The organism is Pseudomonas imrae, assembly GCF_046352735.2.
Classification (GTDB): Bacteria; Pseudomonadota; Gammaproteobacteria; order Pseudomonadales; family Pseudomonadaceae; genus Aquipseudomonas; species Aquipseudomonas imrae.
The window spans coordinates 4976636-5089490 of record NZ_CP110853.2 but is presented as its reverse complement, the minus strand read 5'-3'; the positions used below and the strand labels follow the sequence as shown (position 1 = coordinate 5089490).

Below are 112855 nucleotides of genomic sequence, written 5' to 3'. Positions count from 1 at the left end.
AACAGGCGCAACTGGATCTGGTCTGGGTCGAACGCCTGGCGGCGATCCTCAAGCTGGGTGACCGGTTTGTCTTCGGTCTGACGGTGTTGCTGGTTTCCGCATTACTTTTGGTGATAGGCAATACCATTCGTCTTCATATTGAAAACCGTCGCACCGAGATAGAAGTGATTAAACTGGTGGGCGGCACAGACAGCTATGTGCGTCGTCCTTTTCTGTATATGGGCGCGCTTTATGGCTTTGGTGCCGGGATTTTGTCCTGGGGCGTTCTGGCGTTCGGCCTGGATTGGCTGAACGACGCGGTGGTAGGGCTCGCCGGCTTGTACGGCAGTGATTTTGCCCTGGCCGGGGTGCCGGTTGCCGATGGCTTGTCGCTCTTGCTAGGGGCGGTATTGTTGGGGTATATCGGTGCGTGGATCGCGGTGGCACGGCATTTACGTGAGCTGGCACCGAAGTAGTTAATGCCAGATTAATGTGGTTTCGTTTGTATTGACCGTATCAGTGGTTTAGGGAACTTGTCCTACGGTTCCCGGTCAATTTTCGCAGTGCTGAACTGCACGAGTTATGTGAGTCGGAGGTTTATTCGTATGACCACTTCTTTGCAACCTGCTTATGCCCTGGTTCCGGGTGCAAACCTGGAAGCCTATGTGCATACGGTCAACAGCATTCCATTGCTGACACCCGAGCAGGAGCGTGAACTGGCCGAGAGTCTCTACTATGAGCAGGATTTGGGGGCGGCTCGGCAGATGGTGCTCGCCCACCTGCGGTTTGTCGTACATATCGCCCGTAGCTATTCCGGTTACGGTCTGGCTCAGGCTGACCTGATCCAGGAAGGCAATGTTGGCCTGATGAAGGCTGTAAAGCGCTTCAACCCGGAAATGGGCGTGCGCCTGGTGTCGTTCGCGGTGCATTGGATCAAGGCGGAAATCCACGAGTTCATCCTGCGCAACTGGCGCATTGTGAAAGTCGCGACCACCAAGGCCCAGCGCAAGCTGTTCTTCAATCTGCGCAGCCAGAAAAAACGCCTGGCGTGGCTGAACAACGAGGAAGTCCACCGCGTGGCAGAAAGCCTCGGGGTAGAGCCTCGAGAAGTTCGCGAGATGGAAAGCCGCCTGACCGGCCATGACATGGCCTTCGACCCGGCCGCAGAAGCGGACGACGACAGTGCCTTCCAATCGCCGGCCAATTATCTGGAAGATCACCGGTATGACCCGGCACGTCAGTTGGAAGACGCTGACTGGAGCGACAACTCCAACAACAACCTGCACGAAGCACTGGAAGTGCTGGATGATCGGAGTCGTGACATTCTCTACCAGCGTTGGCTGGCGGAAGAAAAAGCCACGCTGCACGACCTGGCACAGAAGTACAACGTGTCGGCCGAGCGGATTCGTCAGCTTGAAAAAAGCGCGATGAACAAGCTCAAACTGTCGATCGCCGCCTAACTAGCGACGCGATCAAACATGTGGGAGCCATGTGGGAGCGGGATTGCTAGCGAAATCGGAATTTCAGTCAATATCTTAGGTGACTGATCCACCGCTTTCGCGAGCAAGTCGAAACGTCGCACTGCAGCTCCCACAGTTGTTTTAGGGGGGAGGTCAGTGCGCCCAGGGGGCTTTTCGGGAGTTGTTCAACTCAACCAAATAACTTTCCCCACCCAACTGACTCATCTGCTGGCGAACCCACGCCGCGCGCCTTGCAACGTAAGAAGTCGGATGACTGGCACTCCACACTCGCGGATTAGGCAACACCGCCGCCAGGTAACTGGCCTGCTGGCGACTCAGTGCCTTGGCACTTGTGCCAAAGTGATGGCGCGCAGCCGCTTGCGCACCAAACACACCCTCATCCCATTCCACGCTGTTGAGGTACACCTCAAGAATTCGCTGCTTGGGCCACAGCACCTCGATCAGGCCGGTAAACCACGCCTCCAACCCTTTTCGCAGCCAACTGCGTCCTGACCACAGAAACAGATTCTTCGAGACTTGCTGGCTTAACGTGCTGGCGCCGCGAATCGTCCCTCCGCGCTCGTTATGCAGTAACGCAGCCTGGATCGCGCCGAAATCAAAGCCCCAATGTTGGGGGAAGCGTTGGTCCTCGCCAGCCATGACCGCCAGTTTCAGGTTGTTGGAGATCTCATCCCAAGGTACCCAGGTGCGCTGCAGGTTTATGGGCTCACCATCGGTCCAGGATTCAATCTTGCGCTCGACCATCAAGGCGGTAAACGGCGGCGGGACCACGCGAAACAGCAGCACCAGCAAAATACTGGCGATGACAAACCATTTCACGGCTTTGAGAAAACGACTGAAGAGAAAACGCAGCATAGAGATGGCTTGGCCGAACCCGTTGAGCGGGCCATTATACAGACCCTGCCCAATGCGTCTGACTGGAGTTCCTCATGCTGCGTGGCTTTCTGATGCTGGCTGCCTTTTTCGGTTTTACCGGTGTTGCCCTTGGCGCATTCGCTGCCCATGGCCTGAAAAACCGCCTGAGCGCCGATTACCTGGCGATTTTTCATACCGGCGTCACCTACCAACTGGTGCATGCGCTGGCGCTCTTTGGCGTGGCGTTGCTGGCCGCGCATATTCCCGGGCGCCTGGTGATGTGGGCCGGTGTTTCATTTGCCGTAGGCATTTTGTTGTTCTCCGGCAGCCTGTACCTGCTGACCACCATCGGTATCGGCAAGCTGGGGATCATTACGCCATTTGGTGGCCTGGCCTTCCTGATCGGTTGGCTCTGCCTTGGGCTGGCTGCGTGGCGCTTGCAGCTGGCCTGACCAAGGGGCTTGGGTCATCTGCGTCGATCAAGCTAGAATGCTGGCCCCTAAAAGCGATGGCGGCCCGTTGCATGCGCATTCAGTTGAACGGCGAATCCTTTGTACTGCCTGACGGTGAAACCGTTGCGGCCCTGCTGACCCGTCTGGACCTGACCGGGCGTCGCGTCGCAGTGGAACTCAACCAGGATATCGTCCCGCGTAGCCAGCATGCCGAGACCACGCTCAACGAAGGCGACCAGGTCGAAGTGGTCCACGCCATCGGCGGCGGCTGATCGACCGTCCGGCGCTTGTGTTTGGCCCTGAATACTGCAGAACCTCACTCCATTTCGAGGATTTCCCATGAGCATCGTTCGTAGCGACAAGCCCTTCGTCCTGGCCGGTCGTACCTACCAGTCGCGTTTGCTGGTAGGCACCGGCAAGTACCGTGACATGGAAGAAACCCGCCTGGCCATTGAAGCCTCGGGCGCCGAGATCGTGACCGTGGCCGTGCGCCGCACCAATCTGGGCCAGAACCCGGGCGAACCGAACCTGCTGGATATCCTGCCACCGGACCGCTACACCATCCTGCCGAACACGGCCGGTTGCTACGACGCCATCGAGGCCGTGCGCACCTGCCGCCTGGCCCGTGAACTGCTCGACGGTCACAACCTGGTGAAGCTGGAAGTCCTGGCCGACCAGAAAACCCTGTTCCCCAACGTGATCGAAACCCTCAAGGCCGCAGAGACACTGGTCAAGGAAGGTTTTGACGTGATGGTCTACACCAGCGATGACCCGATCATCGCCCGCCAACTGGCCGAAATCGGCTGTATCGCCGTGATGCCACTGGCTGGCTTGATCGGTACTGGCCTTGGGATCTGCAACCCGTACAACCTGCAGATCATTCTCGAAGAGGCCAAGATCCCCGTACTGGTGGACGCCGGTGTTGGCACCGCTTCCGATGCCACCATCGCCATGGAGTTGGGCTGCGAAGCAGTCCTGATGAACTCGGCTATCGCCAACGCGCAACAGCCGATCATGATGGCCGAAGCCATGAAACACGCGATCGTCGCAGGCCGCCTGGCTTACCTCGCCGGGCGCATGCCGAAGAAACTTTACGCCAGCGCCTCCTCGCCGCTGGATGGTCTGATCAAGTAAGAGCCATTGATGACTGAATCAAACGAAACGCCGAACACCCTGGAAGAAGGCGACGAGTCCAAGCACCGCCGCATCAAGAGCTTCGTGATGCGCGCCGGGCGTATGACCGAAGGCCAGCAAAAGGGTTTGGAGCAGGGTACGCCGCTGTTCGTCCTGCCGCTGGCCGATGCGCCGGTGGACTTCGATCAAGTGTTCGGCCGTTCGGCCCCGCGCTCCCTGGAAATCGGCTTCGGCATGGGCCATTCCCTACTGGAAATGGCGGCTGCCGCGCCGGAGCAGGACTTTATCGGTGTGGAAGTTCACCGTCCGGGCGTCGGCGCGCTGCTCAACGGTGTGTTGACCCAAGGCCTGAAAAACCTGAGGGTCTATGACTGCGATGCGATTGAAGTGCTTAACCGCTGCATCGCTGATAACAGCCTCGACCGCCTGATGCTGTTCTTCCCTGACCCCTGGCACAAGAGCCGTCACCACAAGCGCCGCATCGTCCAGGCGTCCTTCGCGCAGTTGGTGCGCAGCAAGCTCAAGGTCGGCGGCATCCTGCACATGGCCACCGATTGGGAGCCCTATGCCGAATACATGCTGGAAGTGATGAACGTCGCTCCTGGCTACCGCAACCTGGCAGACGACGGCAAATGCGTGCCGCGTCCGGCCGAGCGCCCGATCACCAAGTTCGAACGTCGCGGCGAGCGACTGGGGCATGGGGTCTGGGATTTGAAGTTCGAAAAAATCGACTGATAAGCTGCTGGCTTTAAATGCGATAAAAATGTGGGAGCGTGCTTGTGTGGGAGCGGGCCCGCTCCCACATTTGGTTTTGGGGTTAGCGGCGGTCGGCGACGACGCCGATCAACACCAGCACCACCAGCAATACCGGCGCCAGGCTGTAGTTATTGAACTGGCTCAAGCCGCGAACAATCCATGGCGTGGCGTAGATCAGCGCCGCACCGCTGCCTATCAGGCACAGCAAGGCCATCAGCGGCACGCGTAGGGCGCCGGCAATGTTGCCCAGGCGTGCGTCGACCCAGCCCTTGATGTCGGCGCCGAACAGCACCAGCATGCAGCCGACGAGGGCCAGGGAGATTTCCGACAGGTTACTGCGGCTCCAGCGGGATACGGTGGCGAGCAGGTCGAGTACCAGATCCATTCGATTTCCTTAGAGCGGTCAGCTCAAAAACTTCTGCAGCAGGTCATTGAGAAAGAGTTGCCCACGGTCGGTGGCCGCCAGGCGTGACGGTTCGACCTGCATTAAGCCACTTTGTTCTGCCTCACGGCGAGCATCATCCAGGCTGGCCAGCTCCAGGCCGGTACGCTCGGCATAGAGCCTGGCCTCGACGCCGTCGGTCAGGCGCAGGGCGTTCATCAGGAACTCGAAGGGCAACTCTTCGTTGCTCAGTTCTTTCGCCCCGGCCTGAAAGTCTTTCGCCGGGTTGAGGTAGTCCTTCGGTGCGCGGGTTTTCCAGGTGCGCACAATGCGCCCGTCCGGATGGCTGAGCTTGCCATGGGCGCCGGCGCCGATCCCGATAAAGTCACCAAAGCTCCAGTAATTGAGGTTGTGTCTTGCCGCTCGGCCCGGTTGGGCATACGCCGAGACCTCATACTGGGTGTAACCGTGTTCGGCGAGCAGGGTCTGCCCGGCTTCCTGGATATCCCACAGGGTGTCGTCTTCCGGAAGCTCAGGCGGCTGGTTCCAGAACACCGTGTTGGGTTCCAGGGTCAGTTGGTACCACGACAAATGAGTCGGCTTGAGGGCGATAGCCTGTCGCAGATCGTCGAGAGCATCATCCAGGGACTGATCGGGCAAACCGTGCATCAGGTCCAGGTTGAAGTTATCGAACCCGGCCTGGCGCGCCATGCCAGCGGCACGCACGGCTTCGTCGCCGCTGTGGATACGGCCCAGGGCCTTGAGCTTTTCTGGCTGGAAGCTCTGGATACCGATGGACAGGCGATTGATCCCCAGCTTGCGGTACGCCACGAACTTGTCCTGTTCGAAGGTGCCGGGGTTGGCTTCCAGGGTGATTTCGATGTCGCGGGCGAAGCGGATCCGCTGCTCGACACCTTCCAATAGCCGCCCCAAGGCTGCGGCACTGAACAGGCTCGGTGTGCCGCCGCCAAAGAAGATCGAACTCAACTCACGGCCATATACCGCGTACAGGTCCTGATCGAGATCGGCCAGCAATGCATCCACATACTCTTCTTCCGGCAGCACATTGCTGGCGGTATGGGAGTTGAAGTCGCAATAAGGGCATTTGCGCACACACCACGGGATGTGGATATACAGCGCCAGGGGCGGCAATTGAGGCAGGGCCGCCCGAGGTGTTTGCGCACCGCCGTGGATCAGCGGCAGTGCCGGGGTGTCGTGGGTCATTTCAGGCCCAGGCGCTGGCGCAGCAAAGCCATTGCGCGGGCGCGGTGGCTGATCTGGTTCTTGTCGGCAGGGCTCAGCTCGGCGCTGGAAACACTGCGCTCCGGTACCCAAAACAGCGGGTCGTAGCCAAAGCCCTGCTCGCCACTGGCCGCATGCAGGATGCGTCCGTGCCACAAGCCTTCGCACAGGATCGGCAGCGGATCGTCAGCGTGACGTACCAGGGCCAGAACGCAGACGAACTGCGCGCCGCGCTCGGCATCCGGCACATCCTTGAGGGCATCCAGCAGCTTGGCGTTGTTCGCCGCGTCACCCTTGCCATCGGCGTAACGTGCCGAGTAGATGCCAGGCGCACCGCCGAGGAAATCCACGGCCAGGCCTGAATCGTCGGCCAGCGCCGGCATGCCGCAAATGCGCGCGGCATTGCGTGCCTTGAGGATGGCGTTCTCGACGAAGGACAGACCGGTTTCTTGCGGCTCGACCTGGCTGAATTCGCCAACCGAGCGCAGTCGCACGGAATCGCCGAGCATAGCCTGGAGTTCTTTGAGTTTGCCGGCGTTATGGCTGGCCAGCACGAGTTGGGTAAGGTTCATTTTTCGGTCGGGAACAATTCTTGGCTGAAACTGAAACCATGGGCCTTGCCGCCGGTTTCAACATTGATGGTAAACACTCTGACTTCTTGCTGTGGCACGGAATAGGGTGCGATGTAATAGGTCGCGCCTTTTTCGCTGATCTGCTTGAACGTCAACATTTCACTCTTGCCGGTCAGGTCCTTGATGGACCCGGTCACTTGCGCCGCTACCGAGCCGACTCCCTTGATCACAGAGACGTTGATCAGTCCCTTGTTCTTGCTGCGCACCACGCCGATGGCCTGGGCGGTTTCAGGTTGCAGGTAGGTGGTGCTCAGCGTGCTGTAATGCACGGTGATGTCACCAAACGCCTTCTGGCGATTGCTGTCGATGACGTCAGCAGCCATGGCACTGGCGCCCAGGCACGAGGTAAGTAGAAAAACTGCCAAGCGACTCATGATCGTCCCTCTTGAAAATGGTTAGACGGCAATCTGATGGTCTGTCAGGCCAGGACTGCTGACCCGGTAAATACCGATTTCGCCCAACAGATTGGGCCATAGCTTACTCGCCCAACCGTGCCGGTGCTGTTGATCGACGGCAAGGCGGTTGATGACTTTGGCTTCACGTTCACCGCACAGTGCTTCGAAGTCTTCGAAAGTGCAGAAGTGGATGTTTGGCGTGTTGTACCAGGTGTACGGCAGGAAATCCGACACCGGCATGCGGCCCTTGGTCGCCAGGTACCAGCGGCAGCGCCAGTGGCCGAAGTTGGGGAAGGTGATAATGCATTGGCGGCCGACCCGCAACATTTCGTCGAGGATCCGGTCCGGATAGTGGACAGCCTGCAAAGCTTGGGTCATCACGACGATATCGAAGCTGTTGCTGGCAAAATTGCCCAGGCCCTTGTCCAGGTCCTGTTCGATCACGTTGATGCCTTTGGCCACGCATTGGGCAATGTTGTCCGGATCGTTTTCCAGGCCATAGCCGGTGACTTGCTTGTTGTCGCGCAGCCAGCTCAGTAGTTCGCCATCGCCGCAACCCAGGTCGAGCACGCGGCTGCCGGCGGGGATCCAGTCTTGGATGATTTCCAGGTCGGCTCTCATGGCGTTCTCACAAAGTTATGCGGTTCATGTAGTTGCTGAAGGCCTGCAAATAGCGCGGGATCGGGATCAGGAAGGCGTCATGGCCTTGCGGTGCATCGATCTCCAGGTAGCAGACGTCTTTCTTTGCCGCCATCAGTGCATCCACCAGTTCCCGGGAGCGGGCCGGAGAGAAACGCCAGTCAGTGGTGAACGACATCACACAGAACTTGGCGGTGGCGGCCGCGAAGGTTTTCGCCAGGTTATTGTCGCAACTCGCCGCCGGGTCGAAATAGTCCAGGGCCTTGGTCATCAGCAGGTAGGTATTGGCGTCGAAACGCCCGGAAAACTCTTCGCCCTGATAGCGCAGGTAACTTTCGACCTGGAACTCGACGCTATGGAAGTCGTAGTTGAGCTTCTCGCTCTTGAGCCCACGGCCGAATTTCTCGCCCATGGAGTCGTCCGACAGGTAAGTGATATGCCCGACCATCCGCGCCAGCATCAAGCCGCGCTTGGGGATCACGCCCTGTTCCTGGAACGAGCCGCCGTGGAACTCGGGATCGGTGAGGATCGCCTGGCGCGCCACTTCGTTGAACGCGATGTTCTGCGCCGACAACTTGGGGGCCGAGGCAATGGCCAGGCAATGGCGTACGCGGTCCGGGTAGGTGATGGTCCATTGCAGCGCCTGCATGCCGCCAAGGCTGCCACCGATCACCGCAGCCCACTGGGCAACACCCAACAGGTCGGCAAGGCGCGCCTGGCTGTGGACCCAGTCTTCCACGGTCAGCACCGGGAAATCGGCGCCAAATGGCCTGCCGGTTTCCGGGTTGATGCTGCTGGGGCCGGTGGAACCGTTGCAGCCGCCGAGGTTGTTCAGGCTGACCACAAAGAACTTGTCGGTGTCGATGGGCTTGCCGGGGCCGATGCAACTGTCCCACCAACCGGGCTTGCGCTCGTCGACAGCGTGATAGCCGGCGGCGTGGTGATGCCCCGACAGCGCGTGGCAAATCAGCACGGCGTTGCTGGCCGTGGCATTCAGCTCACCGTAGGTTTCATAGATCAGGTCGTAGGCTGGCAGCGAACGACCGCAGGCCAGGGCCAGCGGTTCGCTGAAATGCGCCATTTGGGGCACGACCAGTCCAACAGAATCGGGGGGGAAGGCAGCTGGCATCGACCCTGCTCTCGTTTAAATGAGGCGTAAGTCTAAAGAGCGGGGACCCCAGCGGCAAGCAAAGGCCTGCATGGATTCAATTCAATCCATAGTTACAAAATGTGGGAGCGGGTTTGCTCGCGATTGCGGTAGACCAGTCAATTGAGATGTCGACCGATCCACCGCTATCGCGAGCAAGCCTGCTCCCACATTGGGGCGGTGTTGGCTTTAGATCAGCAAGCGCAGGATGTCCGGCATCATGGTCATCGCCGCCAGGTTGTTGATCACCAGCATATCCAGCAGCTTGAGCACCATGAACGCGAGGATCGGCGAAATATCCAGCCCGCCCAGGTTCGGCAGGATCTTGCGGAACGGCGCCAGCACCGGCTCGCAGATCTGGTTGACCAGTTCGGCCCCAGGGTTATGGCTGCCCGGTGCTACCCACGACAAGATCACGCTGATGATCAGAGCGAAGAAGAAAATCTTCAGAAATAGCGCGGTCACGCCAATGACGGCCCAGACCAGCAGTTGCAGGAAGTTGCCCATAGTGCCGTAAGTCAGCAACAGAGTCAGGGCCATCAGCGCCAGTTGCACCAGGATCGCCAGCACCAGCGATGACATGTCCAGGCCGAACAGGCTCGGGATCACCCGGCGCAGTGGCTTGAGCAGCGGTTGGGTAGCCTTCACGGCGAATTGGCAGAGCGGGTTGTAAAAGTTGGCACGTACCAATTGCAGGACAAAGCGCAACAGCACGATCAGCAGGTACAGGCTGCCGAGGGTTTGCAGCACGTAGACGGCTGCGGTGTTCAAACCAATCATGTTGGCTCCTTATTGACCCAGTTGTTCGGCAAGTTCGGCCGAGCGGTGCGCGGCGGCGCCCAATGCTTTTTCTACCAGGGCTTCAAAACCCCCGGCCTGGAATGATTCGATGGCAGCTTGCGTGGTGCCGTTTGGCGAAGTGACGCGACGGCGCAGCTCGGCCGCATCGACATCACTGGACACGGCCATCTGCGCCGCGCCCAACGCCGTCTGCACGGTCAGTTGCGCGGCAGTTTCCCGTGACAGGCCCAGTTTTACCCCGGCAGCGGTCATGGCTTCGATCATCAGGAAAAAGTATGCCGGGCCGCTGCCCGATACGGCCGTGACGGCGTCCAGTTGCTGCTCTTGTTCCAGCCACAGGGCGATGCCTACGGCCGATAACAGTTCCTGGGCCTGGTTGCGTTGCGTCGGGCTGACTTCGCAGGTGGCGTACAAGCCGCTGACACCCTGGCGCAGCAGCGACGGCGTATTGGGCATGCAACGCACAATTGGCTGCTCGCCAAGCCAGGTTTTCATGCTTGCGCAATTGATGCCGGCGGCAATGGAGACCACCAGTTGATGGGGCTGCAGGCTCGGGCGCAGAGCTTGGCACACGGCTTTCATGGCCTGTGGCTTGACCGCCAGCACGATCACATCGGCATCCTGGATGGCCTCGGCGTTGTCGGCAAAGGTCTTGATACCGTGTTCGGCGCTCACCCGAGCGCGGCTTTCGGCACCCGGGTCGCTGGCGCAGATCTGCGCTGCTTGCAGACCTTTGGCCCGCAGGCCGCCGATCAGGCTGGCCGCCATGTTACCGGCGCCGATAAAGGCAATACGCGTGTTGCTCATGACAGGTCCTTACTCAGATGGAAGTCAGCCATTTCAAGGCTGGCCGTAGTCGCGGGCACCAAACAGCGCGGTACCGATCCGCACCCAGGTAGCGCCTTGGGCGATGGCCGACTCGAGGTCATGGCTCATGCCCATGGAAAGTGTGTCGAGCTCAAGGTTCAGGCTCGCCTGCAGGTCGCGAACCTTGGCGAACGCAGCATCTTGCTCGGCGCGCTCGTCGGTCGGCTCGGGAATAGCCATCAAGCCACGCAGTTTCAGGCGCGGCAGGCTGCTGATCGCTGCGGCCAATGCCGGCAGATCGGCGGGTGTACAGCCGGATTTGCTGGCTTCGCCACTGACGTTGACCTGAATGCAGATATTCAGCGGTGGCAGCTCAACTGGGCGTTGTTCGGACAGACGTTGTGCAATTTTCAAACGGTCCACGGAATGCACCCAGGCGAAGTTCTCGGCGATAGCGCGCGTCTTGTTCGATTGAATGGGGCCGATGAAGTGCCAACACAAGGGCAGGTCAGCTAATTCGACTTGTTTGCCGAGGGCCTCCTGCAGGTAGTTTTCGCCAAAGTCGCGCATCCCGGCGGCATAGGCTTCGCGCACGGCTTGCGCGGGTTTGGTCTTGCTCACGGCCAGCAACTGCACGCTGGTTTCATCCCGCTGCACGGCCAGGGCCGCCGCAAGGATCCGGTCACTAACCAGGCCAATATTGTCTGCTATGGTCGACATTCAAGTTGCGCCCGCGGATATGGAGTCCGCGGCATTCTACTGGAAATGGAAAGCCCTATGGATATCACTGAACTGCTGGCCGAAAGCGTCAGCCTCGGCGCTTCGGACCTGCATTTGTCGGCCGGTCTGGCGCCGAGGGTGCGGGTCGATGGCGACATTCACCCCCTCGACTGGCCCGTGCTGAGCGCTACGCAAGTGGCGGATATGCTCAGTCCCTTGCTCAATGCACACCAGCAAAAGGATTTCGAAACATCTCTTGAAACGGACTTTTCGTTCGAGTTGCCTGAGGTGGCGCGTTTTCGCGTGAATGTGTTCCGGCAGCACCGAGGAATGGGCGCGGTATTTCGCGCGATTCCGTCACGGGTACTCAGTCTCGAGGAACTGCAACTGGGAGATGTGTTCCGGCGTATTGCCGATTTGCCCCAGGGGCTGGTGCTGGTGACCGGGCCTACAGGCTCGGGAAAATCCACCACCCTGGCGGCAATGATCGATTACCTCAACAACCATCGCCCACGACATATCCTCACACTTGAAGATCCCATCGAGTTTGTTCATCCCTCACAAAAAGCGCTGGTCAGTCAGCGCCAGGTGTACCGCGACACCCACAGCTTCTGTGCAGCCCTGCGCTCTGCTCTGCGCGAGGACCCGGATGTGATTCTGGTGGGTGAAATGCGTGATCTGGAAACCATTCGCCTGGCCCTGACGGCGGCGGAAACCGGGCATCTGGTATTCGCGACCCTGCATACCCGATCGGCGGCAAAAACCGTGGATCGGGTGGTGGATGTGTTTCCCGCCAATGAAAAGGCCATCGTTCGCTCAATGCTTTCGGAGTCGTTGCAGGCGGTGGTGTCTCAAGCGCTGGTCAAGAAGGTCGGCGGCGGGCGGGTGGCGGCGCATGAAATCATGCTTGGTACACCGGCGATCCGTAACCTGATCCGCGAAGACAAGGTAGCGCAGATGTACTCGGTGATTCAGACCGGTGGGGCGTTCGGGATGAAGACGTTGGACATGAGCTTGAAGGCGTTGGTCAGCCAAGGGCTGATCAGCCGTGAGGAGGCCCGGCAGAGCGCGCGGGCGCCCGGGGAAATGTGAGGCGGGCTTCCCACATTTGAAGGCGTTTCAAAGGTGGGAAGCTGTTTGATATCAGCGCTGCACAATCCTCAGATTGTTCTGTTCTTTAGGCAAGACGCGTTTGGCGATCACGTAGTTCTTGCTCCAGAACGGTTTTTTCAGCGTATCGATGCTGACCGTTTTGCCACGGCGCGGTGCGTGGATGAAGCGGTCGTTGCCCAGATAGATGGCAACATGATTGACCCTGCGGCTCTTGAGCTTGAAGAACAGCAAGTCGCCGGGTTTCAGGTCCTTGCGATTGACTTTTTGCCCATGGCCACTGGCCATGGCGTTGGACGTGCGCGGCAAATCCACCGAGGCAACATCATTAAACGCGTATTTCACCAAGCCACTGCAGTCGAACCCTTTGCTTGGGCTGCTGCCGCCCCAGCGATAAGGAGTGCCGAGCACGTTGACTGCACGGCTCAAGACTTTGCTGCTCTGCTGGTTATTGCTCGCGAAAAGGCCAGGAACTGCTTTGCCGTTGGCCTTTTTCAGTTGAGTCGGGCGCTTGACGGTGAGCTTGACCGATTTGGCCGAGCCGGTTGTCGCGTGAACTTTAGGGGTAAAACCGTTAACGTTCGGAAGTCGTTGCTCACGATTGGTGGCGTGGGCGGCCAGTGGCACTAATAGGCAAATGGTTAGCCATGTCTTTAAAAATGGTCGCATCAGGCAGGCTCATATTGGTTTGCGCGCAACTTTATAACAGCTTTGTGTGTCTTTCTCAGGCCGTTTGTCGAATGAACCCTGGGGTCAAATTCAGGAAATTCGCGACGAACTGTCGCAATTGTCCTACACAACGCAGGTGGCATAAGGCTTTGAGGGGAGTGACGGTATCATTTACCGTACGTCGGGCGCCTGTAAAAAAGTCACAAAGAAACCAGAAATATTTATCTATCGAGGCAAAAGAGGTCATTCATGAACACCTATCGACAGGATGCTTCGCAGCAGGACACCCATAGCAAGGTGATTGGTTACCTGCTTTGGATTTTTGGATTCACGGGTGCGCACCGCTTTTATTACGGTAAGCCGGTGACTGGCACGATCTGGTTTTTCACCTTCGGCTTGTTGGGCATTGGTTGGCTGATCGACCTGTTTTTGATTCCGGCCATGGACCGGGAAGCAGATTTGCGTTTCACTGCGGGGCCCATCGAGTACAACGTGGCGTGGATTCTGCTGACGTTCCTGGGAGTGTTTGGCTTGCACCGCATGTATCAGGGCAAATGGCTTACCGGGCTCTTGTATCTAGTGACGGGTGGGTTGTTCCTGATTGGTGTGCTGTATGACTTCTGGACGTTGAACACGCAGGTTTCGATGCGCAATGCCGAGCGGGTGGGTGGTCGATAAGCCTAGCCAGCCTGGCGAAGATCCAAATGTGGGAGCGGGCTTGCTCCCACATTTTAATCGTGACCGCTTTAGTTCGGATCAAGCCTGATAGGTGAGCCGCCCATCAACCAGCGTATACCGCACGTTCGCCGGCAGGCTGTGGCCGATGAACGGGCAGTTTTCACCCTTGGACAGCCACTGCTCGCCAGCCACGGTGGAGCTGGCCAGATCAAACAGCACCAGATCTGCCGCAGAACCCACCGCCAATCTACCCGCCGGCAGGCGCAAGGCCTGCGCCGGGCCTGAACTCAGGCGTGCCAGCAGTGTTGGCAGGTCCAGCAACCCTTCCTCAACCAGGGTCATCGCCAATGGCAACAACAACTCGACGCTGCTGATGCCAGGTTCCGTGGCACCCAAAGGTGCCAGTTTGGCGTCACGTTCATGAGGCTGGTGATGGCTGGAAATGGCCGAAACCACGCCCGACTTCACGGCGGCCCGCAAACCGTCTCGGTCGGCGCGGGTGCGCAGGGGCGGTTGCACGTGGTACAGGCTGGAGAAATCAATCAGCGCCTCGTCCGTCAGGATCAACTGGTACAGCGCGACATCCGCCGTGACCGGCAGGCCACGCGCCTGGGCCTGTGCAATCAGGGCTACGCCGCGAGCGCTGGTCAACTGGCTGAAGTGCGCCCGCACGCCGCTTTGTTCCACCAGCAACAGATCGCGGGCCAATGCCACGGTTTCAGCAGTTTCCGGGATTCCCGGCAGACCCAGGAAGCTGGCGGTGGCGCCGTCGTGGGCCAGGCCACCTTCGGCCAGGTCGTGGTCCTGTGAGTGAAAAATCACCGTCAGGTCGAAAGTCGCAGCGTATTCCAGGGCACGGCACAAGGTACGAGTGTTGCGGAAGCTGTCCAGGCCGTTGCCGAAAGCCACACAGCCGGCGTCACGCAGGGCAATCAGCTCTGCCAGTTGCTCGCCGTCCAGGCCTTTGCTCAGGGCGCCGATCGGGAACACCTTGCAGTTGCCTGCTTCGCGGGCGCGGTCGAGGATCAGCTCGGTCACGGCCGAGGTGTCCAGCACCGGCTTGGTCTGTGGTGGGCAGCATAGGCTGGTGACACCACCGGCCGCGGCGGCGCGGGTTTCACTGGCGATGCTGCCTTTACGGCTATAACCCGGCTCGCGCAGGGCGACGTTCAAGTCCACCAGCCCTGGCGCTGCAACCAGGCCTTTAGCGTCGATGGTTTCGGTCGCGCTGAAGCCGCTGGGGGCGGCGCCGATGGCAATGATCTTGCCGGCTTCCAGATGCAGATCGGTGATTTGATCCAGGCCGCTGGCCGGATCGATGACTCGGGCGCCGAGAATGCTGAGCTTCACTGGGCGTTCTCCTGCTCGAATTGACGTTGGGCGGTTTGCCCGCTCATGGCCATGGACAGCACGGCCATGCGTACGGCGATGCCGTAGGTGACTTGATTGAGAATCACCGAATGCGGGCCATCGGCCACCGCCGACTCAATCTCTACCCCGCGATTGATCGGGCCGGGGTGCATCACAATGGCATCCGGTTTGGCGCCGGCCAGGCGCGCGGTGGTCAGGCCGAACAGGCGGTAGAACTCACCCTCGCTGGGCAGCAGGCCGCCAGCCATGCGCTCACGTTGCAGGCGCAGCATGATCACCACGTCGACGTCTTTCAGGCCTTCGGTCATGTCGGTGTAGACCTTTACGCCGTATTGCTCGATACCGATCGGCAGCAGTGTCTTGGGCGCAATCACCCGGATATCCAGGCAGCCGAGGGTCTTGAGGGCCAACATGTTCGAGCGCGCGACCCGCGAATGCAGGATGTCGCCGACGATGGCCACCGAAAGGTTTTCAAAACCGCCTTTGTGCCGCCGAATGGTCAGCATGTCGAGCATGCCTTGGGTCGGGTGAGCGTGACGACCGTCGCCGCCGTTGATGATGGCCACCTGCGGGCACACGTGCTCGGCGATGAAATGCGCAGCGCCGGAGTCACCGTGGCGGACCACGAACATATCGGCCGCCATGGCTTCCAGGTTGCGCAGGGTGTCGAGCAGGGTTTCGCCCTTGCTTGCCGACGAGGTGGAGACGTTCAGGGTGATCACGTCCGCCGATAGGCGTTGGGCCGCCAATTCAAACGTGGTGCGTGTGCGTGTGGAGTTCTCGAAGAACACGTTGCAGATGGTCTTGCCACGCAACAGCGGGACTTTTTTCACGGCACGGCCGCCGACCTCAAGGAACGAGTCAGCGGTGTCGAGGATTTCTGTGAGCAGTTCGCGGGGCAAACCGTCGAGGGACAAGAAGTGTTGCAACTGACCCTGAGCATTGAGCTGCAGCGGGCGCTTGGCATCTAGAGGCGTCATCGCGGGGACTCTTTACAAGGCGGTTTAAAGGACGAGGTCTTGCAGTTCGAGTTCGAGCGGCGTAGGACCGGACAATTTTACCCGCTGGTTGGCTGCCAGCGACAGTGTCGTGCCAACCACATCCGGACTGATCGGCAACTCGCCGGCGTCCAGGTCCAGCAGGCACACCAGGGTGATGCTGGCCGGGCGCCCATAATCGAATAACTCGTTCATCGCCGCGCGAATGGTACGACCGCTCATCAGCACGTCATCGATCAATACCAGATGCTGGCCTTCGATCTCGAAGGGCAGGGCCGAGGGTCGCACTTGTGGGTGCAGGCCGTTCTGGCTGAAATCGTCGCGATAGAAAGAAACGTCCAGAGTACCCAGGGGCGAATCGCTGCGCAGTTCTTCCAGTAACGCCTGTGCCACCCAGACGCCACCGGTGCGGATCCCGATAAAGCGCGGCTCGCTGATGGCGCGGTGGTGTAGATGGGCGCGAAGGCTCGTCGCCATCTGGCTGATCAGTTCGGCGGGATTGGGCAGGCTCATGGTGGCTCCTTCAAGGCCCTTGCCTGCGTGAGCTGGCAAAGTCCGGGCTTAAACGTAAGAAGACGCGGCAAGCCGCGTCAGTCAGGATTCAAATAAAGCGGTGTTTTCATCCAGCCAGCCTTGCAACAGTAAGGCGGCGGCAATCGCATCAACCGGGTTGTCGCGGTAGCTGCCTTTCTGCCCGCCACGGGCCAGGCGTTCGCCCTTGGCCTCGAAGGTGGTCAGGCGTTCATCGTGGGTATAGAAGGGCAGGTTGAAGCGACCGTTGAGGCGGCGGGCGAACTTTTCGGCGCGCAGGCACATCTCGCTGGGGCTGCCATCCATGTTCAACGGCAGGCCGACGACCACGGCGTCAGGCTTCCATTCCTTGATCAGGGCTTGGACCTGGTTCCAGTCCGGCACGCCGTTCTGGGCTTTCAAGGTACACAGCTCGCGGGCCTGGCCGGTAATCACTTGGCCCACGGCGACGCCGATCTGTTTGGTGCCGTAGTCAAAGCCGAGGATCAGACGCAAGGCCATCAGGCGTGCCCCGCCTGGCTGGTGAGCAGGTTGAGGTTGACATGCAGCTTGGCCGCCGCTGCTTCCAGGCGCAGTTCACTGGTGGTGTTGAACAGGATGTCGGCATCAAACGGGCAGGTCAGCCAGGCGTTGTCGGCCAGCTCTGCTTCCAGTTGACCCGCTTCCCAGCCGGCATAACCCAGGGTAATCAGGCTTTGTGCCGGGCCGACGCCGTCAGCGATGGCAAACAGAACGTCCTGGGAGGTCGACAGGGACAGCCCGTCCAGATCCACCGTCGCCTGGAAGGTAGGGCCGCTGGGGTGCAGCACAAAACCTCGGTCAGTCTGCACCGGGCCGCCGAAGTAGATCGGCACGGCCTGGCAATCGGCTGTCGGGTCAACGTCCGGGCGCAATTGCTCGAGGATATCGGCCAGGTTCAGGTCCTGCGGGCGGTTGACCACCAGTCCCATGGCACCCTTGGCCGTATGCTCGACAATATAGGTCAAGGTTTGTGCAAAGTTCGGGTCGGCCATATGAGGCATGGCGATCAGGAATTGATGCTTGAGGTAGGTCGGGCTGACATTTTTCATGTCCGCTAGTGTGGCGTTGGAGGGACGAACTGACAAGCCGGGGATGTGGTTGCAGGCACGATCAGTTGCTGGACAGCCGGTCGCCCTTGGCAAAGCGCCAGGTGCGGATGATTTCCAGGCGGTCGATGTCGGCCAGATCGCCAGTAAACGGGGCGAATGGTGCTGCCAGGCGAACAATTCGCTGCGCCGCCTGGTCCAGCAATGGCTGGCCGGAGGACTCCAGCACCAGTACCTCGTACAAACTGCCGTCGCGGTTGATCGAGACCAGCAGTCGCAGGTTGCCGTAAATCTGTTGGCGCCTGGCTTCGTCCGGGTAGTTCAGGTTACCGATGCGCTCGACTTTCTTGCGCCATGCATCCTTATACCAGGCGCCTTTGTCGCGCGTGGTCGAGGCGGCATTGAGCCGGTAGATGCGCGGACGCTTGGCGTACAACTGCTGCTCGTTGGCCAGCTCAGCCTCCAGGCTGGAGATTTCGCTGGAGAGTTGCGAGCTGTCAAATGTGGGAGCAGGCGTCTTGGGAGCCGGGTCAGTCTTGACCTTTTCCCGCTGAGTCACGGTTTTCTGCGGCTTTGGCGCGGTAGTCGCGACGGCGGCCTTGGGCGCAGCCTGCTTGACCTCGGGCCTGGGCACCGGAGGCGGCGTGACCTTATTTATCTTGTTGTCCTGGAACGGCGCCACTTCAGTGGTCTTGGGCACGGCTTTCTTGTCCAGGGTGCCGCTGCCTTGTTGATTGTCCTGGGCGAGAAAATCGGCTTTCTCGGGCGCCTTTTCACTCTTGAACGTGGCGAGGGTGATTTCCAGGGTTTTGCTGATTTGCTTGGGCTCCACAAACGTGAAGCCCAGACCGAGGATCAGCGCCAGATGGACCAGTGCCGCCAGGAACAAGGTAAATCCGAGCCGATCAGCCGGGCGCACGCCACTGTGGGTGAGTTCGGGAGGCGGATTGGACGGAAATGTCATAGCAGGAAAACCAACATCGTGCGTTTCACAGGTGGGGCATGATAGCGCAATGTCGGTTTACATCTGGCGGTTCTCTGTCACTTGGCTTGTAGCTTGGCGGCAATCGCCGCCATCAGCATTTCGCCGATATTCGTGCCGAACGCATTATCGATTTCACGAATGCAGGTCGGGCTGGTGACGTTGATTTCTGTCAGGTGCTCGCCAATGACGTCCAGGCCTACGAACAACAAGCCTTTTTCCCGCAGGGTCGGGCCTACTTGAGCTGCGATCCAGCGGTCCTTGTCGCTCAACGGACGGGCTTCGCCACGGCCACCGGCGGCCAGGTTGCCACGGGTTTCGCCAGCCGCCGGAATGCGCGCCAGGCAATAATCCACAGGTTCGCCGTCGATCATCAGGATGCGCTTGTCACCATCCTTGATCGCCGGCAGGTACGCCTGGCCCATGATCTGCTGGGTGCCCAGCGCGGTCAGGGTCTCGAGGATCACCGACAGGTTCGGGTCGCCGGCACGGTGGCGGAAGATCGAGGTACCGCCCATGCCGTCCAGTGGTTTGAGAATCACGTCGCCGTGTTTTGCGGCAAATTCACGCAGCACATCGGCGCGGCGGCTGACCACCGTGGGCGGCGTGCACTGCGGGAAAAGGGTGGCGAACAGCTTTTCATTGCAGTCGCGCAGGCTTTGCGGCTTGTTGACGATCAACACGCCAGCACGCTCGGCCTGTTCCAGCAGATAGGTGGAGTAGACGAACTCCATGTCGAACGGTGGATCCTTGCGCATCAGGATCACGTCCAGGTCGCTCAGGGGGCTGTCGACCTCGTCTTGCAGTTCGAACCATTTTTCCGGGTTGGCGAACACCTGCAAGGGACGCATCCGCGCCCGCGCTTGACCGTCACCCTGGTAAAGATCGCGCTGCTCCATATAGAACAGGGTCCAGCCGCGGGCCTGGGCGGCCAGCAACATGGCCAGCGAGCTATCCTTTTTATAGGAAATGCTGGCGATAGGGTCCATGACAATGCCGACGCGAACGCTCATGGGGGATTCCTCTAGCAAATAAGGGCGCATGAAAAGTGGCGTCAGAGTGGCGCGCAGGCTGTTGTGGGTCAAGGAAAAACCACCTTGCCGGTCGGCCGATAGATTGCCTCTCCAGTCTGTGCTAAAAAGGCTGGCAGGGCGTGGTGGCCCTTGCACTGCAAGGGTTTGGCGCTCCTCCCTGGCAGCATCAGGCAGTACACACCGAAAACCGATTCGCTGTGGCGATGGTAGAGCAGATATGGAACAGCATTCCAACGCCTTGAAAGTGATGGTGATCGACGATTCGAAAACGATTCGCCGCACCGCCGAGACACTGCTGAAGAACGTAGGGTGCGAAGTCATCACGGCCATCGACGGTTTCGATGCCCTGGCCAAGATCGTTGATCATCACCCGCACATTATCTTTATCGACATCATGATGCCGCGACTGGATGGCTATCAAACCTGCGCGCTGGTCAAGAACAACCCGGCGTTCAAGTCGATCCCGGTGATCATGCTGTCCTCCAGGGATGGCCTGTTCGACAAGGCCAAGGGGCGTATCGTCGGTTCTGATCAATTTTTGACCAAGCCTTTCAGCAAGGAAGAGCTGCTGAGTACGATCAAGGCCTATGTGCCGGGTTTCGCGGCAGTAGAACAAGCACATTGACCCAGCCCCAAAGGGCTTGGGTCTACCAATGTAGTGGGGAAAACCATGGCACGCGTTCTGATCGTCGACGACTCGCCGACTGAAATGTACAAACTCACCGAAATGCTTGAAAAACACGGGCATCAGGTGCTCAAGGCAGCAAATGGCGGCGATGGCGTAGCACTTGCCCGCCAGGAAAAACCCGATGCGGTGCTGATGGATATCGTCATGCCGGGCCTCAATGGCTTCCAGGCCACGCGCCAGTTGACCAAGGATCCTGATACCGGCCATATCCCGGTGATCATCATCACCACCAAGGATCAGGAGACCGACAAGGTCTGGGGCACGCGCCAGGGCGCCAGGGACTACCTGACCAAGCCGGTGGACGAAGAAACATTGATCAAGACCTTGAACGCGGTGCTGGCAGGCTGACGGCCCGCTGCCATGACCGAGTCGCAAACCGCCTTCGAGCTGCTGCTGGACATCGACCGCCGCTGTCGCGTGTTGGCTGCAGACCTGCCGTCCCAGGAAACCCGTTCGCATAGCTGGAGCGGGATAGGCTTCCGGCTGTCTGACCATTGGTATGTCGCGCCCATGGGCGAGGTCGCCGAAGTGTTGCACGAGCCGCGCTGCACCCTGATGCCCGGGGTCAAGCCGTGGGTCAAGGGCGTGGCCAATCTGCGCGGGCGACTATTGCCGGTGATCGACCTGTGTGGGTTTCTTGGCCACACACTCACGACCGTGCGCAAACAGCGACGGGTGCTGGTGATCGAGCACGAAGACATCTTTGTCGGCTTGCTGGTGGATGAAGTGGTCGGCCTGCAACATTTTGCCCAGGATCTGCTTGAGCGCGTCCCGTCACAAAGCCCGGCGGTAACCGGCGCGGCATTTATCCAAGGCCAGTTCAGCGGTGAGCCGCTGTGGCAGGTCTTCAGCCCCTTTGCCCTGGCCCAGGCCCGGGGCTTTCTGGATGTTGCAGCATGACCCGCGTCAGCCCCGTCAAACCGCAGGAAGCGTCACGTAGCCGTTCGCAGATCATCGTGCTGTTTATCGCACTGATCATCTTCATCATGCTGCTGTTCGCCAACTTCGCGTACCTCAACACCCAATCCAACTACGACAAACAGTACATCGGTCATGCGGGCGAGTTGCGGGTGCTGTCCCAGCGCATTGCCAAGAACGCCACGGAATCTGCAGCTGGCAAGGCTGCGGCTTTCAAGCTGCTGAACGAGGCTCGCAATGATTTTGCCCGGCGTTGGGGCCACCTGAAAAAGGGCGATCCGGCCACCGGCCTGCCCGCCGCGCCGAGCGCTGTGCGCAGCGAAATGCGCGCAGTGCAGCATGACTGGGAAGAGTTGCTGAAAAACACTGACGTGATCCTGGCCAGCGAGCAGACAGTGCTGTCCCTGCATCAAGTGGCCGCGACCCTGGCCGAAACCGTACCGCAATTGCAGCTGGAGTCGGAAAAGGTCGTGGAAATTCTCCTGCAGCGCGGTGCGCCAGCCAGCCAGGTGGCTGTGGCGCAGCGCCAATCGCTGCTGGCCGAACGCATCCTGGGGGCGGTCAACACGGTGTTGGCGGGCGACGATACGGCGGTCAAGGCGGCCGATGCCTTTGGGCGTGATGCCAATCGTTTTGGCCAGGTCCTCAGCAGTATGCTTCAGGGCAATGCCGCCTTGAAGATCAGCCAGGTACAAGACCCCGACGCCCGTGCGCGCCTGGCCGAAATTGCCGAACTGTTCGAGTTCGTCTCGGGCTCGGTGGACGAAATCCTCGAAACCTCGCCACAGCTGTTCCAGGTACGCGCTTCGGCGAGCAACATTTTCAGCTTGTCGCAAACCCTGCTGGATGAAGCTTCGCATTTGGCCACGGGGTTCGAAAACCTCGCGGACGGCCGTACCTTCGACACCATTGGCGGTTATGTCCTGGGTTTGCTGGCCCTGACCTCAATCATCCTTATCGGCTTGGTGATGGTGCGTGAGACCAATCGCCAGTTGCGCGAAACCGCCGAGAAAAACGAGCGCAACCAGAACGCGATCATGCGCCTGCTGGACGAAATCGAAGACTTGGCCGACGGCGACCTCACGGTGACCGCTTCGGTGACCGAGGATTTCACCGGCACCATTGCAGACTCCATCAACTATTCGGTGGACCAGTTGCGTGATCTGGTGGCTACGATCAACCTCACGGCCGGCCAGGTTGCCGGCGCCGTGCAGGACACCCAGGCCACCGCCATGCACCTGGCCCAGGCCTCCGAACATCAGGCCCAGCAGATAGCCGAAGCCTCCACGGCGATCAACCAGATGGCCCAATCCATCGATCAGGTCTCGGCCAATGCCGCCGAATCCTCGGCAGTGGCCGAACGTTCGGTAGAGATCGCCAACAAGGGCAATGAAGTGGTGCACAACACCATTCATGGCATGGACAACATTCGTGAACAGATTCAGGACACCGCCAAGCGCATCAAGCGCCTGGGCGAGTCTTCCCAGGAGATTGGCGACATCGTCAGCCTGATTGACGATATCGCCGAACAGACCAACATCCTTGCCCTCAACGCGGCCATCCAGGCGAGCATGGCCGGCGACGCGGGGCGTGGCTTTGCAGTGGTGGCCGATGAAGTGCAGCGGCTGGCCGAACGTTCGTCGGCGGCCACCCGGCAGATCGAGACCCTGGTGCGGGCGATTCAGACCGACACCAACGAAGCGGTGATCTCCATGGAGCAGACCACCACCGAAGTGGTGCGCGGCGCCCGACTGGCCCAGGATGCCGGAGTGGCGCTGGAAGAGATCGAGGGCGTGTCCAAGACACTGGCTGCATTGATCCAGAGCATCTCCAACGCGGCGCAGCAGCAAACGTCGTCGGCGGGGCAGATTTCCCTGACGATGAATGTGATCCAACAGATCACCAGCCAGACCTCCTCAGGCTCCACGGCCACCGCCGAAAGCATCGGCAACTTGACGAAAATGGCCAACCAGTTGCGGCGCTCGGTGTCCGGCTTTACCTTGCCGCCGGCGCGCAAGACCGATGAATAAAATACGCCCTCAAAATCACCGCGGACCCCATGTGGAAGCGGGTTTGTGTGGGAGCGGGAGCAGTTATGGTTGACCGGCACGACTACGTTGCCCTCGAATGGGTCAAGGGCGAAATCGCCGAAACCCTGAATCAGGCGCGCTCGGCGCTGGAGGCCTACGTCGACGATTCCAGCCGCGAGGCGATCGCCCAGTGCCTGGATGGCATCCACCAGGTCCATGGCGCCCTGCAACTTGTCGAGTTCTACGGCGCGGCGTTGCTTGCCGAAGAAATGGAACACCTGGCCCTGGCCTTGCAAGCCGAGCTTGTCAGCCAGCGAGATGAAGGTGTTCGCCTGCTGCAACAAGCCCTGGGGCAATTGCCGCTGTACCTGGATCGGGTCCACGGCGCCCGCCGTGACCTGCCGCTGGTGGTCTTGCCGTTGCTCAACGATCTGCGCAGCGTGCATGGTAAAAGCCTGCTGTCGGAAACCAGCCTGTTCAGTCCGCAACTGCTGGTCATCGCGCCGCTGCCCGATGACGCCCTGGCCCAGCGTGCGCCAGAAGGTTTTCCCGAACAATTGCGACAATGGCGACAAATGCTGCAACAGGGCCTGGCCGGTCTGTTGCGTGAAGACCATGGCCCCAGCAACCTGGAAGACATGGCGCGGGTGTTCGCCCAGCTCGAAGCCCTGTGCCACGGCGCGCCGCTGTTGCCCTTGTGGCAAGTTACTTCGGCACTGGCCGAAGGCATGCTCACCGGCGTCATCGCCAACAGCCCGGCGCTGCGCAGTCTACTCAAGGCGTGCGACAAGGAACTCAAGCGCCTGCAGGCCCAGGGCATCATGGGCATCAACACGCCGGCGCCCGATGAGTTGCTCAAGAGCCTGTTGTTCTATATCGCCAAAGTCACCCGGCCGACGCCGCGGATGCAAAGCCTCAAGGAGCGCTACGGCCTGGACGAAGCACTGCCCGACAGCGCGCTGGTGGACGCCGAACGTGCGCGTCTGGCGGGTCCGGATCGCAATGCCATGGGCTCGGTACTGGGGGCGCTGTGTGAAGAGTTGGTGCGAGTCAAGGAACGCCTGGATCTGTTCGTACGCAGCGACCGCCAGCATACGTCCGACCTCGACAGCCTGTTGGCGCCCTTGCGGCAGATCGCCGACACCCTGGCCGTGCTGGGGTTCGGCCAGCCGCGCAAAGTGATCATCGACCAATTGGCAGTCGTGCAGGGTCTGGCCCAGGGCCAGCGTGAACCGAACGATGCGGTGCTGATGGACGTCGCCGGCGCGTTGCTTTACGTGGAGGCGACCCTGGCCGGCATGATCGGTACCGTCGAACCGCAAAGCCATGAAGAAAACCGTCTGCCGACCACTGACCTGACCCGGATCCACCAAATGGTCATCAAGGAGTCGTGCCAGTGCCTCAAGCAGGCGCGGGAATTGGTCATCGACTGCATCGAGGCAGGTTGGGAAACACAGCACCTGGAATCCCTGCCGCAGTTGCTGACGCAGGTGCGCGGTGCGTTGGCGATGGTCCCGCTGCCTCGCGCCGCCCGCTTGATGCGCGCGTGCAATGAGTATGTGGGTGAACAACTGATGAATAGCCAGGCTACGCCCGGCGAAGGACAGCTTGAGCATTTTGCCGATGTGCTCACGAGCCTGGAATACTACCTGGAGCGCATGCTTCAGGACCCGGATGCACCTGGGGAGCGAGTGCTGGATGTGGCCTTTGAAGGGCTGACAGCGCTGGGTTATGCCCCCACCGAAAACCAGGCACCCTGGCGCCAGGTGCTGCCGGTAACGAACGAGGAGCCGCCGCAACCAACTCCTTTTCTGGCCGAAGTGCTCGCCCACCCGACCTCGCGTCTCAATCCGCCGGCCCTGCAACGCCCAGGCAGCCTGTTGCCACCGCCCGCCGATGAGCAGCCGGTAGACGACGAACTGCGAGAAGTCTTTCTTGAAGAGACCGAGGAGGTACTGGAAATCTTGCGCCGCCATGTGCCTGACGGCCTGGTGGGCCTGCAACAAAAAGCCACCTTGAGCGAAATGCGCCGGGCCTTCCACACCCTCAAGGGCAGCGGGCGAATGGTTCGCGCCCTGGTGCTGGCGGAACTGGCCTGGGCCGTCGAGAATCTGCTCAACCGAGTGCTGGAGCGCAGCGTGGCACCGGGTCCCGATGTGCAGGCGATTCTGCAGGATGCCGTGGCACTGCTGCCGCTACTGATCGCGGACTTCGCTTCGGATACTCAGCGCCAGCGGGATGCGGTTGATCACTTGGCGGCGCAGGCTCATGCCTTGGCCGTCGGTGGTCAGCTACCGCAGACTCAGGACGATGACTCGCCCGTCCTGGATCCCATGTTGCTGGAGATTTTCCGCAACGAGGTTCAAAGCCATCTCGACAGCATCAACCATTTTTTGCACCACGCCACCGAAGAGTTGCCGTTGCAGGTCAGCGACGAACTGCAACGCGCGCTGCATACCCTCAAGGGCAGCGCCTACATGGCAGGCGTGTTATCCATCGCCGAGCTGGCCCGGCCGCTGGACCACCTGACCCGTGAATATAAGGCCCACCGCCTGGCGCTGGACCTGGACGAAATCGACTTGCTGCTGGAAGGCGAAGCGCTGCTCCAACGCGGCTTGCGCCAGTTGGACAGCGATCCTCACGCACCGATACACGGTGCCGCCAGCTTGATCGAGCGTACCCAGAGCCGCCTCGACAGCCAGCTTGCAGCCTTCCTCGACGGCCCGAATGCAGGCATGCCGGCCAAACGTGACCCCCAATTGATCAGCAGCTTCCTGGCGCAGGGCATGGACATTCTGCTGGACGCAGAAAGTCTCCTGCGCGGCTGGCAGCAACACCCCGGCGAGCGCCAGGAACTCAGCGCATTGCTCGAAGAGCTGACCACCCTGGGCGAGGGCGCGCATCTGGCCGACCTGCATTCGATGGATGAGCTGTGCGAAGCCCTGCTCGACCTGTACGGTGCGGTGGAAGAAAGCAGCCTGGCGGTCAGCGAGCGGTTTTTCCACGAGGCTGAGCAGGCCCATGAATCGCTGATCAACATGCTTGATCAACTCGCCGCTGGCCAGGAAATCGCTCCCGCTTCGCTGCGTGTGCGAGCCTTGCGCGAGCTGCTGGAAGAGGGCCTGGATCCGGCCGCCACCGGCCTGATCAAAAGCGATGGCAGCCGCGGCCTGAGTATCAGCGAGTTGACCAGCGCCACTGCGCAGTTGGAGCAGGCTACGGTGGTGGGCGATGAAATCGTCGAGATATTCCTTGAAGAGGCCGTGGATATCCTCGACAGCGCCGGGCAGTCCCTCAAGCGTTGGTTGCTGGACCCAGAAAACGCGGCAACGCTGCCGTCGTTGCAGCGAGATTTACACACGCTCAAAGGTGGCGCACACATGGCCGAAATCGGCCCGGTGGCGGATCTGGCGCTGGAACTGGAAAGCCTTTACGAAGGGCTGGTTGACCGGCGCTACAGTTACTCCAGTGAGTTGGCGCAGTTGCTGATGGCCAGCCACGAGCACCTGGCGCTGCAGTTGGAGCAACTGCAACAGCAGCAAGCGCTGAGTGACTCAGGCACCTTGATCAACGGGTTGCGCGAATGGCGCCGAAGCGCCGGGCCGGTGGCAACGTCCCCCACACCTGAGGTCGAGACGTCCGGCAGTGACCCCGAGTTGCTGGACATCTTCCTGGAGGAGGCGGCCGATATCCTCGACAGTTCCGCCGCCGCGTTGCTGCGCTGGCAGGCCGAGCCCCAGGGCCGCCAGGAAGTGGAAACCCTGCTGCGTGATTTGCACACCCTCAAGGGTGGAGCGCGGATGGTCGAGATTGGGCCGATAGGCGACTTGGCTCATGAGCTGGAGTTTCTCTACGAAGGTGTGTCGGCAGGCTTGCTGGCACCCACGACGCAGCTGTTTGCCCTGCTGCAGGACTGCCATGATCGTTTGGCACAGATGGTCGAAGCCGTGGCTGCGGGCATGCCGGTGGGGTCGGTGGAGCGTTTGATCGAGCGGATCAAAAGCCTGGTACTGCCGGTTGATGAACAGGCGGCTCTGGTCGCACCGCCTTCCGTCAAACCCGAGGCGGCGCCAGCTAATGAACCGGCCGCCGACATGGTGAAGATTTCCGCCGAACTGTTGGACGACCTGGTCAACCTGGCCGGTGAAACCTCCATCTTTCGCGGACGTATCGAGCAGCAGGTCAACGATGCGCGCATTGCTCTGAATGAGGTGGAAACCACCATCGAGCGCATGCGCGACCAATTGCGTCGCCTCGATACCGAAACCCAGGGCCGTATCCTCAGTCGCCAGCAGGCCGAGGCTGAACGTTTGGGCTACGAAGAGTTCGACCCGCTGGAAATGGACCGCCATTCGCAACTGCAACAGCTGTCCCGCGCGCTGTTTGAATCGGCCTCCGACTTGCTGGACCTCAAGGAAACCCTCGACCAGCGCAATCAGGATGCGCAGAACCTGTTGCAGCAGCAAGCGCGGATCAACACCGAGCTGCAAGAAGGCCTGATGCGCACGCGCATGGTGCCGTTCGAGCGCATGCTGCCGCGTCTCAAGCGCATCGTGCGCCAAGTGGCCGGCGAATTGGGCAAGGATGTTGAATTCGTGGTCGGCAATGCCGAGGGCGAGATGGACCGCAATGTGCTGGAGCGCATGGTCGCTCCGCTGGAGCATATGCTGCGCAACGCTGTCGACCACGGCCTGGAGTCCCGTGATGCGCGTCTGTTGGCGGGCAAGCCGGAGAAAGGTCGCATCACCCTGGACCTGACCCACGAAGGCGGCGATATCATCTTCGACATGCGCGACGACGGCGCCGGGGTGCCTCTCGACGCCGTGCGGCGCAAGGCGATCAAGCGCGGCTTGCTCGACGCCAACGTCGAGATCAGCGACCGCGATGTGCTGCAATTCATCTTGCAGCCGGGGTTTTCCACCGCCGAAAAAATCACCCAGATCTCCGGGCGTGGCGTGGGCATGGACGTGGTCCATGAAGAGGTGCGCCAGCTGGGCGGCACGATGGTGATCGACTCTATTGCCGGGATGGGCGTGCATTTTCGCATTCGCCTGCCGTTTACCGTTTCGGTCAACCGGGCCTTGATGGTGCAGTGTGCGGACGACCAATATGCAATTCCGCTCAACACCATCCAAGGCTTGGTGCGGGTGTTGCCCAACGAGTTGCAAGGGCATTACCAACTTGATCCACCGATGTATGAATACGCCGGGCAGCGTCACGAGTTGTATTACCTGGGCGAGCTGTTGCACACCGTCGCCAGGCCGCAGCTGCTGGGGCAAAGCCAGCCGTTACCGGTGTTGTTGATGCAATGCAACGACCGGCACATTGCCGTGCAGGTCGACGCAATGGTTGGCACCCGCGAGATCGTGGTCAAGGGCTTGGGGCCGCAGTTCGCCGCTGTGCAAGGGGTATCCGGGGCGACGATTCTCGGAGACGGTCGAGTGGTGCTGATTATCGACCTGCTAGCGCATATTCGCGCGCGGGCTCCCGCCTTGCCGTCCCGGGAGTCGGACACGCTGCCGGCGCTCAGCGAGCCACAGCAGAAACGCCGCTTGCTGGTGTTGGTGGTGGATGATTCGGTGACGGTGCGCAAAGTCACCAGCCGCCTGCTGGAACGCAACGGCATGAGCGTACTGACGGCCAAAGACGGCATCGACGCCATCGCCGTGCTGGAAGAACACACGCCCGACCTGATGTTGCTGGACATTGAAATGCCGCGCATGGACGGCTTTGAAGTCGCCATCCAGGTGCGCAACGACCCGCGGCTCAAACAGTTGCCGATCATCATGATCACCTCCCGCACCGGCCAGAAGCACCGCGACCGGGCAATGGCCATTGGCGTCAACGACTACCTCGGCAAGCCCTACCAGGAATCGGTGTTGTTGGAGAGCATTGCCTACTGGAGCCCCAAACATGCTTGACCACCGAGCCAGCCAACTCACCGGGCTGCTGCTGCCGTTGGCCGACCGTCATTTGTTGTTGCCCAACGTGGCGGTCGCGGAGCTGATCGACTTCCAGCGCGGCGAACCCGCCAGCGATGCACCGCCATGGTACTTGCGCCAGATCACCTGGCGTGATCAGCAGGTGCCCCTGATCAGCTTCGAAGCCGCGTGTGGTGGCACCAGCGTAATGGGCGAGCACGCAAGGATCGTAGTCCTCAATGCTCTGGGCGGACGGGCGACGCTGAAGTTCATTGCGCTGGTGATTCAGGGCATTCCGCGCTCATACAAGGTCGACAGCCAGTTGAGTTATGTGGACGTGCCGCTCTGCCCGCTGGAACTGGCGGCGGTGCAAGTAGGCGAACAGGTGGCGAAGGTGCCCGACCTGATGGGGTTGGAGGCGCTGCTGGTGGAATCGGGGTTGGCCTGAACAAAACCGATGGAGATCAAAAGTGGGAGTTGTCGAGCCCCGGCGAGGCTGCGATGAGGGCGGGCCTGCCGACATTTATGTCGCCTGACAGACCGCTATCGCAGCCTCGCCGGGGCTCGACAGCTCCCACAAGGACCTTATTTATCGTGCTCTGCCGGCGAGATGATTCAAATCCAAAAGGCTAGAGGGACGACATCTGAGCAACAACCCCAAAAGCCTGTAGGAATAATCGCGCGGTTTGATGCCTTCAGATTTTTCCTGCAAGTTTTCGCGCCCCACATGAGCTTGTCGCTCACCATCTTCGAGCCTAGTCTTTGTCGGTCACCGCAAAAAACGGTGACACGGACGTGCAAGTCCGGTTACATGTCGGCGCACCAACGCCCTTAGCCATTCAACGGGCGTTTTTTATGCTCGCTGTGTTTGTTATGGCGGCTGTGCGCGGGAGACCTTCGAGTCTGCCGGGGTCCGATATGCCCGGTCTTGCACACCTGCGTACAGCTGCCACCCAATTCGCGTGCAAGCGAACAGGGTCAGCCTCCCTCACATATCGGAGCTGTCTTTCATGTTCAAACCCACACCCAATTCGCCTACCTCATTCAACCTCTTCACCGTAAACCCTCATCAAAACACCGAAACCCTGTTGATCAACGCCAGCGAAACCCTCGCCTCACTCAACGCCTTGACTGGCGGCCTGGCTTTTGAACTGGTGGGTTCCCAGCGCGGTGTGATGCTCGCGATCCAGCAAATGACCGAACTGGGCCAGATGTTGGTAGAGCGGGCTTTGGAACAGTTATCCCCTTCGCCAGCGTCCTAACGCTTGAACGGGTGTCGTGTGGTCACAACCATTACTCCACCCGTAACAGTTCGCCGCCGAGCTTGATTGATAGGCCATTGATTGACTCCTAAGGTGAGCCCCACGACAGCGAACCCGTGGAGCGACCATGACAACAACAATAAACCCCGACTCGCGCTGGACGCGGCGGCGCGATGAAAAGCGGCGGCGGCTCGAGTTGGTCAGATCCTTTGTCGACGGCGCAGTGATTCCCAGCGACAGGATTGTCGAGGCCCTCGAAGCCTTGATCCTGCCCGGCGACCGCGTGGTGCTGGAAGGCAATAACCAGAAGCAGGCGGATTTTCTCTCGCGTTCCCTGGCCAGGGCCGATCCGGCCAAGCTTCACGATTTGCACATGATCATGCCCAGCGTCGGACGTTCCGAGCACCTGGACCTGTTTGAAAAGGGCATCGCGCGCAAGCTCGACTTTTCCTTCGCCGGCACCCAATCGCTGCGCATCAGCCAATTGCTCGAAGACGGCTTGCTGGAAGTCGGCGCGATTCATACCTACATCGAACTCTACGCGCGGCTGGTGGTGGACCTGATTCCCAACGTGGTGCTGTCCGCCGGTTTCATGGCCGACCGCGCCGGTAATATCTACACCGGCCCCAGCACCGAAGACACCCCGGCGCTGATCGAGCCCGCGGCGTTCAGCGATGGCATTGTCATCGTCCAGGTCAACCAGTTGGTGGACGACGTCAGCGATTTGCCCCGCGTCGATATCCCGGCCAGTTGGGTCGATTTTGTGGTGGTGGCAGATAAACCGTTCTACATCGAACCGCTGTTCACCCGCGATCCACGGCACATCAAACCGGTGCATGTGTTGATGGCGATGATGGCGATTCGTGGCATCTACGAAAAACACAACGTTCAGTCGCTCAATCACGGCATCGGATTCAACACCGCAGCCATTGAACTGATTCTGCCGACCTACGGCGAATCACTCGGCCTCAAAGGCAAGATTTGCCGCAACTGGACGCTCAATCCGCACCCCACCCTGATCCCCGCCATTGAAAGCGGCTGGGTGCAAAGCGTGCATTGTTTTGGCACCGAACTGGGCATGGAGAACTACATCGCGGCGCGGCCGGATGTGTTCTTCACCGGCCGCGACGGCTCCATGCGTTCCAATCGGATGTTCTGCCAACTGGCCGGCCAGTACGCCGTGGACCTGTTTATCGGCGCCACATTGCAGGTGGACGGCGACGGTCATTCCTCAACCGTGACCCGTGGTCGGCTCGCCGGTTTCGGCGGGGCGCCGAACATGGGCCACGACCCACGCGGTCGCCGGCACGGTACGCCGGCCTGGCTCGATATGCGCCACGGCGATGGGCCCGAGGCCTTGCTCGAGCGCGGCAAGAAACTGGTGGTGCAAATGGTCGAGACCTTCCAGGAGGGCGGAAAACCGACCTTCGTCGAAACCCTCGACGCCGTGGAAGTGGCCCGCAAGAGCGGCATGCCATTGGCGCCGATCATGATCTACGGCGACGACGTCACCCATTTGCTCACCGAAGAAGGCATCGCCTACCTGTACAAGGCACGCTCCGTGGAGGAACGTCAGGCGATGATTGCTGCGGTGGCCGGTGTCACTGTCATCGGCTTGCGCCACAACCTCAAGGACACCGCGCGCATGCGCCGTGAAGGTTTGATCGCCTTGCCCGAAGACCTCGGCATCCGCCGTACCGACGCCACCCGCGAGCTGCTGGCCGCGAAAAGCGTGGCCGATCTGGTGGAGTGGTCCGGTGGCTTGTACAACCCGCCCGCCAAGTTCAGGAGCTGGTAAATGCACGCATTCAAACTGCACAGACTGCCCCTGGCCGACCAACTGGCTGACTGGGCGGTAGACGCTTTGATCGACGAGGCGGATTTATCGCCTAAACCCGCCCTGGTGGATCGCCGTGGCAACGGTGCCCACAGCGATCTGCACCTTGGCCTGATGCATGCCTCGGCGTTGTCCCTGTGGCCTGCATTCAAACAAATGGCCGAAGCTGCTATCGACTTGGGTGAGATCGCTTTGCCGCTGCGCGAAGCTCTCGGGCGCATCGGTCGTGAAGGCGAACACGCAATGCTCGCGACGACCCAAGGCGTGAATACCCACCGTGGAGCAATCTGGGCCCTTGGGCTGCTGGTCGCGGCGGCGGCACTGGATGCGCAATCGCGCAGCGCCAGTGCGCTGACCCTGCGCGCCGCGCGCCTGGCCTTGCTCAACGACCGGCATGCGCCACAACCGTTGAGCCATGGCGCGCAAGTCGCCCAACGCTATGGTGCTCGGGGTGCCCGCGAAGAAGCGCAACTGGGCTTTCCGGCAGTGCTGCAATACGGCCTGCCGCAACTGAAAAAAAGCCGCCGGCAACATCACGGCGAACAGAACGCCCGCCTCGATGCGCTGCTGGCGATCATGACTCAGTTGGCCGACACCTGCGTGCTCTATCGCGCGGGCCCCGAAGGCTTGCACGCCATGCACCAGGGCGCCCAAGCGGTGCTGGACGCAGGCGGCAGCGCGAGCCTGGCCGGGCGTCGGCGGCTCAATGAGCTGGATCAGCAGTTGCTCGCCCTGAATGCCTCCCCCGGTGGCGCCGCCGACCTGTTGGCCGCCTGCCTGTTTATCGACCGCATCGAGTCTTGCGACGGAGCGTTTTGATGGAAACCTTATCTTTTGAATTCCCCGCGGGGCAGCCGCCCAAGGGCCGCGCTCTGGTGGGTTGCGTCGGTTCCGGAGACTTGGAAGTGCTGTTGGAGCCGGGGACTGCGGGCACCCTGAGCATCCAGGTACAAACCTCGGTCAACGGCGCCGAGCAACGTTGGCGGCACCTGTTCGAACGAATCTTCCAGGAGCAGACACCGCCGGCATTGAACATTGATATCCACGATTTCGGCGCAACCCCTGGCGTGGTACGCCTGCGCCTGGAACAAGGTTTTGAGGAGCTGGGCCATGACTGACTTGCGTACCAAACACAGCTTCGTCGAACTTGGCGCACGGCAACGGGCCAAGGCCTTGCTGGATGCCGGCAGCTACCGAGAACTGATTGACCCGTTCCAGCGCGTGATGTCGCCGTGGCTGAGCCGCCAGGGCGTGGTGCCCCAGGCGGACGATGGGGTGGTTATCGCCAAAGGCGCGATTGACGGGTTGCCCGTGGTAATCGCCGCAATCGAAGGCAACTTCCAGGGCGGCAGCCTGGGTGAAGTGGGCGGCGCAAAAATCGCCGGTGCCCTGGAACTGGCCGCTGAAGACAACCGCAAGGGCATTCCTACCCGCGCAGTGCTGTTGCTGGAAACCGGCGGCGTGCGCCTGCAAGAGGCCAACCTCGGGCTGGCAGCGATTGCCGATATCCACGCAGCGATTGTCGACCTGCGTCAGTACCAGCCGGTGATTGGTGTAGTGGCGGGCAGCGTCGGTTGTTTTGGCGGCATGTCCATCGCTGCTGGTTTGTGCAGTTATGTGCTGGTGACCCGCGAAGCACGGCTGGGCCTGAACGGCCCGCAGGTGATCGAGCAGGAAGCGGGTATTGAAGAATACGATTCGCGCGACCGACCCTTCATCTGGAGCCTGACCGGCGGCGAGCAACGGTTCAACAGCGGCCTGGCCGACGGTTACGTGGCCGATGATGTGACGCAGATCCAGCAGCAGGTCACGCAACTGTTGCATCGGGGCTTGCCGGTAAAGCAACGCAGTCGCCAGGCCGATTATTACCTGGCGCGCCTGGCTGAGCTGGACGCCGAACCGCAAATCGATCCGGCGACGGTTCGTGATCTGTATCAGGGAGAGCGCGCATGAGGGGCTTGCAGTGGTTCAACGCATTGAGTTGCGGGGCGACACCCGTCAGCGGCTTGCCAGCTTCGCTGAAAGTGGCGGATGCCACCCTTGGTGGGCAAACAGTACGCGTTATCGCAGTGGTGCCCGATGCCCGCAATCGATTCCCCCGCGCGCGTAGCGGTGAGGTCGGTTTGCTGGAAGGCTGGGGCTTGGCCAAGGTGCTGGATGAAGTGATCGCCAGCGGCGACAAGCGCCCGGTGATTGCCATTGTCGACGTGCCAAGCCAGGCCTATGGGCGGCGCGAAGAAGCCCTGGGCATTCACCAGGCGCTGGCTGCGGCCGCCGACAGCTATGCGCGTGCACGTCTGGCCGGGCATCCGGTGATCGGGTTGCTGGTGGGCAAGGCCATGTCCGGTGCGTTTCTCGCCCACGGCTACCAGGCCAATCGCCTGATCGCTCTGCGTGATCCGGGCGTGATGGTCCATGCCATGGGCAAGGCCTCGGCGGCGCGGGTGACGTTGCGCAGTGTGCAAGAGCTTGAAGCACTGGCCGCCAACGTGCCGCCGATGGCCTATGACATCGACAGCTTCGCCAGCCTTGGCTTGCTGTGGGAAACCTTGACGGTGAGCAAAATCGAACAGCCCACGCCCGACGATCTGGCTCGCGTCAGCGATTGCCTGATGCAGGCGATCAAGGATGTGCAGCGCGGTGGCCATGATCTGAGCGGTCGCCTGGGGGCTGCCAATCGTGCCGCTTCCAGTCACGTTCGCCAATTGCTGCGGGAGCAATGGTGAACGCTCACGATCTGCTCTGGGGCATGCGCCCGGGCCACCTCCCGGCCGATGCCCCGGGCTGGGCGCTCGACGTGCTTGGCGCGGGGCATCCGGTGGTGGTGCGCAGGGCGGTGACCGACGCCGGCTGGCTGCCGGTCGGGGTGCGTGGCCCGTTACGCGAGCAACGCTACGCGACGCTGATGCCGGTGCAAGCGATTGAACGGCGTGTGCCGCCGCAAGCGCTGCGTACGGTGACGTCTTCAAGGGCAGTGCCCGCGTTGCGCGCACTGGATCAGCTACGGCCGTTGCTTGGGTGCTTGGACTGGGGCGTTGCAGGCAGTGCCGGTTTCGAACTGGCCACGGGGGTTGAGGCATTGCACGCCCGTAGCGACCTGGACCTGATCGTGTGCATGCCCGAGCCGTTGGATCGCTGCGCGGCCCGTGAACTGCTGGCGTTGTTGGACACGGCGGTTTGCGCGGTGGACCTGCAACTGCAAACCCCGTTCGGCGCGGTCGCCCTGCGTGAATGGGCGGGCACTGCCGCGCGGGTATTGCTCAAGACCAACTGCGGCGCACAACTGGTAGTCGACCCATGGCGGGCCGTGGCATGAGTAGCCTTCTGGTGTTTCCAGGCCAGGGCGCCCAGCGTTGCGGGATGCTGGCGCAATTACCTGCCAGCGTGTTGCAGGAAGCCAGCGAAGTACTGGGCGAAGATGTTCGTCAGCTTGATTCAACCCAGGCCCTGGCATCTACCCGCGCCGTGCAGTTGTGTTTGTTGATCGCGGGCGTCGCCAATGCACGTTTGCTGGAGCATCAGCCTGATTATGTCGCGGGCCTGTCTATCGGCGCTTATCCCGCCGCAGTCATCGCCGGCGCCCTGGATTTTTGCGATGCACTGAAACTGGTCAGTTTGCGCGGCGAATTGATGCAACAGGCTTATCCACAGGGCTATGGCATGACAGCCATCATCGGACTGGAATTATCCACCGTCGAAGCCTTGCTGGCCGATGTTCACAGCCAGCAGACCCCGGTATACCTGGCCAATATCAACGCCGAGAACCAATGCGTGATCGCCGGCAGCGATGAGGCAATGAAGCGTGTCGCGCAGCGGGTCAAGGGCAATGGCGTCGCCAGGCGCCTGGCTGTCAGCGTGCCGTCCCATTGCGCGTTGTTGAGGCAGCCGGCCGAAGCCTTGGCCGAGGCCTTTGCCCAGATCACGCTCAAGACGCCGGGCATCACTTATTTGAGCAGCAGCCGTGCGCGGCCGATCCGCGATCCCGCCATGTTGCGTGATGACCTGGCCTTCAACATGTGCCGCGTCGTGGATTGGCGTGGCACTGTGCAGGGCGCCTACGAGCGTGGCGTGCGCCTGCAAATCGAACTGCCCCCTGGCGCGGTGCTCAGCGGTTTGTCGCGACGGATCTTTGAGCAAGGCAGCGTAATCGCCTTCGAAGGCGCGCGACTGGACACCTTGCAGGCATTACTGCGAGAGGAGGGCGGCCACCACCGATAAAGCGCGACCTTGGCTTTCGAAGCACAAAAACAACAATTTCGATCAAGCATCAAGAGGACAACCAGCATGATTATTTACGGTGTGGCGTTTTTGGCCTTGTGTACCCTGGCGGGGCTGTTTATCGGCGAGCTATTGGGCAAGTTGCTGGGTATCCCGGCCAACGTCGGTGGGGTGGGCATTGCAATGTTGCTGCTGATTGGCCTGGGCAGTTATCTGAACAAGCGCGGCTTGTTTACCGGCAAGTCGGAACAAGGCGTGAGCTTCTGGGCGGCGGTGTATATCCCGATTGTGGTGGCCATGGCGGCCCAGCAAAACGTCTATGGCGCCATCAGTGGCGGCCCTATGGCAATCCTGGCCGGGACCTGTGCGGTGGTGGTGGCGTTTGCCCTGGTGCCCGTCCTGGTGCGTATCGGCAACCGTGAACCGGATGCTGCCTCCACTACCAAGTCGGTGGGGTGATCGCCATGTATGAATCCTTGATGAAAGTCATTACGGGCTACGGTTTGATCAGCGGCTTTGCGGTGATCGGCCTGACCATGTGGGTGTCCTACTGGATCTCTGACAACTTCACCAAAGGCCGCCTGCATGGTTCGGCCATCGCCATCCTGCTGGGCTTGGTGCTGTCCTATGTGGGCGGTGCGTTCACCGGTGGCTCGAAAGGCGTAGTGGATATCCCATTGTTGTCGGGTATTGGCCTGCTGGGCGGGGCGATGCTGCGTGATTTCGCGATTGTGGCCACGGCGTTCGGGGTGAGTGTCGATGAGCTTAAACGCGCCGGGTACGTTGGCGTGCTGGCGCTGTTTGTCGGGGTCGGTTCATCGTTTATCGCCGGTGTGGGCGTAGCGATGGCCTTTGGCTACAGCGATGCGGTGAGCCTCACCACGATTGGCGCGGGCGCGGTGACCTACATCGTCGGGCCGGTGACCGGTGCGGCGATTGGTGCCAGTTCCGAGGTCATGGCATTGTCCATCGCCGCCGGGTTGATCAAAGCCATTCTGGTGATGGTGATGACGCCCTTCGTAGCCCCGTTGATTGGCCTGAACAGTCCCCGCAGCGCGGTGATCTTTGGCGGGCTGATGGGCACCTCCAGCGGTGTCGCAGGAGGATTGGCGGCGACCGATCCGAAGCTGGTGCCTTACGGGTGCCTGACGGCGGCGTTTTATACGGCGCTGGGGTGTTTGTTGGGGCCGTCGTTGTTGTTTTTGGTGATGCGGGGGTTGGTGGGGTGATCCGGTAATCTGGGCTGTATTATCGGGCCTCATCGCGAGCAAGCCCGCCCCCACTTCCCATGTGCGGGCTTGCTCGCGATGGCGGTATTTCAGACCGCCAACTGTCGATTGGCATACATCCGACACTCCGCCAACAACGCCAGCAGGTTCGGATCGCGCTCCTTGGCCTTCAAGAACACCACGCCGATGTGCTGCTGCAACCGGTAACGCGCCTGTAAGGGAATCAGCTTGACCCGGTTCTCGTACACAGCCGCAATTCTTCCTGGCAGCAGGGCATACCCCACGCCCGAGCTGACCATGCTCAGCAGGGTGAAGATATCGTTGACCTGCATCGCTACCTTCGGTTCGAAGCCCGCCTGCTTGAATACCCGGTTGCCATCCTGATGGGTGGCGAAGCCTTGGGTCAGGGTGATGAAGGTAGCGTCGCGGACGTCGGCCAGGTCGATTTCCTGCTCGCGGTCGAAGGGTGAATCGGCTGGTGTGGCGAGGTAGATGTCGTCAGAGAACAGTGCGATCTGTGCGCAATCAGGATCGTTGGCGTGCTCGTCCAAGGAGATCAGGATGGCGTCAACCTCCATGTTCTTGAGCTTGTACAGCAGGTCGAAGTTGGAGCCCAGGATCAGGTCGATATTCAACTCGCTGCGGCGTATCTTCAGGCCCATGATCAATTGCGGCACAGTCTTCACGGTCAATGAATATAACGCGCCGAGCTTGAAGCGTTCGGCGGAAAAACCGGCGGCTTCGCGGGTCAGGCGTATGCTGTCGACCACCTCCTGCACCAGCTTCTGCGCACGTTCTTCCAGCACATAGGCGCTTTCCAGCGGTGTGAGGTTACGCCCCTCGTGCTTGAACAGCGGGCAGCGCAGGGCATTCTCCAGGGAGTGAATGGCGCGGTGTACGCTGACATTGCTGGTCTGCAGTTCGGCGGCGGCGCGGGCCAGGTTGCCGGTACGCATGAACGCCAGGAAGATTTCCAGCTTCTTGAGGGTGAACTCTTCGTCGATCAGCATGGCGGTGACTCTTGTTCGAATGCCATCGATTGTGCCCGCAAAACAGCCGGGCTCCCAGCGCCGTCCCCGGAACATCACACTGACCCTTGCACTCTTATGCGCAAGCCAGCCAACCGTTAACAGCCACAGGAGATTAGAAACAGATGTACCACGGGGAACGATTCAACGCCTGGAGCCATTTACTCGGTGCCATCGCGGCATTTGTCGGTGCGACATGGATGTTGGTGATGGCGAGCCTGGATGGCAGTCCGCGCAAGATCGTCAGCGTGGCGATCTACGGGTTTACGCTGTTGGTGCTGTACAGCGCCTCGACGGTTTATCACAGCGTGCGTGGGCGCAAAAAACAGATCATGCAGAAGGTCGACCACTTTTCCATCTATCTGTTGATTGCCGGCAGCTATACGCCGTTCTGCCTGGTGACCCTGCACGGGCCCTGGGGTTGGACGTTGTTCGGCATCGTCTGGGGGCTGGCGGTGATCGGAATTTTGCAGGAGATCAAGCCGCGCTCCGAGGCGCGGATCCTGTCGATTGTGATCTACGCGGTGATGGGCTGGATCGTGCTGGTGGCGGTCAAGCCGCTGATCGCTGCGTTGGGCACGGCGGGGTTTATCTGGCTGGCGTCTGGCGGTGTGCTGTACACCGTGGGCATCGTGTTTTTTGCCCTGGAGGACCGCCTGCGGCATTCCCACGGGATCTGGCATCTGTTTGTGATCGCCGGCAGCCTGCTGCACTTTGTGGCGATCATGGGGTATGTGCTCTAACAGGCACTGGGCTGAAAGTGGCGGGAGGTGGGCTTACAGTCGGTCCAATTGCTCCTGGGCACGGTTGCCGAAGATGTCCAGCAGGCTGGCGAGCATATGCGGCGACGGTTCATCGGCGCGGGTCAGGGCATACAGCGTGATGGGCAGCGGCGGTGCCAGCGGACGGATACAGGTGGTGTCGGCTGAGGCCCCCAATGCCGTGAACGGGTCGATCACGGCCAGCCCGGCGCCGGACTCCACCATGGCGCGCGCCAGAGAATAGGTCTGTACCGAAATACGCACCCGGGGCGGCGGCTCGACGGCTTCCAGGTAGCTGTCCAGCCTTGCCGACAGTGGGTCGGCGCTGGACAGGCCAATCAACGGCGCCCCGGCCAGCGCCATCAGTGGCAAGGGTTTTCCCAGCTCGGCCTGTGACCAATAACTCTTGGGCGCCAGCGCTACAAGTACACCGTGCGCCAACGCCTGGGCCTTGAGCCCTGGGTGATCGGGAGCCTTGAGTGTCAGCGCCACATCCATCTCGCGCATCAACAGGTTTTGCACCAGTTCGCGGCTGTGGGCGCTGGACAATTCACAGGCAATGTCCGGGTAACGCTGGGTCCACTCGCCGATGGCCGGTGGCAGCAGCGACAAGGCCAGGGCGGGTGTGGCGCCGATCCGCAGGCGCTGGCCGGGCTCGCGTCGCAGGTTCTGGGCCAGGCGCCGCACGCCTTGCAGGCTTTCGCTGACTTTGTCGACTTCGCGCTCCAGGGCCAGCGCTTCCGGGGTCGGCTGTAACTTGCCACGTATGCGCAGGAACAGCGGGAAGCCCAACTGCAATTCGGCGTGTTGCAGGACTTTGGTCACCGCCGGTTGCGAGACGTGCAGCAACTGCGCGGCGGCGCTGACAGAGCCGGTCTGGCGGATGGCCTGGAAGATTTCGATATGACGCAAGCGCATGACGAGTCCATAACCTTTGTTTATAGGTGGTCCATCTTTATTCATTGTCCGGGGCCTGTCACCTGTCTCTAACCTTGGGCCCTCAACACAACGATCGGGAACAGACATGGCGCAGCGGGTTTGCATCATTGGCGGTGGAGTCATCGGACTGGCAAGCGCCTATGCCCTGGTTCGCGCGGGCATGGACGTGAGCGTGATCGAAGCGCGCGAGAGCGTGGGCCGCGAGACGAGCTTTGCCAATGGTGGCCAGTTGTCCTATCGCTATGTTGCGCCGCTGGCAGATAAAGGTGTGCCGCTGCAAGCCATCGGCTGGATGCTGCGCGGTGATTCACCGCTGAAGCTGCGACCGCGCCTGGACCCGGCGCAATGGCGCTGGATGGCGGCTTTTCTGGGGGCCTGCCGGGCTTCGGTCAACCAGCGCAACGCCGGACACCTGCTGCGCCTGGCCGCGTTGAGCCAAGACACCTTGCGCCAATGGCGCGAGGAGGACGGACTGGACGGCTTCGACTGGAAGCGCAACGGCAAACTGGTGACGTTTCGCCGTCACGGCACCTTCGCGCGTGCTCGGGACAAAGTACTGGATCGCCTGCAACAGCAGGTGTTGTCGGCGGCTGATTGTTCGCGGCTGGAACCGACCCTGGGCGCGGTGGATTTTGTCGGCGGGATCTACACGCCCAATGAAGAAGTGGCTGACTGTCATGGTTTCTGCCAGCAACTGGCAGCGCGGCTTGAAGCATCCGGGCGCTGCACTTTTTTGCTGGGGCGCAAGGTCACTGGTATCCGCCACGCCAACGGTAGCGTGCAGGCGATCGAGATGGCCGGTGAAGTCATGCCGGTGGAGCACCTGGTGTTGGCCGCCGGTGTGCGTAGCCCTGAACTGGCATTGCCGGGGGTGACGCTGCCGCTGTATCCGCTCAAGGGTTATAGCTTGAGCGTGCCGATTGGCACCCGGCATCAAGCGCCAGCGGTGAGCATTACCGACTATGACCGCAAAGTGGTCTACGCCCGTATAGGTGAGCAACTGCGGGTAGCGGCGATGGTCGATATCGTGGGTTTCGACACCGGCCTTGAGCCCAAGCGCCTGGCCCTGATCAAGCGCCAGGCCTGCGAGACATTTCCCCTGGCCGGCGATTATGCGCAGGCCACCGAATGGGCCGGCATGCGCCCGGCCACGCCCAGCGGCGTGCCGCTGATTGGCGCCAGTGTGTATCGCAACCTGTGGCTCAATCTCGGCCATGGCGCGCTTGGTTTTACCCTGGCCTGCGGTAGCGGCCAGTTACTGGCCGAGCTGATTGGCCAGCACACGCCTTCCATTGATATGCAGGGCCTCGCGCCCCGCGCCGCCTAGGACACGTTAATGACTATCAGCCGAATCAACAGCAACAGCCGCCTGTCTGGCGCGGTAACCTTTCAGGACCTGGTGTTTCTTTCGGGCCAGGTCCCGGATGATGGCCAGGACGTCGCCACGCAGACCCGGGAAGTGTTGGCGAAGATTGACGCGCTGTTGGCCGAGGCCGACAGCGACAAGGATCATCTGCTTAACGCGACCATCTACCTGAGCAATATCCAGGACGGCTTCGCGCCGATGAACGAGGTCTGGTCCGCCTGGCTATCGCCGGGCAAGGCACCGACCCGCACCACCCTGCAAGCGCAACTGGCCCGGCCGAGCGTGCTGGTAGAAATCAGTGTCATCGCTGCCCGTCGTTCATAACAAGAAAACCAACGGAGAATAACAATGCATAAAATCACGTTGATCGGCACCGCCCTGGGGCTGTTGCTGGGCACCCAGGCCCAAGCCAACGAAGCACCGCTGGTGGGCACCCTGGCCAAGATCGAGAGCGCCAGGAGCATCACCCTCGGTTACCGCGATGCGTCGGTGCCGTTTTCGTATGTCGGTGACCATTCTGGCAAGCCCATGGGGTACTCGGTGGACCTGGCGAGCAAGATTGTCGAGCGCGTCCAGCAAAAGACCGGCTTGCCCAAGCTCGACGTGAAGTACAACCTGGTCACCTCCCAGACCCGCATTCCGCTGGTGCAGAACGGCACCGTCGATTTGGAGTGCGGCTCTACCGGAGTCACTGCCGAACGTCAGAAGCAGGTGGCGTTTTCCTATGGTTTTATTTACGTAAAGGGCCAATTGCTGACCGCCAACGACAGCGGCATCAAAAGCTTCGCCGACCTCAAGGGCAAGAACGTGGTGACCACCGCCGGCACCACCAATGAACGTTTTCTCAAGAGCTATAACGTCGAGCACAAGAGCAATATGTTTGTGATCAGCGCCAAGGACCATGGTGAAGCGTTCAAGATGCTGGAGACCGGTCGTGCTGCGGCGTTCTATATGGATGATGCACTGCTCTACGGCGAGCGCGCCAAAGCCCGGGACCCGCATAAGTGGGTGGTGGTGGGCGAGGAGCAGTCGCGGGAAATCTACAGTTGCATGGTGCGCAAGGACGATCCGCAGTTTCTCGCGGTGGTCAACGACACCTTGGCCGAGCTGTACCGTTCGGGGGAAATCAACGGGATCTACCAGCGCTGGTTTGAACAGCCGATTCCACCGAAGGGCTTGAACCTGGAGTTCCCGATGACCAGCGAGCTGAAGGCAATCATTGCCAAGCCGGTGAGTGATCCGGTGGAGTAAACACTCAAAACCCAAAGTGGGAGCGGGCTGCGCCATTGCGAGCAAGTCGCACCGCCGCTCTCACATATTTGATCGGCTTTGCAAGCAGGTTAGAAATCGCCCCACAATTGTTGAGCGACGGATAGCGCCACCACCGGCGCAGTCTCGGTACGCAACACCCGCGGGCCGAGGCGGGCGGCATGGAAGCCTGCGCCTTGGGCGGCTTCGACTTCATTGTCGGTCAAGCCGCCTTCAGGGCCGATCAAAAAGGCCAGGCTCGACGGCTTGGCATGGCTAACCAACGGTTCGGCTACCGGATGTAGCACCAACTTCAGCTGCGCCAAGGTGTGCTTCAACCAATCTGCCAGCAGCAGTGGTGGGTGAATCACCGGGACGGTTGAACGCCCGCACTGCTCACAGGCACTGATCGCCACCTGGCGCCAGTGCTGTAGGCGTTTGTCGGCGCGTTCGTCCTTCAGGCGTACTTCGCAACGGTCGCTGAAGATCGGGGTGATTTCGTTGACCCCAAGTTCCGTGGCTTTCTGGATCGCCCAGTCCATCCGTTCGCCGCGGGACAAACCCTGGCCCAGGTGGATGTGCAGCGGGGACTCGATCTGGCCGGCGAACGCTTCGGTCAGTTGCACCGTCACGCGCTTTTTGCCGACTTCCAGCAAACTTCCGCGAAACTCCTGGCCGGAGCCGTCGAACAATTGCACAGGGTCACCTTCGGCCATGCGCAATACGCGGCTTATGTAATGGGCCTGTGCTTCAGGCAATGGGTGCTCGCCAATGCCGAGCGGCGTGTCGACAAAAAAACGGGACAGTCTCATTTCGGTTCTCGAAAAAATGGTATTGGCGCGTCGGTCATCAGCCCGGATCGCGGAAGCCTGGGTGGAAATCCTTGGGCACCGCCACGCTGACTTTGCTGTTGGTGGCAATATCGATCCCTTCAGTAGCCACTTCGGCCAGAAAGTCGATCTGCTCGGGGGTGATCACATAGGGCGGCAGGAAATACACCACGCTGCCCAATGGCCGCAGCAGAGCGCCGCGCTCCAGGGCGTGTTCAAACACCTTCAGGCCGCGACGTTCCTGCCAGGGGTAAGCGGTCTTGCTGGCCTTGTCCTGGACCATCTCGATGGCCAGGACCATACCGGTCTGGCGCACCTCCGACACGTGCGGATGGTCCACCAGATGTTCGGTGGCCGTGGCCATGCGCGTGGCGAGGGCCTTGTTATTCTCGATGACGTTGTCTTCTTCGAAAATATCCAGGGTCGCCAGGGCCGCGGCACACGCCAGCGGATTACCGGTGTAGCTGTGGGAATGCAGGAAGGCGCGCAGGGTAGGGTAATCGTCGTAGAAGGCGCTGTAGACATCTTCGGTGGTGACCACGGCGGCCAACGGCAGGTAGCCGCCGGTCAGGGCCTTGGACAGGCAGAGGAAGTCTGGCCGAATGCCGGCCTGTTCACAGGCAAACATGCTGCCGGTGCGGCCGAAGCCGACGGCAATTTCGTCGTGGATCAGGTGAACGCCGTAGCGATCGCAGGCCTCGCGCAGCAGCTTGAGGTAGACCGGATGATACATGCGCATGCCGCCAGCGCCCTGGATCAGCGGCTCGACGATCACCGCTGCAACGCTCTGGTGATTGTCCGCCAGGGTCTGCTCCATGACCTGGAACATGTGGCGCGAATGTTCTTCCCAACTCATGCCTTCCGGGCGCAGGTAGCAATCCGGGCTGGGTACCTTGATAGTGTCCAGCAGCAAGGCCTTGTAGGTTTCGGTGAATAGCGGCACATCGCCAACCGACATCGCGGCAATGGTTTCGCCATGGTAGCTGTTGGTGAGGGTGACAAAACGCTTCTTGTTCGGCAGGCCGCGGTTGAGCCAGTAATGAAAGCTCATTTTCAACGCGACTTCGATGCATGACGAGCCATTGTCGGCATAGAAGCAGCGGGTCAGGCCTTCAGGCGTGATCTTGATCAGGCGCTCCGACAGTTCAATCACCGGCTGGTGGCTGAAACCTGCCAGGATCACGTGCTCCAGTTGATCCACCTGGTCCTTGATGCGCTGGTTGATGCGCGGGTTGGCATGGCCGAACACATTGACCCACCAGGAGCTGACGGCGTCCAGATAGCGCTTGCCTTCAAAGTCTTCCAGCCACACCCCTTCGCCGCGCTTGATCGGGACCAGCGGCAGTTGCTGGTGATCTTTCATCTGGGTGCAGGGATGCCACAGCACCGCAAGGTCGCGCTGCATCCACTGATTATTCAAACCCATGTTCATTCTCCTCGAAGCGGTTCGCGCCGCGTGCGGGCGAAACAATCGCGCAAGCCTATGCAATGCGCGGCGGTGTCACAACCATTGCGCGTGAATTGGATGCTGTAGCAGGACGGTCTGTCACGTTTGACCCGGATAGTCCTTAATCTCTGGTTAATTTATTGTTCATAGGCTCAGGATCGGATAAATCGATCTTTCAAAGAGAAAATTTCGACGTTACTTCGATAAATAAAACGCTAGTCTGGGCGCAGTTCTTACAGGATTTGGGTAATGCAACTACGAAACTCATCGACCCGCTACGGCTGGGTCAGCATTGTCATGCACTGGGGTGTAGCCTTGGTGGTGTTCGGCTTGTTTGCCCTGGGTCTGTGGATGGTCGGTCTCGATTACTACAGCCTCTGGCGCAAAGACGCCCCGGACTTGCATAAAAGCATCGGCATTACGTTGTTTGGTGTGATGTTGCTGCGCATCGTCTGGCGCCTGCTCAGCCCGCCGCCGGCTCCGCTGTCCAGTTACAGCCGCATGACACGTATCGGCGCGGCATTTGGCCACGGGTTCCTGTATCTCGGGCTGTTTGCCGTGATGATTGCCGGCTACCTGATTTCCACCGCAGACGGTGTCGGGATCCCGGTGTTTGGCCTGTTTGAAATTCCTGCCGTGGTTTCCGGTCTACCGGACCAGGCAGATGTCGCCGGTGTAGTGCATTTTTATCTCGCCTGGGTGCTGGTGGTATTCGCCGGCCTGCATGGCGTAGCAGCCTTGAAACACCACTTTATCGATCGTGATGCGACCCTGGCTCGTATGCTGGGGCGCAAAGCCTGATGTTCAACCTCGACTCACAAGGAATAGAAAGCATGTTGAAAAAGACTCTCGCCGCTCTGGCAATCGGTACCGCACTGCTGTCTGCCGGTCAGGCGATGGCGGCTGACTACAAGATCGACAAGGAAGGCCAGCACGCCTTCGTTGACTGGAAGATCAGCCACCTGGGCTACAGCTTCATCAACGGTACGTTCAAGGATTTCGACGGCACGTTCACTTGGGATTCTGCCAAGCCTGAAGCCAGCAAGATTGCAGTCGACCTGAAAACCGCCAGCCTGTGGTCCAACCACGCTGAGCGTGACAAGCATATTGCCAGCAAAGACTTCCTGGACGTGAGCAAGTATCCAGAAGCCAAGTTTGTCTCCACCAGCGTCAAACCCACTGGCGAGAAAACCGCTGACGTGACCGGTGACTTGACCCTGCATGGCGTGACCAAGCCTGTGACCTTCAAGGCTGTGTTCAACGGTGAAGGCAAGGACCCATGGGGCGGCGAACGTGCTGGCTTCAACGCCAAGACCACGCTCAACCTGAACGATTTCGGCATCAAAGGCCCAGGCCCAACGTCGCAGACGCTGGATCTGGACATCACGCTGGAAGGTGTCAAGACGAAGTAACTTTCGTTGCGTCAATGCAAAACGCCGGCCTCAGGGTCGGCGTTTTGCTGTCTGGTGTTTATAGGCTGTCCTGATACTTGGTGGCCTCGTCTTTGAGCCACGCCAGCAGTGATGACAATTGCGCCGAGCGTTTGCTGTCGGTGGGCCAGACCAGAAAGTAGCGTGATGAATGCACGGGTTCGACGTCCGTCAGTTTGACCAATTCACCGCGTTCAATCATCGCCTGGGCGATCGAGCGACGAGTCAGTGCAATACCGTAGCCCAGCTTGACGGCCTCGAGCAGCAGTGTGGAATCGGTGAACTCCAGGAAGGAGGGAGGACGTTGACCCTCGACCCCTGCCGCACTGAGCCACACCGGCCAGCTTTCACTGGCATGCAGCAGAGGTTGTTCCAGTACAGCCTGTACGGTGTGTGGCAGCACTGCGCCGTTGAAGCCGGGAGCGGCGACTACCAGCAGTGAGTCTGCCATCAGGGGTTCGCAATGCACGTCGGGCCACTGACCGTGACCAAAGCGAATTGCGCAATCCACCAACCCCTGCTCAAAGCCGGCGAACTCCATGCTGGAGGCCAGCTTGAGGTGCAGGTTGGGATTGGCGTTTATGAAGCTTTTGAGTCGAGGCATCAGCCAAAAAAGCCCATACGAGGGCAGGACGGACACGGTCAGTTGCGCATGTTTTGTCTTCGCCAGAAACTTTTCGGTGACCCCGGCGATTTCTCCCAGCGCTTGGCGGATTTGATAGGCATAAATACGGCCCTCATCGGTTAACACCAAGGAACGCCCGCTGCGCATCACCAATGCCACATCGAGGTATTCCTCCAGGGCGCGGATCTGATGACTGACAGCGCTGTGCGTGACGTGCAGTTCCAGCGCGGCCTGGTTCACCTTGCCCAGGCGGGCGAGTGCTTCAAAGGCGCGTAAAGCGGCGAGGGGAGGAAGTTTCAATAGGTGAATTCCATTCACATAAAAGGCCAATAATAGCCGCTATACCGGCGCCGGTGGCTTGCTGATAATTGCTGACAGGTTATTTATTGAAATAACACGCGGTTAAATTATCAGGGAGTTCAGTATGGCTATTCATGAAATTCAAAGCATGTTGAAAGATTACTTTGATGTGTTGCAAACCCAAGACCTTAATAAATTTGACCAAGTCTTTCATTCTGGCTCGGTGCTGTACTCTGCTCAGAACGCAGAATTGATCGTGCGTCCTTTCGCGGAGTATCGTGCGATGGTGCAGGGTCGAAAGTCGCCTCAGGAAGGTGGTTTTCCACGACTGGACGAAGTGTTGATGATTGATCTCATGTCCCCGGAAATGGCCATCGTCAAAGTTCGCCTGCGTCTGTTCGACAGCATCATGGTGGATTATCTGAACTTGATGAAAGTGAACGGCCGCTGGACTATTTTTGCCAAACTTTTTCATAAGGCTGGCGTGGCTGTCGATTAAAAAGACAAATGCCGGAAACAAAAACGCCCCAAACTGTTGGGGCGTTTTTTTGCGCTTGAAGAACTCAGCGGTTGCGGGTCAGCAGCGCTGGTTTTTCACCACGAGGGCGGCCTGGCAGTTGATCCAATTGCTCAGGTGTCGGAAAGCGGTCAGCTTTCGACTCCTTGTGGATGATCTTTGGCGCTGGGCCACCGCGCGGGTTCTGCACGGCAGGCTCGGACGAACGAGGTTGATCGTCACGCGCCGGGCGGCGGTTGCGCGATTCTTCACGACGCGCCTGGCCATCACGCGGGGCGCCGTTACGCGGACCGTTACGCTTGGCAGGCGGCGTACCGGTGGTGCCGCCGTTGCTGCTGCGCGGACCGTTCTGGCGACCCTGTGGCTGACCGCCAGTGCGCGGCGCACCGGAACCTGCGCCTTGTGCCGGAGCACCTGGGCGACGGCCGCGGCCTTGGGCCGGCTTGGCCTGGGGCACGTAGTCAACGCGGTTACCGAAGTTATCCACGTCGTCGTCGAGGAACTCGTCCGGGGCACGGTCAGCCGCTGCGCGTGGCGGTTGGCTTGGCTGGCGCTGTTCGCGGGCCGGGGTGCCTTCGCGGGGCTTTTGCTCGCGGGCCGGGCGTTCGCCACGGCTGCTGGTCGAAGCTTTGTCTTTGCCGCCTTTGTCCTTGCCTTTGTCGCGACGGCCACCGCCACCCCCGCCACCGTTCGGGCCATCGCCCTTCGGACCGCGTGGGTTGCGCGGGTTGCGCACGTCCGGACGCTCGCGCACTTCCGGTTTCTCGGCTTCTACGGCGCTGGCATCGAAGCCCATCAGGTCGCCGTCGGCGATTTTCTGCTTGGTCATGCGCTCGATGCTTTTGAGCAGTTTTTCTTCGTCCGGAGCAACCAGGGAAATGGCCTCACCCGAACGACCGGCACGGCCGGTACGGCCGATACGGTGTACGTAATCTTCGTCGACGTTCGGCAACTCAAAGTTGACCACGTGCGGAAGTTGGTCGATATCCAGGCCACGTGCGGCGATATCGGTGGCTACCAGGATGCGCACGCTGCCGGCCTTGAAGTCGGCCAGGGCTTTGGTCCGTGCGTTCTGGCTCTTGTTGCCGTGGATGGCGACGGCGGTGAGGCCGTGCTTGTCCAGGTACTCGGCCAGGCGGTTGGCGCCGTGCTTGGTGCGGGTGAAGACCAGCACCTGTTCCCAGGCGCCAGCGGTGATCAGGTGCGCCAGCAATGCACGCTTGTGGCTAGCAGCCAGACGGAATACCCGCTGCTCGATACGTTCGACCGTGGTGTTGGGCGGAGTGACTTCGATGCGCTCGGGGTTGTGCAACAACTTGCCCGCCAAAGCGGTGATGTCGTTGGAGAACGTTGCCGAGAACAGCAGGTTCTGACGTTTGGCCGGCAGGCGCGCAAGGACTTTCTTCACGTCATGGACAAAGCCCATGTCGAGCATGCGGTCGGCTTCGTCCAGCACGAGGATTTCCACGTGGGACAAATCGACGCTGCCTTGGCCGCACAGGTCGAGCAAGCGGCCAGGGCAGGCCACCAGCACGTCGACACCACGGGACATGGCCTGAACCTGTGGGTTCATACCGACGCCGCCGAAGATGCAAGCGCTGACGAACTTCAAGTCGCGGGCATACAGCTTGAAGCTGTCATGCACTTGGGCGGCGAGTTCGCGGGTTGGCGTCAGGACCAGCACGCGGGGTTGGCGTGGGCCGTGGCGTTGGGATTTGTCCGGGTGGCCACCAGGGAACAACCGCTCCAGGATAGGGAGGGCGAAACCACCGGTTTTACCAGTACCTGTCTGCGCAGCAACCATCAGGTCGCGACCTTGCAACACGGCGGGGATGGCCCGCTGTTGCACCGGAGTAGGCTCGGTATAGCCCGCCGCCTCGATGGCGCGGACTAAAGCCTCGGAGAGACCGAGGGAAGCAAAGGACATGAGTAATCCTGTTTAAGTTAGGGCTTGGCCCAAAGGGATAATCTTGCCGGGAGTGAATGGCGTTTAGAGGAACGCAATCCCGTCCGGTCCTGCTGAGGCTGACGGCACTTTGATGGCTCGCGCGGGCTGTGAAAGCTGCGCAGTAGCGGCATCGGGGTGCTTTTTATAGACCCAGCGTCCGGGCGTAAGCCTGGCGCAAAGGCAGGAGTATAACAGAGCAATCACCGCGCGCTGCTTTCCTGCTGCTCAACGGTTTTGTCCTGAGGGTGTTTTTGCGTGGTCGCCGGCATATTTTTCGCTCAAGGCGGTATAGGCAGGAGTTTGCTTGAAGCGTTTGAGTTCGGCGCCGAAGCGCTGGATCAGCAGGTCCATGCCCGCTCCACGGCGTACGGCAAGGAACTGTTGTTGGCTGCTGATCACCTTTGGTGCCTGGCTGATCTGGTCCTCCAACCCCAGCCGCTTGATCGCAAGCTGGCCGACCCGGCGGTCAGTGATCAACAGGTCGATCCGCCCTCGGGCCAGCTTGCCGAAGTTGGCCTCATGGCTGGGGGCAGGCTCGCGGGTGAATAGCGCGGAATCGCTGAACTCAGTGCTGTAGAGGTAGCCGGGCGAGGTGCCGATGGTCAGCCCTCGCAGATCCTCAAGGGTCTGGAACGGATGAGGACGTGCGTTGGCATAGAACATCACGAACTCTACTTCGGACAGCGGTTCGGCGGGGTAAAACAGTAGGTTGTCTCGCGCGTGGCTGTGGAAAATATCCAGCGCGCCGTCGGCGTGGCCTTGTTCAAGCATTGCCAGGCAACGTTTCCAGGGCAGGAACTGCCATTGCACCTCGATCCCCAGGCGCTGGAAAACGATTACGGTGGTCTCGTAGTCGAGCCCGCGCATGCTGCCGTTTTCTTCGTAGATGTAGGGTGCCCAGGGTTCGGTGACAATGCGCAATTGCTCGCCTCGGGCGGCCAGGCTCAGGCAAGCGAAGAGAATAGCGGTCAACAATCGGAGAATGACGGGCATGCCCCGAGGTTACGACTGTCTCCAGGTAAAGAGAAGCTCTGGGACGGGTATCTTCAGCGAGTAAAACTGAACTTTTATTGTGGTGATGATTTCATCAAATGCTCGTAAATGGCGGTGCGCCGCTCTCCCAGGATCAGGCGCACGATGGGGTTGGCAAACCAGTGCTCCAGCAGATGTGCATCAACCGGGCGGCCCTGGCGTTCCTCCTGGTTCTGGCGCGCCTTGTCCCACCAGACCGGGCCGCAGGCCTGATCGAATTCGTTCTTGTGCTCATAGCAGCCGTAGAGGATTTCGCGGATGAACTGCTGCTGGTGCCTGGGCAGCGCCAGGGTGATCAGCTTGTACATCAAGCGCTGCAGGCGCGGCGGGCGCGGCAGGTGGGCAGAGACCTGACGGGTGTCGTCCAGTGCCGCAACGCTGGTGGGGTTGCCTGCGTGCTTGGCGATCCAGGCCTTGACCTTGGCGCGGAACAGTTGCTTGCGGCTCCAGTAGTGATGGATCAAGTCCGGGCATTCGCGCACCTTTAGCGTGCGGTAGGCGGCGATGGACAGGCAGAACTCTTCGAGGGTGTACGCCCCCTGGGCATGGGGGAAGAGTTCATCCATCAACTCGATGGAGTGGTCGAGGATATGTGCGTCCTGTTGTGTCAGGCCCATGACTCCGGAGTTGAGGGTCATCATGTCGTCGTCGGCCACGCCCATGTCCAGCAGGCGCTGGCGTAACGCGCTGTACAGGATGCTTTCGTGGTTATCGCCGTACTTGGTATAGAAGGCGTTGCACAGCAGGGTGCCCGGCTGGACCCGCTCGAACAGGGCCATGGGCGAGTGATGAAAAAAGGTGTCGGTGTCGATCAGCAATGCCACTTGCGACTCGGCAAGCACTTTGCGCAGCACCACATGCTTGGTGCGAAAGTGATAGCCGTGGGGCTCGCACCAGCGTTTGCGGGTGGCTTCATCCAGCGCTCGGACCTGCACCGGCAGCAATCGGTAGGGCTCGGGGTTGTCGCTGAAAACCTGGATGTCGAGGGCGGCGCCCGGAGTGTCCCGCAGGTTGGACAGGGCGCTGGCGATGCTGAAAACCGCTTCCTGATGATAAGTCTCGGCGCCGAACACCAGGTACACCAGCTGCGGGCGGGGAGTCGAGGGCACTGTATTCATGGACTGCAGGTTTCCGTGGGCATGTAAACGACAAAGGCCCTCGTTTCAAGAGGGCCTGGGTGCAGCGCAGAACGACCTTAGCGTGGCAGCTTGAGGTTGTTCCAGACGGCCAGGCTTGGGTCAGCCTGGTTCAGGGTATAGAAGTGCAACCCTGGCGCGCCACCTTGCAACAAAGTTTCACACATTTCGCTGATCACCTGCTCGCCGAATGCCTGGATGCTTTTGACGTCGTCGCCGTAGGCTTCCAGTTGTTTGCGAACCCAGCGGGGGATTTCTGCGCCGCAGGCATCAGAGAAGCGCGCCAGTTTGCTGTAGTTGGTGATCGGCATGATGCCCGGCACCACCGGAATAGTCACACCCATGGCCTGCACACGCTCGACGAAGTAGAAGTAGCTGTCGGCATTGAAGAAGTACTGGGTGATCGCGCTGTTGGCGCCGGCATTGGCCTTGCGCACGAAGTTCTGCAGATCGTCTTCGAAATTGCGCGCCTGTGGGTGCATCTCCGGATAAGCGGCCACTTCGATGTGAAAATGATCGCCGGTCTCTTCACGAATGAAGCTCACCAGGTCGTTGGCGTAGCGCAGTTCACCGCTGGCCATGCCCATGCCGGACGGCAGGTCCCCGCGCAGGGCGACGATGCGCTTGATGCCGGCGGCCTTGTACTGGGTCAGCAGGCCGCGCAGGTCGTCCTTGCTGTCGCCCACGCACGACAAATGCGGTGCGGCGGGGATTTTGACTTCGCTTTCCAACTGCAACACGGTGTTGATCGTGCGATCACGGGTCGAGCCGCCCGCACCGTAAGTGCAGGAGAAAAAATCGGGGTTGTAGCTGGCCAACTGCTTGGCAGTTGCCATCAGTTTTTCATGCCCAGCATCGGTCTTGGTCGGGAAAAACTCGAAGCTGTAGCGACGGTCTTGGGACATGGTCGTATCCTTGGAAACTCAAAAAGCCTGAAGGCGTTCACCGTCATTGTGGGAGCGGGCTTGTGTGGGAGCGGGCTTGCTCGCGATTGTGGTGGGCCAGTCGTGACTGCTTTGACTGACTCTGCGCCATCGCGAGCAAGCCCGCTCCCACACAAGCTGCTCCCACACAAGCCCGCTCCAGAGGGAGAGAGCCGGTTACTTAGTAGCGATAAGCGTGCGGCTTGAACGGACCTTCTACGGTCACGCCGATGTAATCGGCCTGGGTCTTGGTCAGTTGAGTCACTACGCCGCCGAAGCCGCGGACCATTTCCAGGGCCACTTCTTCGTCGAGTTTCTTCGGCAGTACTTCCACGGTCAGGCGCTCGGCTTTCTGGGCGGGCGACAGGTCGGCGTATTTCTGGCCGAACAGGAAGATCTGTGCCAGAACCTGGTTGGCGAACGAGCCATCCATGATGCGGCTTGGGTGACCGGTGGCGTTACCCAGGTTCACCAGGCGGCCTTCAGCCAGCAGGATCAGGTAATCATCGTTCTGCGGATCGAAATTACCCGCGCCGGTACGATGAACCTTGTGTACCTGCGGCTTCACTTCTTCCCAAGCCCAGTTCTTGCGCATGAAAGCGGTGTCGATTTCATTGTCGAAGTGACCGATGTTGCATACCACGGCGCGCTTTTTCAGGGCCTTGAGCATGTTCGCGTCGCAAACATTCACGTTACCGGTGGTGGTCACGATCAGGTCGATCTTGCCCAGCAGGGCTGCGTCGATGCACGCGCTGGTGCCGTCGTTGACACCGTCGATGAACGGCGAGACTACTTCGAAACCGTCCATGCAGGCTTGCATGGCGCAGATCGGGTCAACTTCGGAGACCTTGACGATCATGCCTTCCTGGCGCAGGGACTGGGACGAGCCCTTGCCCACATCACCGTAGCCGATCACCAGGGCTTGCTTGCCGGACAGCAGGTGGTCGGTACCACGCTTGATGGCATCGTTGAGGCTGTGACGGCAGCCGTACTTATTGTCGTTCTTGCTCTTGGTCACCGAGTCGTTGACGTTGATGGCCGGGATTTTCAGCTCGCCCTTGGCCAGCATGTCCAGCAGGCGGTGTACGCCCGTGGTGGTTTCTTCGGTCACGCCGTGGACGCGGTCCAGGATTGCCGGGTATTTCTTGTGCAGCAACTCGGTCAGGTCGCCGCCGTCGTCGAGGATCATGTTAGCGTCCCAAGGCGCGCCATCCTTGAGGATGGTTTGCTCCAGGCACCACTCGTATTCTTCTTCGGTCTCGCCTTTCCAGGCGAAAACAGGAATGCCGGCTGCGGCAATGGCGGCTGCGGCCTGGTCTTGAGTCGAGAAAATGTTGCAGGACGACCAACGCACTTCGGCACCCAGGGCAACCAGGGTTTCGATCAGCACGGCAGTCTGGATCGTCATGTGGATACAGCCGAGAATCTTCGCGCCCTTGAGTGGCTGCAGAGCCGCGTATTTGCGGCGCAGACCCATCAAGGCTGGCATTTCGGATTCGGCGATAAAGGTTTCGCGACGGCCCCAGGCGGCGAGGGACATGTCGGCGACTTTGTAGTCGTTGAATTCTGCAGGCGTGATTACAGCGCTCATGAAGAGCCTCCATTCGTAGTGTGCGAATGGGCGCCGTTGTGCGTTTAGTATCCAGCCAGGGCAACCAGGCCAGACAACGCCCCATCCGAGCCTGACAGGCCAAGCCTGCTGCAGCGCCCCTCGGACAGGTGGCGGGAGAACGGCAGTAGCCGTTCGAAATCGGGGGCGATTATAGCTTTCTTTGTCTGGCTAGTGGCAAGCGACAAGCGACAAGCTACAAGTAAAGCGAATCGGCTTTTACTTGCAGCTTGTAGCTTAAAACTCGAAGCTGGGGCCATTACCCTATCGCCTAACCCCCTCAATCCCGGAGCCCCAATGAACTTTCACACCCGCAAATGGGTAAAACCCGAAGACCTCAACCCCAATGGCACCCTGTTCGGCGGCAGCCTGCTGCGCTGGATTGACGAAGAAGCTGCCATCTACGCGATTGTCCAGTTGGGTAACCAGCGTGTGGTGACCAAGTACATTTCTGAAATCAATTTTGTCAGTGCCTCGCGCCAGGGCGACATCATCGAGCTGGGTATCACTGCCACCGAATTCGGCCGTACTTCAATCACCCTGACCTGTGAAGTGCGTAACAAGATCACCCGCAAGAGCATCCTGACTGTGGAAAAAATGGTCTTCGTCAACTTGGGGGAAGATGGTTTGCCCGCGCCCCATGGTCGTACCGAAATCAAGTACGTGAAGGATCAGTTTCAGGACGACGACTCGAGCCAATAACGGGTAGCACCCGGGCTTGTGTTACCGGGTAATTCAGCATGGATCGTTTGCCCACGCTCTCGCCACACTTAGGCTTACACCTTAAGGAGAGAGCGTGTTCATGAAAATCTTCGCCCCATCTTGTGCCCCGTTGCTGGATCGGCACTGTTCACCCGACGTAAACGATGTCATCGGTACTGGCCTTGCTACGGCACTTCGGTCTGCCACCTTGCCACTTGTCAGCGACCTGGTGGCTTCGCGTGGTTATCCCCAGGGTTCGAAAACGCCATTGTTAGAGGGCGTGGGCGATCGCAAGCTGGACGTCAGTCGTTACTGTAATGGCGTGGTGGAGTTGGTGGTGTCACCGCCTGCCGTTTCGCATCTGGTGCTCAGTGGCGGCGGGGCCAAGGGCATTGCATTCCCAGGTGTGGTCCAGGCGCTGGAGAGCAAGCATGCTTTGGAGGGTGTGCAGACTATCTTCGGTTCTTCGGCGGGGGGCATTTCTGCCGCATTGTTGGCCAGCGGCATGGACGCCAAGGGGTTTGATACGCTCTCGGACGGTATCGAGCTTCCCAAGCTGTTGAACAGTGACACGCCCATGGTTGCCTGGTTGCAGGATGCCAGTTCGAGCCTCGGCGAAGTGGCTGGGCGGCTGCCTGATCCTGTCGGCCGTATTTCGCAGTTGCTGTTTACCCTTTTGCCACGCCTGCAATCAGGCGCCAATCCCCTAGAGGAGTTGGTGCGCAACGAGTCGCGCAAGGCAGTTCTCGGGCATATCGCCCAGTCTGCGAGAGAAACCCGATGTGCCGAAACCATGGCCATCGCTGACAAACTGGCCGCAGGCGGCGCAACGACCTTTGGGGACCTGAAAGTGTTGAGTCGGCATATTCCTGCAATCAAAGAGCTCAATATCACCGGCACTGGCATGTTCGACGGTCGGCCACAGTTGGTGGTGTTCAATGCCGACCTGACGCCTGACATGGATATTGCCCATGCGGCACACATCTCTGGCTCATTGCCAATCCTGTTTAGCCCGCCGAATGAACAAGGCCAACCCTTTCAGGCTGCCACCGAGAAAGTCGCCTTCCAGGATGGTGGCTTGCTGCTCAATACGCCGGCCAGGGAATTGTTCCATCGATCATTTCCTGACAGCAGGTTGAGCCAGACCGAACAGTTGATTATTGACTTCGAATCCGAGGCGCCCCCGGAGCCATTGGTGCGCGCCGGGTTTGCCAGCAGCTTGACCGATCGTCTTACCGGGGTTCCCTGTACGGCGGCCGACGAACTTCAACGCACCAGACTCAAAGCATACGCTGACCAGACAGTGACGTTGCCGTTGAACAGCGAGAAGGGTGATTTTCGAGGTGCGCTCAACGGCACGCTCAATTTTACAATGCCCGCAGAGGTGAAAAATCATCTGCAAGAACTGGCCAGGCGGGCCGTAGATACCCATCTGAATGAGCGCGGCGCCGTGCGCGAGCAACATGTTTTCGAGTCGTTGGATGATGCGGTCCTGGCCATGGATGACACGCTGTTGGCCAGTGCGTTGAGCAAGCTGGAGAGCAGCGGGGCATGTAATGAGGTGTTGCGGTTTCGACGGGATGCATCGCGAGCGCTGCACACCCTGGAGACGGCCATCAACCGGGCCAATGCGACGCCACCGTTGGCAATGACACCCGAGTTGGGGCGGGCGTTGCGCAATCTGGATGCGCTTGCCAGTCGTCCCGAACAGGTCGAATGGCTGGGTAAAAAGCTCAATGCTGCAGACAACCGCAACTTTCAGCAGTTTTTGGCATTCAGCGCTGCGCAATCGACAGCCCTGTCCAGCGTCATGACCAGTGCGCTGGCCGAAATGAAAAGACGCGACATTGCGGTAATCGCCGATAACTTCACGCGGGAGGTGATCTACCCGTCGTTATTTCGCGCCGGACAATCGAATGGCAACATCGCCCTGCTGCGACGTGCCGAGCATAACCTGGCCAGGGCTGCGACGGCGTCTCAGGTCAATCAGGTGCTGGATGACATTGCCGAGCACTACGTGGCCCGCAACAGGCCCTGGAAGCAAGCACAACACTCCACCACTGTGGAGATGGCGCGGGCCTGGCGGCTGCCCGTTTCGCCGTGACACTGAACAGGTCCGGATCCAGCCTGTCGTAGCTACAGGCATCCTTTGGATTCAGGACTATTATGGCCGCGCAAACAGGCGACAAGACAGCCAACCTGTCAGATGAAGAACAACAGGATGTAGACAAGAACCAGCCGCCCCGTGCGGCAGTTCTGCATGAAATCATTCGCACCCAGGGGGACCAGGAATTAGAGCGCAGTGTTGCCGCGCTGTGGTGGTCGGCGCTAGCCGCAGGCATGACCATGGGCCTTTCACTGATGGCTATGGGGCTGCTCAACTCGCGTTTGCCTGGCGATGAGGGGTTCAAGGTAATTACCAGTTTTGGCTACTGTGCAGGTTTTTTGGCAGTGATTCTGGCGCGTCAGCAATTGTTTACCGAGAACACCCTGACGGCGGTCTTGCCGGTGATGAGCAAGCCGACCCTGGTTAATGCCGGGCGACTGTTGCGGTTATGGTCGGTGGTGCTGGTGGGCAACCTGTGTGGCACCTTGCTGGTCGCTTACGTGATGCTGCACTTGCCGATCTTCGATACCAAGACTGACCTGGCTTTCCTGGATATCGGGCGCAAAGTCATGGAAAACGACAGCAGCCAAATGTTTGCCAAGGGCATCGTTTCCGGCTGGATGATTGCCACCATGGTGTGGATGATCCCGTCGATGGAGAGCGCCAAATTCTGGATCATTATCCTGATCACCTATTTGATGGCGCTGGGCGACTTCACCCATATTGTCGTGGGTTCGGCGGAAGTCTCTTATCTGGTATTTGCTGGCGAGCTGCCTTGGGAAGATTTCTGGCTGGTGTTTGCCGGCCCCACGTTGGCCGGCAACATTGTCGGAGGCAGCTTTATCTTCGCCTTGATCAGTCATGCTCAGGTTCGCAGTGAAAGCAGCGTGCCAAGCTCTGCGGCGACCTCCAAGGAACCGCAGATGGGCAAGAAGGATCAGTAGGAGGGCCCAAGGGCAGGTGCAGAAGGTGCTTTTTTAGTATAAACAGGGGCTGACACATGTTGAATCGAGTCTGACAAGGAGCTCTCTGTGGCTGCGACAGCGTTGGTCCTGATAGCAGCACTGTTGCACGCGACTTGGAATACCTTGATCAAATTCAGCGGCGAGCGCCTGCTGGTGATTGCCTGCATGGACACCGTCGCGCTGCTGTTCGTTGTGCTGGCAGTTGGGTTTGTGTCGCTGCCGCCCTTGGAAATCTGGCCCTGGATCATCGCTTCGGCTTTGTTTGAACTGCTCTATCGGTACCTGCTGATCCAGGCTTATCGTGTTGGCGACCTGGGCCTGGTGTATCCGTTGATGCGGGGGTTGTCGCCGCTGGTAGTGCTGGTCCTGACGTTGGTATTTGCCGGTGAAGTGCTCAGCACCCAGCAGATCCTCGGCATCCTGTTGATCCCGTTTGGCATGTTGTGCCTGCTGTGGCAAGGCGGGGGCGGTGACCGCCTGCCCTGGTCGATGCTGCCGGTGGTCGCGCTGATCGGCTTGTGCATCGGCTGCTATACCTTCCTCGATGGCCAGGCATTGCGGCGCTGGCCCTATCCCCTGGATTATCTGGTGTGGCTGACGCTGATCAGCGCCTGGCCATTTCCATTGCTGGCAATGGTGCGCAAACGAACGGCTTTCAACCTGTTCTGGCGGACCCAGTGGCGACTGGGACTGGCTGTCGGCTTATGTGTGCTGTTGAGCTACGCTCTAGTGCTCTGGGCGATGCAATTGGGCTCGATTGCCGAAGCGGCGGCGCTGCGGGAAGTCAGCGTGATCCTGGTGGTGCTGTTTGGCATGCGTTACCTGAAAGAACCTTTCGGCCGGTCGCGGCTCTTAGCCTGTGGGTTGGTACTGATCGGCATGTTCGTGATGAAGCTCTAACCCTCCGATAAGACAAAAAAAGGAATGAGTGATGACTGTCGCTTTCTGGTGTGTGCTGATCGCAATTTTTCTACCGTACCTGTGTACCGGTGTAGCCAAGTTCAGCGAGGGCAAGTTCGGGCCACGACAAAACCATGATCCTCGAGCCTTCCTGGAAACACTCGATGGATTTGCCAGGCGCGCCCACAACGCGCAACTCAACAGCTTTGAAGCGACTCCGGCGTTTGCCGCAGCCGTGATCATTGCGCACATGGCGGGCAACGCTGAACTGGTGACCATCAACGTATTAGCGGTGTTGTTTATCACCAGCCGTTTGCTCTACATCATTTGCTACCTGGCTGACTGGGCAATATTGCGTTCGCTGGTGTGGTTCGTGGGAATGGCGCTGATTGCGAGTTTCTTCTTTATATCGATGTAATGCCTGGGCCTGATTCAGTGCGGGAGCGGGCAAGTCGCACCGCCGCTCCCCGGCTTGGTCTTCAGCTTCCCGCGGGCGCATCCGGTACCTTGGGCAGTACCGCGCCTTTGGGCCACAGCATCCAGATCTGGCCCTGCTGCTTCATGTTCCCGGCCAGTTCACCGGCTGCATCGCCTGTGCCCCAGAACAAGTCGGCACGGACTTCGCCGGTAATCGCGCCACCGGTGTCCTGGGCCGCGACTGGCCGTACGATAGGAGCGCCATCGGGGCGGGTCGTCGATAACCAAAGCAGGCTACCCAGCGGAATCACCTTGCGATCCACCGCCACGCTGTAGCCAGCGGTCAGTGGTACGTTCAGCGAGCCGCGCGGGCCCTCGTTGCTGTCGGGGCGAGCGCTGAAAAACACGTAGCTGGGGTTGCTCGCCAGCAGTTCCGGGATGCGCTCGGGGTGAGCCTTGGCCCAGGCGCTGATGGTGCCCATGGTCACGTCCGCTTTGTTCAGTTCGCCTTGTTCCACCAGCCAGCGACCGATAGGGCGATAGGGGAAACCATTCTGATCGCCGTATCCCACGCGCAGTTGACGGCCGTCGGCCAGTTGGATGCGCCCCGACCCCTGGATTTGCAGGAATTGCAGGTCCATCGGCTGGGTCAGCCAGGCGATGGGTTTGGCACTGGAGCCTTGCTGGTTGATGGTGCCGGCATCGTCATACGGCTTGAGCACGCGACCTTCCAGGCGTCCACGCAGACGCTTGCCCTTGAGTTCCGGATAGATGCTTTCCAGGTTGACGATGATCAGGTCATCCGGCACCCCGTACACGGGGACGTGAGCGGTTTCGGTCTCGGTCAGGCTGCCTGGGTAGACCGGCTCGTAGTAGCCGGTGATCAAACCGTTGGGCGTATTGTCCGTCGAACGCAGGCTGTAGACATCCAGCTGTTGCTTCAGGAAATTGCGAATATCGCTGGCGGCGGCGGGAACATTGGCGGCTGCTGCGCAAGTGGCTCCCCAAACCGCATCGTTCTTGAGCCGTTGGCAGGCACTGCGCCAGGATTCGAAGCCAGCTTGCAAGTCGCTGTCGGATACTGTCGGCAAGGCTTCCCAGGTAGTGCTGACATAGGTTGCAACAGCGTGGGTTTTTTCGACTGTCGGTTTTGGTTCCGGAGTGTTGCCGCCATCGCAACCGGCGAGCAACGCTAGCATTGGCAGAGTCCACGCCAGGCGGCGGCTCCAGGGGTTCAACGTGATATTCATGCAAGCAATTCCTGAAATGATCACCCGGGCCATCAGCGGTCCCGGCAATCCATATTATTAATAGGGCTATTGGTCTTTGAAGGCGGTACGGGGATACTGGCCGCCGTTTTCCGTGACTCCGAGCCACCATGACTTTTAAAAAACTGACTGCTGTATTGCTGGCCTGCCTGACCTTGTCCGCTTGTGGCGGTGTTGATCCTGATTCGCCGTTAGGGCAGCGCAAGGCCATTTTCAAGCAAATGCTCAAAACCAGTGAAGAGCTGGGAGGCATGCTGCGTGGGCGTATTGCGTTCGACGGTAAACAGTTTGCCGACGGTGCCGTCAAGCTCGACAGCTTGTCTCGTGAGCCATGGAAGCACTTCCCGACGGTACGCGAAGAAGATCACACCAGTGCCACAGATGATGTCTGGCGCAAGCAGGCACTTTTTCAGGAGCTGGCCCGCAACCTTGAGGCCGCCACTGGTGAGTTGGTGGTCGCCAGCCAAGTGCCGCCCTACAAGGCTAGCAACCTTGGACCGGCGGTGCAGAAAGTCGAAGATGCCTGCAGCGCCTGTCATAAGCAGTTTCGCAATCATTGAGCCTTTAGCGGCAAGAAGGCAGCGTGCGTCTTACTTGTCCAGTTCGTTCAGGGCGTCCTGTAATTCCTTGCGGGACTCGGCGAGCTTGTCCTTGCGCTTGTTGATCCTTTCGGAATCGCCTTTTTTCATGGCCTTGTCGAGATCGGCCTGGCGGCGACTGACTTCGTGCTTGGCATCGAGCACCTTGCCCTCGCGCTCCTTTTTCAAGGAGGCGTCGGTGCAATGGGTGGTGACTTCGCTCAGTGCTTTTTCCAGGCCGGCTTGCTGGGCATTGTTGCCATGGGCCTTTGCCTGCTCGATCTGGGTCTTGATGGCTTCGCGCTTGGCGGCGCAACCGGTCAGCGATACGGGCTCTTCGGCCAGCGCGGGCGCGGTCATGAAGGTTGCGGCGGTCAACAGGGCGAGCGGTGCAAGAAATTTCATAAGGGCTCCAGGGTAAATAAGGTCGCTGTAAGGTGGGCAGGGTGAATTCTGCGGGCACCGATTAATGTAGCTGGCGAGGTATTAAAAGCCGTCGATCCCGGCGGCACGTAATGTTTCGCCAATGGACACGACGTGTGGGTCGTGAAAGAACGCGTTCAATTGTACGGCGCGTCCCGGGCCGATTCCGGTTTCGGCTTGCCAGTCTTGAGTATTTCGGGCTGTCAGCGCCTTCCAACCGCCTTCCAGATTATTGCGAGCTGTGGGAGGAACACCCAATGCCATCAGCCATCGTACGAACGGTCGCTGCCGGGCACTGCGCAAACTGGCGAGCAGGCGTTCACTGCTTCGGGCACCGAGCCCGTCAATGTTAGCAAGCTCTGCCTCATCAAGGTTCAACCAATCGACAAGGCCGCGGATTTGACCGGCCTGGATCAGTGTATTCCAGGTCTCGCGACCGATATGCGGGAGATCCAACCCTTGGTTGCTACTCAGCCAGGTCAAGCGTGCAAGCAACTGCTCCTCGCAGCCGGGACTCAATTGCCAGCAGCTTAGATGATGAAAGTCACTGGCTACAGGCACCTCGATATCGACCCGTGTCCGGCTGCGCAGGATGACGCTTTCAAGCCTTGGGATCACTTGGCCTGCGAGGCTGATGGAAACCTGATCCCCGGGGCGGATATCCAGTTGCTGCAGATGTTTCAAGGAGCCGACACTGACTCGCCGGATTTGTCGGTCGTCCACCGATACCGGCTCCAGCTCCAGGATGGGTGTAATGCGACCCGTGCGGCCGATCTTGAAGTTTACCTTTTGTACCAGGGCCAGGGCTTTGGCCGCCGGGTACTTCCAGGCGGCGGCCCAATACGGCGTACTGGTTTGCCAACGGTTGGCCGGCGCACGTTGATTTTGGTGCAATACGATGCCGTCCGTGGCGAAGGGCAGCGGATTGGTGTGCCAGTAGGCTCGCCAGTGACGGGCTTCGTCGATGCTGGCAATGGTTTGGCTGTATTGCCGGCTGTCGTTGAAGCCCCAGCGCGCCAGAGTGTCCAGTTGCTCCTTGAGGTCCGCCGGCCCTTGGGGCCAGGCCCAGACAAACAGGCCAATGCCTGCAGCATCGATATCGCTGAGCTGTTGGCGGTTCATCAAGCCGGAAACCTTACTCCGGGCATTCATGCCGCCCTGCGTGCTCTGAATGTGCTTTTCCAGTCGCCAATAGAGCTCGCCCTGTAGCACCAGATCAATCGGTTCGGGCAGCTTCTGTACTATCCCGGGTATCTTGCGCGCGGATGCAGACCAATCCTGGCCAAGCATGCCGTCGCCGCGACTGATAGCCTTGACCAGTCGGCCTGCCCGGTAGATCAAGCTTACGGCCACGCCATCGACCTTGGGTTGTACCCACAGGTTACTGCGCGAGCGGATCCAGTCCTCCACGGCACGATCGCTGGCCAGTTTTTCCAGGCCTGTGTGTGGGATCGGGTGGCGCAAAGTCCCGCGTGAACTGGCCAGTGGATTGCCCGCAGGCGGCGTTTTCAGTGCAAAGCAGGCGCGCCATTGGTCCAGGCGTTGACGGGCCTGGTCGTAAAGCTCATCGCTGATCAGCGATTGGCCGAGTCGGTGATAGCGGTCGTCCCAGTCGCTGACTTGGCGCTGCAGCGCCGCCGTTTCGACCCGGGCTTGTTCAAGTGGCCAGTCAGGGCATTCACCAGTCCAGCCAACATTGGGGCATAGCAAAAGCAGCAGGTAGATCAGCAGGCGCGGCGTCATCATGAGCATCCTTGCTCGGAAGGGGCGTGCAGCGTAAAGCAGGCGAGGGGGCATAAAAAAGCCCCGCGAGTGCGAGGCTTTTTACTGGGTATTTCTGTTTACTTGAACAGACCACCCAGGGCTTTCACCGTGTCATTGCTGTCGATCTTGGCTTGCTGCTTTTGTTGTGCCGCGTCGAGCTTGTCCTGAGATTCGCTGACTTTTTTGCAACCTTCGTTTACCTGATCCAGTGCGGCCTGCAGGCCTGTCACTTTCAGTGTCTCGCCATTTGCCTTGGCAGCATCTACCTTGGCTTGCAGCTCCTGGCTTTGTTTTGCGCAATCGCCGGAAGTGCCTGCCAGTTTGGTCGTCAGCGTGCCAGTCAGTGCGCTCAGGTCGGCGGCTTGGGCTGGCAGAGTGAACAGGCTGAGCAGAAGGGCGGCAGGGGCGAGCGTGGAGATACGCATGAAAAACCTCAATGTTCGATTGCCTGCGCACTTTTGCTCCCGAGCAGGCGCAATGCAATATCCAAAGTAGGTGAGGGCTCGGGAGGGCGCGGATTCTAGTGCGCCATCATTTTGCCTGCAAGTGTTGGATCCAAAAATGTGAGCCTTATCCGGCAACAAAAAAGCCCTGCCGGATCAGGCCGGCAGGGCTTTGGGTACGGCTTGTTGCGATTACAGGCCGGCAGCGCTGCGCAGGTCGTTGGCGCGGTCGGTCTTTTCCCAGGTGAACGTTGTGAAGGTGTCGTCGCCAACGGTCTTCTGTTCAGGGGTGCGGCCGAAGTGGCCGTAGGCCGCAGTTTCCTGGTACATCGGGTGCAGCAGGTCGAGCATGGTGGTGATCGCGTACGGACGCAGGTCGAAGATCTCACGCACCAGCTTGACGATCTTGTCATCGCTGATCTTGCCGGTACCGAAGGTGTTCAGCGAGATCGACGTAGGTTGGGCCACACCAATGGCGTAGGAAACCTGAATCTCGCAACGTTCGGCCAGGCCGGCGGCGACGATGTTCTTGGCCACATAACGACCAGCGTAGGCTGCCGAGCGGTCAACCTTGGATGGGTCCTTGCCGGAGAACGCGCCGCCACCGTGACGGGCCATGCCGCCGTAGCTGTCGACGATGATCTTGCGACCGGTCAGGCCGCAGTCGCCCACCGGGCCACCAATGATGAACTGGCCGGTCGGGTTGATATGGAACTGGGTGTCCTTGGTCAGCAGTTCGGCAGGCAGCACGTGCTTGACGATCAGCTCCATCACGCCTTCGCGCAGGTCTTTGTAGGAGACTTCCGGGTTGTGTTGGGTCGACAGCACAACCGCGTCGATGCCGACGACTTTGCCGCCTTCATACCGGCAGGTCACCTGGGACTTGGCGTCCGGGCGCAGCCAAGGCAGGAGACCGGACTTGCGGGCCTCGGCCTGGCGCTTGACCAATTGGTGGGAGAAGGTGATCGGTGCCGGCATCAGCACTTCGGTTTCGTTGCTGGCGTAGCCGAACATCAGGCCCTGGTCGCCGGCGCCCTGATCTTCAGGCTTGGCACGATCAACGCCTTGGTTGATGTCTGGCGATTGCTTGCCGATGATGTTCATCACGCCGCAGGTCGCGCCGTCGAAGCCGACGTCGGAACTGGTGTAGCCGATGTTGGTGATCACGTCACGGACGATCTGCTCCAGGTCGACCCAGGCCGACGTGGTGACTTCGCCGGCGATGATCGCCACGCCCGTTTTCACCAGAGTCTCGCACGCCACACGGGCGAACTTGTCTTCAGCAATGATGGCGTCCAGCACCGCATCAGAAATCTGGTCGGCGATTTTGTCCGGATGCCCTTCAGACACGGACTCGGAGGTGAAAAGGGAGTATTCGCTCATCTCGATGTTTTCCTGATATTTACCGATGGTGAGTGTCGCCAGCCGGTCGCTGAAAGTGGCGGACCTGAATCTGGAAACCATTACGTAAGCCTACGTAGAGGCTTTCCCCGGGAACGAGTCCCGCAGCGGTGGCCCAACGGGCCAGATCGTCCTGTTCAAAACCCAACCATAGATCACCGCAGGCCTCCCTGGCCCAACTCTGGTTGTGGCTGCATAAATCTGTTACCAGCAGGCTGCCGCCCGGTTGCAGCAAGGCGGCCATTTGCTTGAGGGCTTCGGCCGGCGCGGCGAAATGGTGCAGGACCATGTTCAACACCACGCAATCGGCTTGCAGACCCACATCGTTCAGGGCATCGGCCAGTTGCAGATGGACATTGCCCAAGCATTCGCGTTCACACACCTGGCGCGCCAGCTCCAGCATGGCAGGGCTGTTGTCCAACGCCGTTACTTGCTCGAAACGTCGCGCCAGCTCGGGCAGGAAACCGCCATCGCCCGGACCGACTTCCAGTGCCGTGGCGTGGGCGTCGAAGCTCAGTTTGTCGAGCAGGGCCAACACGCTTTCGCGGTACTGCGCCAACCCGGCGATCAAGTCTTGCTGGGCGCGAAACTTGTCCGCGACCCGTGAGAAAAAGTCCTGGCTGGCTGCGGCGCGTTGCCCGTGTACCTGCGCGATCCGCGCCTGAACATCAGTTGGCAGGGCCAGGTTATCCACTTCTTCCAATAGCGCCGTGTGCAGCTTGCCGCCCAACTGCTCGGTGTGGGGCAGGGCGCGGCGATAGAAAATCGCGTTGCCTTCGCGGCGGGTCGCCACCAGGTCGGCCTGGGCCAGCACCTTCAGGTGGTGGCTCATGCCGGACTGGCCGATCGCGAAGATTCGCGCCAGCTCCAGCACGCCGAACGAATCGTTGGCCAGCGCGCGCAATACATTCAGGCGCAGCGGGTCACCGCCGGCCTTGCACAAGGCTGCCAGCTCGTCGCAGTCGTCGGGGCGAATGGAAGGCGCAGATAAGTTCATAGGGTCAGCAGTCTAGTGATGGGTTTAAATCCTCGCAAGGCCAATATCAAAAAGTTTTGATATTGGCTGCTGCATGGCGGTTATAAGAACCTTTGATCACCTTTAGACGAACGGCGGGAAGTGTTCTCGAAGGGAATGCAGTCCAAACCACAGGAAAAACCTGCATAAGTCACTATCTGTCATTGCCCCGAAGGTCGTGGCTGAGGGAAAATGCCGGTCCTTTTTTCCGTTTCTCTATTCACTCTCGATTCAATAATCCGCAGGAGATCAGCGATGCCCAGCCGTCGTGAGCGTGCCAACGCCATTCGTGCCCTCAGCATGGATGCCGTGCAAAAAGCCAACAGCGGCCATCCCGGTGCCCCGATGGGCATGGCGGATATCGCCGAGGTACTTTGGCGTGACTACCTGAAACACAACCCGAGCAACCCCTCGTTTGCCGATCGTGACCGCTTCGTGCTGTCCAACGGCCACGGCTCGATGTTGATCTATTCGTTGCTGCACCTGACCGGCTACGACTTGTCCATCGATGACTTGAAGAGCTTCCGCCAGTTGCACAGCCGCACCCCGGGCCACCCGGAATTCGGTTACACCCCAGGCGTGGAGACCACCACCGGTCCTCTGGGCCAGGGCCTGGCCAACGCCGTGGGTTTTGCCCTGGCTGAAAAAGTCCTGGCGGCGCAGTTCAACCGTCCGGGTCATAACGTTGTCGACCACCACACCTATGTGTTCCTGGGTGATGGCTGCATGATGGAAGGCATTTCCCACGAAGTGAGCTCCCTTGCCGGTACCCTGGGCCTGGGCAAGCTGATCGCTTTCTACGATGACAACGGCATCTCCATCGATGGCGAAGTCGAAGGCTGGTTTACCGACGACACGCCAAAGCGTTTCGAAGCCTACAACTGGCAGGTGATCCGCAATGTTGACGGCCACGATCCGGAAGAGATCAAGACTGCTATCGAAACCGCGCGCAAGAGCGAGCAGCCGACCCTGATCTGCTGCAAGACCACTATCGGTTTTGGCTCGCCAAACAAGCAAGGCAAGGAAGATTGCCACGGCGCCCCACTGGGGGACGCGGAAATCGCCCTGACCCGTGAAGCGTTGAAGTGGAACCATGGTCCGTTCGAAATTCCGGCTGACATCTATGCCGAGTGGGACGCCAAGGAAGCCGGCCAGGCTGCCGAAGCCGAGTGGGACCAGCGTTTCGCCGCCTACTCTGCCGAGTTCCCTGAGTTGGCCAACGAACTGGTGCGTCGCCTGGCCGGTGACCTGCCTGCCGATTTCTCGGAAAAAGCCTCGGCCTACATCGCTGAAGTCGCGGCCAAGGGCGAAACCATCGCCAGCCGTAAAGCCAGCCAGAACACCCTGAATGCCTTTGGCCCGCTGCTGCCTGAGTTCCTCGGCGGTTCGGCTGACCTGGCCGGTTCCAACCTGACCCTGTGGAAAGGTTGCAAAGGTGTCTCGGCCGAAGACGCCAGCGGCAACTACATGTACTACGGCGTGCGCGAGTTCGGCATGAGCGCCATCATGAACGGCGTGTCCCTGCACGGCGGCCTGGTGCCTTACGGCGCGACCTTCCTGATGTTCATGGAATACGCCCGCAACGCCGTGCGCATGGCCGCGCTGATGAAAAAGCGTGTGATTCATGTGTACACCCACGACTCCATCGGCTTGGGCGAAGATGGCCCGACGCACCAGCCGGTCGAGCAACTGACCAGCCTGCGCACCACGCCGAACCTCGATTGCTGGCGCCCAGCCGATGCGGTCGAATCGGCCGTGGCCTGGAAGCACGCGATCGAGCGCAAGGACGGCCCTTCGGCGCTGATCTTCTCCCGTCAGAACCTGCAACACCAGGTTCGCAGCGACGCGCAGATCGCCGATATCAGCCGTGGTGGCTATGTGCTCAAGGACTGCGCTGGCGAGCCGGAGCTGATCCTGATCTCCACCGGTTCCGAAGTGGGCCTGACCGTTCAGGCCTACGACAAGTTGACCGAACAGGGTCGTAAAGTGCGTGTGGTTTCGATGCCGTGCACCAGCGTCTTCGAAGCCCAGGATGCGGGTTACAAGCAATCGGTCCTGCCGTTGCAGGTCAGCGCACGTATCGCCATCGAAGCTGCTCACGCCGACTACTGGTACAAGTACGTGGGCCTGGAAGGCCGCGTGATCGGCATGACCACCTACGGTGAGTCCGCACCGGCGCCAGCGTTGTTCGAAGAGTTCGGTTTCACCCTGGAAAATATCCTGGGTCAGGCTGAAGAGCTGCTGGAAGACTAAGGCTGTAGATTGGGGTAGCTGTACTGGCCTCATCGCGAGCAAGCCCGCTCCCACATTAGATCGCGATCCAAATGTGGGAGCGGGCTTGCTCGCGATGACGGCGGTACATTCACCCCATCACCCAAGGTAATCGAGAACCCCATGCCCCAACCCCGTCCCTACAAAGTTGCACTCAACGGCTACGGCCGGATTGGTCGTTGCGTCTTGCGTGCACTGTTCGAGCGAGGGGCTGCGGCCGGTTTTGAAATTGTTGCGATCAATGATCTGGCCGACATGGCCAGCATCGAATACCTGACACGCTTTGATTCCACCCACGGCCGGTTCCCCGGCGAAGTGCGGGTCGACGGCGATTGTCTACATATCAATGGTGACTGCGTGAAGGTACTGCGCAGTGCCGCGCCCGAGGGCATCGACTGGGCGGCGCTGGGTGTCGATCTGGTATTGGAATGCTCCGGCGCCTACAACACCCGTGCCGATGGCCAGCGTTTCCTCGATGCCGGCGCACCGCGCGTGCTGTTTTCCCAGCCGATGGCGAGCGAGGCGGATGTCGACGCCACCATCGTCTACGGCGTCAATCAGGATTGCCTCACCGGCGCCGAACTGCTGGTGTCCAACGCCTCCTGCACGACCAATTGCGGGGTGCCACTGTTGCGTCTGCTGGATCAGGCGATTGGCCTGGAATATGTGTCGATCACCACGATCCACTCGGCGATGAACGACCAGCCAGTGATTGATGCCTACCATCATGAAGACTTGCGGCGTACGCGCTCGGCGTTCCAGTCGGTGATTCCGGTATCCACCGGCCTGGCTCGTGGTATCGAGCGCCTGCTGCCGGAGCTGGCCGGGCGAATCCAGGCCAAGGCCGTGCGCGTGCCGACGGTGAACGTGTCATGCCTGGACATTACGATGCAGACCGTCAGCGACACCGACACCTGCGAGGTCAACCGGATCTTGCGCGAAGCCGCCACCTGCGGCCCGCTCAAAGGCCTGCTGGCCTATACCGAGTTGCCTCACGCCAGTTGTGATTTCAACCATGACCCACATTCGGCCATTGTCGATGCCAGCCAGACCCGCGTTTCCGGCCCACGGCTGGTAAACATACTGGCCTGGTTCGACAACGAGTGGGGGTTTGCCAACCGAATGCTGGATGTTGCAGAACATTATCTGCAAACCGCTTCAGCCCTTTCTGTCTCTCAAAAACAGTAACTCAGGAAATGCGACCCATGACCGTGTTGAAGATGACCGACCTCGATCTGCAAGGTAAGCGCGTACTGATTCGCGAAGACCTCAACGTCCCTGTCAAGGACGGTGTTGTCACCAGCGATGCGCGAATCCTGGCCTCGCTGCCGACCATCAAGCTGGCCTTGGAAAAAGGCGCGGCCGTGATGGTCTGCTCCCACTTGGGCCGTCCGACCGAAGGTGAATTCTCTGCCGAAAACAGCCTCAAGCCGGTAGCCGATTACCTGAGCAAGGCACTGGGCCGTGAAGTGCCGCTGGTGACGGACTACCTGGGCGGCGTTGACGTCAAGGCGGGCGACATCGTGCTGTTCGAAAACGTGCGCTTCAACAAGGGCGAGAAAAAGAACAGCGACGAACTGGCCCAGCAATATGCGGCGCTTTGCGACGTGTTCGTGATGGACGCTTTCGGCACCGCGCACCGCGCCGAAGGTTCGACCCATGGCGTAGCCAAGTTCGCCAAAGTTGCTGCGGCAGGCCCGTTGCTGGCTGCTGAGCTCGACGCCCTGGGCAAAGCCCTGGGTGCTCCGGCCCAGCCGATGGCTGCCATCGTGGCCGGCTCCAAGGTTTCCACCAAACTGGATGTGCTCAACAGCCTGAGCCAGATCTGCAACCAGTTGATCGTCGGTGGCGGTATCGCCAATACCTTCCTGGCGGCTGCCGGCCATCCGGTGGGCAAGTCCCTTTACGAGCCGGATCTGCTGGACACTGCCCGCGCCATCGCCGCCAAGGTCAGCGTGCCGTTGCCGGTGGACGTGGTGGTTGCCAAGGAATTCGCCGAAAGCGCCGAGGCGACCGTCAAGCTGATCGCGGATGTTGCGGCTGACGACATGATCCTGGACATTGGCCCGCAAACGGCAGCCAACTTTGCCGAACTGCTGAAAGCTTCCCAGACTATTCTATGGAACGGTCCGGTCGGTGTATTCGAGTTTGACCAGTTCGGCAACGGCACCAAAGTGCTGGCCCAGGCTATCGCTGAAAGCCCGGCATTCTCGATTGCCGGCGGTGGCGATACACTGGCGGCCATCGACAAATATGGCGTCAGCGATCAAATTTCCTACATTTCTACCGGTGGCGGGGCGTTTCTCGAGTTTGTCGAAGGCAAGGTCCTGCCAGCGGTTGAAGTGCTGGAAAGCCGAGCCAAGGGCTGAGATCCAGGATCCGGAAAAGGAGTATTCCCATGATCAAGTCGTTTGCACTGATGTTCGCGGCAGGCCTGCTGGTGGGCTGTGGCAGTGCGTCGAAGGCGACGCCCGAAGCTGAAAGCTCCGCACCGGACAATGGGTGCTACCAGTCTGATTGGCAGGCCGAGACCATGCCGGTGATCAGTAAGCGCATAGGACCCGACAGGCTGGAGAAATACGATTCCCCGCCCAAAGGTAAGGAACAGGGTTGCCCTTGACGGGTCTGATGCACTAACCCACAGCAATGGCGGCCTTGTGCCGTCGTTCGAGGATTGGCAATGAAAGGCGTTATCGCCCTGGCAGCCCTGGCTCTCTTGGCCGGCTGCAGCAACCTGAACATGCTCGGCAACCAGGCAGAGCCGCAAGACAAATGGGCAACCTGGACCTGCGACAGCCGGGCCCAAGTGGTATGGCGGTTTGTCGATGCCAGCCGCAGCCAGGTGGATGTACGCCTGGGTGGCGCGGATCAAGTCTATCGTCTCAAACAGGAACCTGCCGCTTCGGGCGCGTTGTACAGCAACGACCAATTGGCGTTTCACACAAAAGGTGAGGAAGGCCTGGTTTACTGGGTCGCCACCGACGATTTGATTGGCCGAGGCTGCAAGGCCCAGTAAGAACACGATCTCAAGGTAGATGAGATCAAAAGGTGGGAGCGGGCTTGCTCGCGAAAGCGGCGGCTCAACTGACGAATTCGGTGACTGACACACCACTTTCGCGAGCAAGCCCGCTCCCACACTTGATTCGGTTTAAAAAGTGGTATCGGTGTTGAGCCGGACTCACAAAAAACGATTCAGCAGGGCAGGTATGCAAACCCTGACCTGCAATAACTTGAATAGCAGCCGCCGCTACGGCAGGCTTGCACGATTAACGACCCTCGACCGGGAGAGAGACACAATGGCACTTATCAGCATGCGTCAAATGCTGGACCACGCAGCCGAGTTCGGCTACGGCGTTCCAGCCTTTAACGTCAACAACCTTGAGCAGATGCGCGCCATCATGGAAGCCGCTGACAAGACAGACTCTCCAGTGATCGTCCAGGCCTCGGCCGGCGCGCGTAAATATGCCGGTGCCCCATTCCTGCGTCACCTGATCCTGGCGGCCATCGAAGAATTCCCGCACATCCCGGTGTGCATGCACCAGGACCACGGCACCAGCCCTGACGTCTGCCAGCGCTCCATCCAACTTGGCTTTTCCTCGGTGATGATGGACGGCTCCCTGGGCGAAGACGGCAAGACCCCGACCGACTACGACTACAACGTGCGCGTTACCCAACAAACCGTGGCCCTGGCTCACGCCTGCGGCGTATCGGTGGAAGGTGAGCTGGGTTGCCTGGGTTCGCTGGAAACCGGAATGGCCGGTGAAGAAGACGGCATCGGCGCCGAAGGCGTGCTGGATCACAGCCAGATGCTGACCGATCCGGAAGAAGCCGCTGACTTCGTCAAGCGCACTCAGGTCGACGCCCTGGCCATCGCCATCGGCACCAGCCACGGCGCCTACAAGTTCACCAAGCCGCCTACCGGCGACGTGCTGGCCATCGACCGCATCAAGGAAATCCACAAGCGCATCCCCAACACCCACCTGGTGATGCACGGTTCTTCCTCGGTTCCGCAAGAGTGGCTGGCGATCATCAACCAGTACGGCGGCGACATCAAAGAAACCTACGGCGTACCGGTTGAAGAAATCGTCGAAGGCATCAAGCACGGCGTGCGCAAGGTCAACATCGACACCGACCTGCGCCTGGCATCCACCGGTGCGATGCGCCGCCTGATGGCCACCAACCCGAGCGAGTTCGACCCGCGTAAATTCTTCGGCGCCACCGTCACCGCGATGCGTGACGTGTGTATTGCACGTTATGAAGCGTTTGGCACTGCAGGCAATGCTTCGAAGATCAAGCCGGTTTCGTTGGAAGCGATGTACCAGCGTTACTTGAAAGGCGAGTTGAACGCCAAGGTCAACTAAGCCTCAGGTGTTAATGAAAAACCCGCAGAGATGCGGGTTTTTTGTGGCCCGAATTTGCTGGGAGCTTAGAACGAACCCAGCCCTACCAAACGCCGCAAAACAAATGTGGGAGCAAGCAAGCTCGCTCCCACATTTAGATTTTTTTCAGTTTGGAAAACTGTGTGCGAGCGGTTATTGATCAACTAATACCTTGGGATTGGAATTACCCCAGACTGTGTAAAGGTCGGCCAACAACGCGCCGTTGATGTCTTCTACTTCCGCCTGGGTTGTTTGCACGTTGCCCTGCTTGCCAAACAACACCACCTCATCCCCGCTTTTGACCGTCGGCACATCCGTGACGTCGACCATCAGGGTGTTCATCGACACCTTGCCTACCACCGGTACCCGATACCCGTTGATCAGCACGACGCCTTTGTTGGTAAACGCCCGGCGATAGCCGTCCGAATAACCTACGGTAATGTTCGCCAGTTTCGAATCCCGCGCCAGGGTGTAGGTGCGGTCGTAACCCGCGGTGTTGCCCTTCGGATAGCTGTTGACCGAGGCCACATGGGATTTGAACTGCATGACCCGCTTGTACTGGGTAAATCGCGGTACGGTGTCGCCAAACAGCAGGCCACCCGGGCGGACCATGTCCAGGTGCGACTCGGGTACTTCCAGGGTGGCGTAGGAGTTGGCAGCGTGCAGGGTGATTTTGCTACGGTCGAGTTGGGCGACGTTGATCAGCCAGTTGGCCTGTTCATTGAAAGCCTTGAGGCCAATGCGAACGTCGGCAGCGTCTTCGACGGCGAAGTGGGTCATGATCGCCTTGATCTCAAGGTTTGGGACCTTGGTGATGGCAACCGCATCGCGTCGGCCCTGGGCAGTGGTCATTTCCACACCGTTGCGGCTCATGCCGCTGGAATTCAGGCCCAGATGCACCACCAGCGGTCGGCCATGATGTTCGGCGATCAGGCTGGCACGCACGGCGAAGTCCAGGTTGCCGACCAGTTCTTCAATGTCATAGGGCAGCGCGGCTTCCAGTTCGCTCAAGGCGGCGGTGCGCACGCGGACGAGTTGGCCCTTGAAGCCGCTTTCGCGCACTACGCGAGCCTCTTCGTTGCTGGCCACGCCAACACAAGGTACGCCGAGCTTGATCACAGACGGCATCAGCAAGCCGATGCCATGCCCATAGGCGTCAGCCTTGAGCACCGCGCAGATTTTCGACTTGCCGGCGAGGCTGGTTTGCAGGGTGCGGATGTTGTGTTCAAAAGCCGCTTTACTGATTTCGACCCAGGCGTTGCTGTCCTGGATATTGACCTGGGCTACGCCGTCGGTCATTGACAGCGGTGGAGCGGCAAAGGCCGGGTTTTGCATCAGAACCATGCCCATGGATAGGGCGAGCAGAGTGCGAGTGAAGGGCATTGGTGAGTCTCCATGACTTTCTTATAGGTAAGCATTGCGCGTGCGCGGCGCCATACTCGAATTGTCCTACAAGAAAGTCGAGACCCTGAGTCGCGGTTCTGTCCTAAACCGTCTCGGGAATGATCAAACTGTCAGTTGTGATCAATATCCAGCTTGGCAAACGTCACTTTGCCGCCCTCGTTGCTGGCGCCGCTGTTGTCTTGCACGTAAACCCCAGCCTTGAAGTACAGCGGCTTTTTGCCCCATGCCGCGCCGATGCGTTCGTTCCATTGCCCATTGGCAGCGTCGACGCTCAACAGACCTGCCTTGTTCAAGTGGATGACGTAGGTGAAGTTGCGCTCCAGGGGAACGTTCTCGGCCACGATAATCACCCGGCCCTTGCTGTCATCCGGACGCATGCGCACTTTGGCCACGATATTGGCGCTGCGGGTTTTTTCCTTGTATTGGTATTCGACCTTTATCAACGGTTTCTGACTGTCATAGGCGTGGATCTGGCCGATGACGATCTTGCCCGAGGAGGGCACTTGATTGACGGCCAGGGTCGCGCGCAGAAAATTATCGGCCTCGGGGTAAGTCCAATTGCGTAGCCGGCCGTCGGCATAGGTTTCTCGCAGTTCGCTGCGTGGGTAGATGGCGTTTTCGGTGCGAGTGCCGGTAACGGGGGACCAGAATTGCACGCTGCTGCCTTCGGCCTGGAAGTACTTGCCCTTGAAACCGCTGAGCAGCTTGGGGGTGCTGATCGTTGCAGGCGGAGTGCCTACGGGGATGCTCAGGTTCCATGTGGACAGATCTATCATGAGGTGCGCCTTTGAAATACATAAAGAAGAGCCAAAAGGCTTTGGCTCGAGTGCCAGCGTGTTCGTTATAAGCGGCGGGTCATCGTTTGTTAATGGTTTCAAGGCGGGTTTTTGGCGCCAACGGTCTGTCAAAAAGCCATCTTCCCCATGGTGCGTGGCCTGTAGCGCCTGACCGTTAGTCGGTTCAACGAGCCTTGGCACAGCGGGCGCTCTGTTGCTCGCTAAGCAGAGCAGCCTCCGGACGCAGCCTTCGAACTGTGCGCAGACACTGGCTGAAGTTACACTGGAACCCATTCAACTCTCGTTGTCCGAGCCCATGACCGCCCTGAAATACCTCCAGGCTTATCCCGCTGCCTTACAAGAGCAAGTGCGCCAATTGATTGCCAATGATCAGTTGGGCCATTACCTGAGCCAGCGTTATCCCGAGCGCCATGACGTGCAAAGCGACAAGGCGCTGTACAGCTACGCGCTGGCATTGAAACAGGAGCATCTGCGTAATGCGCCGGCCATCGACAAGGTACTGTTCGATAATCGTCTGGATCTGACTCACCGCGCGTTGGGCCTGCACACCACGATTTCCCGAGTTCAGGGTGGCAACCTCAAGTCCAAGAAAGAGATCCGAATCGCATCCTTGTTCAAGGAGGCTGCGCCGCAGTTTCTGAAGATGATCGTTGTTCATGAGCTGGCGCACTTCAAGGAGTCGGATCACAACAAGGCGTTCTACAAGCTCTGCGAGTATATGTTGCCCGGTTATCATCAAGTGGAGTTCGACTTGCGGGTGTACCTCACGTATCGCGACCTGCAGAGCAAACTCTGACCGCACAAGGCGACCGACCATGGATGTGAGCAAGACCAAAAGCAGTTTCTACCGCCGCCTGTACGTGGCGTACCTGATCGACAGCGGGCTGGCCAGCAGCGTCCCGGCGCTGACCGAGGCCACCGGTATGCCCCGACGCACGGCGCAGGACACGATTGCGGCGTTGGCCGACCTGGATATCCTGTGTGAATTCGAGCAGCAAGACGGTGCGCGCAACCATGCCGGGCATTATCGGATTCGTAGCTGGGGGGCGATCGATCCGCGCTGGATCGAAGGCAATCTGGCGCAAATCAAAAAGGTGCTGGGTTACCCTTAACGGTTGTGGTGATTGGGCTGACGCAATCGCGAGCAAGCTCGCTCCCACATTCGACCGGATTGCACAGGTCGTACGCGATTGAATGTGGGCTTGCCTGCGATGCTGCCCTCAAGCGCGTCGCATACCGATGTGTGGAATATCATCCTCAAGGTATTCCTCACCCGCCACCACGAACCCATACCGTCCGTAATACGCCTGCAAGTGCGCCTGGGCTGACAGAAAAACAGGCGTCTCTGGCCAGATTTCTTCGATCCGCTCGAGGGTTTCTTCCATCATCTGATGCCCCAAGCCAGTACCGCGTGCCGATGCCGCGACGATCACCCGACCGACCACCACGTCGCCCCCCTGGGACTCCGGGTCCAGCAGGCGCAGGTAGGCCACCAACTCGTCCTCTTTCCAGGCCATCAAGTGGTAGGTATCGCCTGCCAGGTCCTGCCCGTCGATGTCTTGATAAAGGCATTTCTGCTCAACGACAAACACCTCCTGGCGCAGGCCCAGGATGGCGTACAGCTGTTCCTTGCCCACGTCGGTGTGATGTTTGCAAACCCATTCAATTGTCATTGTTCCATCTCGCATAAAGACCTGTGCCTGATAGTAATGCCATGGCCGGTGCCTGTCTTGAGTGTCGTGCAAACAGCTGGAGACGGGATATTTTGTGACTGACATCAATATGCCATCATTGAGTGCTTCCACCTCGGGTTTGTTTGTGTAACCTGCTGTGCAGCGCGAGCGATGAGCTACAGTCAGATCCTGAACGTCATCCGGCCAGGCGCCTTCGCCCGCAACGATCCGCCCGCTGTGCAAGGACATCAAGCATGCTGCGATTGTCTCGTGCCGTTGCTGTGCTCGTAGTGCTGTTGTTGGCCCAGGCAGCGGCTGCAGAGCGCTTGCGTCTGGTAGCGGATGCCTGGCCGCCGTTTACTGACGTCACGCTGCTCAATGGCGGATTGGCCACGGACATCGTCACCACGGCGCTGGCGCGCGCCGGTTACGCCAGTGACTTCAAGCAAGTGCCATGGGCTCGGGCGCTGATGGGGGTGGGTGACGGTCGCTATGACGTGCTGATCAATGCTTGGCACGACGATACGCGCGAGCAGTTGGGGCGGTTTTCTGGCGGGTATCTGCTGAACCGAGTGCTCTTGATCAAGCGCCGGGACGATCCCATCGAGTTCCAGAACCTGCAGCAGCTACACGATTATTCCATCGCCGTGGTACGCGGCTATGCCTATTCGACGGCTTTCGATACCGAGCTCGCGCTGCAGAAGATCCCGGTACACAACTTTGCCATGGCCGTGCGTATGCTTGCGGCCCAGCGGGTGAGGCTGGCGATTGAAGATGAGTATGTCGCGCGTTACTACCTGGCGCGGGAATCGCCGCGGGTGCGCAACGCGGTGGAGTTCTTGCCCGACACGCTGAGCGAAAACAGTTTGCGTATCCTGGTAAGCCTGAAAAACCCGATGCATGAGCAGATCGTTGCCGGCTTTGACCGGGAAATTACGCGGATGAAGGCCGATGGCAGTTATGCGCGTCTCCTGAAGCGGCATGGGATGTAGGGCGCCGCGCCCTTTACCCCTTCATCAAATGCGCCGCCAATGTCCGCAGCGGCCCCAACTGCCGGCAGATCAGCGCCAACTGCGTCTGCACCAATCGCTGGCCTTCATCGATCTCATCGGGCATCTGTTCCAGCTCCGCTGCCAGTGCTTCTTCGGCATCGCTTTGAATGGCGATCGGCTGCTTGCTGGCCAGCCCCGTGGCGATCTCGTCGATACTGGCCGCGAGGCTTTTGCCGGCGCCTTCGATCAGCTGTTCACGGACCTCGGCCGGCAGTTGGGTTTCGCGGTGGGCGCCGAGCCCGGACAGGTAGCTGAGCAACGTGTGTGACAGCACCAGGAAACGGAAGCCGACGTCAGCTTCTTTGCGAAAATGCCCCGGCTCCATCAGCATATTCGCCAAGGTGGTGGACAGCGCTGCATCGGCGTTGTGGGCGTTGCGTCGGGCCAGGCGGTAAGTCAGGTCGTCGCTTTTGCCAGCAGCGTATTGCTGCATGATTTGCCGCAGATAGATGCTGTTGCAGGTCAGGGTGTTGGCCAGCACCTTGTTCAGGCGTCGGCCCTGCCAGTCCGGCAGAAACAGGAACACCGCCAGCCCGGCGATCAGGCTGCCCAGCAACGTATCGAACAGGCGTGGCAGGAACAACCCGTAGCCATCGCCCACCTGGTTGAAGCAGAACAGCACCATTAGCGTGATCGCAGCGGTTGCCAGGGTATAGCGGGTGGTGCGGTTGATAAAGAACACCAGCCCGGCGGCGATGGCGAACATCGACTGCACCAAGGGGCTGGGGAACAGATCAAACAATGCCCATGCGACCGTCAGGCCGATGGCGGTACCGATAATCCGTTGGCCAAGTTTGCGCCGGGTCGCGCCGTAGTTCGGCTGGCAGACGAACAGCGTGGTGAGGATGATCCAGTAACCCTGGGACGGGTGAATCAAATGCACCATGAAATAGCCGACGCTCAACGCCAGGGACAAGCGCAGGGCATGGCGGAACAGCAGCGAAGTGGGCGTCAGTTGGGTCCGCAGGCGTGTCCACATTTCCTTGAGGTTGCGTGGCGAGCGATCCAGCAGGTTGCTGTCGGTGGCGTCCGCCAGGCTGTCGGGGTTGCTGGCGTCGCTGAGCAGGCGGTCTAGCGTCGAAAGGTTGGCGGCCAGGGCGCGCAGCGAGCGCAGCAGGCCGCGCCAGGCTGGGTTGCTCTGGATACGCAGGTGTTCCAGGGAGGCGTTCAGGTCGCCCAGGGCTTGGGCAAAACTTGCGTCATACACGAACGGCTGGCGCAGTTGGATCGATTCGGCAAGTGTTTGGCAGGCCTTGCCTTGCTGGCGCAACAGGCGCTGGCAGCGGAACAGCACATCACTGTGGAAAAAGGCGTCCGCCAGAGCGTTGTAGGGATAGTGGGAAGAGCTGGCGCGCTCGTGGATATCCTGGGCCAGGAAATAGAGTTTGAGGTAGCGGCTGACCTTCGAGCCCGGACGACCATTGCCTACCCGATGCAGGATGATTTCCTTCGCTGCATTCAGCGCTGCCACGACGCGCCCGTTCTGTTGGGCCAGCTCCAGGCGCCGCGCTTCTACATCCAGTTGGCGCACGGGTTCGAACAATGATGACTTGAGCTTGAGGTAACGCCCCAACTCGCGGAACAGCCGCGCCAGGCTCTGTTGCACTGGCTGGTTGGAAAACAGCACCTGCCACAGCACAGAGAGCGCGCCGTACCACGCGGCACCGGCCACCAGCAACAAGGGTTCGTGCCAGAAGTCGGTGACGGCTCCACCGCGCTGGTCCACACCGATCATGGTGTAGACCGACAGGATCAGGGTGGCCGAGGCAATGGCGCCATAGCGCTCGCCCAGCGCGCCGAGCATGGTCAGGCAGAAGCTGGCCAGCGCCAGGGCGATGGCGAAAACCCACGGGTAGGGAAACAGCAACTCCACCGACAGCGCCGCCACGCTGAAACACACCAGGGTCACTGCCAAAGCGTTGAGGCGACCTTGCCAACTGTCATCGGTCTCGGCCAGAGCGCTGGCGATGATTCCCAGGAACAGGGGGATCAGCAGCGTCATCTCATCTTGATACCAGCACAACGCCATGCTGCCGGTGAGGGCGATGAACACCCGAACGCTATAACTGAATTTATCCAGGGCCCAAAGACGGCGCATGGACTGCTTGAACGAGGTCGATGACATGAAGTCTGGAGTCTTCCGGAACGATGTCGCTAAATTGAGCCAGTAATGACGTCACGGCAAGGGTGACGATCACATTGATGAGCAAAATTTATTCCCGGCGCCGCAAATCAAATGTGGGAGCCCACTCCCACATGGGTTGTGTCAGGCGTATTGCGCGGCGGCGTAGCCCGAAGCCCAGGCCCACTGGAAATTGAAACCGCCCAGGTGACCGGTCACATCCAGCACTTCGCCGATGAAATACAACCCAGGGCTTTTCAACGACTCCATGGTTTTGGACGACACTTCCCGGGTATCCACCCCACCCAGGGTCACCTCAGCCGTGCGATAGCCTTCGGTGCCCGCCGGGACCAATTGCCAGCTCCCCAGCTTTTGCGCGATATCGGCGATTTCGGCGTGGGTGTATTGCTTCATAGGCTTGGACACGAACCAGGTGTCTGCCAGCAGGTTGGCCATTTTCTTGGTGAAGATCTCACCCAGTAATGTTTTCAACTCACTGTTTGCTCGCTCGGTCTGTTGCTGTTGCAGCCAGGCATGGGCGTCGTGGTCGGGCAGCAAGTTGATTTCAACCGTGTCGCCGGATTCCCAGTAGGAGGAAATCTGCAGGATTGCCGGCCCGCTCAAGCCGCGATGGGTAAACAGGATGTTCTCGCGAAAACTCTGGTCGTTACAGCTGACCAGGCAATCCACGGATGTGCCAGACAACTCACCGCACAGCTCCTTGAGCTGGTCGGTGATGGTAAATGGCACCAGTCCGGCGCGGGTCGGCAGCAGTTCGTGGCCGAATTGCCTGGCCACCTGGTAGCCGAAACCCGTGGCACCCAGGGTCGGAATCGACAAGCCGCCCGTGGCGATCACCAGGGATTCGCAACGCAGCTCACCCAGGGTGGTCTGCAACTGATAGCCGTTGTCGAGCCTGGCGATTTCCTGGACGCAGGTGTCCAGGTGCAGGCTCACGCCGGTCTGGATGCACTCGTCGAGCAGCATGCCGAGGATGTCGCTGGATTTGTTATCGCAGAACAACTGGCCGAGCTTTTTCTCGTGGTACGGCACGCCGTGCTTGGCCACCAGTGCGATGAAGTCCCACTGGGTATAGCGCGCCAGCGCGGATTTGCAGAAGTGTGCGTTGTGCGACAGGAAGTTGGCCGGCTCGGTGTACATATTGGTGAAGTTGCAGCGGCCGCCGCCTGACATCAGGATCTTTTTGCCGGCCTTGTTCGCATGGTCGATCAACATCACTTTGCGCCCACGCCCGGCGGCGGTCAGCGCGCACATCAAGCCTGCGGCGCCAGCGCCAATGATCACAACTTCGGTCGAGCGCAAAACGGTGTCCTCACAAAATATTGATCTGAAATGCAGTCAAAAATGTGGGAGGGGGCTTGCCCCCGATAGTGGAGTGTCAGTCAGCAACTTTGTTAACTGAACCACCGCTATCGGGAGCAAGCCCCCTCCCACATTGGATCTCCATAGGGCGGGAGATCTTTACAGAATACGCACGCGCAACGAACGGCCCTTGATCTTGCCGTCGTTCAAGCGCTGCAGCGCCTGCTTGGCGATGCCGCGCTCAACGGCCACGAAGGCCTGGAAATCAAAGATCGCGATTTTGCCGACCTGGGCGCCCGGAATACCGGCTTCGCCAGTCAACGCGCCAAGGATATCGCCTGGGCGAACCTTGTCTTTACGGCCAGCGGCGATGCACAGGGTGCTCATCTGCGGCAGCAACGGACCACCGCTTTGCGGCTTGAGGTTGTCCAGCTGGTCCCAGTTCAGCGGCGACTTCTGCAGTTGCTCGATGGCCTGGGCACGGTGGGCTTCGGACGGCGCCACCAGGCTAATGGCAATCCCGGTCTCACCGGCCCGACCAGTACGACCGACGCGGTGGATGTGGATTTCCGAGTCGCGAGCCAGTTCGACGTTGATCACCATGTCCAGGGCATCGATGTCCAGGCCACGAGCGGCAACGTCAGTGGCGACCAGTACCGAAGTACTGCGGTTGGCGAACATAGCCAGCACCTGGTCGCGATCACGCTGTTCCAGGTCACCATGCAGGCCGACGGCGGAAATACCCTTGGACGTGAGATGGTCAACCGTTTCCTGCACTTGCTGCTTGGTGAAGCAGAACGCGACACAGGAGGCTGGCCGGAAGTGCGAGAGCACCTTGGTCACAGCGTCCATGCGTTCTTCCGGGGAAATTTCGTAGAAACGCTGCTCGATCTGGTCGTCCGAATGGAACGCCTCGGCCTTCACTTGCTGCGGCGCGCGCATGAATTTCGACGCCAGTTGCTTGATGCTCACCGGGTAGGTCGCCGAGAACAGCAATGTCTGGCGGCGCGCCGGGGTCTTGCTGATGATGTCTTCGATGGCGTCGTAAAAACCCATGTCGAGCATGCGGTCGGCCTCGTCGAGGATCAGCGTGTTCAAGCCATCGAGTACCAGCGAGCCCTTGCGCAGGTGCTGCTGGATACGGCCTGGAGTGCCGACGATGACGTGGGCGCCGTGTTCCAGGGAGGCGATCTGCGGGCCGAGGGACACGCCGCCGCACAGGGTCAGTACCTTGATGTTGTCTTCGGCGCGGGCCAGGCGGCGGATTTCCTTGGCGACCTGGTCGGCCAGCTCACGGGTCGGGCACATCACCAGGGCCTGGCAACCGAAGTAGCGCGGGTTGATCGGGTTCAGCAGGCCGATGCCAAAGGCCGCAGTCTTGCCGCTGCCGGTCTTGGCCTGGGCGATCAGGTCCAGCCCCTTGAGGATCACCGGCAAGCTCTGCGCCTGGATCTGCGTCATCTCGACATAACCCAGCGAGTCGAGGTTAGCCAGCATGGCGGCGGACAGGGGCAAAGTATTAAAAGCGGTGGCGATGGTAGTCACGGGACTGGCTCTGCAAAACAAAATGTCGCGTAGTGTAACAGCCCACCCGCGCAATTCCCCGCATGTTCTGACGAGGGGGCAGATGCCAGCTTGAAGCTGCTTCTAATGCTCAATATCGTGTTCGCGACTGACCATGCGCTTGCCGTCCTTGGGCGACAACTGCAAAAAGATTGCCGCCGCCAGCATCGTCATCACACCCACGGTGAGGAAGGTCAGCTGGAACGCTCCCAGTACCGTGTTGACCCCATCGTTGCCCTGCGCGCCGGTAAAGCCGCCGAGCAAGGCGCCGGCACAGGCCACCCCCAGGCTCAAGGCCAGTTGTGCCACCACCGACAACAGGCTGTTGCCGCTGCTGGCCTGCGCGTCGTCGAGGTCGATCAGGGTCACGGTGTTCATCGCGGTAAATTGCAGCGAGTTGATCGCCCCCAGTACCGCGAGCATAGCTAGCAGCAACGGGTAGGGCGTTTGCTCGCTGACCAGGCCCATGCTCGCCAGCATCAATCCCAGCAGCAGCGTGTTCCCGGTCAGTACGGTGCGATAACCCAGGCGCTCGATCAGCGGCCGGGCGACAGATTTGGCGAGCATCGCCGCCGCTGCCAGGGGCAACATGCTCATCCCGGCCTGGGACGGCGAGTAGCCAAGGGCAATCTGCAGCAGCAAGGGCACCAGGAACGGCAGGGCGCCGCTGCCCAGGCGTGCGAACAGGTTGCCGAGAATGCCCACGGCAAAGGTTCGGGTCTTGAACAGGACTGGCGAGAACAGCGGGTTTTCGATGTGCCCGGCCCGCAGCCAATAGGCCGCCAGGCATGCCATGCCGCCAAACAGCAGCAACATCACGCGCAGGTGCGGCAGATGCAGCTCGCCCAAACCTTCCATGGCAATGGTGATCAACACCATGGCTGCGCCAAACAATAGGAAACCCAGGCTATCGAAGCGTGTGCGCTCGCTGCCGCGCAGGTCGGGAATGAACTTCCACACGGCGTAGCAACCGACCAATCCCACCGGCAGGTTAATCAGGAAGATCCAGTGCCAGGTCATGTATTGCACCATCCAGCCGCCCATGGTCGGGCCGAGCAACGGGCCGAGCAGGCCGGGAATGGTGATGAACCCCATGATCCGCACCAGCTCCGAGCGCGGGTAGGCGCGCAGCACCACCAGGCGACCCACCGGCAACATCAACGCGCCTCCCAGACCCTGGATGATCCGGGCGCCCACCAGCATGCTCAAACTGTTGGACAAGGCGCAGAGCAAGGAGCCGATGCTGAACAGCAGGATGGCGCCGAAGAAAATCTTCTTGGTGCCGAAGCGGTCGGCAATCCAGCCCGAAGCGGGGATCAGCAAGGCCACGGTCAGCATGTAGGCGATGATGACGCCCTGCATGCGCAACGGGTTCTCTGCCAGATCCTGGGCCATGGCGGGCAGGGCGGTATTGAGGATCGTCCCGTCCAGCGACTGCATGAAGAAGGCAATCGCGACTACCCACGGTAGCCAGCGGGCGGTCCTGGCGTCGAGCACGGCACGATTCGGCATACGGTCCCTTTTGTTAGCAGGCTATGTGTTGCCGATTATGCGCTAACGGCCGCCTCATTTCCCACTGGCAGCTGGTCTATCTCGGACAGCTGAACGTCTTTGCCCACCAGGAAATCGATCAGTGCCCGATGCACCGCAAGCGCTGCCTCGCGGGATTCGAGGTCGAGCAAGTGCCCGGTATCGGCTGCGGTGGCGAAACTGCTGCGTTCGACATAAAGCCCGAACAATCGGGCCTCGGTGGCCGGTGTGTATTCATCCAGTGCGCCATTGAGAAAATGCACTGGGGTCTGGATCTGGCGCAACTGCGGCAGGTAATTGCCGTCGCCCAGCGTCAGCACCTGATGAATATGAAAACGCGCCTGCCGGTATTCGGTGGTGGCCATGGTCGACAGGTGGCGGTGGTTGTTGCGCTTGAGCCGGGGCGAGAGGAATTGGCCGACGGTTTCATTGAGCAAGTGCCCGACGGCGGACTTGTCGTCGGCTTCGATCAGTACCCGCACGCGTTCGACATAGTCGAGCATGGCCTGGTTGAGGTTGGGTGCCAGGGCCATCACCACCGAGCTTTCAATGGAGAGAGGGTTGCGGGCCAGGGTCAGCAGGGTCGAGATGCCTCCCCAGGAGGCCGATACCAGATGATTGACCTCAAAGCGCTCTACCAGCGCTGTGAGGATTTGCACTTCGTCGTCCTTGGTCACCAAGTCCAGATCGGGGTTGTGAGGACGCGAATAGCCGGAGAATGGCAGGTCGAACATCAGCACATTGAAGTGTTCGGCCAGGCACTTGCTGGTGCGGGCAAACGAGCGAGTGGTGGACAGTGCGCCGTTGACCAGCAGCACGGTCTTTCTTTGCGGGTCGTTGCCGATTTGCTCTATGTGAACGTTGTAGTGCTTGACCAGCTTTTCAATGACAAAACTTCCTTGGTACATGTCAACGCTCCGGTTCGCCCCGTCCCGGGCGAGGTCTGCTTTGCTGTAGGGTGGCGGGATGCCACCAACCTTTATATCGAGGTCTTCGGCAGGCGACAACCGCCAGCCATCTCACAACGTCAGAGTCAGACGCTTGACCAGCGCTCCCGGCAACAAGTTCGACGAGGTGTTGCGCTGGCTGTAGGTGCTGGCCGACAGCAGCAACTCGCGTTCGGCGGTCAACGCTTCCAGCTGTGAACCCAACAGGTGGAAGACGCTGTCATCAAAGCGCATGGTGCTCACCGGGGCCTTGATCACACCGTTTTCCACCCAGAACGTGGCAAAGCGGGTCATGCCGGTCAGGCGCGCTGCGGGCTGGTCGGAATAGTTCAGGTACCACAGGTTGCTGATGTACAAACCTGTGCCCAATCGCTTGAGGATATCGGCCTGGGCCAGGCTGCCTGCCGCCATCTCGAAGGCGCTGGGGGATTCTTCACTGTCGGCGCCGGTGGCGCCCAAGCCATATTCGGCGGCGCTGCGGGAACTGACCAGGCGGCCCTCGGCCTTGCCTGCGCTGATCAAGGACACGTCGCTACGGGGATAGCCGTCCCGGGAAAACGCTGGGCTCAAGGAACCGCTGACCTGTTCGCTCATGCCCACCAGCGGGCTCAGGGTTTGATCACCGGCATACAAACGCTGCAACGGGCTGCCTTTACTGGCAATTTCCTGGGCAGAAAAACCGCCCCAGGCGAGCATGCCGATGATCTCTTCCATGGCGGCCGGTGCCAGATAGGCACGGTACTCGCCTGGAGCCAGAGGGTGCAGCGGTCGGCCCAGAAACTCCAGCTGTTCGCGGGCCTGTTGGAAACGTTCGGCAAATGCCGCACTGCTCCAGGTCGCGCCGGCATAGCTGGCTTTGACCGCTTCGCCGTTGGCGTGGAACAGGCTGAAATCGAAGTTGAAGCTATTGGCCTGGTGCCAGCCAAACGCGCCCGAGGAACTGGCGAAGCCTCGACTGATCGGGCCCGCCGCGTAAAACCCGACCAGGTCGACACCCTGCGCGGCGTGGCTGATGTCCGCCAGTACCTGTTCCAGTTCCGGCAGTGGCTGTGCCTGTTCGGTCTGGCTTTGCCAGGCGTTGTGGTTGAGCCGCAGGTAGGGGTCCTGTTGCAGCAGCGGCAAGGTTTCGCGCAACTGTTGCAAGCCTTCAGCCAGACGCTGGCGATCAAGCTCGGGTGTTCCTGCGAGGGTGATGCCGAGGTCGGCGTGGCGGCCGTTGTTGATCAGCTTCAAGTTCACGCTGGCCTGTTGCACTTGGCCGGCCTGACGTACACGGGCATGGTTCAAACGCACGAATTCGGACGACTCCGACGCATAACCCAGATGGAACTGTTCTTCTTCGGTGATGGCTTGCGCGAGCCAATCCACCAGTTGCTTGAACGCTTGCATCAGGCATCTCCCCCAAACACATCGACATTACTGAACACACAGGCCGGTGAGGCATGGCCGACGCGGATCACCTGGTTGGGTTCACCCTTGCCACAGTTCGGCGTGCCCAGGACCTCAAAGGTACTGGCGTCGCCCACGGCACTGAGCTTGCGCCAGAACTGCGCAGAGATAGCCCGGTAATTGGGGTTTTTTACTACATCCTTGAGTTCGCCATTCTCGATCAACTGGCCCCATTCGCAGCCGAACTGGAATTTGTTGCGGGCGTCGTCGATGGACCAGGAGCGGTTGTTCGACATCAGAATGCCGTGCTCGATGCCTTCGATCATCTGTGCCAGGTTCTGGTCGCCGGCCTCGATATTGAGGTTGGCCATACGGTCGATGGGTGCGCGGTTCCAGCTGCAGGCGCGACTGTTGGCAACCCCGTCCATGCCACAGCGGTACTGCGACAACGCACCGCCCAGAGGCTTGAGCAGCAGGCCCTCGCGAATCAGGAACTGCTTGCTGGCGGGCGTGCCGTCGTCGTCATGGCCGTAGCTGGCGAGCTGTTCGGGAAGGCTTGGGTCGAAAGTTACGTTGAGCAGTTTCGAGCCGTATTGCAGGTGCCCGAAGTCGCTGATCTTGACGAAGCTGGTACCGGCGTAATTGCGTTCGTCACCGAGGATGCGGTCCAGCTCCAGCGGGTGGCCGATGGACTCGTGGATCTGCAGGATCATTTGGTCGGGCATCAGCAGCAGGTCGCGCGGCCCTTGCGGTGTGTTCGGTGCCAGCAGCAGTTGCAGCGCCTGGTCGGCAATCAGCGGAGCTGCGCCCACCAAGCCAAACCGGCTGATCACGTCGAAGCCGCCTTGCTGGCCGAAGTTACTGCCGCCCAACGTGCGGGTCTGGCTGTCGTTGCCATCGTAGGCGGTCACATTGACGCCGGGAAACACAAAGCGCTGGGCCTGGCGCAGTTCGGCGCCGGCACTGTTGAGGTAGATCTGTTCTACGTGGGTAGTGCCCAGGCTGACTGCCCAGTTCACCAGGCGCTCGTCCCTGGGCACGGCCGCGGATTCGGCGCCCAGCAGTTGATAGCAATCGCTCAGGGACGGGAAGGGCTGGTCCAGGGTTGGTGACAAGTAGTCGGCGATGTCGCTGGACACTGGCTGGTCGCGTAGATCCAGCAGGGCATGGGGCTTGATCCGTCGGGCCTGTTGTTCGGCGCGATCGAGTGCGGCTTGCAGGCCCGGCAGGGAGATATCATGGGTTGCGGCGTAGGCTTCGACACCATTGAGGCGCACCGTGAGCATGGCGCCTTGGTCCTGGCTCAGGTGTGGCGGTTCGGCGATGTTCTTGCGTACTGACAGAAACTGGCTGGATTCGCGCACGTAGCGCAAAGAGAAGAAGTCGGCGGTGGTGCGCAGGGCCGCGAAGTGTTTTTTGAGCTGCGGGTGAGCGTCGAACATGGGGCCTTCCTTGTGGACGGTGGTGGCCGGGAGGGCCCCATCGCGAGCAAGCCCGCTCCCACATTTTGATTTGTGGGCACATTCAAAGGTGGGAGCTGGCTTGCCTGCGATGCTTTTGCCTTGGCTTTAGACCGGGCAACCCTTGGCGCGCAGGATCGCGTCAAAACGGTCAGGGTCCAGGGTTCCGGCTTCGATGGCCGCCAGCGTAGCTTGCTCGCGGGCCAGCAGGTCGTGGCAACGTACCAGCAGTTCCGGCAGTTCGCTGCGTGATGCAGCCACCACGCCGTCACCGTCACCGATCATCAGGTCGCCGGGGGCCACCAGCATACCGGCGCAGGAAATCGGCACGTTTATTTCGCCGCCGCCGTCGGTGCTCGGCCCACGATGTACGCCGCCGATGGCGTAGGCCGGCAGCTCACCGGTCTGCCATTCGTCAAGATCGCGCAGGGCGCCGTTGATCACCACACCGACGATGCCGGCCTTCAGGGCCATGGCGCGCATGATGCCGCCGAACACCGCCCGGGTCAGGTCGGCGCTGCCGTCAATCACCAGTACATCGCCTGGACGTGCCATTTGCATGGCTTTGAGAATCATCAGGTTGTCACCCGGGCGCACGCGCACAGTCAGCGCACTGCCGAGCATCGGTGCATTGCCATGGAACGCCTTGAGGCCCAGGCCACCGACGTTACGCCCCAGGCAATCGCTGACGGCAGCCGCGGGGATCTTGCTGAATTCCTTCAGCCATTTGGGGTCCAGCGGTTCAACGTTTGGATTGATCAGAAAGCCGGTAGGCCATTTGCTCGAAGAAACGACATCAAACATGAGAAAGCCTCGTGGCCAGGCAGAAGCCGGCGTGTCGGTAGGAAGGTGAAACGTTTGCGCGAGGGACTAGATTAGGCCTGCGCGGGGGGTGGGATCAAGGGTGGGGCAGTGTAGGAAGGGGCTCAGAAGGTTTGTGCTGGCTGGTCGGGACCCATCGTGAGCAAGCCCGCTCCCACATTTGACTGTATTCACAAATCAGCATGTGGGAGCGGGCTTGCTCGCGATAAGGGCACCGCGGTGTATCAGTTACTGCGCGCTAGGGCCTACTTCACGCATCGGCTTGCCACGCACCGGCGCATCGCCTGCCACGTAGTAGTCAGCGGTGCTGCGCGGCAGCGGCTGGCGGCCACGGATCTTGTCGGCGATTTTCTCGGCGATCATGATCGTTGGCGCGTTCAGGTTGCCCGTGGTGATGATCGGCATGATCGAGGCATCGACCACACGCAGGCCCTGCATGCCATGCACGCGACCTTCACCATCGACCACGGCCATTTCGTCGGTGCCCATCTTGCACGAGCAGGACGGGTGGAACGCGGTTTCGGCGTGCTCGCGGATGAATTTATCCAGTTGCTCGTCGGTTTGCACCTCGATGCCCGGGCTGATTTCGCGGCCACGGTATTGGTCCAGTGCCGGCTGCTGCATGATTTCGCGGGTCAGGCGAATGCCGTCACGAAACTCCTGCCAGTCCTGTTCGGTCGCCATGTAGTTGAAGAGGATGCTCGGGTATTCGCGAGGGTTCTTCGACTTCAGCTGGATACGACCACGGCTTGGCGAACGCATGGAGCCCATGTGCGCCTGGAAACCGTGCTCTTTCACACCGTTGCTGCCGTTGTAGTTAATCGCTACCGGCAGGAAGTGGTACTGGATGTTCGGCCACTCGAAATCTTCACGGGTACGGATAAAACCGCCCGCTTCGAACTGGTTGCTGGCGCCGATACCGGTGCCGTTGAACAGCCATTCGGCACCGATGGCCGGCTGGTTGTACCAGAGCAGCGACGGGTACAGCGAGACCGGTTGGGTGCAGGCGTATTGCAGGTACAGCTCAAGGTGATCCTGCAGGTTTTCGCCAACGCCCGGCAGGTCATGGACCACCGGGATGTCGAGGCTTTCCAGCAATTTGGCCGGACCTACGCCGGAACGCTGCAGCAACTGCGGCGAAGCGATTGCACCGCTGCACACCAGCACTTCTTTGCGGGCACGGGCTTCAACGCGCTCTTCGGCAGCTCCGATCAGATAGCGCACACCAACGGCACGCTTGCCTTCGAACAGAACCTTGTCGGTCAGCGCGTGAGTCACGATGGTCAGTGTCGAACGCTTCTTGGCGGTGTCCAGGTAGCCACGGGCGGTACTGGCGCGACGGCCGTTTGGCGTGACGGTACGGTCCATCGGGCCGAAGCCTTCCTGCTGGTAGCCGTTCAAGTCTTCTGTACGCGGGTAACCGGCCTGCACGCCGGCTTCAACCATGGCGTGGAACAACGGGTTGTTGCCGGCCTTTGGCGTGGTCACGCTGACCGGGCCTTCGCCACCGTGCCAGTCGTTGGGGCCGATGTCCCGGGTTTCAGCTTTTCTGAAATAGGGCAGGCAGTCCAGGTACGTCCAGTCTTCAAGCCCTGGGAGTTTTGCCCAGTTGTCATAGTCCATGGCGTTGCCACGGATGTAGCACATGCCGTTGATCAGCGACGAGCCACCCAGGCCCTTGCCGCGACCGCATTCCATCCGGCGGCCATCCATGTGTGGCTCTGGATCGGTTTCGTAGGCCCAGTTGTAGCGGCGGCCCTGCAACGGGAATGCCAGGGCGGCTGGCATCTGGGTACGGAAGTCCAGGCGGTAGTCAGGACCGCCGGCTTCCAGCAGCAGGACGGTGACGCCTTCGTCTTCGGTCAGGCGGGTGGCAAGGGTGTTGCCTGCTGATCCTGCGCCAACAATGATGTAGTCATATTCTTGAGTCATGGGGTCTCCTTGAGAGCGGCAAGCTCCAAGCTTCAAGCTGCAAGAAAGAGCAGCGAGCGGTGTATCTGGGAGGTGCGGCAAACCAAACTGCTTTTACTTGCAGCTTGAAGCTTGCCGCTTGAGGCTCATCAGAACACTGATGCGTAGTCGCCCAGCTCAACCTGTACCGATTTGATGCGGGTGAAGTTGTTCAGCGAGCTGATGCCGTTCTCACGGCCAACACCCGACTGCTTGTAGCCGCCGACCGGCATCTTCGCGTCGGACTCGCCCCACGCGTTGATCCAGCAGATACCCGCTTCCAGTTGATGAATCACGCGGTGGGCACGGTTCAGATCCTTGGTCACAAGGCCCGCAGCCAGGCCGAAGTCAGTGTCGTTGGCGCGACGGATCACTTCTTCTTCCGTCTCGTAGGTGAGGATGCTCATCACCGGGCCGAAGATTTCTTCACGAACGATGGTCATCTCGTCGGTGCAGTCAGTGAACACGGTCGGTGCGACGAAGGCGCCCTTGGCGAATTCGCCGTCGGTCAGGCGCTCGCCACCGCACAGCAGGCGTGCGCCTTCTGCTTTGCCTTTGGCGATGTAGCCGAGCACGCTTTCCATGTGGGCGAAGCTGACCAGCGGGCCGAAGTTGGTGTTTTCGTCTTCAGGGTTACCGACGCGGATGCGCGCAACGCGTTCAGCGATCTTGGCTTCGAACGCGGCTTGCAGGTGCTTTGGAATGAACACGCGAGTGCCGTTGGTGCAGACCTGGCCGGAGCTGTAGAAGTTGGCCATCATTGCGGTGTCGGCGGCGCGATCCAGATCGGCGTCGTCGAAAATGATCAGCGGGGACTTGCCGCCCAGTTCCATGGTCACGTCTTTGAGCGAGGAGCTGGAAGCGCTGGCCATGACTTTTTTGCCAGTGTCGGTGCCGCCGGTGAAGGAGATTTTCTCGATGCGCGGGTGCTCGGTCAGCCAGGTGCCGACTTCACGGCCGCTGCCGGTCAGGACGTTGAATACGCCATCCGGAACGCCGGCTTCGGTGTAGATCTCGGCCAGCTTCAGGGTGGTCAGAGAGGTGACTTCGCTCGGCTTGAAGATCATCGCGTTACCGGCCGCCAGGGCCGGGGCGGATTTCCACAGGGCGATCTGGATCGGGTAGTTCCACGCGCCGATACCGGCCACCACGCCCAGCGGCTCGCGGCGGGTGTAGACGAACGAAGTGGTGCGCAGCGGGATTTGCTCGCCTTCGATGGCGGGCACCAGGCCGGCGTAGTATTCCAGCACGTCGGCACCGGTGACGATGTCGACGTACTTGGTTTCGGAGAAGGATTTACCGGTGTCCAGGGTTTCCAGGGCGGCCAGTTCATCGTTGCGCTCGCGCAGGATTTCCACGGCGCGCCGCAGGATGCGCGAACGCTCCATGGCAGTCATCGCGGCCCAGATTTTCTGGCCCTTTTCGGCGCTGACCACTGCGCGCTCTACGTCTTCTTTAGTGGCGCGTTGCACGTTGGCGAGAACTTCACCGTTAGCCGGGTTGATGGCTTCGAAGGTGGCGTCGCTGCCAGCGTCGCTGTAGCCGCCGTCAATGTAGAGTTTTTGCAGTTCGAAACGGGCCATAAAGTCCTCGCAAGTGCATAAGTGGTTGGCGTTACCCGCTGAACAGTGGGCCATATGGATGTGGCAACACTGCGCGACGGACGTTCAGGGGTTGAGCGGTTATGTGTGCTCTAACTCACCTGCTTGGCCAATTGGAAATCCATGTATTCGTAAGCGATCCGTTGCGCCTGCTCCGTGTCGAAAGCGTCTCCCGACAGGGCGCCGCGCAACCACAAACCGTCGATCAGGGCCGCCAGCCCGCGGGCTGCGCTGCGTGCCTCGGGCAGTGGCAACACGCGGCGGAACTGGCAGCACAGGTTGGAATACAGACGGTGATCGTTGATCCGCTGCAACCTGTGCAAAGACGGGTGGTGCATGCTGGTGGCCCAGAAGGCCAGCCAGGTTTTCATCGCCGGGCCGTTGACCTGGCTGGCGTCGAAGTTGCCTCCGATAATCACCTGGAGGTGTGCCCGCGGGCTGTCATCCTCCAAGGCGCGCCGACGTTCGTGGACGTTCTCGATCAGGACATTCATCAGGTACCGCATCGTTGCGGCAATCAGGCCATTCTTGTCCTGAAAGTAGTGACTGATGATGCCGTTCGAAACGCCGGCCAGACGGGCGATCAGCGCAATGCTGGCATCTCCCATCCCAACCTGATCGATGGCCGTCAGCGTGGCTTCGATCAACTGTTGGCGGCGTATGGGTTGCATACCGACCTTGGGCATGTAGCACCTCTTCCTTAGGCCTGCCGGCGGACGTAAACGTTCGTCGGCTTGAGGGCCAGTCTATTTTGTTTTGATTGAACGTTCAATCAACAAAGAATAAGATCTGCGACAAATGGTCGCTGCCTACAGGTATTTCCTACATGTGGGCAAACACATCCGACATCCGCGAAAACCCTTGAAACAGCCCATGACAGCGCGTCGCTGGGGTGCGGGAGTTTTCGGGATGTCTTTATAACACCCGTCCGTCGCCTGCCGAAAAAACGATGGCATGGGTCAAGCGCTGCCTTGCGTTCTTCTCTCGCACTGCCTGGAGCATCTGTGCCATGAGTTCTGCCTCTCTTATAAAGACCCCGCCGGAAAAGGTCCGGGTCAACGGTTGGGTGTTCTACACCTCTACCGCGCTGATTCTGTTGCTGACCGCGATTTTGATTATCGCCCCGCAAGAGGCCGGCAGAATGCTGGGTGTGGCCCAGACCTGGCTCTCGAAAAGTTTTGGCTGGTATTACATGGTGGTTATCGCCGCCTACCTGGTGTTTGTAGTGGGCCTGGCGTTTTCGTCCTACGGCAAGTTGAAGCTGGGCAGCAAGGATGACACCCCGGACTTCAGCTACGGCGCCTGGGCCGGCATGTTGTTCTCTTCGGGGATCGGCATTTCGCTGCTGTATTTCGGTGCGTCCGAGCCGCTGGATCATTACTACAACCCACCCGAAGGCGTCGCCGGTACTCAACTGGCCGCACGCCAGGCCTTGCAGTTGACCTTCCTGCATTGGGGCCTGCATGGCTGGGCGATCTATGCGCTGGTGGGCCTGGCCGTGGCGTACTTTGCCTACCGCCATAACCAGCCGCTGGCCTTGCGCTCGGCGCTGTACCCGCTGGTGGGCGAGCGTTGGGTGAAAGGCGCAGCCGGTCACGCGGTGGACGGCTTCGGTATGTTCGTGACGCTGCTGGGCCTGGTAACGAACCTGGGGATTGGTTCGATGCAAGTGTCGTCGGGGCTGGAAAACCTGTTCGGCATGCAGCACAGCAACACCAACTTGCTGATCGTGATCATTGTGATGAGCACCGTGGCGACCATCGCCGCAGTATCGGGTGTGGAGAACGGCATCCGCCGGCTGTCCAACCTCAATATCGTACTGTTCAGCGGCCTGCTGATTTTCGTGTTGCTGTTCGGTCCGACCCTGCATTTGCTCAACGGTTTTGTGCAGAACGTTGGCGACTACATGAACGGCTTGGTGCTGAAAACCTTCGACCTGTATGTGTACGAAGGCGATGGCGAGAAATCCGAGCGCTGGATGGGCTTGTGGACCCTGTTCTACTGGGCCTGGTGGATTTCCTGGGCGCCGTTCGTGGGCATGTTCATCGCGCGTATTTCCCGTGGGCGTACGGTGCGTGAACTGGTGGCTGGCGTACTGCTGATCCCGTTGGGCTTTACCCTGGCATGGCTGTCGATCTTCGGTAACTCGGCCCTGGACCTGGTGTTGAACCACGGTGCGGTGGAGTTGGGCAAGACCGCACTGGAACAGCCATCGATGGCGATCTACCAGTTGCTGGAGTATTACCCTGCGTCGAAAGTGGTCATCGGCGTGTCGATTTTTGTAGGTTTTGTGTTGTTCCTGACGCCTGCGGATTCTGGCGCCGTGATGATGGCGAACCTGTCCTGCAAGGGCGGCAACGTCGATGAAGATGCGCCGCACTGGTTGCGGATTTTCTGGTCGGCGGTCATCACCCTGGTGACTATCGGCCTGCTGTTCGCCGGTAACTTTGAAGCCATGCAAACCATGGTGGTGCTGGCCGGCCTGCCATTCTCGGTAGTGCTGATCTTCTTCATGTTCGGTTTGCACAAGGCCATGCGCCAGGATGTGGCGATCGAACAGGAGCAAGCGCAGCTGGCCGAGCGTGGGCGTCGTGGCTTCAGCGAGCGTTTGACCGCGCTGGATTTGCAACCGAGCCAGGCCACCGTGCAGCGCTTCATGGACAAGCACGTGACGCCAGCGCTGGAAGACGCGGCGGTTGCGTTGGGTGAGCAAGGGTTGCAAGTGCAGACCTTGTTGGGTAAATCCAAGCGTTGCATTGGTGTGCGGATCGAGATGCAGGAAGGCAATCCGTTCGTTTATGAAGTGAGCCTGGATGGCTACTCGGCGGCGCCGCAGGATCTGCCCGAGGAAGAGCGCACCCGTTACTACCGTGCCGAGGTCTACCTGCACAACGGGCCTCAGGAATATGACCTGATGGGCTTCACCCGGGAGCAGATTGCCCGGGATGTGCTCGATCAGTTCGAAAGCCATCGGCAGCTCCTTGGCCGGGTGTATAGCTGATAGTTGAAACAAACGGCGCCTTCACCGGCGCCGTTTGTTCACTGTATAAGCCGATGAAAATGTGGGAGCGGGCTTGCTCGCGAATGCGGTGTGTCAGTCAGTACATCTGTTACTGATCCACCGCATTCGCGAGCAAGCCCGCTCCCACATTTGCTTTGCGGTGGGGCTTAACCCAGGTTTTTGCCTAAGAGGGCGTGATACAGCTCACTGTCTCCCAGGATCCCCACCACCTTGTCGTTGTCATGCAGCACCAGCTTGTTGCCCGTCTGATAGCGAATCTGCAACGCATCGCGCATGCCGATATTCGAATCCACCAGCGTCGGTACCCGGCCCAGCCCCTCCACGGCCTGCCCCGGTGCCCAGTTCTGCAGGTTCATCGCCAGGCCATTCTGGCGGGCGCCCTTGATGGTGTTGCCCTCCGCCAGGTCCAGCCACGAGTCGCCGCCTGGGTCCAGGCATACCGAACCGTTGACGCGGGTGCAGTTGTCCAGGGTGCGCATCAGGCTGCGACCGCACAGTACGTTCAGCGGGTTGGTATGGGCGACGAAAGTGCGCACATAGTCATCCGCCGGGTTCAGTACGATCTCTTCCGGCACGCTGTACTGGATGATCTTGCCGTCTTTCATGATCGCAATCCGGCTACCCAGTTTCAGCGCTTCGTCCAGGTCGTGGCTGACGAACACGATGGTCTTGCTCAACTTGCGTTGCAGTTCCAGCAGTTCATCCTGCAGGCCTTGGCGGATCAACGGGTCGAGGGCCGAGAAAGGTTCGTCCATCAACAGGATGTCGGCGTCCATGGCCAACGCGCGGGCCAGGCCGACGCGCTGCTGCATGCCGCCGGAGAGTTCGTCGGGCTTCTTGTTGCGCCATTGGGCCAGGCCTACCAGTTCCAGCTTTTCATCCACCAGCTTGCGCCGTTCCTTCTCCGGGCGACCCTGCATTTCCAAGCCAAAGCTGATGTTTTCACGCACCGTCAGCCAAGGCATCAGGGCGAACTTCTGGAAGACCATGGCGATGCGCTTGGTGCGCATCATTTTCAGCTCTGCGGGCGTGCACGAGGCAATGTCGATTTGCCGACCCTCGTGCTCGACGAACAACTGGCCACGGCTCACCGTGTTGAGGCCGTTGATGCAACGCAGCAAGCTGGATTTGCCGGAGCCGGAGAGGCCCATCAGCACGCAGATTTCGCCTTTTTCAATATCCAGGCTGGCTTTTTCAACGCCGACAATCTGCCCGGTCTTTTTCAGGATCTCGTTACGGCTCATGCCCTGGTCCAGCAGCTTGAGCGCTTCGCGTGGGTCTTTGGAGAAGATCACGTCGACATTGTCGAATCGGATAATGCTCATGCATCACCCCCTACTTTGGCGTCGGGTTGTTTGCAGATGCGGTCGAGCATGATGGCCAACAGCACAATCGCCAGGCCGGCTTCAAAGCCCAGGGCGATGTCGGCGGTGTTCAGCGCGTTGACCACCGGCTTGCCGAGGCCGTCTGCGCCTACCAGTGCGGCGATGACCACCATCGACAACGACAGCATGATGCATTGGGTAATGCCGGCGGCAATGCTCGGCATGGCGTGGGGCAGTTCAATGCGTGAGAGCAACTGACGGCGCGAGCAGCCAAATGCCTTGCCTGCGTCCATCAATTCCTGCGGTACATCACGGATGCCCAGGTAGGTCAGGCGGATTGGCGCGGCAATCGCGAACACTACTGTAGAAATCAGGCCGGGCACCACACCCAGCCCGAAGAGGGTCAGGGTAGGAATGAGGTAGACGAAGGTCGGTACGGTCTGCATCAGATCGAGCACCGGCCGCATGACCGTGAAAAACATGGGTTTGTGTGCGGCGACGATGCCCAGCGGCACACCGATGACCACGCACACCAGAGTGGCAAACAGCACCTGCGCCAGGGTCTCCATGGTTTCCTGCCAGTAGCCCAGGTTGAGGATCAGCAGGAAAGAGGCGATGACAAAAACCGTCAGTCCCCATTTACGTTGAATAAAGTGAGCGAGCAGCGCAATCAGACCGATCAATACCAGCGGATTGAACCAGGTCAGCGCAAACGTCACGCCGTGGATCATCGTTTCCAGCGTCGATGCGATTGCGTCGAAGTAGTCGGCGCCGTTTTGCGTCAACCAATCAACGAAGGCAGCGATGTACTGGCCCAGGGGAATTTTCTGTTCAGTCAGCATGGTAGTGAATGTCCACATGCGAAGAGGGAAAACATCCCGGGCCGATACGCCGGCCCGGGGTCAGCGTTTACTTGGCGAGGTAAGCTTTCACGGCCTCCATCCCGGGTTTGCCATCGATAGTGGTAACACCGGCAAGCCAGGCATCGAGTACTTGCGGATTGTTTTTCAGCCAGGCCCTGGCGGCTGCATCGGGCTTCATCTTGTCGTCCAGGACATTGCCCATCAGGGTGCTTTCCATGTCCAGGGTAAAGACCAGATTCTTGAGCAACTGACCGACGTTGCTGCATTCCTCGACATAGCCTTTGCGGGTGTTGGTGTAGATAGTGGCCTTGCCGTAATCGGGGCCGAACGAGTCGTCACCGCCGGTGAGGTACTTCATCTTGAAGCGGGTATTCATCGGGTGTGGTTCCCAGCCCAGGAACACCACATCCGTATTGCGCCGCTCGGCGCGCTCGACTTGGGACAACATGCCCGCTTCGCTGGACTCGACCACTTTGAACCCTGCATCCTTAAGGCCGAAAGCATTTTTGTCGATCAGGCTCTGGATGGTGCGGTTGCCATCGTTGCCAGGTTCAATACCGTAGATCTTGGCGCCGAGCTCTTTCTTGAACTTGGCAATGTCGGCGAAATCTTTCAGGCCCTTGTTGTAAAGCGCCTCGGGTACCGCCAGGGTGTACTTGGCGTTTTCCAGGTTGGCGCGCACGGTGTCCACCGTGCCGGCATCTCGGTACGCCTTGATGTCGTTTTCCATGGTTGGCATCCAGTTGCCAAGGAAAACGTCCATGTTCTTGCCGTCGGCCAGGGACTTGTAAGTCACCGGAACGGAAATCATTGTGGTCTTGGTTTTATAGCCGAGGGCTTCAAGCACGACGCTGGTGGTCGCGGTAGTGACGGTAATGTCGGTCCAGCCGACATCGGAGAAGTTGACGGTCTTGCATTGTTCCGGTTCTGCAGCATGCGCCAGGACGGGCAGACTCAGCATGGCGGCCAACAACAACGAGGGTGAACCTTTCATGGGGGGAGACTCCTGTGTCTTTTTTCTGGCGGCATTCGCCGCGCTTTATAAGTGTCGCAGTTGGGGCGTGCGGTAAAGGCGCAGCCTCGATGCCTTGCAAACGAGTCGACACTGATCATGTACCAGTGAAAATCTGACGCCTACAGGGTGCGTCGTATCCAGTACAGGGATGGTCGTATCCAGTGTCGGTGACGTCGCATACAGGTTTTTCCAACGCCCAAACTGCACTTTTTCTCGATCTGAACCGCAAAAAACGGCCATTGCGCTCCATTCCACGAGGACGACGCTGGCGAGCATGGGTATGTCGGTGTGAGACGCCGGATGGAGCGGCGAAAGGCTGATGATGCCGCCATCGGGCGACTTGAGCGTAGCAGCTCCGCCACCAGGCGTTACTGCGTCTGGCCTGTGCTATCGAGGAGTTTCGCGGCAATGGCAATCAGCGTTTTCGACCTGTTCAAGATCGGCATCGGCCCGTCCAGTTCTCATACCGTCGGCCCCATGCGCGCAGCGGCGCTGTTCGTCCAGGGGCTGCGCGATCGAGGTCTTTTGGAACGGGTGCAGCGCATTGAAGTTCAACTCTACGGTTCGCTGTCGGCCACAGGCATCGGACATGGCAGCGATAACGCCGTGATCATGGGCTTGATGGGCGAATGGCCGGATGCAATTGATCCTTCGCTCATCGGTGTGCGCATCGATACCTTGCGCGAGACCAATACGCTGTTGCTGGATAACCATTTTCCCGTGCCGTTTCTATGGCCGCGGGACATGCGCCTGATCGACGAAAACCTGCCGTTCCATCCCAATGCCATGACCCTGGTGGTGTTTGGCGATGAGGTTGAGTTACACCGCGACACTTACTATTCGGTGGGTGGTGGGTTTGTAGTGGATCAAGCCCAGGCCAGCAGTGGCGTAGCCGACACGGATCACACCGAACTGCCTTACGATTTTTCCAGCGCGGTGGAGTTGCTGAGCCTGTGCAAGACCCACAACCTGCGGGTCGCCGAACTGATGTTGGCCAATGAAAAGGTGTGGCGCTGCGAAGAGGATATCCGCAGCGGCCTGATGAAGCTCTGGCGCGCCATGCAGGACTGTGTCGAACAAGGCCTCAAGCATGAAGGCATTCTTCCTGGCGGCCTGAATGTCCGGCGGCGGGCGGCCAAGTTGCATCGCAGCCTGCAGGAATTGAACAAGCCCAATGTGATCGGTTCGACCTTGAGTGCCATGGAGTGGGTCAACCTGTTCGCCCTGGCGGTGAACGAAGAAAACGCTGCCGGCGGGCGCATGGTCACAGCGCCAACCAATGGCGCCGCAGGGATCATTCCGGCGGTGCTGCATTACTTTATGAAGTTCAGCGAAGAAGTCACCGAGGCCAACGTGGTGGACTACATGCTCGGGGCGGCGGCGATAGGGATTCTGTGTAAAAAGAATGCCTCGATCTCCGGCGCTGAAGTCGGTTGCCAGGGCGAAGTCGGTTCAGCCTGCGCCATGGCGGCAGCTGGGCTGGCAGAGATTCTCGGTGCAACGCCGGAGCAGGTGTGCAACGCGGCGGAAATCGGCCTGGAACACAACCTGGGCCTGACCTGCGACCCGGTAGGCGGCCTGGTACAGGTGCCGTGTATCGAGCGCAATGCGATTGCGGCAGTGAAAGCGATCAACGCCGCGCAAATGGCATTGCGCGGCGATGGCCAGCACTTCATTTCGCTCGACCGGGTAATCCGTACCATGCGCGATACCGGAGCGGACATGCACGATAAGTACAAGGAAACTTCGCGGGGCGGGTTGGCGGTGAGTGCTGTGGAGTGTTGAGTCAGCAGGACCGTGGTGCTTGCCATCGCGAGCAAGCCCGCTCCCACATTTGGTTTGCGGTTCGCCAAGAGGACTCGGTCGAATGTGTGAGCGGGCTTGCTCGCGATACGATGTTGCAGGCAATACTGCTCATAAAGTGAACACACAGTCCCCCAGTGCCACCTTTTGGCGCGTCGCAATTAGATAAGTAGCTTGCGAACGACTTCTTGGCGATCACCTGCCACCTGTGCGTGGGGTGACAGACTTCCCCTACACGCTCAAAGCGCCTTCCCACAAGTGCTACCGTTCTGCTCACACCCCTCGGCAGGGCTGTTCCTACAGGCTTTTTTGAACATATCCCACACCTGGTGCGCGGGCTCATATAGACACGTCATGAGGTCGTTTTTAGGAGTTATTGAATAGGCATTCAATTTTAGGCATGGCATTTGCTCTATCAACTCAAAGCCTCTCTCCTGAAGGATGAAGAGCGCAATAACAAGAGCCTCGCCTGAGGCCATTACCCGCTTTGTGTGAGGAGATACCGCGATGACGACGTTCAACTCCGGGACCCAACCCCAGAACCGTGCGCCTCAATCTATCGGCTTTTTGCTACTGGACAATTTCACCCTGATTTCCCTGGCCTCCGCAGTGGAACCGCTGCGCATGGCCAACCAGTTGTCCGGTCGCGAGCTGTATCGCTGGACCACCTTGAGTGTCGACGGAAACCAGGTGTGGGCCAGCGATGGACTGCAAATCACTCCTGATGCCTCCATCCACAAAGCACCGGCCCTGGACATTGTGATTGTCTGCGGTGGCGTCGGTATTCAGCGCACGGTAACTCGTGAGCACGTGTCCTGGCTGCAGAGCCAGGCCCGTCAGTCGCGCCGCCTCGGCGCAGTCTGTACGGGCAGTTGGGCCTTGGCTTGTGCAGGCCTGCTGGACGGGTTTGATTGCAGCGTGCACTGGGAATGCCTGGCCTCTATGCAGGAAGCTTTTCCGCGCGTGTCGATGAGCACGCGCTTGTTCACGCTCGACCGCAATCGCTTCACCAGTTCCGGTGGCACCGCGCCGCTGGACATGATGTTGCACTTGATCAGCCGCGACCACGGCCGTGAATTGTCGGCGGCGATTTCCGAGATGTTCGTCTACGAACGCATCCGCAACGAACAGGATCACCAGCGTGTGCCGCTCAAGCACATGCTCGGCACCAACCAGCCGAAGCTGCAGGAAATCGTCGCGCTGATGGAAGCCAACTTGGAGGAGCCTATCGACCTGGATGAGCTTGCGGTGTACGTCGCGGTATCCCGGCGTCAGCTGGAAAGGCTGTTCCAGAAGTACCTGCATTGCTCGCCGTCGCGCTATTACCTCAAGCTGCGCCTGATCCGTGCACGGCAGTTGCTCAAGCAAACGCCGATGTCGATCATCGAGGTGGCTTCGGTGTGCGGATTTGTTTCCACGCCGCACTTCTCCAAGTGCTACCGCGAGTACTTCGGCATTCCGCCTCGGGATGAGCGCGTTGGCTCCAATACTACCCAGCAAGTGGCGATGATGCCGATTCCGACAGCGCTGGTGTTGTCACCGCTGTCGGGACCGATGTCGGCATTGAGCCAGGCGCGCAATGAGTCGACGTTTGCCAGTGTAAGGCTGTAGAGCGAGGCGTCTGCATCGCGAGCAAGTCGAATCGTCGCACCGCCGCTCCCACATTTGACTGTGTTCACAAGTCAAAAATCCGGGAGCAGACTTGCTCGCGATAGAGGTGTATCAGGCTCCGGAACCCTGCCTGAACGCCACCAAAGCCGGCAGCAACTGCTTGTCGATCGCCTGGCGTACCGCCGGTAAGATCGTCGCCCTGCCGGTGTACATCTGTTCAACCATGCCCTTGAGTGCCTTGGCCCGCGCCTCGCTCAAGCCGCGTACCGCACACTCGCAGGCCTGCTCGGCGGTGGCATCGCTCGATACCTCGAAGCCCAGCGAGCGCAGTTGGTTCAGCAGGTCATGCTGGTCAATCAAATCCGCATGCATCATGACGTTCATCCTGGTGAAGAGAGCGGGAGGTCGAGGTCGATTCTGGTGGGCCATCAGCGGCTCGGCAAGGGCTGAATGCAAGGATGACTGTGACACCTATGAACAGGTCGTTTTCGGCTAACTCGACGCTGCAAAGAGTGGGCACACTGGTCTCAAGCAAGCAGCCTGGCGGTTTGGTCACCCTCGGATGCACGGCTCACACAAAACATTCTGCCCCGATCTTGTCACGGCTTGATCGGGGCTTTTTTTATCTGCCGGGCAAGCCAATGACACGGCCGAGCAATGGGGGCCTTGGCAGGTCGGCCTGTTGGTCGGCGATAGCCGTCAGTTGAGCGAATACCGCCGCACTGAACGGTGCCGAACGAGGCCCTGCAAGATCCACGTGCAAGAGCATTTGCTCGTTGCCGGCCAGCTCTTGTCCAGCGCCGACCAGATGCAGGCTGTGATAGAGGTGCAGGCGCTTGTGGTCGTGGGCGATGACTTGGGTATGGACCTCGACTTGCGCCCCCAGCTTCACTTCGTGCAGGTAGTTGAGGTGCAACTCCAGGGTGAACAGCGAATGACCGCTGGCGTCGCGGTTTTCGCTGGTCAGCCCCAGGATGTCCATCAGCGCGTCGGTGGCATAGCTGAAGATCAGCAAGTAGAACGCGTCGCGCAGATGGTCGTTGTAGTCGACCCAGTCGGGAATGATTTTTGTGGTGTAGGTGGTCAGTACAGGCATGACTCGAATTCCCATGTGTACGCGATAAAAATGTGGGGGCGGGTTAATCGGCGAAGCTCATGCCGTGTTTGGCCTTGGTTGTCTTCACCGCCTCCAGCACCGCCAGCAAGCAATCATCACGATAGCGTTCCAGCGCCGCAATACTGCGGCTGCCCAACTGTTCACTCGTTCCTTCAACCACATCGTCGATCAGTTTGTCAGTCAGCTCGGGCGCCGGCAGATACGTCCACGGCAATTGCAGCGCCGGGCCAAATTGCGCCATGAAGTGGCGCATGCCGGCATCGCCGCCCGCCAATGTGTACGTCAGGAAAGTACCCATGAACGACCAGCGCAGACCGGCACCAAAGCGTATCGCATCGTCGATCTCGCCGGTGGTCGCCACGCCATCGTTGACCAGATGCAGCGCTTCGCGCCATAGCGCTTCCAGTAGCCGGTCGGCGATAAAGCCGGGGACTTCCTTGCGCACATGCAGCGGGCGCATGCCGAGGGATTCGTACACCTTGATCGCTGCTTGCACGGCCTCGGGCGCCGTGTGTTTTCCACCCACCACTTCCACCAGCGGCAACAGGTAAACCGGGTTGAACGGGTGACCGACCACACAGCGTTGCGGATGGGTCGAGCCTTCATAAAATTCACTCGGCAGCAGTCCCGACGTGCTGGACCCGATCAATGCGTCGGGCTTGGCTGCCGCGCTGATCTTGCTGTGCAGTTCGAGTTTCAGTTCCAGGCGTTCCGGAGCGCTCTCCTGGATGAAGTCGGCGTCTTTCACGCACTCCTCGATGGTAGCGACAAACCGCAGGCGGTCCTGGGACGCACCCGGGGCCAGGCCTTGCTTTTCCAGGGTGCCCCAGGCGTTGGCCACGCGTTTGCGCAGCGCCGCTTCGGCGCCGGGCGCCGGGTCCCAGGCAACCACATCCAGGCCGTGGGCCAGGGCGCGAGACACCCAGCCGCTGCCGATGACTCCGCTGCCCAGGGCGGCGAAGGTTTTGATTTGGGTGATAAAACTCATGGTGACGCTCCTTGGAAATTCGCAGGTTTTATGTAGTCACCGGTTCAAATGTGGGAGCGGGCTTGCTCCCACATGTTTGATCAGGTTTTGGCAGGTGGTCAGCCGCGTTTGGTGAGGCCCATCTTGATTCGACCTTCGGCCGGCGTCATGACCCGTGCGCCCAGGCGGCTGAGGATTTCCCCGGCGCGTTCCACCAGTTGCCCGTTGGTCGCCAGCACGCCCTTGTCCAGCCACAGGTTGTCCTCGAGGCCAACCCGCACATTGCCGCCCAACAGCACGGCCTGGGCCGCCATCGGCATTTGCATGCGGCCGATGCCAAAGCCGGCCCACACGGCGTCTGTCGGCAGGTTGTCGACCATGGCTTTCATGCTGGTGGTATCTGCCGGTGCGCCCCACGGAATGCCCAGGCACAGTTGAAACAACGGGTTATCCAGCAGGCCTTCCTTGATCATCTGCTTGGCGAACCACAGGTGCCCGGTGTCGAAGATCTCCAGCTCGGCCTTCACTCCCAGTTCCTGGATGCGCCTGGCGCCCGCTCGCAGTTGTGCGGGAGTAGACACGTAAATGGTGTCGCCATCGCCGAAGTTCAGGGTGCCGCAGTCCAGGGTGCAGATTTCCGGCAATAGCTCTTGCACATGCGCCAGCCGAGTCAGCGGGCCGACCAGATCGGTATTGGGGCCGAACTCCATGGGGTTCTCGCCGCCACCTATTTCCAGGTCGCCACCCATGCCGGCAGTGAGGTTGACGATGATGTCGACATCCGCCTCACGAATGCGCTCCATCACCTCGCGGTACAACGCCACCTCGCGGCTGAATTTGCCGGTGTGCGGATCACGTACGTGGCAATGCACGACCGTCGCGCCGGCCTTGGCCGCCTCGACGGCAGCGGCGGCGATTTGTTTGGGGGTGACCGGCACGTGCGGGCTCTTGGCGCTCGTGTCGCCAGCCCCGGTGAGTGCGCAGGTAATGATGACGTCGTGGTTCATGAATCGGCTTCCTTACAGGCATGAGGGTGCCGTTCGCAGCCGCGATGGGCTGCGCAGCGGTGACAGGGAAAAGTTATTTGCTGTTCAGTTGCAGATGGCTCGCCGCCGGCTTGCCCTCAAAGGTGGTGACGCCTTCCAGCCAGCGCTGCTGGTCTTGCGGGTGATCCCTGAGCCACTGCCTGGCGGATTCAAGGGCGTCCTTGTGATCCAGCAGCGGCTGCATCATCCGGCTCTCGTCGGCCGCGGTGAAGGTCAGGTTGGTCAGCAGCCGGTGGATGTTCGGGCATTGCTCTGCGTAAGTCGGCGCAGTGACGGTCCAGACCGTTGCCCGGCCTTCGTCCGGCCCGAGGGCATCTTCACTGCCGCCCAGATAAGTCATGGCGACGTTAACGTTCATCGGGTGTGGCGCCCAGCCGAAGAACACCACGGCCTCCTTGCGGCGTACCGCGCGGTCCACGGCAGCGAGCATGCCGGCCTCGCTGGATTCCACCAATTGGAACTTGCCCAGGCCGAACTGATTCCTGGCGATCATCGCCTTGATCTGGGTGTTGGCGCCCGAACCTGGCTCGATACCGTAGATCTTGCCACCCAGTTCTTTGTCGAACCTGGCGATATCAGCAAAGGTTTTCAAGCCCTTGTCGGCCAGATAAGTCGGTACCGCCAGAGTCGCGCGGGCGTCTTCCAGGCTGGGTTTGTCGAGCACCTTCACTTGCCTGGCCTCGACGAACGGGGTGATGGTCTGGGTCATCAGCGGGTTCCAGTAGCCCAGGAACAGGTCCAGGCGCTGGTCACGAATCCCGGCGAAGATGATTTGCTGGGACGCGCTGGTCTGTTTGGTCTTGTAGCCGAGGCCATCGAGCAACACTTGGGTCATGGCGCTGGTGGCGATTACGTCGGTCCAGTTCACTACTCCCATGCGCACGTTTTTGCAGGATGCGGCATCCGCCGCCCATACGCTGGTACTCAAGGCGGCGCTGAGTGCAAGCACACAGCGGCTGATCAGTCGGTTCATGGTGGAGCCCTCGGCAGGTTGTTATTGTGGGGGCGGCGTCTTGGCGCGTCGTAAGGCCAAGTTACGCAGCTTGAAGCGCGACAAAACGCACGGCGGCGACCACCTCTTGCACTGCAGCGACCTGCACTCTTGAATGGCCGATTGAACTGGCGTATCACAGTGACCACGCTACCCGTCCCACGAGTGCGACCATGCCCCAGGATTTCTACTTTTTGCTGATGCCGGGGTTTTCCGCCATTGGCTTTATTAGCGCGATGGAGCCACTGCGCGTCGCCAACCGGTTTCGCGGTGAGTTGTACCGTTGGCAGGTGTTGAGTACCGATGGCGGCCCGGTGCTGTCGAGCAACGGCATGTCGGTCAACGCCGACGCGGCGCTGGAGCCGCTGAAGAAGGGCGCGACGTTGCTGGTGGTGGCCGGCTTCGAGCCGCTGAAATTCACCACCCCGGCACTGGAGCACTGGTTGCGCCGCCTCGACCATGACGGGGTTACCCTCGGCGCCATCGACACCGGCGCCTGTGTGCTGGCCGAGGCGGGCTTGCTCGATGGCCATCGGCTGACGCTGCACTGGGAGGCGATCGACGCCTTCAAGGAGTCCTATCCAAAACTCACCGTGACCCAGGAGCTGTTCGAAATCGACCGCCGACGGATCACCTGTGCTGGCGGCACGGCGTCCATCGACCTGATGCTCGACCTGATCAGCCAGGTTCACGGCGCGGATCTGGCGATCCAGGTCTCCGAACAATTCGTGCTCGGCCGCATCCGCCCACGCAAAGACCACCAGCGCATGCAAATCGCCACGCGCTACGGCATCACCAACCGCAAGTTGGTACAGGTCATTGGCGAGATGGAGCAACACACCGAACCACCGTTAAGCACCCTGGCGCTGGCCGAATCGATCAAGGTTACACGCCGCCAGTTGGAACGCCTGTTTCGCCTGCACCTGAACGATACCCCGAGCAATTTCTACCTCGGCCTGCGCCTGGAAAAAGCCCGGCAATTGCTGCGCCAGACCGACAGAAGCGTGCTGGAAGTGAGCATTGCCTGCGGGTTTGAGTCGCCTTCGTATTTCACCCGCAGCTATCGCGCAAGGTTTGCCAAGTGCCCGAGAGAGGATCGGCGGCCAGAGCTGGTGTGAATAGCCAACTGTGTGAGTGGACCGCTCCCACACAAGCCCGCTTCCCACAATTGGTCATTCACACAAGGTGTGGTGGGGCTTACTTTTTTACCAGGGCCGAGCACGCGGTTTTGAACGCTTCGTGCTGGTATTTGTTCAGCGTCGCCGGCAGGGCAAAGTCGTGTTTCTTGTTCTGCGCGTTGATGGTCTGCGGCGACAGCAGCGTCACTTCACAGCCTTCGAGCAACTGGAACACACCCTCGATCTTGAACGTGGTGGGGCCACCGGCGAATTCACCTTTTTTGCTGCGTTTCTTGATCGCGATACGCGTGATGCCATTTTCCCGCACGAAAGTATTTACCTGGGCGGCGAAGGTTTTGACGTTGGCTGCCTCATCGTCGTCTTCGAGGGCGATTTTCTTGGTGGCCAGTGGGATGTGGCTCAGTGCCTGGTTGTCCAGGGCGGCGATCGCGATGATGGCTTCGCTGCCTTTGATTTCGATGCCGCAGGTTTTCATGTGATGGCCTTGCAATGGATTTAGAGGCTGTGGATGGTCGCGTACCGCGATGACTAAAGCCAACTCGAAAGCTACTCGAGCTAAAAATCGTAACCCTTGACCATCCGTCCGGGAAGCGGGCCAACCTGTTATTTCTGACAGTAGACCCTCATGCATACCCCACTTAGATTGAGTTGAAAGAACCAACTTACAGCTCGAGGGCGGGTCCATCGGGCTTTCTGAGAAGGGAGTTGCACAATGATCATCAGGAAGAATATCCGCTCGCTGACCGCCTCCGAGAAACAGGCGTTTATCGATAGCTTGCTGGAACTCAAAAGACTCGGGGAATACGACAAATATGTCCACTGGCACCACGGTGTCATGGTGCCTACGGTTCATCCCGATGAGCCCCAAGACCCCGACTACCGCAATGGTGCCCACCTCGGGCCGGCCTTCCTGCCTTGGCATCGAGAGATGTTGATGCAGCTTGAGACCGAGCTGCGCGGCATCAATCCCGAAGTCGCGCTGCCTTACTGGGACTGGACCGAAGATGTGGCCAACCCTGCAGGGTCACCGGTCTGGGGGCCGGATTTGATGGGCGGGAACGGTGATCCTGCAGATCAATTTCGAGTGAAGGACGGGCCGTTCGCCTACAGCAGCGGCAACTGGGAGGTGCCTGAATACCCCGAGGACGGTTTGCCGGGCAAAGGTCTCAAGCGCCAGTTTGGGACGTTGGTTGACTCGCTTCCCACCGGGGCCGATCAACAGATGGCTATGCAGGAACGGTTTTATGACACGCCGCCCTATGATTCAGGACACTGTACCCGTGGGTTTCGCAATCGGCTGGAGGGCTGGGTGACTCAGCGTGGCGATCCGCAAGTGAGCACGCCTGGCTCACAGTTGCATAACCGCGTGCATCTTTGGATCGGCGGCAATATGTTGGCCATGACCTCGCCCGAGGATCCGGTGTTTTTCCTCCATCATTGCTTTATCGACAAGGTGTGGGCGGACTGGCAGGCGCAAATGATGCTGGACAAACCAAAGTGGGCACCGCATTACGCGCCGATGCGCAACGCTCCGGAGGGGCACAATTACGGGGACCTGATCAAGCCATGGGGGGAGCGCAGTATCCGCCAGTTGATGGATATCACCAAGCTGGGCTATGAATATGCACCGGCCCGGACATTGGTCCGCAGCCCATTCAGGTCGCCTTTCATGGCTTGAGTCATGCGCGCCGTTCCCGCACGTTGGCGGCGGGAGCGGTATTCATTCCTGGCCAATCGACTCCAGGAACTCCGACCGTTCATCACTCATCCGTGCCAGACAGTCATCCTGTGCAATGGCATACGCCGTGCTGCCTGAGACCGCTGGAAAAGTGTCCAGCGCGCAGTCCGCGTCGCGCAGTTTTTCCCACTTCTGCTGGGCATCCTTGAGCCGCGCAGTAATGTCTGCCAGTTCGCTCTGGTCGCTGCCATAGATCCCGGCCAGGCGCTCCAGAAGGCTTTGGTAGTTGTCTTCGAGCAACTGTGTGGCGGTGATTTTGTTGTAGCTGGCGCATTCCAGGGTTTGTTTGTCGTTTTCGATGCCGTCGCACGGTGAACTCTCGGCGTCTGCGGCTGCGTGGACGCCCGTTGCGATGAATGCCAAAGCCAGGAAAATCGGTTTCATTGCGCCGTCTCATATCGATTAGTGGTCAAATTCTGGCTCAAGCGTAGGACAAAGAACAGGCACAAGACAGACGCGTCTGCGCACCCTTTGTCGTTGATTGACGCTTTCGGCAATTCCCCTGTCGTTTTTGCACCCGGCTCCGTCAGCCCCTGGGCATATGCTGGCCCCAAAGCGCCGGCAGACGATTCGGCGCATGAGTTACCTATAAGGGGACGCCTGATGAGCCCAGCGCAATTGCATGCCGACAGCATCGTTATCGACGGGCTGATCATTGCCAAGTGGAACCGCGAGCTGTTTGAAGACATGCGCAAAGGCGGTCTGACCGCCGCCAATTGCACTGTGTCGGTGTGGGAAGGTTTCCAGGCCACCATCAACAACATCGTCGCCAGCCAGACCCTGATCCGCGAAAACAGCGACCTGGTGATTCCGGTGAAAACCACCGCCGACATCCGTCGCGCCAAGGAGCAGGGCAAGACCGGGATCATCTTCGGCTTCCAGAATGCCCATGCCTTCGAGGACCAGCTTGGCTACGTCGAGATCTTCAAGCAGCTCGGCGTGGGCGTGGTGCAGATGTGCTACAACACCCAGAACCTGGTGGGCACCGGTTGCTACGAGCGCGATGGCGGCCTGTCGGGCTTCGGTCGCGAGATCGTTGCCGAGATGAACCGTGTCGGCATCATGTGCGACCTGTCCCATGTCGGTTCCAAGACCAGCGAAGAAGTCATCCTCGAGTCGAACAAGCCGGTGTGTTATTCCCACTGTCTGCCATCGGGCCTTAAAGAACACCCGCGCAACAAGTCCGATGAAGAACTGAAGTTCATTGCCGATCACGGCGGTTTTGTCGGCGTGACCATGTTTGCGCCGTTCCTGGCCAAGGGTATCGATTCGACCATCGACGACTACGCCGAAGCCATCGAATACACCATGAACATCGTCGGCGAAGACGCCATCGGCATCGGCACCGACTTCACCCAGGGCCATGGCCAGGATTTCTTCGAGATGCTGACCCACGACAAGGGCTACGCCCGCCGCCTGACCAGCTTCGGCAAGATCATCAACCCACTGGGTATCCGTACCGTGGGCGAGTTCCCCAACCTCACCGAGACATTGCTCAAGCGCGGTCACAACGAGCGAGTGGTACGCAAGATCATGGGCGAGAACTGGGTCAACGTCCTCAAGGATGTCTGGGGCGAATAACGCTTACTCAAGACCGCCGCCGATCTGCCCCCTCTCCCATCGGGAGAGGGCTGGGGTGAGGGCTGCGGCCACCACTGAATTGAATTTTTCCGGAGTTAAGTTTCCATGGCCAAGATCGCCCCGCAATTGCCAATCGAAGTCGACAGCGAAACCGGTGTCTGGACCTCTGACGCCCTGCCGATGCTCTACGTGCCACGGCATTTCTTCGTCAATAACCACATGGGTATCGAAGAAGTGTTGGGCGCCGACGCCTATGCCGAAATCCTCTACAAGGCCGGCTATAAATCCGCCTGGCACTGGTGTGAAAAAGAAGCCGAGTGCCACGGCCTGGAAGGCGTCGCGGTGTTCGAGCATTACATGAAGCGCCTGTCGCAACGAGGCTGGGGCCTGTTCAAGATCCAGGAGATTGACCTGAACAAAGGCACTGCCAGCGTCAAGTTGGAGCACTCGGCATTCGTCTACGTGTACGGCAAGGTCGGGCGCAAGGTTGACTACATGTTCACGGGCTGGTTCGCCGGCGCCATGGACCAGATTCTGCAAGCACGTGGCAGTAGCATTCGCACTGTGGCCGAACAAGTCTACGGCGGCTCCGAAGAGGGCCACGACGATGGCCTGTTCACCGTCAAGCCGTTGTAAGTCGAGGACCCTGCCATGGCTTTCGAAGCAATGTTTGCACCGATCCAGATCGGTAAACTGACCATCCGCAACCGCGTGCTCAGTACCGCCCACGCCGAGGTGTATGCCACCGACGGCGGCATGACCACCGACCGCTACGTCAAATACTACGAAGAAAAAGCCAAGGGCGGCATCGGCCTGGCGATCTGCGGCGGTTCGTCGGTGGTGGCGATCGACAGCCCCCAGGAGTGGTGGAGTTCGGTGAACCTGTCCACCGACCGCATCATCCCGCACTTCCAGAACCTGGCCGACGCGATGCACAAGCATGGCGCCAAGATCATGATCCAGATTACCCACATGGGCCGTCGCTCGCGTTGGGACGGCTTCAACTGGCCGACCCTGATGTCGCCGTCCGGCGTGCGTGAGCCAGTACACCGCGCGACCTGCAAGACCATCGAGCCGGAAGAGATCTGGCGCGTGATCGGCAACTACGCCAGCGCCGCCAAACGTGCCAAGGCCGGTGGCCTGGACGGTGTCGAACTGTCCGCCGTGCACCAGCACATGATCGACCAGTTCTGGAGCCCGCGAGTCAACAAGCGTACTGACGAATGGGGTGGCACATTCGAAGGCCGGATGAAATTCGGCCTGGAAG

The 112855-nt window shown here is 60.0% G+C and carries 111 protein-coding genes, 1 pseudogene and 1 riboswitch (2 of these 113 cut by a window edge); of the genes and pseudogenes, 54 read left to right on the top strand and 58 right to left on the bottom strand.

Annotated features, from left to right (window positions below):
* Positions 1-455 carry the 3' portion of a permease-like cell division protein FtsX gene (gene ftsX / locus OQ460_RS23270; protein ID WP_410019625.1) on the top strand. Its footprint begins 568 nt before the window's first position, so the window shows 455 of its 1023 coding nt (coding positions 569-1023); the start codon falls outside the window, past its left edge; the stop codon is at positions 453-455.
* A 129-nt stretch (positions 456-584) separates the two neighbouring features.
* Positions 585-1439 carry an RNA polymerase sigma factor RpoH gene (rpoH, locus tag OQ460_RS23265; protein WP_410019624.1) on the top strand — a complete coding sequence of 285 codons (855 nt, stop codon included), beginning with the start codon at positions 585-587 and terminating at the stop codon, positions 1437-1439.
* A 153-nt stretch (positions 1440-1592) separates the two neighbouring features.
* Here rpoH and mtgA read toward each other — a convergent pair whose 3' ends face one another.
* The gene (mtgA, locus tag OQ460_RS23260) at positions 1593-2315 is read right to left on the bottom strand and encodes a monofunctional biosynthetic peptidoglycan transglycosylase (RefSeq protein ID WP_410019623.1); all 723 of its coding nucleotides are present in this window, start codon (positions 2313-2315) and stop codon (positions 1593-1595) included.
* A gap of 74 nt (positions 2316-2389) precedes the next feature.
* On the opposite strand from mtgA, the gene OQ460_RS23255 reads away from it, so the two are divergent.
* From OQ460_RS23255 to trmB, 4 genes are all read left to right on the top strand, one after another.
* Positions 2390-2767 (top strand): DUF423 domain-containing protein, encoded by a 378-nt coding sequence (locus OQ460_RS23255; protein ID WP_410019622.1) that lies wholly within the window; start codon positions 2390-2392, stop codon positions 2765-2767.
* A gap of 71 nt (positions 2768-2838) precedes the next feature.
* On the top strand, positions 2839-3039 hold the full coding sequence (thiS, locus tag OQ460_RS23250) for a sulfur carrier protein ThiS (RefSeq protein WP_410019621.1): 201 nt from the start codon (positions 2839-2841) through the stop codon (positions 3037-3039).
* Between the two features lie 67 nt (positions 3040-3106).
* A complete protein-coding gene (locus tag OQ460_RS23245) occupies positions 3107-3901 on the top strand; it encodes a thiazole synthase (protein WP_410019620.1) in 795 nt (264 codons plus the stop codon).
* A gap of 9 nt (positions 3902-3910) precedes the next feature.
* A complete protein-coding gene (trmB, locus tag OQ460_RS23240; RefSeq protein ID WP_410019619.1) occupies positions 3911-4636 on the top strand; it encodes a tRNA (guanosine(46)-N7)-methyltransferase TrmB in 726 nt (241 codons plus the stop codon).
* Positions 4637-4718: 82 nt separating this feature from the next.
* Here trmB and OQ460_RS23235 read toward each other — a convergent pair whose 3' ends face one another.
* From OQ460_RS23235 to OQ460_RS23195, 9 genes are all read right to left on the bottom strand, one after another.
* Positions 4719-5042, bottom strand: a complete 324-nt coding sequence (locus OQ460_RS23235; RefSeq protein ID WP_410019618.1) for a DUF3392 family protein — start codon at positions 5040-5042, stop codon at positions 4719-4721.
* Between the two features lie 18 nt (positions 5043-5060).
* Positions 5061-6263 (bottom strand): radical SAM family heme chaperone HemW, encoded by a 1203-nt coding sequence (hemW, locus tag OQ460_RS23230; RefSeq protein WP_410019617.1) that lies wholly within the window; start codon positions 6261-6263, stop codon positions 5061-5063.
* Positions 6260-6853, bottom strand: coding sequence for an RdgB/HAM1 family non-canonical purine NTP pyrophosphatase (gene rdgB, locus OQ460_RS23225; RefSeq protein ID WP_410019616.1), 594 nt, complete (start codon positions 6851-6853; stop codon positions 6260-6262). Before rdgB ends, hemW begins: the two co-directional genes overlap by 4 nt.
* Positions 6850-7287 carry a DUF4426 domain-containing protein gene (locus tag OQ460_RS23220; protein WP_410019615.1) on the bottom strand — a complete coding sequence of 146 codons (438 nt, stop codon included), beginning with the start codon at positions 7285-7287 and terminating at the stop codon, positions 6850-6852. Before OQ460_RS23220 ends, rdgB begins: the two co-directional genes overlap by 4 nt.
* 21 nt (positions 7288-7308) lie before the next feature.
* Positions 7309-7929, bottom strand: a complete 621-nt coding sequence (metW, locus tag OQ460_RS23215) for a methionine biosynthesis protein MetW (RefSeq protein WP_003213768.1) — start codon at positions 7927-7929, stop codon at positions 7309-7311.
* A 7-nt stretch (positions 7930-7936) separates the two neighbouring features.
* Positions 7937-9076 carry a homoserine O-succinyltransferase MetX gene (metX, locus tag OQ460_RS23210; protein ID WP_410019614.1) on the bottom strand — a complete coding sequence of 380 codons (1140 nt, stop codon included), beginning with the start codon at positions 9074-9076 and terminating at the stop codon, positions 7937-7939.
* A 207-nt stretch (positions 9077-9283) separates the two neighbouring features.
* Entirely contained in the window at positions 9284-9874 is a 591-nt protein-coding gene (locus OQ460_RS23205; protein WP_410019613.1) for a YggT family protein, read from the bottom strand.
* 9 nt (positions 9875-9883) lie between these two features.
* Positions 9884-10702 carry a pyrroline-5-carboxylate reductase gene (gene proC / locus OQ460_RS23200; RefSeq protein WP_410019612.1) on the bottom strand — a complete coding sequence of 273 codons (819 nt, stop codon included), beginning with the start codon at positions 10700-10702 and terminating at the stop codon, positions 9884-9886.
* Positions 10703-10735: 33 nt separating this feature from the next.
* Positions 10736-11422 carry a YggS family pyridoxal phosphate-dependent enzyme gene (locus OQ460_RS23195; RefSeq protein WP_410019611.1) on the bottom strand — a complete coding sequence of 229 codons (687 nt, stop codon included), beginning with the start codon at positions 11420-11422 and terminating at the stop codon, positions 10736-10738.
* Positions 11423-11479: 57 nt separating this feature from the next.
* Here OQ460_RS23195 and OQ460_RS23190 point away from each other — a divergent pair, with 57 nt between their 5' ends.
* Positions 11480-12514: a type IV pilus twitching motility protein PilT gene (locus tag OQ460_RS23190; RefSeq protein ID WP_410019610.1), complete on the top strand. Its 1035-nt coding sequence runs from the start codon at positions 11480-11482 to the stop codon at positions 12512-12514.
* Positions 12515-12565: 51 nt separating this feature from the next.
* Here OQ460_RS23190 and OQ460_RS23185 read toward each other — a convergent pair whose 3' ends face one another.
* Entirely contained in the window at positions 12566-13201 is a 636-nt protein-coding gene (locus tag OQ460_RS23185) for a C40 family peptidase (protein ID WP_410019609.1), read from the bottom strand.
* Between the two features lie 249 nt (positions 13202-13450).
* Between OQ460_RS23185 and OQ460_RS23180 the strand changes: the two genes are divergently transcribed.
* Positions 13451-13879 carry an NINE protein gene (locus tag OQ460_RS23180; protein WP_410019608.1) on the top strand — a complete coding sequence of 143 codons (429 nt, stop codon included), beginning with the start codon at positions 13451-13453 and terminating at the stop codon, positions 13877-13879.
* 78 nt (positions 13880-13957) lie between these two features.
* Here the strand turns inward: OQ460_RS23180 and OQ460_RS23175 are convergent, their stop codons facing one another.
* The 7 genes from OQ460_RS23175 to gshB all read right to left on the bottom strand — a co-directional run bounded on the left by OQ460_RS23175 (position 13958) and on the right by gshB (position 19841).
* Entirely contained in the window at positions 13958-15229 is a 1272-nt protein-coding gene (locus OQ460_RS23175) for a dihydroorotase (protein ID WP_410019607.1), read from the bottom strand.
* The gene (locus OQ460_RS23170) at positions 15226-16230 is read right to left on the bottom strand and encodes an aspartate carbamoyltransferase catalytic subunit (protein ID WP_410019606.1); all 1005 of its coding nucleotides are present in this window, start codon (positions 16228-16230) and stop codon (positions 15226-15228) included. Before OQ460_RS23170 ends, OQ460_RS23175 begins: the two co-directional genes overlap by 4 nt.
* 24 nt (positions 16231-16254) lie before the next feature.
* Positions 16255-16761: a bifunctional pyr operon transcriptional regulator/uracil phosphoribosyltransferase PyrR gene (gene pyrR / locus OQ460_RS23165; protein WP_410019605.1), complete on the bottom strand. Its 507-nt coding sequence runs from the start codon at positions 16759-16761 to the stop codon at positions 16255-16257.
* Between the two features lie 81 nt (positions 16762-16842).
* Positions 16843-17280, bottom strand: a complete 438-nt coding sequence (gene ruvX, locus OQ460_RS23160) for a Holliday junction resolvase RuvX (protein WP_410019604.1) — start codon at positions 17278-17280, stop codon at positions 16843-16845.
* A complete protein-coding gene (locus tag OQ460_RS23155; RefSeq protein WP_410019603.1) occupies positions 17280-17849 on the bottom strand; it encodes a YqgE/AlgH family protein in 570 nt (189 codons plus the stop codon). The genes ruvX and OQ460_RS23155 overlap by 1 nt, the downstream gene beginning before the upstream one ends.
* A 61-nt stretch (positions 17850-17910) precedes the next feature.
* On the bottom strand, positions 17911-18810 hold the full coding sequence (locus OQ460_RS23150) for a TonB family protein (protein ID WP_410019602.1): 900 nt from the start codon (positions 18808-18810) through the stop codon (positions 17911-17913).
* A 77-nt stretch (positions 18811-18887) separates the two neighbouring features.
* Positions 18888-19841, bottom strand: a complete 954-nt coding sequence (gene gshB / locus OQ460_RS23145) for a glutathione synthase (RefSeq protein WP_410019601.1) — start codon at positions 19839-19841, stop codon at positions 18888-18890.
* A gap of 238 nt (positions 19842-20079) precedes the next feature.
* On the opposite strand from gshB, the gene pilG reads away from it, so the two are divergent.
* From pilG to madM, 16 genes are all read left to right on the top strand, one after another.
* A complete protein-coding gene (pilG, locus tag OQ460_RS23140) occupies positions 20080-20487 on the top strand; it encodes a twitching motility response regulator PilG (RefSeq protein ID WP_410019600.1) in 408 nt (135 codons plus the stop codon).
* A gap of 45 nt (positions 20488-20532) precedes the next feature.
* Positions 20533-20898, top strand: a complete 366-nt coding sequence (pilH, locus tag OQ460_RS23135; RefSeq protein ID WP_410019599.1) for a twitching motility response regulator PilH — start codon at positions 20533-20535, stop codon at positions 20896-20898.
* 12 nt (positions 20899-20910) lie between these two features.
* Positions 20911-21450, top strand: coding sequence for a chemotaxis protein CheW (locus tag OQ460_RS23130; protein ID WP_410019598.1), 540 nt, complete (start codon positions 20911-20913; stop codon positions 21448-21450).
* Positions 21447-23498 carry a methyl-accepting chemotaxis protein gene (locus OQ460_RS23125; RefSeq protein WP_410019597.1) on the top strand — a complete coding sequence of 684 codons (2052 nt, stop codon included), beginning with the start codon at positions 21447-21449 and terminating at the stop codon, positions 23496-23498. The genes OQ460_RS23130 and OQ460_RS23125 overlap by 4 nt, the downstream gene beginning before the upstream one ends.
* A gap of 65 nt (positions 23499-23563) precedes the next feature.
* Positions 23564-29419, top strand: a complete 5856-nt coding sequence (locus OQ460_RS23120; RefSeq protein WP_410019596.1) for an Hpt domain-containing protein — start codon at positions 23564-23566, stop codon at positions 29417-29419.
* A complete protein-coding gene (locus OQ460_RS23115) occupies positions 29412-29867 on the top strand; it encodes a chemotaxis protein CheW (protein ID WP_410019595.1) in 456 nt (151 codons plus the stop codon). The genes OQ460_RS23120 and OQ460_RS23115 overlap by 8 nt, the downstream gene beginning before the upstream one ends.
* A 562-nt stretch (positions 29868-30429) precedes the next feature.
* Positions 30430-30681, top strand: coding sequence for a DUF6124 family protein (locus OQ460_RS23110; protein ID WP_410019594.1), 252 nt, complete (start codon positions 30430-30432; stop codon positions 30679-30681).
* A 127-nt stretch (positions 30682-30808) separates the two neighbouring features.
* Positions 30809-32479 (top strand): malonate decarboxylase subunit alpha, encoded by a 1671-nt coding sequence (mdcA, locus tag OQ460_RS23105; RefSeq protein ID WP_410019593.1) that lies wholly within the window; start codon positions 30809-30811, stop codon positions 32477-32479.
* Positions 32480-33337: a triphosphoribosyl-dephospho-CoA synthase gene (locus OQ460_RS23100; protein ID WP_410019592.1), complete on the top strand. Its 858-nt coding sequence runs from the start codon at positions 32480-32482 to the stop codon at positions 33335-33337.
* On the top strand, positions 33337-33636 hold the full coding sequence (locus OQ460_RS23095) for a malonate decarboxylase subunit delta (protein WP_410019591.1): 300 nt from the start codon (positions 33337-33339) through the stop codon (positions 33634-33636). Before OQ460_RS23100 ends, OQ460_RS23095 begins: the two co-directional genes overlap by 1 nt.
* Complete coding sequence (locus tag OQ460_RS23090; RefSeq protein ID WP_410019590.1) at positions 33629-34471, top strand: biotin-independent malonate decarboxylase subunit beta; 843 nt, start codon at positions 33629-33631, stop codon at positions 34469-34471. The genes OQ460_RS23095 and OQ460_RS23090 overlap by 8 nt, the downstream gene beginning before the upstream one ends.
* Positions 34468-35244, top strand: a complete 777-nt coding sequence (gene mdcE, locus OQ460_RS23085) for a biotin-independent malonate decarboxylase subunit gamma (RefSeq protein WP_410019589.1) — start codon at positions 34468-34470, stop codon at positions 35242-35244. Before OQ460_RS23090 ends, mdcE begins: the two co-directional genes overlap by 4 nt.
* Positions 35238-35834 carry a malonate decarboxylase holo-ACP synthase gene (locus OQ460_RS23080; protein WP_410019588.1) on the top strand — a complete coding sequence of 199 codons (597 nt, stop codon included), beginning with the start codon at positions 35238-35240 and terminating at the stop codon, positions 35832-35834. Before mdcE ends, OQ460_RS23080 begins: the two co-directional genes overlap by 7 nt.
* Entirely contained in the window at positions 35831-36736 is a 906-nt protein-coding gene (mdcH, locus tag OQ460_RS23075) for a malonate decarboxylase subunit epsilon (RefSeq protein ID WP_410019587.1), read from the top strand. The genes OQ460_RS23080 and mdcH overlap by 4 nt, the downstream gene beginning before the upstream one ends.
* Positions 36737-36802: 66 nt before the next feature.
* Positions 36803-37195, top strand: a complete 393-nt coding sequence (gene madL, locus OQ460_RS23070; protein ID WP_410019586.1) for a malonate transporter subunit MadL — start codon at positions 36803-36805, stop codon at positions 37193-37195.
* A 5-nt stretch (positions 37196-37200) separates the two neighbouring features.
* Positions 37201-37965: a malonate transporter subunit MadM gene (gene madM / locus OQ460_RS23065; RefSeq protein WP_410019585.1), complete on the top strand. Its 765-nt coding sequence runs from the start codon at positions 37201-37203 to the stop codon at positions 37963-37965.
* Between the two features lie 89 nt (positions 37966-38054).
* On the opposite strand, the gene OQ460_RS23060 is transcribed toward madM, so the two are convergent.
* On the bottom strand, positions 38055-38975 hold the full coding sequence (locus OQ460_RS23060) for a LysR family transcriptional regulator (protein WP_410019584.1): 921 nt from the start codon (positions 38973-38975) through the stop codon (positions 38055-38057).
* A gap of 143 nt (positions 38976-39118) precedes the next feature.
* Here OQ460_RS23060 and trhA point away from each other — a divergent pair, with 143 nt between their 5' ends.
* Positions 39119-39736, top strand: a complete 618-nt coding sequence (trhA, locus tag OQ460_RS23055) for a PAQR family membrane homeostasis protein TrhA (protein ID WP_410019583.1) — start codon at positions 39119-39121, stop codon at positions 39734-39736.
* A gap of 33 nt (positions 39737-39769) precedes the next feature.
* Here trhA and OQ460_RS23050 read toward each other — a convergent pair whose 3' ends face one another.
* Positions 39770-40672 (bottom strand): LysR family transcriptional regulator, encoded by a 903-nt coding sequence (locus OQ460_RS23050; protein ID WP_410019582.1) that lies wholly within the window; start codon positions 40670-40672, stop codon positions 39770-39772.
* A gap of 106 nt (positions 40673-40778) precedes the next feature.
* Here OQ460_RS23050 and OQ460_RS23045 point away from each other — a divergent pair, with 106 nt between their 5' ends.
* The 3 genes from OQ460_RS23045 to OQ460_RS23035 are packed head-to-tail and all read left to right on the top strand — an operon-like array spanning position 40779 to position 43310.
* Positions 40779-42020 carry a D-amino acid dehydrogenase gene (locus OQ460_RS23045; protein WP_410019581.1) on the top strand — a complete coding sequence of 414 codons (1242 nt, stop codon included), beginning with the start codon at positions 40779-40781 and terminating at the stop codon, positions 42018-42020.
* Positions 42021-42029: 9 nt separating this feature from the next.
* Positions 42030-42383: a RidA family protein gene (locus OQ460_RS23040; protein WP_410019580.1), complete on the top strand. Its 354-nt coding sequence runs from the start codon at positions 42030-42032 to the stop codon at positions 42381-42383.
* A gap of 24 nt (positions 42384-42407) precedes the next feature.
* The gene (locus tag OQ460_RS23035; protein WP_410019579.1) at positions 42408-43310 is read left to right on the top strand and encodes a transporter substrate-binding domain-containing protein; all 903 of its coding nucleotides are present in this window, start codon (positions 42408-42410) and stop codon (positions 43308-43310) included.
* Positions 43311-43399: 89 nt separating this feature from the next.
* On the opposite strand, the gene OQ460_RS23030 is transcribed toward OQ460_RS23035, so the two are convergent.
* Positions 43400-44119, bottom strand: a complete 720-nt coding sequence (locus OQ460_RS23030) for a 16S rRNA (uracil(1498)-N(3))-methyltransferase (protein ID WP_410019578.1) — start codon at positions 44117-44119, stop codon at positions 43400-43402.
* 37 nt (positions 44120-44156) lie between these two features.
* Entirely contained in the window at positions 44157-45563 is a 1407-nt protein-coding gene (locus OQ460_RS23025; protein ID WP_410019577.1) for an adenosylmethionine--8-amino-7-oxononanoate transaminase, read from the bottom strand.
* Positions 45564-45833: 270 nt separating this feature from the next.
* On the opposite strand from OQ460_RS23025, the gene OQ460_RS23020 reads away from it, so the two are divergent.
* Together OQ460_RS23020 and OQ460_RS23015 are read left to right on the top strand one after the other, a co-directional pair.
* Positions 45834-46385, top strand: a complete 552-nt coding sequence (locus OQ460_RS23020) for a cytochrome b (RefSeq protein ID WP_410019576.1) — start codon at positions 45834-45836, stop codon at positions 46383-46385.
* Between the two features lie 32 nt (positions 46386-46417).
* Positions 46418-46996 (top strand): YceI family protein, encoded by a 579-nt coding sequence (locus OQ460_RS23015; RefSeq protein ID WP_410019575.1) that lies wholly within the window; start codon positions 46418-46420, stop codon positions 46994-46996.
* A 58-nt stretch (positions 46997-47054) separates the two neighbouring features.
* Here OQ460_RS23015 and OQ460_RS23010 read toward each other — a convergent pair whose 3' ends face one another.
* Positions 47055-47939 carry a LysR substrate-binding domain-containing protein gene (locus OQ460_RS23010; RefSeq protein WP_410019574.1) on the bottom strand — a complete coding sequence of 295 codons (885 nt, stop codon included), beginning with the start codon at positions 47937-47939 and terminating at the stop codon, positions 47055-47057.
* A gap of 124 nt (positions 47940-48063) precedes the next feature.
* Here OQ460_RS23010 and OQ460_RS23005 point away from each other — a divergent pair, with 124 nt between their 5' ends.
* Positions 48064-48438, top strand: a complete 375-nt coding sequence (locus OQ460_RS23005; protein WP_410019573.1) for a nuclear transport factor 2 family protein — start codon at positions 48064-48066, stop codon at positions 48436-48438.
* A gap of 64 nt (positions 48439-48502) precedes the next feature.
* Here OQ460_RS23005 and OQ460_RS23000 read toward each other — a convergent pair whose 3' ends face one another.
* The 5 genes and pseudogenes from OQ460_RS23000 to ahcY form a co-directional block, all read right to left on the bottom strand.
* Positions 48503-50383 (bottom strand): DEAD/DEAH box helicase, encoded by a 1881-nt coding sequence (locus tag OQ460_RS23000; RefSeq protein WP_410019572.1) that lies wholly within the window; start codon positions 50381-50383, stop codon positions 48503-48505.
* Positions 50384-50604: 221 nt separating this feature from the next.
* Positions 50605-51397, bottom strand: a pseudogene (locus OQ460_RS22995) (substrate-binding periplasmic protein).
* Between the two features lie 74 nt (positions 51398-51471).
* Positions 51472-52554, bottom strand: a complete 1083-nt coding sequence (locus OQ460_RS22990; protein ID WP_410019571.1) for a hypothetical protein — start codon at positions 52552-52554, stop codon at positions 51472-51474.
* A gap of 77 nt (positions 52555-52631) precedes the next feature.
* On the bottom strand, positions 52632-53477 hold the full coding sequence (gene metF, locus OQ460_RS22985; RefSeq protein ID WP_410019570.1) for a methylenetetrahydrofolate reductase [NAD(P)H]: 846 nt from the start codon (positions 53475-53477) through the stop codon (positions 52632-52634).
* 199 nt (positions 53478-53676) lie between these two features.
* Positions 53677-55086 (bottom strand): adenosylhomocysteinase, encoded by a 1410-nt coding sequence (gene ahcY / locus OQ460_RS22980; protein ID WP_410019569.1) that lies wholly within the window; start codon positions 55084-55086, stop codon positions 53677-53679.
* Between the two features lie 21 nt (positions 55087-55107).
* A riboswitch (S-adenosyl-L-homocysteine riboswitch) is annotated at positions 55108-55214 on the bottom strand.
* Between the two features lie 187 nt (positions 55215-55401).
* On the opposite strand from ahcY, the gene OQ460_RS22975 reads away from it, so the two are divergent.
* From OQ460_RS22975 to OQ460_RS22955, 5 genes are all read left to right on the top strand, one after another.
* Positions 55402-55806, top strand: a complete 405-nt coding sequence (locus OQ460_RS22975) for an acyl-CoA thioesterase (RefSeq protein WP_410019568.1) — start codon at positions 55402-55404, stop codon at positions 55804-55806.
* A gap of 100 nt (positions 55807-55906) precedes the next feature.
* The gene (locus OQ460_RS22970) at positions 55907-57910 is read left to right on the top strand and encodes a patatin-like phospholipase family protein (RefSeq protein ID WP_410019567.1); all 2004 of its coding nucleotides are present in this window, start codon (positions 55907-55909) and stop codon (positions 57908-57910) included.
* Positions 57911-57972: 62 nt separating this feature from the next.
* Positions 57973-58857, top strand: a complete 885-nt coding sequence (locus OQ460_RS22965) for a formate/nitrite transporter family protein (RefSeq protein WP_410019566.1) — start codon at positions 57973-57975, stop codon at positions 58855-58857.
* Positions 58858-58944: 87 nt separating this feature from the next.
* On the top strand, positions 58945-59778 hold the full coding sequence (locus tag OQ460_RS22960; RefSeq protein WP_410019565.1) for an EamA family transporter: 834 nt from the start codon (positions 58945-58947) through the stop codon (positions 59776-59778).
* Between the two features lie 31 nt (positions 59779-59809).
* Positions 59810-60196: an MAPEG family protein gene (locus tag OQ460_RS22955; RefSeq protein ID WP_410019564.1), complete on the top strand. Its 387-nt coding sequence runs from the start codon at positions 59810-59812 to the stop codon at positions 60194-60196.
* 61 nt (positions 60197-60257) lie between these two features.
* On the opposite strand, the gene OQ460_RS22950 is transcribed toward OQ460_RS22955, so the two are convergent.
* Positions 60258-61445 carry a murein transglycosylase A gene (locus OQ460_RS22950; RefSeq protein WP_410019563.1) on the bottom strand — a complete coding sequence of 396 codons (1188 nt, stop codon included), beginning with the start codon at positions 61443-61445 and terminating at the stop codon, positions 60258-60260.
* 128 nt (positions 61446-61573) lie between these two features.
* On the opposite strand from OQ460_RS22950, the gene OQ460_RS22945 reads away from it, so the two are divergent.
* Positions 61574-62023 carry a c-type cytochrome gene (locus OQ460_RS22945; RefSeq protein ID WP_410019562.1) on the top strand — a complete coding sequence of 150 codons (450 nt, stop codon included), beginning with the start codon at positions 61574-61576 and terminating at the stop codon, positions 62021-62023.
* Positions 62024-62053: 30 nt separating this feature from the next.
* Here the strand turns inward: OQ460_RS22945 and OQ460_RS22940 are convergent, their stop codons facing one another.
* From OQ460_RS22940 to OQ460_RS22920, 5 genes are all read right to left on the bottom strand, one after another.
* Complete coding sequence (locus OQ460_RS22940) at positions 62054-62446, bottom strand: DUF1090 domain-containing protein (protein ID WP_410019561.1); 393 nt, start codon at positions 62444-62446, stop codon at positions 62054-62056.
* Between the two features lie 81 nt (positions 62447-62527).
* Complete coding sequence (gene ligB / locus OQ460_RS22935; protein ID WP_410019560.1) at positions 62528-64210, bottom strand: NAD-dependent DNA ligase LigB; 1683 nt, start codon at positions 64208-64210, stop codon at positions 62528-62530.
* Between the two features lie 95 nt (positions 64211-64305).
* Positions 64306-64653 carry a DUF1090 family protein gene (locus OQ460_RS22930; RefSeq protein ID WP_410019559.1) on the bottom strand — a complete coding sequence of 116 codons (348 nt, stop codon included), beginning with the start codon at positions 64651-64653 and terminating at the stop codon, positions 64306-64308.
* Positions 64654-64863: 210 nt separating this feature from the next.
* Positions 64864-66054, bottom strand: coding sequence for a methionine adenosyltransferase (metK, locus tag OQ460_RS22925; RefSeq protein ID WP_410019558.1), 1191 nt, complete (start codon positions 66052-66054; stop codon positions 64864-64866).
* A 19-nt stretch (positions 66055-66073) separates the two neighbouring features.
* Positions 66074-67069, bottom strand: a complete 996-nt coding sequence (locus OQ460_RS22920; protein ID WP_410019557.1) for an ArsR/SmtB family transcription factor — start codon at positions 67067-67069, stop codon at positions 66074-66076.
* A 273-nt stretch (positions 67070-67342) separates the two neighbouring features.
* Here OQ460_RS22920 and tkt point away from each other — a divergent pair, with 273 nt between their 5' ends.
* The 6 genes from tkt to fba all read left to right on the top strand — a co-directional run bounded on the left by tkt (position 67343) and on the right by fba (position 73719).
* A complete protein-coding gene (gene tkt, locus OQ460_RS22915) occupies positions 67343-69340 on the top strand; it encodes a transketolase (RefSeq protein WP_410019556.1) in 1998 nt (665 codons plus the stop codon).
* A 141-nt stretch (positions 69341-69481) separates the two neighbouring features.
* On the top strand, positions 69482-70546 hold the full coding sequence (epd, locus tag OQ460_RS22910) for an erythrose-4-phosphate dehydrogenase (protein WP_410019555.1): 1065 nt from the start codon (positions 69482-69484) through the stop codon (positions 70544-70546).
* A 17-nt stretch (positions 70547-70563) separates the two neighbouring features.
* A complete protein-coding gene (locus OQ460_RS22905) occupies positions 70564-71727 on the top strand; it encodes a phosphoglycerate kinase (protein WP_410019554.1) in 1164 nt (387 codons plus the stop codon).
* Between the two features lie 29 nt (positions 71728-71756).
* On the top strand, positions 71757-71978 hold the full coding sequence (locus OQ460_RS22900) for a hypothetical protein (protein ID WP_410019553.1): 222 nt from the start codon (positions 71757-71759) through the stop codon (positions 71976-71978).
* Positions 71979-72038: 60 nt separating this feature from the next.
* Entirely contained in the window at positions 72039-72374 is a 336-nt protein-coding gene (locus OQ460_RS22895; RefSeq protein WP_410019552.1) for an MliC family protein, read from the top strand.
* 280 nt (positions 72375-72654) lie between these two features.
* Positions 72655-73719, top strand: a complete 1065-nt coding sequence (fba, locus tag OQ460_RS22890; protein WP_029297347.1) for a class II fructose-bisphosphate aldolase — start codon at positions 72655-72657, stop codon at positions 73717-73719.
* Positions 73720-73890: 171 nt separating this feature from the next.
* On the opposite strand, the gene alr is transcribed toward fba, so the two are convergent.
* Together alr and OQ460_RS22880 are read right to left on the bottom strand one after the other, a co-directional pair.
* Entirely contained in the window at positions 73891-75120 is a 1230-nt protein-coding gene (gene alr / locus OQ460_RS22885; protein ID WP_410019551.1) for an alanine racemase, read from the bottom strand.
* 131 nt (positions 75121-75251) lie between these two features.
* Positions 75252-75917: a polysaccharide lyase family 7 protein gene (locus OQ460_RS22880; RefSeq protein ID WP_410019550.1), complete on the bottom strand. Its 666-nt coding sequence runs from the start codon at positions 75915-75917 to the stop codon at positions 75252-75254.
* A 316-nt stretch (positions 75918-76233) separates the two neighbouring features.
* Here OQ460_RS22880 and OQ460_RS22875 point away from each other — a divergent pair, with 316 nt between their 5' ends.
* Both OQ460_RS22875 and OQ460_RS22870 read left to right on the top strand, forming a co-directional pair.
* Complete coding sequence (locus OQ460_RS22875; protein ID WP_410019549.1) at positions 76234-76734, top strand: YgjP-like metallopeptidase domain-containing protein; 501 nt, start codon at positions 76234-76236, stop codon at positions 76732-76734.
* Between the two features lie 19 nt (positions 76735-76753).
* Entirely contained in the window at positions 76754-77050 is a 297-nt protein-coding gene (locus OQ460_RS22870; RefSeq protein WP_410019548.1) for a winged helix-turn-helix domain-containing protein, read from the top strand.
* Positions 77051-77158: 108 nt separating this feature from the next.
* On the opposite strand, the gene OQ460_RS22865 is transcribed toward OQ460_RS22870, so the two are convergent.
* Positions 77159-77611, bottom strand: coding sequence for a GNAT family N-acetyltransferase (locus tag OQ460_RS22865; RefSeq protein WP_410019547.1), 453 nt, complete (start codon positions 77609-77611; stop codon positions 77159-77161).
* Positions 77612-77865: 254 nt separating this feature from the next.
* Between OQ460_RS22865 and OQ460_RS22860 the strand changes: the two genes are divergently transcribed.
* On the top strand, positions 77866-78603 hold the full coding sequence (locus tag OQ460_RS22860) for a substrate-binding periplasmic protein (RefSeq protein ID WP_410019546.1): 738 nt from the start codon (positions 77866-77868) through the stop codon (positions 78601-78603).
* A 13-nt stretch (positions 78604-78616) separates the two neighbouring features.
* Here the strand turns inward: OQ460_RS22860 and yccS are convergent, their stop codons facing one another.
* From yccS to betI, 11 genes are all read right to left on the bottom strand, one after another.
* A complete protein-coding gene (gene yccS / locus OQ460_RS22855) occupies positions 78617-80788 on the bottom strand; it encodes a YccS family putative transporter (protein ID WP_410019545.1) in 2172 nt (723 codons plus the stop codon).
* A gap of 141 nt (positions 80789-80929) precedes the next feature.
* Positions 80930-82108 carry an NAD(P)/FAD-dependent oxidoreductase gene (locus OQ460_RS22850; protein WP_410019544.1) on the bottom strand — a complete coding sequence of 393 codons (1179 nt, stop codon included), beginning with the start codon at positions 82106-82108 and terminating at the stop codon, positions 80930-80932.
* 159 nt (positions 82109-82267) lie between these two features.
* Positions 82268-83605, bottom strand: a complete 1338-nt coding sequence (dbpA, locus tag OQ460_RS22845; protein ID WP_410022087.1) for an ATP-dependent RNA helicase DbpA — start codon at positions 83603-83605, stop codon at positions 82268-82270.
* 150 nt (positions 83606-83755) lie between these two features.
* The gene (gene mdtD / locus OQ460_RS22840; RefSeq protein WP_410019543.1) at positions 83756-85183 is read right to left on the bottom strand and encodes a multidrug transporter subunit MdtD; all 1428 of its coding nucleotides are present in this window, start codon (positions 85181-85183) and stop codon (positions 83756-83758) included.
* A gap of 35 nt (positions 85184-85218) precedes the next feature.
* Complete coding sequence (locus OQ460_RS22835; protein ID WP_410019542.1) at positions 85219-86109, bottom strand: alpha/beta fold hydrolase; 891 nt, start codon at positions 86107-86109, stop codon at positions 85219-85221.
* Positions 86110-86220: 111 nt separating this feature from the next.
* Positions 86221-87537: a TldD/PmbA family protein gene (locus OQ460_RS22830; RefSeq protein WP_410019541.1), complete on the bottom strand. Its 1317-nt coding sequence runs from the start codon at positions 87535-87537 to the stop codon at positions 86221-86223.
* The gene (locus tag OQ460_RS22825; RefSeq protein WP_410019540.1) at positions 87537-88979 is read right to left on the bottom strand and encodes a TldD/PmbA family protein; all 1443 of its coding nucleotides are present in this window, start codon (positions 88977-88979) and stop codon (positions 87537-87539) included. Before OQ460_RS22825 ends, OQ460_RS22830 begins: the two co-directional genes overlap by 1 nt.
* A 126-nt stretch (positions 88980-89105) precedes the next feature.
* Entirely contained in the window at positions 89106-89801 is a 696-nt protein-coding gene (locus tag OQ460_RS22820) for an RraA family protein (RefSeq protein ID WP_032858688.1), read from the bottom strand.
* A 246-nt stretch (positions 89802-90047) separates the two neighbouring features.
* On the bottom strand, positions 90048-91751 hold the full coding sequence (gene betA, locus OQ460_RS22815) for a choline dehydrogenase (RefSeq protein WP_410019539.1): 1704 nt from the start codon (positions 91749-91751) through the stop codon (positions 90048-90050).
* Between the two features lie 128 nt (positions 91752-91879).
* A complete protein-coding gene (gene betB / locus OQ460_RS22810) occupies positions 91880-93352 on the bottom strand; it encodes a betaine-aldehyde dehydrogenase (protein ID WP_410040573.1) in 1473 nt (490 codons plus the stop codon).
* A 110-nt stretch (positions 93353-93462) separates the two neighbouring features.
* A complete protein-coding gene (gene betI / locus OQ460_RS22805; protein ID WP_410019538.1) occupies positions 93463-94056 on the bottom strand; it encodes a transcriptional regulator BetI in 594 nt (197 codons plus the stop codon).
* Between the two features lie 380 nt (positions 94057-94436).
* Here betI and OQ460_RS22800 point away from each other — a divergent pair, with 380 nt between their 5' ends.
* Positions 94437-96371, top strand: a complete 1935-nt coding sequence (locus OQ460_RS22800) for a BCCT family transporter (RefSeq protein ID WP_410022086.1) — start codon at positions 94437-94439, stop codon at positions 96369-96371.
* Positions 96372-96538: 167 nt separating this feature from the next.
* On the opposite strand, the gene choV is transcribed toward OQ460_RS22800, so the two are convergent.
* The 3 genes from choV to OQ460_RS22785 all read right to left on the bottom strand — a co-directional run bounded on the left by choV (position 96539) and on the right by OQ460_RS22785 (position 99574).
* The gene (choV, locus tag OQ460_RS22795) at positions 96539-97717 is read right to left on the bottom strand and encodes a choline ABC transporter ATP-binding protein (protein ID WP_410019537.1); all 1179 of its coding nucleotides are present in this window, start codon (positions 97715-97717) and stop codon (positions 96539-96541) included.
* The gene (gene choW, locus OQ460_RS22790; protein ID WP_410019536.1) at positions 97714-98559 is read right to left on the bottom strand and encodes a choline ABC transporter permease subunit; all 846 of its coding nucleotides are present in this window, start codon (positions 98557-98559) and stop codon (positions 97714-97716) included. Before choW ends, choV begins: the two co-directional genes overlap by 4 nt.
* A 67-nt stretch (positions 98560-98626) precedes the next feature.
* Positions 98627-99574 carry a choline ABC transporter substrate-binding protein gene (locus OQ460_RS22785; protein WP_410019535.1) on the bottom strand — a complete coding sequence of 316 codons (948 nt, stop codon included), beginning with the start codon at positions 99572-99574 and terminating at the stop codon, positions 98627-98629.
* 429 nt (positions 99575-100003) lie between these two features.
* On the opposite strand from OQ460_RS22785, the gene OQ460_RS22780 reads away from it, so the two are divergent.
* Together OQ460_RS22780 and OQ460_RS22775 are read left to right on the top strand one after the other, a co-directional pair.
* A complete protein-coding gene (locus OQ460_RS22780; protein WP_410019534.1) occupies positions 100004-101380 on the top strand; it encodes an L-serine ammonia-lyase in 1377 nt (458 codons plus the stop codon).
* Positions 101381-101905: 525 nt separating this feature from the next.
* Entirely contained in the window at positions 101906-103009 is a 1104-nt protein-coding gene (locus OQ460_RS22775; protein ID WP_410019533.1) for a GlxA family transcriptional regulator, read from the top strand.
* A gap of 111 nt (positions 103010-103120) precedes the next feature.
* On the opposite strand, the gene OQ460_RS22770 is transcribed toward OQ460_RS22775, so the two are convergent.
* The 5 genes from OQ460_RS22770 to choX form a co-directional block, all read right to left on the bottom strand.
* Positions 103121-103384 carry a hypothetical protein gene (locus OQ460_RS22770; protein ID WP_410019532.1) on the bottom strand — a complete coding sequence of 88 codons (264 nt, stop codon included), beginning with the start codon at positions 103382-103384 and terminating at the stop codon, positions 103121-103123.
* Positions 103385-103631: 247 nt separating this feature from the next.
* Positions 103632-104105, bottom strand: a complete 474-nt coding sequence (locus tag OQ460_RS22765; protein WP_410019531.1) for a thioesterase family protein — start codon at positions 104103-104105, stop codon at positions 103632-103634.
* 43 nt (positions 104106-104148) lie between these two features.
* Positions 104149-105114 (bottom strand): L-carnitine dehydrogenase, encoded by a 966-nt coding sequence (locus OQ460_RS22760; protein ID WP_410019530.1) that lies wholly within the window; start codon positions 105112-105114, stop codon positions 104149-104151.
* A 98-nt stretch (positions 105115-105212) separates the two neighbouring features.
* A complete protein-coding gene (locus OQ460_RS22755) occupies positions 105213-106100 on the bottom strand; it encodes a 3-keto-5-aminohexanoate cleavage protein (protein WP_410019529.1) in 888 nt (295 codons plus the stop codon).
* 73 nt (positions 106101-106173) lie between these two features.
* On the bottom strand, positions 106174-107112 hold the full coding sequence (choX, locus tag OQ460_RS22750; RefSeq protein WP_410019528.1) for a choline ABC transporter substrate-binding protein: 939 nt from the start codon (positions 107110-107112) through the stop codon (positions 106174-106176).
* 191 nt (positions 107113-107303) lie between these two features.
* Between choX and OQ460_RS22745 the strand changes: the two genes are divergently transcribed.
* Complete coding sequence (locus OQ460_RS22745; protein WP_410019527.1) at positions 107304-108248, top strand: GlxA family transcriptional regulator; 945 nt, start codon at positions 107304-107306, stop codon at positions 108246-108248.
* Between the two features lie 79 nt (positions 108249-108327).
* Here the strand turns inward: OQ460_RS22745 and OQ460_RS22740 are convergent, their stop codons facing one another.
* Positions 108328-108744: a DUF3010 family protein gene (locus OQ460_RS22740; protein WP_410019526.1), complete on the bottom strand. Its 417-nt coding sequence runs from the start codon at positions 108742-108744 to the stop codon at positions 108328-108330.
* Positions 108745-108981: 237 nt separating this feature from the next.
* Here OQ460_RS22740 and OQ460_RS22735 point away from each other — a divergent pair, with 237 nt between their 5' ends.
* Positions 108982-109947, top strand: a complete 966-nt coding sequence (locus tag OQ460_RS22735) for a tyrosinase family protein (protein ID WP_410019525.1) — start codon at positions 108982-108984, stop codon at positions 109945-109947.
* A gap of 42 nt (positions 109948-109989) precedes the next feature.
* On the opposite strand, the gene OQ460_RS22730 is transcribed toward OQ460_RS22735, so the two are convergent.
* Positions 109990-110391: a lysozyme inhibitor LprI family protein gene (locus OQ460_RS22730; RefSeq protein WP_410019524.1), complete on the bottom strand. Its 402-nt coding sequence runs from the start codon at positions 110389-110391 to the stop codon at positions 109990-109992.
* Positions 110392-110610: 219 nt separating this feature from the next.
* Here OQ460_RS22730 and OQ460_RS22725 point away from each other — a divergent pair, with 219 nt between their 5' ends.
* From OQ460_RS22725 to dgcA, 3 genes are all read left to right on the top strand, one after another.
* Positions 110611-111588 (top strand): dipeptidase, encoded by a 978-nt coding sequence (locus OQ460_RS22725; protein WP_410019523.1) that lies wholly within the window; start codon positions 110611-110613, stop codon positions 111586-111588.
* A 105-nt stretch (positions 111589-111693) separates the two neighbouring features.
* Complete coding sequence (locus OQ460_RS22720) at positions 111694-112224, top strand: DUF5943 domain-containing protein (protein ID WP_410019522.1); 531 nt, start codon at positions 111694-111696, stop codon at positions 112222-112224.
* Between the two features lie 15 nt (positions 112225-112239).
* Positions 112240-112855 carry the beginning of a dimethylglycine demethylation protein DgcA gene (dgcA, locus tag OQ460_RS22715; RefSeq protein WP_410019521.1) on the top strand. Its footprint extends 1445 nt past the window's final position, so 616 of the gene's 2061 nt are visible here — the first part of the coding sequence; it begins with the start codon at positions 112240-112242; the stop codon falls past the right edge of the window.

Bases quoted from the DNA above. Each gene is read 5' to 3' on its own strand.
- rpoH (WP_410019624.1), top strand. From the start codon at position 585: ATGACCACTTCTTTGCAACCTGCTTATGCCCTGGTTCCGGGTGCAAAC.
- mtgA (WP_410019623.1), bottom strand. From the start codon at position 2,315: ATGCTGCGTTTTCTCTTCAGTCGTTTTCTCAAAGCCGTGAAATGGTTT.
- OQ460_RS23255 (WP_410019622.1), top strand. From the start codon at position 2,390: ATGCTGCGTGGCTTTCTGATGCTGGCTGCCTTTTTCGGTTTTACCGGT.
- thiS (WP_410019621.1), top strand. From the start codon at position 2,839: ATGCGCATTCAGTTGAACGGCGAATCCTTTGTACTGCCTGACGGTGAA.
- OQ460_RS23245 (WP_410019620.1), top strand. From the start codon at position 3,107: ATGAGCATCGTTCGTAGCGACAAGCCCTTCGTCCTGGCCGGTCGTACC.
- trmB (WP_410019619.1), top strand. From the start codon at position 3,911: ATGACTGAATCAAACGAAACGCCGAACACCCTGGAAGAAGGCGACGAG.
- OQ460_RS23235 (WP_410019618.1), bottom strand. From the start codon at position 5,042: ATGGATCTGGTACTCGACCTGCTCGCCACCGTATCCCGCTGGAGCCGC.
- hemW (WP_410019617.1), bottom strand. From the start codon at position 6,263: ATGACCCACGACACCCCGGCACTGCCGCTGATCCACGGCGGTGCGCAA.
- rdgB (WP_410019616.1), bottom strand. From the start codon at position 6,853: ATGAACCTTACCCAACTCGTGCTGGCCAGCCATAACGCCGGCAAACTC.
- OQ460_RS23220 (WP_410019615.1), bottom strand. From the start codon at position 7,287: ATGAGTCGCTTGGCAGTTTTTCTACTTACCTCGTGCCTGGGCGCCAGT.
- metW (WP_003213768.1), bottom strand. From the start codon at position 7,929: ATGAGAGCCGACCTGGAAATCATCCAAGACTGGATCCCCGCCGGCAGC.
- metX (WP_410019614.1), bottom strand. From the start codon at position 9,076: ATGCCAGCTGCCTTCCCCCCCGATTCTGTTGGACTGGTCGTGCCCCAA.
- OQ460_RS23205 (WP_410019613.1), bottom strand. From the start codon at position 9,874: ATGATTGGTTTGAACACCGCAGCCGTCTACGTGCTGCAAACCCTCGGC.
- proC (WP_410019612.1), bottom strand. From the start codon at position 10,702: ATGAGCAACACGCGTATTGCCTTTATCGGCGCCGGTAACATGGCGGCC.
- OQ460_RS23195 (WP_410019611.1), bottom strand. From the start codon at position 11,422: ATGTCGACCATAGCAGACAATATTGGCCTGGTTAGTGACCGGATCCTT.
- OQ460_RS23190 (WP_410019610.1), top strand. From the start codon at position 11,480: ATGGATATCACTGAACTGCTGGCCGAAAGCGTCAGCCTCGGCGCTTCG.
- OQ460_RS23185 (WP_410019609.1), bottom strand. From the start codon at position 13,201: ATGCGACCATTTTTAAAGACATGGCTAACCATTTGCCTATTAGTGCCA.
- OQ460_RS23180 (WP_410019608.1), top strand. From the start codon at position 13,451: ATGAACACCTATCGACAGGATGCTTCGCAGCAGGACACCCATAGCAAG.
- OQ460_RS23170 (WP_410019606.1), bottom strand. From the start codon at position 16,230: ATGACGCCTCTAGATGCCAAGCGCCCGCTGCAGCTCAATGCTCAGGGT.
- pyrR (WP_410019605.1), bottom strand. From the start codon at position 16,761: ATGAGCCTGCCCAATCCCGCCGAACTGATCAGCCAGATGGCGACGAGC.
- ruvX (WP_410019604.1), bottom strand. From the start codon at position 17,280: ATGGCCTTGCGTCTGATCCTCGGCTTTGACTACGGCACCAAACAGATC.
- OQ460_RS23155 (WP_410019603.1), bottom strand. From the start codon at position 17,849: ATGAAAAATGTCAGCCCGACCTACCTCAAGCATCAATTCCTGATCGCC.
- OQ460_RS23150 (WP_410019602.1), bottom strand. From the start codon at position 18,810: ATGACATTTCCGTCCAATCCGCCTCCCGAACTCACCCACAGTGGCGTG.
- gshB (WP_410019601.1), bottom strand. From the start codon at position 19,841: ATGAGCGTTCGCGTCGGCATTGTCATGGACCCTATCGCCAGCATTTCC.
- pilG (WP_410019600.1), top strand. From the start codon at position 20,080: ATGGAACAGCATTCCAACGCCTTGAAAGTGATGGTGATCGACGATTCG.
- pilH (WP_410019599.1), top strand. From the start codon at position 20,533: ATGGCACGCGTTCTGATCGTCGACGACTCGCCGACTGAAATGTACAAA.
- OQ460_RS23130 (WP_410019598.1), top strand. From the start codon at position 20,911: ATGACCGAGTCGCAAACCGCCTTCGAGCTGCTGCTGGACATCGACCGC.
- OQ460_RS23125 (WP_410019597.1), top strand. From the start codon at position 21,447: ATGACCCGCGTCAGCCCCGTCAAACCGCAGGAAGCGTCACGTAGCCGT.
- OQ460_RS23120 (WP_410019596.1), top strand. From the start codon at position 23,564: ATGGTTGACCGGCACGACTACGTTGCCCTCGAATGGGTCAAGGGCGAA.
- OQ460_RS23115 (WP_410019595.1), top strand. From the start codon at position 29,412: ATGCTTGACCACCGAGCCAGCCAACTCACCGGGCTGCTGCTGCCGTTG.
- OQ460_RS23110 (WP_410019594.1), top strand. From the start codon at position 30,430: ATGTTCAAACCCACACCCAATTCGCCTACCTCATTCAACCTCTTCACC.
- mdcA (WP_410019593.1), top strand. From the start codon at position 30,809: ATGACAACAACAATAAACCCCGACTCGCGCTGGACGCGGCGGCGCGAT.
- OQ460_RS23100 (WP_410019592.1), top strand. From the start codon at position 32,480: ATGCACGCATTCAAACTGCACAGACTGCCCCTGGCCGACCAACTGGCT.
- OQ460_RS23095 (WP_410019591.1), top strand. From the start codon at position 33,337: ATGGAAACCTTATCTTTTGAATTCCCCGCGGGGCAGCCGCCCAAGGGC.
- OQ460_RS23090 (WP_410019590.1), top strand. From the start codon at position 33,629: ATGACTGACTTGCGTACCAAACACAGCTTCGTCGAACTTGGCGCACGG.
- mdcE (WP_410019589.1), top strand. From the start codon at position 34,468: ATGAGGGGCTTGCAGTGGTTCAACGCATTGAGTTGCGGGGCGACACCC.
- OQ460_RS23080 (WP_410019588.1), top strand. From the start codon at position 35,238: ATGGTGAACGCTCACGATCTGCTCTGGGGCATGCGCCCGGGCCACCTC.
- mdcH (WP_410019587.1), top strand. From the start codon at position 35,831: ATGAGTAGCCTTCTGGTGTTTCCAGGCCAGGGCGCCCAGCGTTGCGGG.
- madL (WP_410019586.1), top strand. From the start codon at position 36,803: ATGATTATTTACGGTGTGGCGTTTTTGGCCTTGTGTACCCTGGCGGGG.
- madM (WP_410019585.1), top strand. From the start codon at position 37,201: ATGTATGAATCCTTGATGAAAGTCATTACGGGCTACGGTTTGATCAGC.
- OQ460_RS23060 (WP_410019584.1), bottom strand. From the start codon at position 38,975: ATGCTGATCGACGAAGAGTTCACCCTCAAGAAGCTGGAAATCTTCCTG.
- trhA (WP_410019583.1), top strand. From the start codon at position 39,119: ATGTACCACGGGGAACGATTCAACGCCTGGAGCCATTTACTCGGTGCC.
- OQ460_RS23050 (WP_410019582.1), bottom strand. From the start codon at position 40,672: ATGCGCTTGCGTCATATCGAAATCTTCCAGGCCATCCGCCAGACCGGC.
- OQ460_RS23045 (WP_410019581.1), top strand. From the start codon at position 40,779: ATGGCGCAGCGGGTTTGCATCATTGGCGGTGGAGTCATCGGACTGGCA.
- OQ460_RS23040 (WP_410019580.1), top strand. From the start codon at position 42,030: ATGACTATCAGCCGAATCAACAGCAACAGCCGCCTGTCTGGCGCGGTA.
- OQ460_RS23035 (WP_410019579.1), top strand. From the start codon at position 42,408: ATGCATAAAATCACGTTGATCGGCACCGCCCTGGGGCTGTTGCTGGGC.
- OQ460_RS23030 (WP_410019578.1), bottom strand. From the start codon at position 44,119: ATGAGACTGTCCCGTTTTTTTGTCGACACGCCGCTCGGCATTGGCGAG.
- OQ460_RS23025 (WP_410019577.1), bottom strand. From the start codon at position 45,563: ATGGGTTTGAATAATCAGTGGATGCAGCGCGACCTTGCGGTGCTGTGG.
- OQ460_RS23020 (WP_410019576.1), top strand. From the start codon at position 45,834: ATGCAACTACGAAACTCATCGACCCGCTACGGCTGGGTCAGCATTGTC.
- OQ460_RS23015 (WP_410019575.1), top strand. From the start codon at position 46,418: ATGTTGAAAAAGACTCTCGCCGCTCTGGCAATCGGTACCGCACTGCTG.
- OQ460_RS23005 (WP_410019573.1), top strand. From the start codon at position 48,064: ATGGCTATTCATGAAATTCAAAGCATGTTGAAAGATTACTTTGATGTG.
- OQ460_RS23000 (WP_410019572.1), bottom strand. From the start codon at position 50,383: ATGTCCTTTGCTTCCCTCGGTCTCTCCGAGGCTTTAGTCCGCGCCATC.
- OQ460_RS22990 (WP_410019571.1), bottom strand. From the start codon at position 52,554: ATGAATACAGTGCCCTCGACTCCCCGCCCGCAGCTGGTGTACCTGGTG.
- metF (WP_410019570.1), bottom strand. From the start codon at position 53,477: ATGTCCCAAGACCGTCGCTACAGCTTCGAGTTTTTCCCGACCAAGACC.
- ahcY (WP_410019569.1), bottom strand. From the start codon at position 55,086: ATGAGCGCTGTAATCACGCCTGCAGAATTCAACGACTACAAAGTCGCC.
- OQ460_RS22975 (WP_410019568.1), top strand. From the start codon at position 55,402: ATGAACTTTCACACCCGCAAATGGGTAAAACCCGAAGACCTCAACCCC.
- OQ460_RS22970 (WP_410019567.1), top strand. From the start codon at position 55,907: ATGAAAATCTTCGCCCCATCTTGTGCCCCGTTGCTGGATCGGCACTGT.
- OQ460_RS22965 (WP_410019566.1), top strand. From the start codon at position 57,973: ATGGCCGCGCAAACAGGCGACAAGACAGCCAACCTGTCAGATGAAGAA.
- OQ460_RS22955 (WP_410019564.1), top strand. From the start codon at position 59,810: ATGACTGTCGCTTTCTGGTGTGTGCTGATCGCAATTTTTCTACCGTAC.
- OQ460_RS22950 (WP_410019563.1), bottom strand. From the start codon at position 61,445: ATGAATATCACGTTGAACCCCTGGAGCCGCCGCCTGGCGTGGACTCTG.
- OQ460_RS22945 (WP_410019562.1), top strand. From the start codon at position 61,574: ATGACTTTTAAAAAACTGACTGCTGTATTGCTGGCCTGCCTGACCTTG.
- OQ460_RS22940 (WP_410019561.1), bottom strand. From the start codon at position 62,446: ATGAAATTTCTTGCACCGCTCGCCCTGTTGACCGCCGCAACCTTCATG.
- ligB (WP_410019560.1), bottom strand. From the start codon at position 64,210: ATGATGACGCCGCGCCTGCTGATCTACCTGCTGCTTTTGCTATGCCCC.
- OQ460_RS22930 (WP_410019559.1), bottom strand. From the start codon at position 64,653: ATGCGTATCTCCACGCTCGCCCCTGCCGCCCTTCTGCTCAGCCTGTTC.
- metK (WP_410019558.1), bottom strand. From the start codon at position 66,054: ATGAGCGAATACTCCCTTTTCACCTCCGAGTCCGTGTCTGAAGGGCAT.
- OQ460_RS22920 (WP_410019557.1), bottom strand. From the start codon at position 67,069: ATGAACTTATCTGCGCCTTCCATTCGCCCCGACGACTGCGACGAGCTG.
- tkt (WP_410019556.1), top strand. From the start codon at position 67,343: ATGCCCAGCCGTCGTGAGCGTGCCAACGCCATTCGTGCCCTCAGCATG.
- epd (WP_410019555.1), top strand. From the start codon at position 69,482: ATGCCCCAACCCCGTCCCTACAAAGTTGCACTCAACGGCTACGGCCGG.
- OQ460_RS22905 (WP_410019554.1), top strand. From the start codon at position 70,564: ATGACCGTGTTGAAGATGACCGACCTCGATCTGCAAGGTAAGCGCGTA.
- OQ460_RS22900 (WP_410019553.1), top strand. From the start codon at position 71,757: ATGATCAAGTCGTTTGCACTGATGTTCGCGGCAGGCCTGCTGGTGGGC.
- OQ460_RS22895 (WP_410019552.1), top strand. From the start codon at position 72,039: ATGAAAGGCGTTATCGCCCTGGCAGCCCTGGCTCTCTTGGCCGGCTGC.
- fba (WP_029297347.1), top strand. From the start codon at position 72,655: ATGGCACTTATCAGCATGCGTCAAATGCTGGACCACGCAGCCGAGTTC.
- alr (WP_410019551.1), bottom strand. From the start codon at position 75,120: ATGCCCTTCACTCGCACTCTGCTCGCCCTATCCATGGGCATGGTTCTG.
- OQ460_RS22880 (WP_410019550.1), bottom strand. From the start codon at position 75,917: ATGATAGATCTGTCCACATGGAACCTGAGCATCCCCGTAGGCACTCCG.
- OQ460_RS22875 (WP_410019549.1), top strand. From the start codon at position 76,234: ATGACCGCCCTGAAATACCTCCAGGCTTATCCCGCTGCCTTACAAGAG.
- OQ460_RS22870 (WP_410019548.1), top strand. From the start codon at position 76,754: ATGGATGTGAGCAAGACCAAAAGCAGTTTCTACCGCCGCCTGTACGTG.
- OQ460_RS22865 (WP_410019547.1), bottom strand. From the start codon at position 77,611: ATGACAATTGAATGGGTTTGCAAACATCACACCGACGTGGGCAAGGAA.
- OQ460_RS22860 (WP_410019546.1), top strand. From the start codon at position 77,866: ATGCTGCGATTGTCTCGTGCCGTTGCTGTGCTCGTAGTGCTGTTGTTG.
- yccS (WP_410019545.1), bottom strand. From the start codon at position 80,788: ATGTCATCGACCTCGTTCAAGCAGTCCATGCGCCGTCTTTGGGCCCTG.
- dbpA (WP_410022087.1), bottom strand. From the start codon at position 83,605: ATGCTGGCTAACCTCGACTCGCTGGGTTATGTCGAGATGACGCAGATC.
- mdtD (WP_410019543.1), bottom strand. From the start codon at position 85,183: ATGCCGAATCGTGCCGTGCTCGACGCCAGGACCGCCCGCTGGCTACCG.
- OQ460_RS22835 (WP_410019542.1), bottom strand. From the start codon at position 86,109: ATGTACCAAGGAAGTTTTGTCATTGAAAAGCTGGTCAAGCACTACAAC.
- OQ460_RS22830 (WP_410019541.1), bottom strand. From the start codon at position 87,537: ATGCAAGCGTTCAAGCAACTGGTGGATTGGCTCGCGCAAGCCATCACC.
- OQ460_RS22825 (WP_410019540.1), bottom strand. From the start codon at position 88,979: ATGTTCGACGCTCACCCGCAGCTCAAAAAACACTTCGCGGCCCTGCGC.
- OQ460_RS22820 (WP_032858688.1), bottom strand. From the start codon at position 89,801: ATGTTTGATGTCGTTTCTTCGAGCAAATGGCCTACCGGCTTTCTGATC.
- betA (WP_410019539.1), bottom strand. From the start codon at position 91,751: ATGACTCAAGAATATGACTACATCATTGTTGGCGCAGGATCAGCAGGC.
- betB (WP_410040573.1), bottom strand. From the start codon at position 93,352: ATGGCCCGTTTCGAACTGCAAAAACTCTACATTGACGGCGGCTACAGC.
- betI (WP_410019538.1), bottom strand. From the start codon at position 94,056: ATGCCCAAGGTCGGTATGCAACCCATACGCCGCCAACAGTTGATCGAA.
- choV (WP_410019537.1), bottom strand. From the start codon at position 97,717: ATGAGCATTATCCGATTCGACAATGTCGACGTGATCTTCTCCAAAGAC.
- choW (WP_410019536.1), bottom strand. From the start codon at position 98,559: ATGCTGACTGAACAGAAAATTCCCCTGGGCCAGTACATCGCTGCCTTC.
- OQ460_RS22785 (WP_410019535.1), bottom strand. From the start codon at position 99,574: ATGAAAGGTTCACCCTCGTTGTTGTTGGCCGCCATGCTGAGTCTGCCC.
- OQ460_RS22780 (WP_410019534.1), top strand. From the start codon at position 100,004: ATGGCAATCAGCGTTTTCGACCTGTTCAAGATCGGCATCGGCCCGTCC.
- OQ460_RS22775 (WP_410019533.1), top strand. From the start codon at position 101,906: ATGACGACGTTCAACTCCGGGACCCAACCCCAGAACCGTGCGCCTCAA.
- OQ460_RS22770 (WP_410019532.1), bottom strand. From the start codon at position 103,384: ATGATGCATGCGGATTTGATTGACCAGCATGACCTGCTGAACCAACTG.
- OQ460_RS22765 (WP_410019531.1), bottom strand. From the start codon at position 104,105: ATGCCTGTACTGACCACCTACACCACAAAAATCATTCCCGACTGGGTC.
- OQ460_RS22760 (WP_410019530.1), bottom strand. From the start codon at position 105,114: ATGAGTTTTATCACCCAAATCAAAACCTTCGCCGCCCTGGGCAGCGGA.
- OQ460_RS22755 (WP_410019529.1), bottom strand. From the start codon at position 106,100: ATGAACCACGACGTCATCATTACCTGCGCACTCACCGGGGCTGGCGAC.
- choX (WP_410019528.1), bottom strand. From the start codon at position 107,112: ATGAACCGACTGATCAGCCGCTGTGTGCTTGCACTCAGCGCCGCCTTG.
- OQ460_RS22745 (WP_410019527.1), top strand. From the start codon at position 107,304: ATGCCCCAGGATTTCTACTTTTTGCTGATGCCGGGGTTTTCCGCCATT.
- OQ460_RS22740 (WP_410019526.1), bottom strand. From the start codon at position 108,744: ATGAAAACCTGCGGCATCGAAATCAAAGGCAGCGAAGCCATCATCGCG.
- OQ460_RS22735 (WP_410019525.1), top strand. From the start codon at position 108,982: ATGATCATCAGGAAGAATATCCGCTCGCTGACCGCCTCCGAGAAACAG.
- OQ460_RS22730 (WP_410019524.1), bottom strand. From the start codon at position 110,391: ATGAAACCGATTTTCCTGGCTTTGGCATTCATCGCAACGGGCGTCCAC.
- OQ460_RS22725 (WP_410019523.1), top strand. From the start codon at position 110,611: ATGAGCCCAGCGCAATTGCATGCCGACAGCATCGTTATCGACGGGCTG.
- OQ460_RS22720 (WP_410019522.1), top strand. From the start codon at position 111,694: ATGGCCAAGATCGCCCCGCAATTGCCAATCGAAGTCGACAGCGAAACC.